The 109,471-nt window shown below is 72.1% G+C and carries 113 protein-coding genes, 1 pseudogene and 1 riboswitch (1 of these 115 only partly in view); of the genes and pseudogenes, 40 read left to right on the top strand and 74 right to left on the bottom strand.

All coding sequences use genetic code 11. The annotated features are described in order from the left end of the window. Positions 1-531: 531 nt before the first annotated feature. Complete coding sequence (locus ACIBKX_RS17160) at positions 532-1,512, top strand: TerC family protein (RefSeq protein WP_363272729.1); 981 nt, start codon at positions 532-534, stop codon at positions 1,510-1,512. 342 nt (positions 1,513-1,854) lie between these two features. Here ACIBKX_RS17160 and ACIBKX_RS17155 read toward each other — a convergent pair whose 3' ends face one another. The 4 genes from ACIBKX_RS17155 to ACIBKX_RS17140 all read right to left on the bottom strand — a co-directional run bounded on the left by ACIBKX_RS17155 (position 1,855) and on the right by ACIBKX_RS17140 (position 7,090). Continuing rightward, positions 1,855-2,634 (bottom strand): sulfite exporter TauE/SafE family protein, encoded by a 780-nt coding sequence (locus tag ACIBKX_RS17155; protein ID WP_363272728.1) that lies wholly within the window; start codon positions 2,632-2,634, stop codon positions 1,855-1,857. Next, complete coding sequence (locus ACIBKX_RS17150) at positions 2,631-3,407, bottom strand: GntR family transcriptional regulator (RefSeq protein ID WP_363272727.1); 777 nt, start codon at positions 3,405-3,407, stop codon at positions 2,631-2,633. The genes ACIBKX_RS17155 and ACIBKX_RS17150 overlap by 4 nt, the downstream gene beginning before the upstream one ends. Before the next feature lie 108 nt (positions 3,408-3,515). After that, a complete protein-coding gene (locus tag ACIBKX_RS17145; RefSeq protein WP_363272726.1) occupies positions 3,516-5,054 on the bottom strand; it encodes a rhamnulokinase family protein in 1,539 nt (512 codons plus the stop codon). Continuing rightward, a complete protein-coding gene (locus ACIBKX_RS17140) occupies positions 5,051-7,090 on the bottom strand; it encodes a bifunctional aldolase/short-chain dehydrogenase (protein ID WP_363272725.1) in 2,040 nt (679 codons plus the stop codon). Before ACIBKX_RS17140 ends, ACIBKX_RS17145 begins: the two co-directional genes overlap by 4 nt. A 177-nt stretch (positions 7,091-7,267) precedes the next feature. Between ACIBKX_RS17140 and ACIBKX_RS17135 the strand changes: the two genes are divergently transcribed. Continuing rightward, positions 7,268-8,089 (top strand): MBL fold metallo-hydrolase, encoded by an 822-nt coding sequence (locus tag ACIBKX_RS17135; RefSeq protein ID WP_363272724.1) that lies wholly within the window; start codon positions 7,268-7,270, stop codon positions 8,087-8,089. Between the two features lie 285 nt (positions 8,090-8,374). On the opposite strand, the gene bla is transcribed toward ACIBKX_RS17135, so the two are convergent. Both bla and ACIBKX_RS17125 read right to left on the bottom strand, forming a co-directional pair. Then, the gene (gene bla / locus ACIBKX_RS17130) at positions 8,375-9,376 is read right to left on the bottom strand and encodes a class A beta-lactamase (protein WP_363272723.1); all 1,002 of its coding nucleotides are present in this window, start codon (positions 9,374-9,376) and stop codon (positions 8,375-8,377) included. A 151-nt stretch (positions 9,377-9,527) separates the two neighbouring features. Then, positions 9,528-11,186, bottom strand: a complete 1,659-nt coding sequence (locus ACIBKX_RS17125) for a penicillin-binding transpeptidase domain-containing protein (RefSeq protein WP_363272722.1) — start codon at positions 11,184-11,186, stop codon at positions 9,528-9,530. 148 nt (positions 11,187-11,334) lie between these two features. Between ACIBKX_RS17125 and ACIBKX_RS17120 the strand changes: the two genes are divergently transcribed. Next, on the top strand, positions 11,335-12,207 hold the full coding sequence (locus ACIBKX_RS17120) for a LysR family transcriptional regulator (protein WP_363272721.1): 873 nt from the start codon (positions 11,335-11,337) through the stop codon (positions 12,205-12,207). Next, positions 12,204-13,139: a serine hydrolase gene (locus tag ACIBKX_RS17115; protein ID WP_399375813.1), complete on the top strand. Its 936-nt coding sequence runs from the start codon at positions 12,204-12,206 to the stop codon at positions 13,137-13,139. Before ACIBKX_RS17120 ends, ACIBKX_RS17115 begins: the two co-directional genes overlap by 4 nt. Positions 13,140-13,148: 9 nt before the next feature. Here the strand turns inward: ACIBKX_RS17115 and ACIBKX_RS17110 are convergent, their stop codons facing one another. The 7 genes from ACIBKX_RS17110 to ACIBKX_RS17080 form a co-directional block, all read right to left on the bottom strand. Then, a complete protein-coding gene (locus tag ACIBKX_RS17110) occupies positions 13,149-13,739 on the bottom strand; it encodes a hypothetical protein (RefSeq protein ID WP_363272720.1) in 591 nt (196 codons plus the stop codon). A 7-nt stretch (positions 13,740-13,746) separates the two neighbouring features. Beyond that, positions 13,747-14,652 carry a zinc metalloprotease HtpX gene (gene htpX, locus ACIBKX_RS17105; protein ID WP_363272719.1) on the bottom strand — a complete coding sequence of 302 codons (906 nt, stop codon included), beginning with the start codon at positions 14,650-14,652 and terminating at the stop codon, positions 13,747-13,749. An 87-nt stretch (positions 14,653-14,739) separates the two neighbouring features. Then, entirely contained in the window at positions 14,740-15,516 is a 777-nt protein-coding gene (arsM, locus tag ACIBKX_RS17100; RefSeq protein WP_363272718.1) for an arsenite methyltransferase, read from the bottom strand. A 128-nt stretch (positions 15,517-15,644) separates the two neighbouring features. Beyond that, on the bottom strand, positions 15,645-16,292 hold the full coding sequence (locus tag ACIBKX_RS17095; protein WP_363272717.1) for a dihydrofolate reductase family protein: 648 nt from the start codon (positions 16,290-16,292) through the stop codon (positions 15,645-15,647). 134 nt (positions 16,293-16,426) lie between these two features. Beyond that, positions 16,427-16,972 carry a TetR family transcriptional regulator gene (locus tag ACIBKX_RS17090; RefSeq protein WP_363272716.1) on the bottom strand — a complete coding sequence of 182 codons (546 nt, stop codon included), beginning with the start codon at positions 16,970-16,972 and terminating at the stop codon, positions 16,427-16,429. A 14-nt stretch (positions 16,973-16,986) separates the two neighbouring features. After that, positions 16,987-17,568 (bottom strand): sugar O-acetyltransferase, encoded by a 582-nt coding sequence (locus ACIBKX_RS17085; RefSeq protein ID WP_363272715.1) that lies wholly within the window; start codon positions 17,566-17,568, stop codon positions 16,987-16,989. A 103-nt stretch (positions 17,569-17,671) separates the two neighbouring features. Further along, positions 17,672-18,505 carry an SDR family NAD(P)-dependent oxidoreductase gene (locus tag ACIBKX_RS17080; protein WP_363272714.1) on the bottom strand — a complete coding sequence of 278 codons (834 nt, stop codon included), beginning with the start codon at positions 18,503-18,505 and terminating at the stop codon, positions 17,672-17,674. Positions 18,506-18,650: 145 nt separating this feature from the next. Between ACIBKX_RS17080 and ACIBKX_RS17075 the strand changes: the two genes are divergently transcribed. After that, a complete protein-coding gene (locus ACIBKX_RS17075) occupies positions 18,651-19,478 on the top strand; it encodes an SDR family oxidoreductase (RefSeq protein ID WP_363272712.1) in 828 nt (275 codons plus the stop codon). Between the two features lie 24 nt (positions 19,479-19,502). Here the strand turns inward: ACIBKX_RS17075 and ACIBKX_RS17070 are convergent, their stop codons facing one another. After that, complete coding sequence (locus ACIBKX_RS17070) at positions 19,503-20,639, bottom strand: hypothetical protein (RefSeq protein WP_363272711.1); 1,137 nt, start codon at positions 20,637-20,639, stop codon at positions 19,503-19,505. Positions 20,640-20,858: 219 nt separating this feature from the next. On the opposite strand from ACIBKX_RS17070, the gene ACIBKX_RS17065 reads away from it, so the two are divergent. Continuing rightward, on the top strand, positions 20,859-21,713 hold the full coding sequence (locus tag ACIBKX_RS17065; RefSeq protein ID WP_363272710.1) for an aldo/keto reductase: 855 nt from the start codon (positions 20,859-20,861) through the stop codon (positions 21,711-21,713). 10 nt (positions 21,714-21,723) lie between these two features. On the opposite strand, the gene ACIBKX_RS17060 is transcribed toward ACIBKX_RS17065, so the two are convergent. The 4 genes from ACIBKX_RS17060 to ACIBKX_RS17045 form a co-directional block, all read right to left on the bottom strand. After that, positions 21,724-22,356, bottom strand: coding sequence for a GNAT family N-acetyltransferase (locus ACIBKX_RS17060; RefSeq protein ID WP_363272709.1), 633 nt, complete (start codon positions 22,354-22,356; stop codon positions 21,724-21,726). A gap of 51 nt (positions 22,357-22,407) precedes the next feature. Then, positions 22,408-23,346: an aminoglycoside phosphotransferase family protein gene (locus tag ACIBKX_RS17055; RefSeq protein WP_363272708.1), complete on the bottom strand. Its 939-nt coding sequence runs from the start codon at positions 23,344-23,346 to the stop codon at positions 22,408-22,410. Positions 23,347-23,383: 37 nt separating this feature from the next. Continuing rightward, positions 23,384-23,869 (bottom strand): nuclear transport factor 2 family protein, encoded by a 486-nt coding sequence (locus ACIBKX_RS17050; protein WP_363272707.1) that lies wholly within the window; start codon positions 23,867-23,869, stop codon positions 23,384-23,386. 71 nt (positions 23,870-23,940) lie between these two features. Then, on the bottom strand, positions 23,941-24,258 hold the full coding sequence (locus ACIBKX_RS17045) for a helix-turn-helix domain-containing protein (RefSeq protein WP_363272706.1): 318 nt from the start codon (positions 24,256-24,258) through the stop codon (positions 23,941-23,943). Positions 24,259-24,396: 138 nt separating this feature from the next. Between ACIBKX_RS17045 and ACIBKX_RS17040 the strand changes: the two genes are divergently transcribed. From ACIBKX_RS17040 to ACIBKX_RS17030, 3 genes are all read left to right on the top strand, one after another. Beyond that, positions 24,397-24,705: a putative quinol monooxygenase gene (locus ACIBKX_RS17040; protein ID WP_363272844.1), complete on the top strand. Its 309-nt coding sequence runs from the start codon at positions 24,397-24,399 to the stop codon at positions 24,703-24,705. A gap of 271 nt (positions 24,706-24,976) precedes the next feature. Further along, a complete protein-coding gene (locus ACIBKX_RS17035; RefSeq protein ID WP_363272704.1) occupies positions 24,977-25,492 on the top strand; it encodes an N-acetyltransferase in 516 nt (171 codons plus the stop codon). Between the two features lie 81 nt (positions 25,493-25,573). Continuing rightward, a complete protein-coding gene (locus tag ACIBKX_RS17030) occupies positions 25,574-26,275 on the top strand; it encodes a ribonuclease H (RefSeq protein WP_363272703.1) in 702 nt (233 codons plus the stop codon). Between the two features lie 101 nt (positions 26,276-26,376). Here the strand turns inward: ACIBKX_RS17030 and ACIBKX_RS17025 are convergent, their stop codons facing one another. Next, positions 26,377-27,126, bottom strand: coding sequence for an SDR family NAD(P)-dependent oxidoreductase (locus ACIBKX_RS17025; RefSeq protein WP_363272702.1), 750 nt, complete (start codon positions 27,124-27,126; stop codon positions 26,377-26,379). A gap of 164 nt (positions 27,127-27,290) precedes the next feature. On the opposite strand from ACIBKX_RS17025, the gene ACIBKX_RS17020 reads away from it, so the two are divergent. From ACIBKX_RS17020 to ACIBKX_RS17005, 4 genes are all read left to right on the top strand, one after another. Further along, the gene (locus ACIBKX_RS17020) at positions 27,291-27,923 is read left to right on the top strand and encodes a TetR family transcriptional regulator (protein ID WP_363272701.1); all 633 of its coding nucleotides are present in this window, start codon (positions 27,291-27,293) and stop codon (positions 27,921-27,923) included. Between the two features lie 81 nt (positions 27,924-28,004). Beyond that, entirely contained in the window at positions 28,005-28,820 is an 816-nt protein-coding gene (locus tag ACIBKX_RS17015) for an NAD(P)H-dependent oxidoreductase (protein ID WP_363272700.1), read from the top strand. Positions 28,821-28,829: 9 nt separating this feature from the next. Further along, on the top strand, positions 28,830-29,327 hold the full coding sequence (locus ACIBKX_RS17010) for an SRPBCC family protein (RefSeq protein WP_363272699.1): 498 nt from the start codon (positions 28,830-28,832) through the stop codon (positions 29,325-29,327). 98 nt (positions 29,328-29,425) lie between these two features. Continuing rightward, the gene (locus tag ACIBKX_RS17005) at positions 29,426-29,725 is read left to right on the top strand and encodes a hypothetical protein (protein ID WP_363272842.1); all 300 of its coding nucleotides are present in this window, start codon (positions 29,426-29,428) and stop codon (positions 29,723-29,725) included. Positions 29,726-29,781: 56 nt separating this feature from the next. Here ACIBKX_RS17005 and ACIBKX_RS17000 read toward each other — a convergent pair whose 3' ends face one another. Beyond that, positions 29,782-30,705, bottom strand: coding sequence for a LysR family transcriptional regulator (locus ACIBKX_RS17000; RefSeq protein ID WP_363272697.1), 924 nt, complete (start codon positions 30,703-30,705; stop codon positions 29,782-29,784). A 245-nt stretch (positions 30,706-30,950) separates the two neighbouring features. Here ACIBKX_RS17000 and ACIBKX_RS16995 point away from each other — a divergent pair, with 245 nt between their 5' ends. The 3 genes from ACIBKX_RS16995 (at position 30,951) to ACIBKX_RS16985 (ending at position 34,459) form a co-directional block, all read left to right on the top strand. After that, positions 30,951-32,372, top strand: coding sequence for an MFS transporter (locus tag ACIBKX_RS16995; RefSeq protein ID WP_363272841.1), 1,422 nt, complete (start codon positions 30,951-30,953; stop codon positions 32,370-32,372). 41 nt (positions 32,373-32,413) lie between these two features. Further along, the gene (locus tag ACIBKX_RS16990) at positions 32,414-32,902 is read left to right on the top strand and encodes a pyridoxamine 5'-phosphate oxidase family protein (protein ID WP_363272696.1); all 489 of its coding nucleotides are present in this window, start codon (positions 32,414-32,416) and stop codon (positions 32,900-32,902) included. Between the two features lie 111 nt (positions 32,903-33,013). Then, a complete protein-coding gene (locus ACIBKX_RS16985) occupies positions 33,014-34,459 on the top strand; it encodes a hypothetical protein (protein WP_363272695.1) in 1,446 nt (481 codons plus the stop codon). Between the two features lie 32 nt (positions 34,460-34,491). Here the strand turns inward: ACIBKX_RS16985 and ACIBKX_RS16980 are convergent, their stop codons facing one another. Together ACIBKX_RS16980 and ACIBKX_RS16975 are read right to left on the bottom strand one after the other, a co-directional pair. Beyond that, a complete protein-coding gene (locus ACIBKX_RS16980; RefSeq protein ID WP_363272694.1) occupies positions 34,492-35,661 on the bottom strand; it encodes a pentapeptide repeat-containing protein in 1,170 nt (389 codons plus the stop codon). Between the two features lie 63 nt (positions 35,662-35,724). Then, a complete protein-coding gene (locus ACIBKX_RS16975) occupies positions 35,725-36,720 on the bottom strand; it encodes a helix-turn-helix domain-containing protein (protein WP_363272692.1) in 996 nt (331 codons plus the stop codon). A 52-nt stretch (positions 36,721-36,772) separates the two neighbouring features. On the opposite strand from ACIBKX_RS16975, the gene ACIBKX_RS16970 reads away from it, so the two are divergent. Both ACIBKX_RS16970 and ACIBKX_RS16965 read left to right on the top strand, forming a co-directional pair. Further along, a complete protein-coding gene (locus ACIBKX_RS16970) occupies positions 36,773-37,177 on the top strand; it encodes a cupin domain-containing protein (RefSeq protein WP_363272691.1) in 405 nt (134 codons plus the stop codon). Between the two features lie 334 nt (positions 37,178-37,511). Further along, positions 37,512-37,760: a holin gene (locus ACIBKX_RS16965; protein WP_363272690.1), complete on the top strand. Its 249-nt coding sequence runs from the start codon at positions 37,512-37,514 to the stop codon at positions 37,758-37,760. Here ACIBKX_RS16965 and ACIBKX_RS16960 read toward each other — a convergent pair. The 5 genes from ACIBKX_RS16960 to ACIBKX_RS16940 form a co-directional block, all read right to left on the bottom strand. Further along, positions 37,750-38,313, bottom strand: coding sequence for a barstar family protein (locus ACIBKX_RS16960; protein WP_363272689.1), 564 nt, complete (start codon positions 38,311-38,313; stop codon positions 37,750-37,752). The genes ACIBKX_RS16965 and ACIBKX_RS16960 overlap by 11 nt on opposite strands. Positions 38,314-38,318: 5 nt before the next feature. Further along, a complete protein-coding gene (locus ACIBKX_RS16955) occupies positions 38,319-39,953 on the bottom strand; it encodes an ABC-F family ATP-binding cassette domain-containing protein (RefSeq protein WP_399375812.1) in 1,635 nt (544 codons plus the stop codon). Between the two features lie 29 nt (positions 39,954-39,982). After that, complete coding sequence (locus ACIBKX_RS16950; protein WP_363272687.1) at positions 39,983-40,996, bottom strand: hemolysin family protein; 1,014 nt, start codon at positions 40,994-40,996, stop codon at positions 39,983-39,985. Continuing rightward, positions 40,993-42,324: a hemolysin family protein gene (locus ACIBKX_RS16945; protein WP_363272686.1), complete on the bottom strand. Its 1,332-nt coding sequence runs from the start codon at positions 42,322-42,324 to the stop codon at positions 40,993-40,995. The genes ACIBKX_RS16950 and ACIBKX_RS16945 overlap by 4 nt, the downstream gene beginning before the upstream one ends. Positions 42,325-42,504: 180 nt before the next feature. Further along, entirely contained in the window at positions 42,505-42,930 is a 426-nt protein-coding gene (locus ACIBKX_RS16940; RefSeq protein WP_363272685.1) for a GNAT family N-acetyltransferase, read from the bottom strand. 109 nt (positions 42,931-43,039) lie between these two features. On the opposite strand from ACIBKX_RS16940, the gene ACIBKX_RS16935 reads away from it, so the two are divergent. From ACIBKX_RS16935 to ACIBKX_RS16925, 3 genes are all read left to right on the top strand, one after another. Then, positions 43,040-44,593 carry a PQQ-binding-like beta-propeller repeat protein gene (locus ACIBKX_RS16935; protein WP_363272684.1) on the top strand — a complete coding sequence of 518 codons (1,554 nt, stop codon included), beginning with the start codon at positions 43,040-43,042 and terminating at the stop codon, positions 44,591-44,593. Between the two features lie 100 nt (positions 44,594-44,693). Then, positions 44,694-46,274 carry a PQQ-binding-like beta-propeller repeat protein gene (locus tag ACIBKX_RS16930; protein ID WP_363272683.1) on the top strand — a complete coding sequence of 527 codons (1,581 nt, stop codon included), beginning with the start codon at positions 44,694-44,696 and terminating at the stop codon, positions 46,272-46,274. A gap of 42 nt (positions 46,275-46,316) precedes the next feature. Beyond that, the gene (locus tag ACIBKX_RS16925) at positions 46,317-47,471 is read left to right on the top strand and encodes a hypothetical protein (RefSeq protein WP_363272682.1); all 1,155 of its coding nucleotides are present in this window, start codon (positions 46,317-46,319) and stop codon (positions 47,469-47,471) included. Positions 47,472-47,484: 13 nt separating this feature from the next. Here ACIBKX_RS16925 and ACIBKX_RS16920 read toward each other — a convergent pair whose 3' ends face one another. Genes ACIBKX_RS16920 through ACIBKX_RS16910 form a run of 3 tightly spaced genes read right to left on the bottom strand, consistent with a single transcriptional unit; the run spans position 47,485 to position 51,839 of the window. Then, the gene (locus ACIBKX_RS16920; RefSeq protein WP_363272681.1) at positions 47,485-48,375 is read right to left on the bottom strand and encodes an LLM class F420-dependent oxidoreductase; all 891 of its coding nucleotides are present in this window, start codon (positions 48,373-48,375) and stop codon (positions 47,485-47,487) included. A gap of 48 nt (positions 48,376-48,423) precedes the next feature. Next, on the bottom strand, positions 48,424-50,988 hold the full coding sequence (locus ACIBKX_RS16915) for an FtsX-like permease family protein (protein ID WP_363272680.1): 2,565 nt from the start codon (positions 50,986-50,988) through the stop codon (positions 48,424-48,426). Between the two features lie 14 nt (positions 50,989-51,002). After that, on the bottom strand, positions 51,003-51,839 hold the full coding sequence (locus ACIBKX_RS16910; protein WP_363272679.1) for an ABC transporter ATP-binding protein: 837 nt from the start codon (positions 51,837-51,839) through the stop codon (positions 51,003-51,005). A gap of 166 nt (positions 51,840-52,005) precedes the next feature. On the opposite strand from ACIBKX_RS16910, the gene ACIBKX_RS16905 reads away from it, so the two are divergent. Beyond that, a complete protein-coding gene (locus tag ACIBKX_RS16905; protein ID WP_363272678.1) occupies positions 52,006-52,233 on the top strand; it encodes an antitoxin in 228 nt (75 codons plus the stop codon). Between the two features lie 4 nt (positions 52,234-52,237). Beyond that, positions 52,238-52,609, top strand: a complete 372-nt coding sequence (locus tag ACIBKX_RS16900; RefSeq protein WP_363272677.1) for a fic family toxin-antitoxin system, toxin component — start codon at positions 52,238-52,240, stop codon at positions 52,607-52,609. Between the two features lie 33 nt (positions 52,610-52,642). Here the strand turns inward: ACIBKX_RS16900 and ACIBKX_RS16895 are convergent, their stop codons facing one another. From ACIBKX_RS16895 to bioB, 5 genes are all read right to left on the bottom strand, one after another. Beyond that, positions 52,643-52,993 carry a VOC family protein gene (locus ACIBKX_RS16895; protein ID WP_363272676.1) on the bottom strand — a complete coding sequence of 117 codons (351 nt, stop codon included), beginning with the start codon at positions 52,991-52,993 and terminating at the stop codon, positions 52,643-52,645. Positions 52,994-53,067: 74 nt separating this feature from the next. Further along, positions 53,068-53,739, bottom strand: a complete 672-nt coding sequence (locus ACIBKX_RS16890) for a class I SAM-dependent methyltransferase (protein WP_363272675.1) — start codon at positions 53,737-53,739, stop codon at positions 53,068-53,070. A gap of 142 nt (positions 53,740-53,881) precedes the next feature. Beyond that, on the bottom strand, positions 53,882-54,616 hold the full coding sequence (gene bioD / locus ACIBKX_RS16885) for a dethiobiotin synthase (RefSeq protein ID WP_363272674.1): 735 nt from the start codon (positions 54,614-54,616) through the stop codon (positions 53,882-53,884). 1 nt (position 54,617) lies between these two features. Next, the gene (locus ACIBKX_RS16880; protein WP_363272673.1) at positions 54,618-55,913 is read right to left on the bottom strand and encodes an adenosylmethionine--8-amino-7-oxononanoate transaminase; all 1,296 of its coding nucleotides are present in this window, start codon (positions 55,911-55,913) and stop codon (positions 54,618-54,620) included. Then, positions 55,906-57,144 (bottom strand): biotin synthase BioB, encoded by a 1,239-nt coding sequence (gene bioB, locus ACIBKX_RS16875; RefSeq protein ID WP_363272672.1) that lies wholly within the window; start codon positions 57,142-57,144, stop codon positions 55,906-55,908. The genes ACIBKX_RS16880 and bioB overlap by 8 nt, the downstream gene beginning before the upstream one ends. A gap of 151 nt (positions 57,145-57,295) precedes the next feature. Between bioB and ACIBKX_RS16870 the strand changes: the two genes are divergently transcribed. Continuing rightward, on the top strand, positions 57,296-58,438 hold the full coding sequence (locus tag ACIBKX_RS16870; RefSeq protein ID WP_363272671.1) for an 8-amino-7-oxononanoate synthase: 1,143 nt from the start codon (positions 57,296-57,298) through the stop codon (positions 58,436-58,438). A 15-nt stretch (positions 58,439-58,453) separates the two neighbouring features. On the opposite strand, the gene ACIBKX_RS16865 is transcribed toward ACIBKX_RS16870, so the two are convergent. Next, positions 58,454-58,678: a DUF397 domain-containing protein gene (locus ACIBKX_RS16865; protein ID WP_363272670.1), complete on the bottom strand. Its 225-nt coding sequence runs from the start codon at positions 58,676-58,678 to the stop codon at positions 58,454-58,456. Between the two features lie 10 nt (positions 58,679-58,688). Continuing rightward, the gene (locus tag ACIBKX_RS16860) at positions 58,689-59,549 is read right to left on the bottom strand and encodes a helix-turn-helix transcriptional regulator (RefSeq protein WP_363272669.1); all 861 of its coding nucleotides are present in this window, start codon (positions 59,547-59,549) and stop codon (positions 58,689-58,691) included. 269 nt (positions 59,550-59,818) lie between these two features. On the opposite strand from ACIBKX_RS16860, the gene ACIBKX_RS16855 reads away from it, so the two are divergent. Continuing rightward, complete coding sequence (locus tag ACIBKX_RS16855) at positions 59,819-60,286, top strand: ATP-binding protein (RefSeq protein ID WP_363272668.1); 468 nt, start codon at positions 59,819-59,821, stop codon at positions 60,284-60,286. A 13-nt stretch (positions 60,287-60,299) separates the two neighbouring features. On the opposite strand, the gene ACIBKX_RS16850 is transcribed toward ACIBKX_RS16855, so the two are convergent. Continuing rightward, positions 60,300-61,211: a LysR family transcriptional regulator gene (locus ACIBKX_RS16850; RefSeq protein ID WP_363272667.1), complete on the bottom strand. Its 912-nt coding sequence runs from the start codon at positions 61,209-61,211 to the stop codon at positions 60,300-60,302. 116 nt (positions 61,212-61,327) lie between these two features. Between ACIBKX_RS16850 and ACIBKX_RS16845 the strand changes: the two genes are divergently transcribed. Next, entirely contained in the window at positions 61,328-61,957 is a 630-nt protein-coding gene (locus ACIBKX_RS16845; RefSeq protein ID WP_363272666.1) for a LysE family translocator, read from the top strand. Positions 61,958-62,002: 45 nt separating this feature from the next. Here ACIBKX_RS16845 and ACIBKX_RS16840 read toward each other — a convergent pair whose 3' ends face one another. From ACIBKX_RS16840 to ACIBKX_RS16825, 4 genes are all read right to left on the bottom strand, one after another. After that, positions 62,003-62,497: a DUF6328 family protein gene (locus ACIBKX_RS16840; RefSeq protein WP_363272665.1), complete on the bottom strand. Its 495-nt coding sequence runs from the start codon at positions 62,495-62,497 to the stop codon at positions 62,003-62,005. A gap of 99 nt (positions 62,498-62,596) precedes the next feature. Next, positions 62,597-63,070 (bottom strand): C40 family peptidase, encoded by a 474-nt coding sequence (locus ACIBKX_RS16835; protein WP_363272664.1) that lies wholly within the window; start codon positions 63,068-63,070, stop codon positions 62,597-62,599. A gap of 3 nt (positions 63,071-63,073) precedes the next feature. Beyond that, positions 63,074-63,245, bottom strand: a riboswitch (cyclic di-AMP (ydaO/yuaA leader). 369 nt (positions 63,246-63,614) lie between these two features. Continuing rightward, positions 63,615-63,923, bottom strand: a complete 309-nt coding sequence (locus ACIBKX_RS16830; RefSeq protein ID WP_363272662.1) for a hypothetical protein — start codon at positions 63,921-63,923, stop codon at positions 63,615-63,617. Positions 63,924-63,930: 7 nt separating this feature from the next. Continuing rightward, on the bottom strand, positions 63,931-64,566 hold the full coding sequence (locus tag ACIBKX_RS16825; protein WP_363272661.1) for an ATP-dependent Clp protease proteolytic subunit: 636 nt from the start codon (positions 64,564-64,566) through the stop codon (positions 63,931-63,933). 151 nt (positions 64,567-64,717) lie between these two features. Here ACIBKX_RS16825 and ACIBKX_RS16820 point away from each other — a divergent pair, with 151 nt between their 5' ends. Beyond that, positions 64,718-65,785, top strand: coding sequence for a Ppx/GppA family phosphatase (locus ACIBKX_RS16820; RefSeq protein WP_363272660.1), 1,068 nt, complete (start codon positions 64,718-64,720; stop codon positions 65,783-65,785). A 32-nt stretch (positions 65,786-65,817) separates the two neighbouring features. Here ACIBKX_RS16820 and ACIBKX_RS16815 read toward each other — a convergent pair. After that, positions 65,818-66,096, bottom strand: a pseudogene (locus ACIBKX_RS16815) (plasmid stabilization protein); the annotation flags it as partial. Between the two features lie 247 nt (positions 66,097-66,343). On the opposite strand from ACIBKX_RS16815, the gene ACIBKX_RS16810 reads away from it, so the two are divergent. Beyond that, positions 66,344-66,625 (top strand): type II toxin-antitoxin system Phd/YefM family antitoxin, encoded by a 282-nt coding sequence (locus tag ACIBKX_RS16810; protein WP_363272659.1) that lies wholly within the window; start codon positions 66,344-66,346, stop codon positions 66,623-66,625. Between the two features lie 90 nt (positions 66,626-66,715). Here the strand turns inward: ACIBKX_RS16810 and ACIBKX_RS16805 are convergent, their stop codons facing one another. Continuing rightward, entirely contained in the window at positions 66,716-67,729 is a 1,014-nt protein-coding gene (locus ACIBKX_RS16805) for an ABC transporter permease (protein ID WP_363272657.1), read from the bottom strand. Between the two features lie 121 nt (positions 67,730-67,850). On the opposite strand from ACIBKX_RS16805, the gene ACIBKX_RS16800 reads away from it, so the two are divergent. The 8 genes from ACIBKX_RS16800 to ACIBKX_RS16765 all read left to right on the top strand — a co-directional run bounded on the left by ACIBKX_RS16800 (position 67,851) and on the right by ACIBKX_RS16765 (position 75,057). Further along, entirely contained in the window at positions 67,851-68,477 is a 627-nt protein-coding gene (locus ACIBKX_RS16800; RefSeq protein WP_363272656.1) for a helix-turn-helix domain-containing protein, read from the top strand. A gap of 199 nt (positions 68,478-68,676) precedes the next feature. Beyond that, positions 68,677-68,979, top strand: coding sequence for an urease subunit gamma (locus tag ACIBKX_RS16795; RefSeq protein WP_266873899.1), 303 nt, complete (start codon positions 68,677-68,679; stop codon positions 68,977-68,979). A 29-nt stretch (positions 68,980-69,008) separates the two neighbouring features. Continuing rightward, positions 69,009-69,320 carry an urease subunit beta gene (locus ACIBKX_RS16790; protein WP_363272840.1) on the top strand — a complete coding sequence of 104 codons (312 nt, stop codon included), beginning with the start codon at positions 69,009-69,011 and terminating at the stop codon, positions 69,318-69,320. Beyond that, positions 69,313-71,034: an urease subunit alpha gene (locus tag ACIBKX_RS16785; protein WP_363272655.1), complete on the top strand. Its 1,722-nt coding sequence runs from the start codon at positions 69,313-69,315 to the stop codon at positions 71,032-71,034. The genes ACIBKX_RS16790 and ACIBKX_RS16785 overlap by 8 nt, the downstream gene beginning before the upstream one ends. 51 nt (positions 71,035-71,085) lie before the next feature. Further along, on the top strand, positions 71,086-71,760 hold the full coding sequence (locus ACIBKX_RS16780) for an urease accessory UreF family protein (protein WP_363272654.1): 675 nt from the start codon (positions 71,086-71,088) through the stop codon (positions 71,758-71,760). A 78-nt stretch (positions 71,761-71,838) separates the two neighbouring features. Continuing rightward, entirely contained in the window at positions 71,839-72,525 is a 687-nt protein-coding gene (gene ureG, locus ACIBKX_RS16775; RefSeq protein WP_363272653.1) for an urease accessory protein UreG, read from the top strand. Continuing rightward, positions 72,522-73,295: an urease accessory protein UreD gene (locus ACIBKX_RS16770; protein ID WP_363272652.1), complete on the top strand. Its 774-nt coding sequence runs from the start codon at positions 72,522-72,524 to the stop codon at positions 73,293-73,295. Before ureG ends, ACIBKX_RS16770 begins: the two co-directional genes overlap by 4 nt. Before the next feature lie 151 nt (positions 73,296-73,446). Beyond that, positions 73,447-75,057, top strand: a complete 1,611-nt coding sequence (locus ACIBKX_RS16765) for an alpha/beta hydrolase (protein ID WP_363272651.1) — start codon at positions 73,447-73,449, stop codon at positions 75,055-75,057. Between the two features lie 55 nt (positions 75,058-75,112). On the opposite strand, the gene ACIBKX_RS16760 is transcribed toward ACIBKX_RS16765, so the two are convergent. The 23 genes from ACIBKX_RS16760 to ACIBKX_RS16650 form a co-directional block, all read right to left on the bottom strand. Beyond that, the gene (locus ACIBKX_RS16760; RefSeq protein WP_363272650.1) at positions 75,113-75,607 is read right to left on the bottom strand and encodes a YbaK/EbsC family protein; all 495 of its coding nucleotides are present in this window, start codon (positions 75,605-75,607) and stop codon (positions 75,113-75,115) included. Between the two features lie 23 nt (positions 75,608-75,630). Continuing rightward, on the bottom strand, positions 75,631-76,359 hold the full coding sequence (locus ACIBKX_RS16755; protein WP_363272649.1) for a lysophospholipid acyltransferase family protein: 729 nt from the start codon (positions 76,357-76,359) through the stop codon (positions 75,631-75,633). A gap of 329 nt (positions 76,360-76,688) precedes the next feature. Beyond that, the gene (locus ACIBKX_RS16750; RefSeq protein WP_363272648.1) at positions 76,689-79,226 is read right to left on the bottom strand and encodes a hypothetical protein; all 2,538 of its coding nucleotides are present in this window, start codon (positions 79,224-79,226) and stop codon (positions 76,689-76,691) included. Further along, positions 79,226-81,319, bottom strand: coding sequence for a hypothetical protein (locus ACIBKX_RS16745; protein ID WP_363272647.1), 2,094 nt, complete (start codon positions 81,317-81,319; stop codon positions 79,226-79,228). The genes ACIBKX_RS16750 and ACIBKX_RS16745 overlap by 1 nt, the downstream gene beginning before the upstream one ends. Then, entirely contained in the window at positions 81,316-83,850 is a 2,535-nt protein-coding gene (locus tag ACIBKX_RS16740) for a baseplate J/gp47 family protein (RefSeq protein WP_363272645.1), read from the bottom strand. Before ACIBKX_RS16740 ends, ACIBKX_RS16745 begins: the two co-directional genes overlap by 4 nt. Continuing rightward, positions 83,847-86,306: a hypothetical protein gene (locus ACIBKX_RS16735; protein WP_363272644.1), complete on the bottom strand. Its 2,460-nt coding sequence runs from the start codon at positions 86,304-86,306 to the stop codon at positions 83,847-83,849. Before ACIBKX_RS16735 ends, ACIBKX_RS16740 begins: the two co-directional genes overlap by 4 nt. Before the next feature lie 3 nt (positions 86,307-86,309). Then, positions 86,310-86,546, bottom strand: coding sequence for a hypothetical protein (locus tag ACIBKX_RS16730; protein ID WP_363272642.1), 237 nt, complete (start codon positions 86,544-86,546; stop codon positions 86,310-86,312). 94 nt (positions 86,547-86,640) lie between these two features. Next, positions 86,641-87,012, bottom strand: a complete 372-nt coding sequence (locus tag ACIBKX_RS16725; protein WP_363272639.1) for a hypothetical protein — start codon at positions 87,010-87,012, stop codon at positions 86,641-86,643. Positions 87,013-87,031: 19 nt separating this feature from the next. Beyond that, positions 87,032-87,361 (bottom strand): hypothetical protein, encoded by a 330-nt coding sequence (locus ACIBKX_RS16720; RefSeq protein ID WP_363272638.1) that lies wholly within the window; start codon positions 87,359-87,361, stop codon positions 87,032-87,034. Next, positions 87,362-87,853, bottom strand: coding sequence for a phage baseplate assembly protein V (locus tag ACIBKX_RS16715; RefSeq protein WP_363272637.1), 492 nt, complete (start codon positions 87,851-87,853; stop codon positions 87,362-87,364). After that, entirely contained in the window at positions 87,850-88,926 is a 1,077-nt protein-coding gene (locus tag ACIBKX_RS16710; RefSeq protein ID WP_363272635.1) for a contractile injection system protein, VgrG/Pvc8 family, read from the bottom strand. The genes ACIBKX_RS16715 and ACIBKX_RS16710 overlap by 4 nt, the downstream gene beginning before the upstream one ends. A gap of 2 nt (positions 88,927-88,928) precedes the next feature. Then, complete coding sequence (locus ACIBKX_RS16705; RefSeq protein ID WP_363272634.1) at positions 88,929-89,198, bottom strand: LysM domain-containing protein; 270 nt, start codon at positions 89,196-89,198, stop codon at positions 88,929-88,931. A gap of 8 nt (positions 89,199-89,206) precedes the next feature. Then, a complete protein-coding gene (locus ACIBKX_RS16700) occupies positions 89,207-89,806 on the bottom strand; it encodes a hypothetical protein (protein WP_363272633.1) in 600 nt (199 codons plus the stop codon). Next, on the bottom strand, positions 89,797-90,036 hold the full coding sequence (locus ACIBKX_RS16695) for a hypothetical protein (RefSeq protein ID WP_363272632.1): 240 nt from the start codon (positions 90,034-90,036) through the stop codon (positions 89,797-89,799). The genes ACIBKX_RS16700 and ACIBKX_RS16695 overlap by 10 nt, the downstream gene beginning before the upstream one ends. Continuing rightward, the gene (locus ACIBKX_RS16690) at positions 90,033-91,928 is read right to left on the bottom strand and encodes an ATP-binding protein (protein WP_363272630.1); all 1,896 of its coding nucleotides are present in this window, start codon (positions 91,926-91,928) and stop codon (positions 90,033-90,035) included. Before ACIBKX_RS16690 ends, ACIBKX_RS16695 begins: the two co-directional genes overlap by 4 nt. Next, on the bottom strand, positions 91,925-93,055 hold the full coding sequence (locus ACIBKX_RS16685; RefSeq protein ID WP_363272629.1) for a DUF4255 domain-containing protein: 1,131 nt from the start codon (positions 93,053-93,055) through the stop codon (positions 91,925-91,927). Before ACIBKX_RS16685 ends, ACIBKX_RS16690 begins: the two co-directional genes overlap by 4 nt. 1,269 nt (positions 93,056-94,324) lie before the next feature. Continuing rightward, on the bottom strand, positions 94,325-94,990 hold the full coding sequence (locus ACIBKX_RS16680) for a hypothetical protein (RefSeq protein WP_363272628.1): 666 nt from the start codon (positions 94,988-94,990) through the stop codon (positions 94,325-94,327). A 3-nt stretch (positions 94,991-94,993) separates the two neighbouring features. Then, the gene (locus ACIBKX_RS16675) at positions 94,994-95,491 is read right to left on the bottom strand and encodes a phage tail protein (RefSeq protein WP_363272627.1); all 498 of its coding nucleotides are present in this window, start codon (positions 95,489-95,491) and stop codon (positions 94,994-94,996) included. Position 95,492: 1 nt separating this feature from the next. Next, positions 95,493-97,490, bottom strand: coding sequence for a phage tail sheath C-terminal domain-containing protein (locus ACIBKX_RS16670; RefSeq protein ID WP_363272626.1), 1,998 nt, complete (start codon positions 97,488-97,490; stop codon positions 95,493-95,495). Positions 97,491-97,594: 104 nt separating this feature from the next. Beyond that, positions 97,595-98,359, bottom strand: coding sequence for a hypothetical protein (locus ACIBKX_RS16665; RefSeq protein WP_363272625.1), 765 nt, complete (start codon positions 98,357-98,359; stop codon positions 97,595-97,597). Further along, positions 98,353-99,444 (bottom strand): DUF4157 domain-containing protein, encoded by a 1,092-nt coding sequence (locus ACIBKX_RS16660; RefSeq protein ID WP_363272624.1) that lies wholly within the window; start codon positions 99,442-99,444, stop codon positions 98,353-98,355. The genes ACIBKX_RS16665 and ACIBKX_RS16660 overlap by 7 nt, the downstream gene beginning before the upstream one ends. Before the next feature lie 23 nt (positions 99,445-99,467). After that, a complete protein-coding gene (locus ACIBKX_RS16655; RefSeq protein WP_363272623.1) occupies positions 99,468-100,247 on the bottom strand; it encodes a BTAD domain-containing putative transcriptional regulator in 780 nt (259 codons plus the stop codon). A gap of 85 nt (positions 100,248-100,332) precedes the next feature. Further along, on the bottom strand, positions 100,333-100,536 hold the full coding sequence (locus tag ACIBKX_RS16650) for a hypothetical protein (protein WP_363272622.1): 204 nt from the start codon (positions 100,534-100,536) through the stop codon (positions 100,333-100,335). A gap of 87 nt (positions 100,537-100,623) precedes the next feature. On the opposite strand from ACIBKX_RS16650, the gene ACIBKX_RS16645 reads away from it, so the two are divergent. Together ACIBKX_RS16645 and ACIBKX_RS16640 are read left to right on the top strand one after the other, a co-directional pair. Beyond that, a complete protein-coding gene (locus ACIBKX_RS16645; RefSeq protein ID WP_363272621.1) occupies positions 100,624-101,490 on the top strand; it encodes a hypothetical protein in 867 nt (288 codons plus the stop codon). Positions 101,491-101,643: 153 nt separating this feature from the next. Beyond that, entirely contained in the window at positions 101,644-102,057 is a 414-nt protein-coding gene (locus ACIBKX_RS16640; RefSeq protein WP_363272620.1) for a subtilase-type protease inhibitor, read from the top strand. A gap of 69 nt (positions 102,058-102,126) precedes the next feature. Here the strand turns inward: ACIBKX_RS16640 and ACIBKX_RS16635 are convergent, their stop codons facing one another. The 5 genes from ACIBKX_RS16635 to ACIBKX_RS16615 all read right to left on the bottom strand — a co-directional run bounded on the left by ACIBKX_RS16635 (position 102,127) and on the right by ACIBKX_RS16615 (position 106,716). Then, positions 102,127-102,288 (bottom strand): hypothetical protein, encoded by a 162-nt coding sequence (locus ACIBKX_RS16635; protein WP_363272619.1) that lies wholly within the window; start codon positions 102,286-102,288, stop codon positions 102,127-102,129. An 84-nt stretch (positions 102,289-102,372) separates the two neighbouring features. Next, positions 102,373-103,323 (bottom strand): cytochrome c oxidase assembly protein, encoded by a 951-nt coding sequence (locus ACIBKX_RS16630; protein ID WP_363272618.1) that lies wholly within the window; start codon positions 103,321-103,323, stop codon positions 102,373-102,375. 154 nt (positions 103,324-103,477) lie between these two features. Beyond that, positions 103,478-104,503 (bottom strand): 6-phosphofructokinase, encoded by a 1,026-nt coding sequence (locus ACIBKX_RS16625; RefSeq protein ID WP_363272617.1) that lies wholly within the window; start codon positions 104,501-104,503, stop codon positions 103,478-103,480. A gap of 205 nt (positions 104,504-104,708) precedes the next feature. After that, complete coding sequence (locus ACIBKX_RS16620; RefSeq protein ID WP_363272616.1) at positions 104,709-105,437, bottom strand: glutamine amidotransferase; 729 nt, start codon at positions 105,435-105,437, stop codon at positions 104,709-104,711. Positions 105,438-105,477: 40 nt separating this feature from the next. Beyond that, positions 105,478-106,716 carry a MurT ligase domain-containing protein gene (locus tag ACIBKX_RS16615; RefSeq protein WP_363272615.1) on the bottom strand — a complete coding sequence of 413 codons (1,239 nt, stop codon included), beginning with the start codon at positions 106,714-106,716 and terminating at the stop codon, positions 105,478-105,480. Between the two features lie 142 nt (positions 106,717-106,858). Here ACIBKX_RS16615 and def point away from each other — a divergent pair, with 142 nt between their 5' ends. After that, positions 106,859-107,398, top strand: coding sequence for a peptide deformylase (gene def, locus ACIBKX_RS16610; RefSeq protein ID WP_363272613.1), 540 nt, complete (start codon positions 106,859-106,861; stop codon positions 107,396-107,398). Positions 107,399-107,408: 10 nt separating this feature from the next. Here the strand turns inward: def and ACIBKX_RS16605 are convergent, their stop codons facing one another. Continuing rightward, complete coding sequence (locus tag ACIBKX_RS16605; RefSeq protein WP_363272611.1) at positions 107,409-108,056, bottom strand: TetR family transcriptional regulator; 648 nt, start codon at positions 108,054-108,056, stop codon at positions 107,409-107,411. Positions 108,057-108,223: 167 nt separating this feature from the next. Between ACIBKX_RS16605 and ACIBKX_RS16600 the strand changes: the two genes are divergently transcribed. Further along, positions 108,224-109,450 carry an acyl-CoA dehydrogenase family protein gene (locus ACIBKX_RS16600; protein WP_363272609.1) on the top strand — a complete coding sequence of 409 codons (1,227 nt, stop codon included), beginning with the start codon at positions 108,224-108,226 and terminating at the stop codon, positions 109,448-109,450. Between the two features lie 8 nt (positions 109,451-109,458). Here ACIBKX_RS16600 and ACIBKX_RS16595 read toward each other — a convergent pair whose 3' ends face one another. Next, positions 109,459-109,471, bottom strand: the final stretch of a protein-coding gene (locus ACIBKX_RS16595) for a GNAT family N-acetyltransferase (RefSeq protein ID WP_363272608.1). The gene runs 776 nt beyond the window's last position; the window shows 13 of its 789 coding nt (coding positions 777-789); its start codon lies off the right edge, out of view; the stop codon is at positions 109,459-109,461.

Raw genomic sequence — 109,471 nt, 5'->3', positions numbered from 1 at the left:
CGTGACAGCCGCGTTCGCCGACCCCAACCATGGCCGCGGGTCGGCGCACGACGGGGTGGCCGAACACCTGGACCTGGCGTTCTCGAACCCGAACTCGACGTACCCGCTACTCGACGTACCCGCTGCTGGCCGCCCCGGGCGTCCCTGCGCCGCGGGACAAGAAGTTCCCCGGCCAGTACCAGCCCGGCAATGACAACGCCCCCGGGCTGCACCGGATCACCGCGAAGCTGCACAAGACCGCGTACAACGAAAAGCTGTACCACAAGAATGGAGCGTGCTTTAAGACCGGCCGCTACAAGGACCTCTACAAGGACACGGGCCTTCCCGGCGGCACGAACCCCGGAGAGGACTGCGACGAGTACCCCTTCAGGAGATCGACAGGTAGGCGCCTGCCGCTCGGTTCGGGGGTGAGGCCCCCACCCCGCCGTTCATCGGGGTGGGGGCCTCACCGCTGCGCCCGGCACGGGAATGCACGAGACTTGGGTGAGAGGCCCGGTGCGTTTGCGCCTGCCCGGGTGAAGGTGACCTGCCGTGCTCGACGTACCGCTGTGGCTGTGGGGAGCGTTCGCCACGACCGTCGTGGTGTCGCTGGCGGTCGATCTGCTGGCCCATCGCAGCGCGCACGTCATCGGCTTCAAGGAAGCCGCCGCCTGGAGCGGCTTGTGGGTGGGCCTGGCGCTGACCTTCGGCGCCGTGATCTTCCTTGTCCTCGGCACAACGGCGGGAACCGAGTACACGACCGCGTGGCTGCTGGAGAAGAGCCTCTCCGTCGACAACCTCTTCGTCTTCGCCGTGATCTTCGCGTACTTCAGGGTTCCGCGCGCCTATCAGCACCGGGTCCTGTTCTTCGGCGTCATCGGCGCGCTGGTCTTCCGCGGGATCTTCCTGTCCCTCGGCGTGGCCGTGGTCAGTCGCTTCACGGCCGTTCTCTTCGCGTTCGCCGCGATCCTCTTCTACAGCACCTACAAGCTCCTCAAGGACGAGGAGGAGACCTTCGACCCCGGCAAGAGCTTCGCCGTTCGGATGCTCCGCAAGATCATTCCTGTGGGGGACGAGTACGCCGGGGCGAGGTTCTTCGTCACGGAGGCCGGCAAGCGCATGGCCACTCCACTGCTTGCGGTGGTCGCGGCCATCGAGGCGGCCGACCTGATCTTCGCCGTCGACAGTGTCCCGGCCGTCCTGGCCGTCAGTGACGACGCGTTCATCGTCTACACCAGCAACGCCTTCGCCATCTTGGGACTGCGAGCCCTCTACTTCATGCTCGCCGGGCTCCTTGACCGCTTCCACTACCTGAACACGGGTCTCGCGATCATCCTGTCCTTCATCGGCGTCAAGCTCATCCTTCAGGCATCACACAAGGTCATCAGCAGCAGCGTCCCCGAGGTGCCCTCACTCGTCAGTCTGGCTGTGATCGTCGTCGTACTGGCCGGATCGATCATCCTCAGTCTGACCAGGCCCGTCGGCCCTCCAGGCGGCAGATCGCAGGAGTCCGGGCCGGACGGGGACGGATAGCGGCACCGGTGTGTGAAGCCCGCCTGCGAGGCACGCTCTTCCACTACCCATTTCCCAAATCTGGGCATACCGTAAAAAAATGGTCAAGAAAGAGCAAGGTGTCGATTCATTTGTGTGCCCGGAGTGCAAGCAGCCGGTCACTGCCGAGGTGAAGCGCCATAAGACGCTCGGTGTCTATGTGCCGGTGTGGGGCCCGGGGGCATGCCACAACGCCAAGTGTTCCGAGTACGTCCCGGCGCCACGCCACAGGCCCGAACCCCACGCACACGCGTGACGGCGGATTCAATACCTAACCCGTCTGTTCCAGGAGAGAGCCCGGAGGCTCGTATGGCCGCGACGTGCTCAGGAGTGGAAGGCGAGGTACGGCGCGAGGAGGAGCAGGGCGGCGACCAGGATGGCCTTGAGGCGGCGGGTCGGGATCGCGTGGGCGATGCGCCAGCCGATCAGCACACCGGCCAGTTCCGGAATCCCGACCAGTGCCGCGAGCGGCCAGTCGACGTTTCCGTTCGTCACGTAGCCGATGGTGCCGACAGCGGCGATCACCACCGACTGGGCCTGGGCGGCGGCGAGTGAGGACAGGAGGGGTACGCCGCAGGAGACGAGGAGCGGCACGCTCAGCATGGGACCGCCAAGCCCGAACAGGCCCGCGACGACGGCCACGGTGGCCCCCAGCAGGACGGCCGGTCCGGTGGCGAGGGAGGCCGTGCTCGCCCCGGTGGCGTCGGAGCGGCGATCGCGCACCCAGACGAGCAGGCCGGCGGCGGCCACCGCGAGCGCCAGGAGCACACCGAACGTACGACCGCTGACGGCGCTGTTGAGCACGACCCCCACCGGTGTGCCGACCAGTGCCGCGCCCGCGAGCCGCCGGGCGAGGGTGCGGGTCAGGGGATCGCGCAGCTGGCCCGAACGCACGTAGACCGCGGTGCCGAGGGCGCCGGTGGCGATGTGCGTGGTGATGGCGGTGCCCGCGACACTCGCGGGAGAGAGGCCGGTCAGGAGGAACATGCCGATGGTGGGCAGGACCCCGCCCGGTCCGATCGCCGCGATGCCGATGCCGCCTGCCAGCCCGAAGAACGCGAGTGCCACCGCGGTCCAGACGTCGGCGTGCGCCGCCCAGTTCATCGAGGCCCCCGATGCAGGACCGCGCTCAGCGTGAGCCGGTCGGCGCGGATACGGAGGGACTCGGCGTCGATCGGCCGGCCGTCCGGCAGGTGCGTCAGCCGGTCGATCGCGAACAGGGGAGCGCCGGTCGGAACGCCGAGGAGGGCGGCGGTGTCGGCGTCGGCCGTGATGGCATGCACGGTCACCTCCGCGTGGCCCAGGGGACCGCCGGTGACTTCCTCGATGAGACCGAAGACGTCACGGCTGGCCAGGGGCTGGTCGAGCAGCGGCCGACCGATGTCCGGAGCCAGCCATGTCGTGTCGACGGAGAGGGGTTCGCCGTCGAGCGAGCGCAGCCGTTCCAGCTCGACCGCCGCGCTGGTGGCGGGTAGCCGAAGCCGCTCAAGGACGCTCGGAGGAGGGCGAGGCACAAGGCGTGCGACGCGGACCTCGTTGCGGATCTCCCCGTACCCGCCCAGGGTTTCGGCCAGCCCCGTCAAGCGGTCGAGGCCATGGCCGAGCTTCGCGCGGACGATGCGCGTGCCGACGCCACGTGTGCGGGAGATCAGGCCTTCGTCCCGCAGCAGGCCGAGCGCCTCGCGCACCGCGTTGCGCGAGCCGTCGAGGTCGCGCATCAAGGATTCCTCGTCGGGCAGGCGCCCGTGGTCGAAGGCGCCGCTGACGATCTGCCGGCGCAGCGTGTCCGCGAGCCGCCGGGCGCGCTGCCCCCGCGGGCTGGAGGAGACGTGGCGCCGGGCGCTCCCGCGTCTGTGCTCGTACTCGTCCCTGTCCATGACTTCCCGCGTTGTCCCTGTCCATGGCTTCCCCCGCGTTCTCGCTCTGGGGATCCCCGGCCGACTCTGCAACGGCGGCGACGCTACCTCCGGGCGATTACGCCGGAGTTACGCCACCCGGCCTGAGCTGGGTACTTGCCTGACCTGGGGGTTTCTGGAGCCGGAAGGCGGCAACGCCGGGCGGGGTGTCCGGGTGAGCCGGGCCGCAGCCTGGCCCCAGCGCCCCGCGTCGCCCCTCGGTTCGTACCGGGTCAGCCGCTGGGTGCGGGACAGCACGTCCCGCATCTCCGCTCGGCCGGCGACCAAGCCCTGCGCCCGTGCCTGTACGAGGATGTTGCCGAGCGCGGCTGCCTCTGTGGGGCCCGCCACCACGGGCAGGCCGCAGGCGTCGGCGGTGAGTTGGCAGAGCAGGGCGTTGCGGGTGCCGCCGCCGACGATGTGGACGACGTCCACGGGGTGATCGGCGAGCCGCTGGGCCTCCTCGACCGCCCGGCGGTGGGCCAGCGCCAGGGAGTCGACGATGCAGCGCGTGATCTCGGCGGGGGTGCGGGGCTCGGGCTGGCCCGATGCGCGGCAGGCCTCCGCGATCCGCTCCGGCATCCGGCCCGGCGCGAGGAACGCCGCGTCGCCCGCGTCCACCACCGACCGCAGCGCGGGCACCTCGGCGGCGTTCCGCAGCAACGTACTCAAGTCGGGGTCGCCCCAGGAACGTACGCATTCCTGGAGGAGCCACAGGCCCATGATGTTGCGCAGATAGCGGACCGTGCCGTCGAGGCCCAGTTCGTTCGTGAAGTTCGCGGCGCGGCTCGCCTCCGTGAGTACCGGGGCGTCCAGCTCCAGGCCGGCCAGTGACCAGGTGCCCGTGCAGATGTACGCGAACCGCTCGCCCGTGGCGGGCACGGCGGCCACCGCCGACGCGGTGTCGTGCGAGCCGACCGTCGTCACCGGCACGGGTCCGGTCAGGCCTGTCTCGGCCAGTAGCTCGGGTCGCAGCAGGCCCGCCGGGGCGCCGGGGAGCCGTAGCGGAGGGAAGAGAGCGAGGTCGATGCCCACGCGCGCCGCCACCTCCTGCGACCAGTCGCGGGTGCGCGGGTCGATGAGCTGGGTCGTCGAGGCGTTGGTCAGCTCCGTGCCCTGCTCGCCCGTCAGCCAGTAGGAGAGCAGGTCGGGAATGAGCAACAGGCTGCTGGCGGAGGCGAGTTGGGCGGTGGTACGCGCTGCCGCCAGCTGGTACAGCGTGTTGAACGGTGCGTACTGGATGCCCGTCGCCGCATACAGCTCCGTGGCGGGCATCGACGCCCACACCTTCTCGGCGATCCCGTCCGTGCGGGCGTCGCGGTAGTGCACCGGGTTGCCCAGCAGCGCGCCGTCCGCGTCGAGCAGGCCGTAGTCGACGGCCCAGCTGTCGATGCCGACGGAGTCGAGCCGCCCGCCGCACAGGGCGCCCGCCGCGCGGATTCCGTCCAGCATCCCGGCGTACAGCCCGAGGATGTCCCAGCGCAGCCCCTCCGGCACCCGCACCGGCCGGTTCGCGAACCGGTGCGCCTCCGTCAGCTCCAGTGTGCCGGGGCCGACGCGGCCGACCATGACGCGCCCGCTGGAGGCGCCCAAGTCGACCGCGGCGTACGACATCACGCCGCCGCTCATCGCAGGAACGCGGCGGCGACGCCGGCGTCGACCGGGATGTGCAGCCCGGTGGTGTGGGTCAGCTCGCCGCCCGTCAGCGCGAAGACCGCGTTCGCGACATGCTCGGGCAGCACCTCGCGCTTGAGGAGCGTCCGCTGTGCGTAGAACTCGCCCAGCTTCCCCTCCTCCACCCCGTACACGGCGGCCCGTTGCGCTCCCCAGCCGCCCGCGAAAATGCCGGAGCCGCGGACCACGCCGTCCGGATTGACGCCGTTCACCCGAATGCCGTGCTCACCCAATTCGGCTGCAAGGAGCCGTACTTGGTGCGACTGGTCGGCCTTCGTCGCGGAGTACGCGATGTTGTTGGGGCCCGCGAAGACGGCGTTCTTGGAGGTGATGTAGACGATGTCGCCGCCGAGGCCCTGTGCGATCATCACGCGCGCCGCCTCCCGCGACACGAGGAAGGAGCCGCGGGCCATGATGTCGTGCTGGAGGTCCCAGTCGCGGGCCGAAGTCTCCAGCAGCGGCTTGGAGATGGAGATACCGGCGTTGTTGACGACCAGGTCCACTCCGCCGAAGGCGAGCACCGCTGCCTTGAAGCCCTCAGCGATCCGCTCCTCGGACGTGACATCGACGGTGACGGCGATGGCCCGGTCCGGCCCGCCCAACTCCTCTGCTACGGCTGATGCGTTGACCGCGTCGAGGTCGGCCACCACGACACACGCGCCCTCGGCGACGAGCCGGTGCGCGATCGCCCTGCCGATGCCGCTGCCCGCACCCGTCACCAGCGCGACCCGCGTCGCCAGCGGCTTCGGTGGCGGCATCCGCCGCAACTTGTCCTCCTCCAACGCCCAGTACTCGATGCGGAACTTCTCCGACTCCTCGATCGGCGCGTACGTCGACACGGCCTCCGCGCCCCGCATCACGTTGATCGCGTTGATGTAGAACTCGGATGCCACGCGTGCCGTCTGCTTGTCCTTGCCGAAGCTGAACATGCCGACGCCGGGGATCAGGACGATCGCCGGGTCGGCGCCGCGCAGGGCGGGGGAGTCGGGCTCGGCGTGGCGCTCGTAGTAGGCGGCGTACTCCTCGCGGTACGCGGTGTGCAGTTCGGTCAGTCGCGCGAGCGCCGCTTCCAGCGGGGCGGTCGGCGGCAGGTCAAGGACGAGTGGCCGTACCTTCGTCCGCAGGAAATGGTCCGGGCAGGACGTCCCGAGCGCGGAGAGGCGCGGATGCCCGGCTCGCGACAGGAACTCCAGGACGGGTGCGGAGTCGTCGAAGTGCCCGATCTGCGGGGCGTCTTGGGAGGCGAGTGCGCGGACGTGGGGCGCCAGTGCGGCGGCCCGCTCCCTGCGTCCGGTCTCGGGCAGCGGTTCGTACCCCTCGATCGCGGGCCCGAACGGCTCGGCCTTCCCGCGCTCCGCGAGGAACTCCTCCGCGGTGCGGATGATGTGCAGCGAGTTCCGCTCGCACTCCTCGGACGTGTCGCCCCAAGCGGTGATGCCGTGACCGCCCAGAACGCAGCCGATGGCCCGCGGGTTGGCCCGCTTGAACTCGGCTATGTCCAGGCCCAGTTGGAAGCCGGGCCGCCGCCACGGCACCCACACCACCGTGTCGCCGAAGCACTCGGCGGTCAGCTTCTCGCCGTCGGCGGCGCAGGCGAGCGCGATGCCGGAGTCGGGGTGCAGATGGTCGACGTGCGGGGCGTCGACGAGGCCGTGCATGGCGGTGTCGATCGACGGGGCGGCGCCGCCCCTGCCGTGCAGGCAGTAGTCGAGCGCGGTGACCATCTCGTCCTCGCGCTCCACCCCCGGATACACGTCGGCGAGCGCCCGCAGCCGGTCGAGCCGGAGCGCGGCAAGTCCCGTCTCGGTGAGGGTGCCGAGGTCGCCGCCCGACCCCTTGACCCACATCAGCTCGACATCACCGCCGGTGACGGGATCGGTGTCGGTGCCCTTGGCGGACGCGTTGCCACCGGCGTAGTTGGTGTTGCGGGGATCGGAGCCCAGCCGGTGCGAACGCGCGAGCAGGGCGGAGGCCTGGGGGTGGGGTGCCATGGTCCGGCTTCTTCCTCTTCCTTCGGTCTCGCATGAAACGATTCAAGCCCAAAACTAGGGTACGCGGGCACGGCGTTGTCAATCGTCGTTCAGTGAAATGTGGTGGTAGCCCGGCCCGTTCGGAGCCGCTACCGTCGCGGCAAGCCGTCGCGTATGCCCACAAGCGGGAGGAACCCCATGCTCCAGCAGGTCGCGGAAGGTGTGCTGATCCACCAGAGCGCACTGCTCCAGAACAACACCGTCGTCGTGCGGGGCGGGAGCGGCGTGCTGCTCGTGGACGCCGGGATCACCGGCGACGAAATGGCCTGCCTCGCGGACGACCTTCGTGAAGTGGGCCAGCCTGTGGCGGCAGGCTTCTCGACGCATCCCGACTGGGATCACGTGCTCTGGCACGCCGAACTCGGCGACGCGGTGCCTCGCTACGGAACGGCCCGCTGTGCGGCGTACATGCGCGATCTCCTGTCGAACGCCGACTGGGAGACCCGTGTCGCCGAGGGGCTGCCGCCGGAAATCGCCGACGAGACACCGCTCGACCTGTTCGGCCGCATTACGGGGCTGCCCGCCGACACCGCGGAGATTCCCTGGGACGGCCCCAGGGTCCGGATCATCGAGCATCCCGCGCACGCCCCGGGCCACGCGGCGCTGCTGATCGAGGAGCGCGGCGTTCTCGTCGCCGGCGACATGCTCTCCGACGTCCTGGTTCCGATGCTCGACCTGGACACCGCGGACCCGGTCGAGGACTACCTCGTCGGGCTGCGGATGCTCGAAGGTGTGGCGGACGACGTCGATGTCCTCGTCCCCGGTCACGGGTCCGTCGCCACGGGGGACGAGGTGCGTGCGAGGGTCAGGCAGGACCGGGCGTACGTGCATTCCCTGCGCGACGCCCACGCCGCTCCCAATGACCCGCGGATCGGTCCCTCGGCCAAGCCCGGCTGGGAGTGGGTGAGCGACGTGGACGAAGGGCAGCGCCAGGGCCTCGCCCAGAAGGGCTTCGGGTGAGAGCGGACGGCTTCTCCGGGTTGAGCGCGTTTTCTGCGGGTTGAGCACGTTGCCGGACCGGGCAGCCCTTGCGCGTGGTCAACCTGTCCCGCTCGGGCGCGGTCGCGACGGGCGTGCTCGAACGGCAGCTGCCACGCCTCGGCACGCTGCCCGCCACCCCCGGCCGCATCACCTGCGGCGTCGGCGGCAACGGCATTCTGGACACCGTGCCCCGCCAACCGCACGCCACGCTCCGTACGTTGATCGCCCGTCTGCCCCGCCGCTCACCGCCGGCCAGAGCCCGTCCTAGCCCGCCCCGCCGTTGTCGCGGAACCAGCCGAGGGCGACCTTCGCGGCTCCCGCGATGAGCGCGTCGTCGCGTTCGGCGTCCTTGGTGTCGCGGCGGGAGAGGACGGCCATGGTGATCGGGGCGGAGCCGGGAGGCCAGACGACGGCGATGTCGTTGCGCGTGCCGTAGCCGCCGGTCCCCGTCTTGTCGCCGACCTGCCAGCCCTTGGGGGCGCCGGCGCGAATGGTGGCATCGCCGGTGGTGTTGCGCTTGAGCCAGTCCGTCAGCACCGCCCGCTTCTCGGAGGGGAGCGCGTCGCCGAGGACGTAGGCGCGCAGATCGGTCGCGAGGGCGCGGGGCGTGCTGGTGTCGCGGAGGTCGCCGGGAGTGGCATTGCTGAGGGCGACCTCGTACCGGTCGCACCGGGTGACCCGGTCGCCGAGGCCGCGCAGCGCGTCCTGCAGGCCCCGGGGTCCGCCGAGTTCGCGGAAGAGGAGGTTGGCCGCCGCGTTGTCGCTGTACCGGACGGTGGCGTCGCACAGTTCGCGCAGGGTCATCCCGGAGTCGACATGCCGCTCGGTGATCGGCGAGTTGGGGATGATGTCGTCGCGGTCGTAGCGCACCAGACGGTCCATCTGCCGCAGGGACTTCTTGTCCAGCACGGCGCCGGCGAGCAGCGCCTTGCAGGTGGAGGCGTAGGCGAACCGTTCGTCGGGCCGGTGGACGACCGTCCGGCCGCTGCCGGTGTCGAGCGCGTACACCCCGAGCGTCGCGTCGAACTTCCGCTCCAGTTCCGCGAAGGCGCGCTTCGTGCGGGGGTCGGTGCGCGTCGACGCGGAGGGGGCGGCGGCGGACTTGGCCGAGCGGTCGGACTTGGTCGGGCCGTCGGAGTTGGTCCTGGACGCGGTGTCCGGGCTGTCCGTGCATCCGGTGAGGGGCAGCGCCGCGAGCCCGGCGAGGGTGGCGAGGGCGGTGCGGCGGGTGGCGGCGGAGGAGGGGCGGGGGCGCAGGGGGTTCATGAAGTGGCCTTCGCTGGTGGGGGATGCGGGTCTGTTCAGATGTACGCGGGCTGCTTCTCTCTCAGTTCTGTGGGACCTGTGCTGCGGCGGCTTCTGTTCGGTGGGACCTGTGTTGTGACCGCCCTTCCTCTGTTGTGCGACGGCCGGCCGCTCAGCCCGCCAGACCGCGCAGGAACCGTGCCGCCACCGGGCCCGCGTCGGCGCCGCCGGAGCCGCCGTCCTCCAGGAGCACCGCCCACGCGAGGTCGGAGTCGCCCTGGTAGCCGATCATCCAGGCGTGGGTGCGCGGCGGGGTCTCGGCGCCGAACTCGGCGGTGCCGGTCTTCGCGTGGGGCTGTCCGGGCAGGTCCTTCAGGGCGCGGGCGGAGCCTTCCGTGACGGTCGCGCGCATCAGCTCGCGCAGTCGCCCTGCCACCCCGGCGTCCAGCGCCACCGGCGCCTCGTGCTTCTTCTTCACCGCGTCCGGCACCAGGACCGGCTGGGCGAAGGTGCCGCTCTTGACGGTGGCCGCGACGGACGCCATCACCAGCGGCGAGGCCTGGACGCGGGCCTGGCCGATGGTCGCGGCGGCCTTGTCGTTGTCGCTCGTCGTGACGGGGACACTGCCGTCGTACGTGGTCGTGCCGACGTCCCAGCTGCCGCCGATGCCGAACGCCCGGGCCGTGTCGCGCAGATCGGTGGGGGAGAGCCGGTCGCGGGCCTCGACGAAGTAGGTGTTGCAGGACTGGGCGAAGACGTCGCCGAAGGTCGAGCCCTCCGGCAGGTCGAACTGGTCCTGGTTCTCGAAACGTTGGCCGTCCACGCGGGCGAACTTCGGGCAGGACGCCGGGTCGTCGGGGCGTGTGCCGCCCTTGAGGAGGGCCGCCGCCGTGATGACCTTGAAGACGGAGCCGGGCGGATAGCGGCCTTCGAGGGCGCGGTTGAGGCCGCCGGGGCGGTTGGCCGCGGCGAGGATGTGGCCGTTGCGCGGGTCGACGGCGACGATGGCCGCCTTGTGCTCGACGCCGTCCAGGGCCTTGGCCGCCGCCTTCTGGATACGCGGGTCGACGGTGGTGTGCACGGGGCGGCCCTCGGCCTTCGCGGCCTTGGTGAGGGTCTTGACGGCGCGTCCGCTCTCCCGGTCCGCGACCACCAGGGCCTTGTTCGCCTTCTTGCCGCCGGAAAGACCGGAGAGTACGTCGTCGTAGCGGGCCTCAAGGCCCGATGCGCCCTTGCCGCTGACGGGGTCGACGGTGCCGACGAGGCTGTCCGCTTGGAGCGGATCGCCGTTGGCGTCGAGCACCTTCCCCCGGTCGTTGCCGCCCTTGAGCGCGAGCGTCTGGCCCGGCCGCAGCGCCGGATGGATCATCGGCGAGGTGAACTCGACCTTCCACGCCCCCGACACGTGCAGCACCCGTGCCGTCGAGCGCCAGGAGATGTCGCCCGCACCCGGCACCTTCATGGACACGGTGAAGGGGAAGCGCACGTCGTCGTCGCCCTCCTTCTCGCCCTGCCCCTCGGTGACGGTGGTCTTGTCGGGCTTGAGGTTGGTCAGGACCGACTTGAGGAGCGACTCGGCGCCGTCGGGCGTGTCGGTGTGGCCCGCCGCCTTCGCCGCGTCGTGCCCGGCCCACGCGTCCAGGAACGCCGTCAACGGCTTGTGGGCGGCCGCCACTTGAGGGTCCTCGTCGCCGTCGTCGCCCAGGGCGAAGACGGCGTAACCACCGCCCGCCAGGAGCAGGGCCAGGAGCAGGCCCACGAGGACGGCCGGCCGGCGGCGCCGCGAGCGTCCGCGCGGGGCGGGAGCGTTCCAGGTGTCGGTATGCGTCAAGGTGCCCTCCGTCTCGAGTCGGGACGGCCCCGGCTCGACCGGCCGACCCCCGTACCGGAGTCAAACCCGCCGCTGACCGGCATGTCGAATATGCTCTTGGCATCACGGTGATTCGCAAGCAGTATCGCTGCACGTCAGGAGGTGTGGAGTGCTCACGGAACGGCATCTCGAAATCTTTGTCGCGCTGGCGGAGGAGGAGCATTTCGGGACCGCGGCGCAGCGCGTCGGCATCACCCAGCCGCCACTCTCACAGGGTCTGCGCAGGCTGGAGGCCCTGCTCGGCGTGCGCCTCTTCGACCGCGAGCGCGGAGTGACCCTCACCGAGGAGGGGACGCTGCTGCTCCCGCACGCCCGCCGGGCCCTTGCCGCGCTCACCGAACTCCGCGAGACCGGCGAGCGCGAGCACGCCGACGGCCGCCGGCTGCGGCTCGGCCTCGCGCCGGAAGTGCCGACGACCCTCGCCGCCGACGTGGCCGCCGCGCCGGTCCGGGCGGGGGAGCGGACCCGGATCGGCATGGTGACGGCTCCGACGGCCGCGCTCCTGGGGGACGTCGCGGCCGGGCGGCTCGACATCGCCGTCATCCGTCATCCCTCCGTGCTGCACGGCCTCGCGGCGGGCCGGGTGATCCTGCTGCCGACCTGGATCCTCACGCCCGGCGGACGCGGTGACGCGGGGGACGCGCTGTCGTCACGGCTCCCCGTCGCCGTACGGCCGCGTGGTGAGGCGCCCGCGGCCCACGACCTGTTCGTGGACACCCTGGCCAGCCGGGGCCGCCGGGTGGAGACCGTGGTGGTCTCCGACGAGCGCGCGGGACTCGCCCTGGTCGCGGCGGGCCAGGCGGTCCTGGTCACCGCGGACGTCACGCTGACGGCCACGGGCGTTGAGCGGCGGGCCGCGGCGGACCCGCCGCTTCCGCTGCGCCTGCGGGTCGCCTGGGATCCGCGGCGCCCCGGAGCGAAGGAGACCGCCGAGACGGCGCGCATCCTCGAGGACGCCCTGACCCGTGAGGTGGCACCGTGAGCACCGCGAGTTCCGCGAGCGGCGGAAGGCGGCCCGGCAGCGGCGTGGAGCGCGTCATCCGCGGCATGTTCGACGACGCGGGCGTCCGCGGCTGGCTGCACGTGGCGGAACTGCACCGCCCCGAGGCCCGCGTGACCATCGACCCCGGCGAACGGCTCCCCATGGCGTCGGTCTACAAGGTGCCGCTGATGGTCGCCTTCTGCCGGCTCGCGGACGCGGGCCTCATCGACCCGCGCCGCAGACTGACCCTGGAGCCCGACGAGCGCGTCCCCGGACCGACCGGCGTCTCCATCCTGCGCGACCCCGTCACCATGTCACTGCGCGACATGGTGGTGCTGATGATGACCATCTCCGACAACACCTCGGCCGACGCGGTGCTCCGCGCGGTCGGCCCGGACGTCGTCGACGCCATGTGCCTGGAGCTGGGCATGCCCGACACCCACGTCCTCGGGGGCGTCGTCAGTACGTTCGACCGGCTGCTCGCCGACACGGGCGCGGGCTCGCTGGACGCCGCCCTCGCGCACGTGGCGGACAACGACACCGTGGTGCCACCGGGCGTGTACGACCCGGCGTACAAGGCGTCCACCACGCCTGAGGACATGGCGCGGCTGCTGCGCGCGATCTGGACCGGGCAGGCCGCGTCCGAAGAGCGCTGCGCGTTCATGCGCGGCGTGATGCGCGCCCAGCCGTGGCAGCACCGGCTGGCCTCCGGTTTCCCCTACGACGACGTCACCGTCTACGGCAAGACCGGCACCTTCGGCTCGATGCGCCACGAAGCGGGCGTGGTCGAACTCGCCGACGGCAGCACCTACACCGCCGTGGTCTTCACCCAGGCCGCCCGCTCGGACAACAAACTGCCGCGCGCCGACGCGGTGATCGGCGCCGCCGCCCGGACGGCCGTGGAGGAACTGCGGGGCCGCCAGGGCACCTGAGCCCGCCGCTCACCCGTCCTGCGGCAGACCCGGCGCGCCCCACAGCGCGAACCAGCGGCCGAGGTCCTGCTCGATCCGGAGATCGTCCTTCACCGTCGCCCTGACCTGGAGCTCCAGCGCGTTGTCGCGCTTCTGGCCCGGACGCGGGGCGAACGGATAGAACGTGCCCCGCTTGTAGAGGTAGACCAGCGCGAGAGGGCGCAGCTCGGCGTCCTGGAACGTGACCAGCGAGCACAGGAGTTGAGGGCCGAAGCCGTTGTCCTGCAGCGCGGAGTTCACCGCGTGCAGATCGTTGACCAGGGCCGGCAGTCCGTCGCCCGCACGCCGGGAGAGCAGCCAGCCGTACCCGAACCCGTCCTGGCTGAACTCGACCGGCACACCGGCACGTTCGGGATCCGCGTCCAGCAGCGCGCGCACCTCCTGCCGTACGCGGGCGAAGGCACCGCCCTCGATGGCGGCGAAGCACACCGCGCCCACGCCCGTCGGGGCGAAACCGATGGCGGCCTGCAGCGTGATCGCCGCCGACGGCAGCCCGAACAGCTGGTCCAGATCGGGCTTGACCGGCTTGCTCCGGCCGAGCAGCGCGTCGAGGAGGCCCATATGTCTCTCAGCTCCGTGTCTCGCCCAGCCGGGCGGAGATCTCCGCGAGCGCCTCGATACGACGCTCCAGGCTGGGGTGGGTGGAGAGCAGACCGCCCAGCGCCGTACCGGACTTGAGGGCCGGGCTGAAGAAGAACGCGTTGAACGCCTGCGCGGTCCGCAGATCCTTGGTCGGGATGCGCGCGATCTCGCCGCTCACCTTGGTCAGCGCCGAAGCCAGCACGGACGGCTTGCCGGTCAGCATGGCCGCGGCGCGGTCCGCGGCCAGTTCGCGGTACCGGGACAGCGCCCGGATCAGCAGGAAGCTGATGGCGTACACGAGCGCGGAGACCGCCATCACCACCGCGATCACGGCGGCGGTGTTCTGGTCGCGGTTGCGTCCGCCGAAGAGCTGCGAGTAGAACGCGAACCGCACGATGAGCCCGGCGATCACGCCCAGGAACGAGGCGATGGTGATCACCGCGACGTCACGGTGCGCGACATGCGACAGCTCGTGCGCGAGGACGCCCTCCAGCTCGTCGGTCTCCAGACGGCGCTGCAGTCCGGTCGTGACACAGACGACGGCGTGATCGGCGTTGCGGCCGGTCGCGAAGGCGTTCGGCAGATCGAGCCGGGAGACCGCCACCCTCGGCTTCGGCATGTCCGCGGCGGCGCACAGCCGGTCCACGACGCCGTGCAGCTCGGGCTCCTCCTCCGCCGTGACGAGGCGGCCGCGCATGGCGTACAGGGCGATCCGGTCGGAGAACCAGAACTGGGCGCCGAGCAGTGCGACGGCGATGACGACCACCAGGGCCACCGACTTCAGGAGCACGACCAGGGCGGCGACGAACGCCACGTACACCAGGCCGAGCAGGAACATCGTGACCACCATGCGGGTGGTCAGCTGCCGGTCGGGCTCGAAACGGCTGCGCATCGTCATCACCCCGGAACCGGGCCCGTGCGCCGCGTGCGACGCGAGACCGGGCCGCCAGTGCCATCCATGGTAGGGCGGCGCCGCCCGTTACGTCGCCGCCGGCCGCCCCGGACGTCCGGCGGGTTTGACGGCGCGGACGACGGCCGAGTGCATGCCGTCGGCGACGGGGTGCGTCGGGGTGATCTCGACGTCCGTGAAGCCCGCCTCCGCCAGGCCCCGGCGGTACTCGGCGAACGACAGGGCGCCCGCGATACAGCCCACGTAGTCACCGCGCTCGGCGCGCTGCTCCGGCGTGAGGGCGTCGTCGGCGACCACGTCAAAGACGCCGATACGGCCGCCGGGCCTCAGGACGCGGAAGGCCTCGGCGAAGACGGCCGGCTTGTCCGTGGACAGATTGATCACGCAGTTGGAGATCACGACGTCGACGGTGGCCTCGGGCAGCGGGATCGCCTCGATGGTGCCCTTGAGGAACTCGACGTTGGTCGCCCCCGCCTTCTCGGCGTTGGCCAGCGCGAGGCGGAGCATCTCGTCGGTCATGTCCAGGCCGTACGCCCGCCCGGTGGGCCCGACCCGACGGGCCGACAGGAGTACGTCGATGCCGCCGCCCGAACCGAGGTCGAGGACGCGCTCGCCCTCGCGCAGCTCGGCGACCGCGGTGGGGTTGCCGCAGCCGAGGGAGGCGGCGACGGCCTCGGCGGGGAGGGTGTCGCGCTCGTCGGCGGCGTAGCGGGTGGCACCGAAGTTCTCGTCGATCTCGACCGGCTGCGGCCCGCAACAGGCGGTGCCGCCCGCGGTCACGTGCGTGGCCGCGGCGGCGTACCGGAGGCGGACGGACTCACGCAGGTCAGTGGGGTGCTCGGACATGGCGTATGCCCCCTGTCAAGGTGCTGTATCGACGTCTATGGATATGAGACTGCCCCTTGAATCGAAGGACGTCAACATAGAAGGATGTCAAAACAGCACCTTGGGGTGCGCTCAACCCGGCGTTCGTGTCACTTCCGCCAGAACAAGTGGTGCGTCACGGTGCCGCTCGGGCTCGGCACGACGTCGAGGTGGAAGCGGTCCAGCAGATCGTCGGGCGAGTGCCACAGACGCGAGCCGGAACCGAGCTTCGTGCGGGCGACCGCCACATGCAGGGTGTCGACGAGATCGGCCTCCAGGAACTGCCGGATGATCGTGGCCCCGCCGCCCAGCCGTACGTCCTTGCCCTGTGCCGCCTCGCGCGCCTTCTCGAGGACGGTGGCGGGGTCGTCGTCGACGAAGTGGAACGTGGTGTCGGAGAGCGTGAACGAAGGACGCGTGTAGTGGGTCATGACGAACACCGGGGTGTGGAACGGCGGCTCATCGCCCCACCAGCCCTGCCACTCGTGGTTCTCCCAGGGGCCGCGCTGCGGGCTGAACTTGCCGCGGCCCATGATCTCGGCGCCGATGTTGTTCTTGAAGTCCCGCGTGAGGTAGTCGTCGAGACCGCGGCTGCCGCCGGGGTCGGTGCGATTGGGCCAGCTCGCCGTCGCCCCGGCCCAGGAGAACATCTCCCCGGGGTCGGCCTGGCCGAAGGGCCGCTCGAAGCTCGGGTTCTCGCCGGCACCGAAGCCGTCGCTCGAGACGGTGAAGTTCTGGACTTTCAGCAGCTGACTCATGTGGCTCATCCTCTGTCGTAGGCGATCGGTAGACCACCCGAAGCGGCGGAACTCATCGCCCGCGGCCGAGGTTTCTTCGCCGCAACGCCCGTGGAGCGCGGGGTCAGGTCCGCGCTCCACGGGCAGTCTCGGGGCTAGCCGCCGGAGGTGAGGCGGTCGACGGCCTCGCGGGTCAGCGCGCGGTCGTGCGGCGAGCCGTCCAGGGCGCGGTGCAGGGCGAGCCCCTCGATCAGCGCGTCCAGCTGGCGGGCGGTGCCCGCGTCGAAGTGCTGCTCCAGCAGACGCCGGCTGCGCTCCATCCACGCCTGGGTCAGCTCCCGGTACTCCGGGCGCCGGGCGGCGAGGGTGTACAGCTCCTGGGTGAGGATCAGATCGCGGCGGGGTCCCTCGGAGATCGTGTGGACGAGCTCGGTGACCGCCTCGCGGGCCTGGGCAGGCGTGGCGGCGGGGGAGAGGGCGGCGTCGAAGACGTCGACGATGTGGTCGGCGAAGCGGGTGAACGCCTCGCGCAGCAGACCGTCGATGCCGTCGAAGTGGTACGTCATCGACCCGAGCGGCACATCGGCGCGCACGGCGATCTTGCGGTGCGAGACGCCGGCGAGCCCCTCGTCGGCGATGAGGTCGAGCGTGGCGGCGAGGATGCGTTCGCGGCGCCGCGGGTCCGCGTGTCCGGTGGCCATGGGGGAGCCGCCCGTCAGAGGTCGCGCACGGGGCGGGCCGGATTGCCGACGGCGACGACGTTCGGCGGCACGTCCCGCGTGACCACCGCGCCCGCGCCGATCACGGAGTTGTCGCCGATCGTCACTCCGGGGCAGACGATCACGCCGCCGCCGAGCCACACGTTGTCCCCGATGGTGATCGGACGCGCGGCCTCCAGCTTGTCCCTGCGGGGCTCCGGCTCCACGGGGTGGGTGGGCGTGAGGAGTTGGACGTTCGGACCGATCTGGCAGTCCTCGCCGATGGTGATCCGGGCGACGTCGAGCGCGGTGAGGTTGAAGTTGACGAAGGTGCGGGCGCCGACGGCGATGTTGCTGCCGTAGTCGACGGCGAGCGGCGGCCGCACCTCGACGTCTTCGCCCACGGAGCCGAGCAGCTCGGCCAGGATCGGCCTGGCCCCGACGGCGTCCTCGACATAGGCGGCCTGATAGCGCGCGGCGAGCCGCATGGCGTGCTGCTGCCGCCGGGCGATCTCGGGGTCGTCGGCGATGTAGAGGTCTCCGGCGAGCATGCGCTCCAGGTTGCTGCGCGGGTCGTCGGCGAAGTGGGTCGTCGGCATGCGTACGATCGTACACCTTGGAGGGTACGATCGTACGCTCCAAGGGAGGCCTTATGACGGGCCTTGCGACGGGGCTTGCGGCGAGCGCCTTGCGGCAGCCCCGTCAGGAGTGTCCGGAGGGCCGGCGGCCGATCAGCTCATGGGTCAGCTTCATCAGCCGCCGACGGGCCTCCTCGTCGTACGCCTGCTCATGCGCGCGCACATCCGTGAACTGGTCGAAGTAGCGCCCGGTGGTGAATTCGAGCTCCGGGTCGGTGACCAGCCGCACGGTCGGCCGCACGCCCTCCTCGATGCCGACGGCCGGCGTGAGCCCGTACTCGCGTACGCCGTTGGTGTCCATCAGATGGGCCGGGTGCAGGGTGTTCACCGTGACGCCCGTGCCGTCGAGCTCGGCGGCCAGCTCGAAGGTCGCCATGATCAACGCGAGCTTGCTCCGGCAGTAGGCGCGCAGTCCCTCGTACCCCCGCTCCAGCATGACGTCGTCGAAATCGATGGTCTCCTGCCCGATCGAGGCCACGTTCACCACGCGGGCCGGCGCGGACGCGGTGAGCAGCGGCAGCAGGCCGCGGGTCAGGGCGTAGGGCGCCAAATGGTTCACCGCGAACCGCAGTTCATGCCCCTGCCGGCTCAGCTCGCGCCGCAGCGGCCGCGAACCGCCGCCCGCGACCGCGTTGTTGACCAGCGCGTCGAGCCGGGGCTCCGCCGCGCGCACCCGCGCGGCGAGGTCGTGCACCTGGTCGAGGTCGGAGAGATCCGCGAGGTAGGTACGGACGGCGGCGTCCGGGGCGGCGGCGCCGACCTCCGCCGCGACGGCGTCGAGGCGGGCACGGTCACGGCCGTGCAGCAGCACGGTGTGGCCGCGCGCGGCGAGGTCGAGTGCGATGCCGCGGCCGAGGCCCTGGGTCGCACCGGTGATCAGGGTGATGCGTCGGTTCATGGCGGCGATCCTGACAGCCGCGGCCCGTCGTACGGGAGTGTCCGCTGAGCCTGGTGTTCACACCACCAGCCGGAGCACCGGTCACCTCTGCGCCTCCGTATCATCGCGCCAAGGGCTCACGACTGCTTCCGGAGGCTGAACAGGCATGACAGAGGGTCGAGTTGTCGTCGTCACGGGCGGCGGGACGGGGATCGGTGCCGCCACCGCACGGCAGTTGCGCGCGGCCGGGCACCAGGTGATCGTCTCCGGGCGCCGCCCCGAGCCGCTGCGCCGCGTCGCCGAGGAGACGGGCGCGCTCGCCCACCCCGCCGACACGGCCGACCCCGAGGCCGTCGCGGGACTCGTCCGGGCGGCGACGGACACCTATGGACGCCTCGACGGGCTCGTGCTCAACGCGGGGATCGGCCGCAGCGGGGCGGTCGGCGACATCTCCGACGAGGACTGGGACGCCGTCCTGCGCACCAACCTCACCGGCCCCTTCCAGCTGATGCGGGCCGCGCTCCCGCACCTCCTGGAGACGCGCGGCTCGGTCGTCGCCGTCGCCTCCGTCGCCGCACTGCGCAACGGCGTCGCCAACGCGGCGTACGCGACGTCCAAGGCGGCGCTGCTCCAGCTGTGCCGATCGGTCGCCGTCGACTACGGCAAGCACGGCGTGCGCGCCAACACCGTCTGCCCCAGCTGGGTGCGGACCGACATGGCCGACCGGCGGATGACCCGGTTCGCGCAGGAGGCCGGACTCGGGGACGGCGGTGCCGACGCGGCGTACGAGGAGGCGACCCGGCTGATCCCGGCGGGCCGCCCCGGACAGCCGGAAGAGGTCGCCGAGGCGATCGCCTGGCTGCTCTCGCCCGCCGCCTCCTTCGTCAACGGTGCCACGCTCACCGTCGACGGAGGAGTGACGGCGGTCGATCCCGGGACGGTCGCCTTCGACTTCGGCATCGCGCCGCGCGGCGGAGCGGCCGGGCAGGAATAGCGGCCGATCAGGCCTAACGGCCGGTCAGGCGTAGCGCTCCACGCGGAGCTGGGCAGGTGGGTAGGGCGAGAAGGAGGTCGTGCCCACCGCCCAGTAGCCGCCGTCCGCGCCGGGAATCCGCGTGATCGCCTCCGGCATGAACGTGGTGGCGGTCTCCGGGCCCCGCTCACTGATCCACGTCGCGCCGTCCCAGCGCAGATAGTGGGCGCGCTTCTGGTCCCAGAAGTCCCATCCGGCGATCCGGTCCGGCCGTCCGTCGGCGTCCCCCACGATCCCGCTCAACAGGCCCACGCCGAAAGGCGCTTTGAGGCTCGCCCACTGAGACCCGTCCCAGTGCTGGAGCGTCACGCCGGGCGGTTTGCCGGGCGGCCCGCCCGGTCCGTACGCGAATCCGGTCAGCCAGATGTCGTCGTGCGCGACCGGCAGCAGCCCGCTCACCGAACCGCGGATGCCGAGCAGTCGCGGAATCACCGTCCAGGCACCGTCCCACCGGGCGATGACGTCGCCGAAGACCCAGGCCTCGCCGCCGGGCGTGACATGGACGCCGGTCGGCGTGGGCGCGGCCTCGTCCGGCAGCGGCGGGCACCAGCGCCAGGTCCTGCCGTCGCCGTGCATGAGCCCGGCGCGGTCGCCGTGCCGCCCCGACACCCAGAAACCGCCGTCGGGGCCCGCGGCGACATCCGTCAGCCGGGTGCCGGCCTCACCCCGGCCGGGGAAGTCCGTCTCCCGCCAGGTCGTGCCGTCCCAGGCGAGCAGCTGGTCGTGGCCCGCGGTGTCGGTGCCGAGCGCCCAGGCGGCCTTGGTCGAGGCGTCCGCGGCGACACCGCGCAGGCCGCCGGTGTACGTGAGGTGGGAGAGGTCGGCGGCGGTCCATGCCGAGCCGTCCCAGCTGAGGGAGATCGGGGTGCCGAGGGTGCCGCCGTAGCGCCCCTGCTCGCCGACTGCCCAGGCGGCCGAGGGGCCCGCGGCGGCGACGGCGACGAGGTGGGCGGCTTCTTTCCCGGCGGGGGCGGTGACGTGCTGCCAGGAGCCGTCGGCGGATGACGCGGCGGCTCCGGCGGCTGATGGCTGCCGGGCGGTGGCGGCGCTCGCGGAGGGGAGCGGGAGGGCCAAGGCGGCGCCGGTGGTGGCCAATCCACGGACGAAGGTACGTCTTCGCATGGAGCGGAGTCCTTCCTCTGAGTCGTCTGTGTCGTCGTCTCTCGGGTGGAGCTACACCCTGAACTGGGCGCACTGCGGTGTCTATGCACGCGCATGCGCAATTCGGACCCATGGCCTGCGGGCACACGGACGCACGGGCCCGCGGTCCCACGGACACACCTGGAACTCCAACGCCGTTGATAGCGTTCGGCGTTGAGTGAGAGGACGGACATCAAACACATGACAGCAGCGACGAGCGGTACCTTCCGCATCGGTGGCGAACTCGGAGTGCGGCGGCTCGGGTTCGGGGCCATGCGGCTGCCCACGGAGCCCGGCCCGGCCCGCGAGGCCTCGATCGCGGTGATCCACCGTGCCGTGGAACTCGGGGTCACCCTGATCGACACGGCGTTCATGTACGGCTGGGGCGCCAACGAAGAGCTGCTCGCCGAGGCCCTGTACCCGTACCCCGACGACGTGCTCATCGCGACGAAGGTCGCCATCGAGGAAGCGCCATCCCGCGAGGACGCGAAGGTCAACGGACGGCCCGAGTTCCTCCGGGGGCAGGTCGAGCAGGCGCTGCGGCGGCTGAGGACCGAGCGGATCGAACTGCTCCAGATGCACCGGCTCGACCCGGAGATCCCGATCTCCGAACAGCTCGGCGCGCTGCGGGAGTTGCGGGACGCCGGCAAGATCGGCCACATCGGACTCTCCGAGGTCACCGTCGCCGAGCTGGCCGAGGCGCGGAAGACCGTGGAGATCGCGAGCGTGCAGAACCGCTACAACGTCCTCGACCGCGAGCACGAGAGCGTCCTCGACGCCTGCGCCGAGGCGGACATCGCCTTCCTGCCCTGGCGCCCGGTGCACCCCGCCGCGGCGACCGGCACCGCACAGACGGCCGAGATCGCGGCGGTGGCGGCCGAACTCGACGCCACGGCGGCGCAGGTGGCGCTCGCGTGGCTGCTGGACCGCTCACCGGTGGTGCTGCCGATTCCGGGTACGGCGTCGATCGGCCACCTGGTGGAGAACGTCGCGGCGGCGGGCATCCGGCTGACCGAGGAGCAGCGCGGGCGGCTTGACGCCTTGGCGGCGCCCTGAGCCGTCGTACTCAACCTGACGTCGATGTCGATGTCGATGTCGATGTCGACGCCGACTTCGATGTCGTGGAGGCGGGGCGGTCGATCCGGTAGAGGAAGTGGGCGCGGTCGTCGGCAGGGTTGTCCGGTTCCAGGTCGATGTCGGCGATGCGGCGCAGGCCTGCCTTCTCCAGCGCTCGCCATGACGCGATGTTGCCCGCCTGTACGGGTACGAGCAGTGCGGCGGCGTCCGGATGGTCGGTCCACGTGGCCTGGATGACGGCCCGCAGCATGCGGGTGCCGAGGCCCCGGCCCGTGTGCCGGGTGTCGCCGATCAGGTAGTCGAGGCTCACGGCCCCGTCCGGGACCTCGGCCTGGTCGGCCAACTCCTCCAGATACTCGGGGTAGTCGGCGAGGCGGCAGCGCTGCACAAGGGCGAAGGGTGCACCCGCCAGGAGCATGAGCAGGTCCTCGGAGGGTTCCTCGCCGCGGGCGGCGGGCCCGAAGTCGCGGGCCACGTCTTCGGGCGAGGTGTCGTGGTGCCACCACCGCGCGACGTGCGGCTGCTCGAGCCAGCGGCGCAGCAACGGGAAGTCACGCTCACCGAGGCGGCGCCAGGTGATCGCCGGTTCACCTTGCGGGTTCGGGGACTGCGTACCGGTCATGGCACCGACGGTAACGCGCCGCCGGACGCTGTGGGGTGAGAGGCAGGCCTGTCAGACGAGCAGCTCCGCGGTGTCGAGGAACGTCCGCCCGAACTCCTCGGCGCCGAAGTCGAGGACGTACAGCCCCGTGGACACCCGCTCCAGGAACCCCCACTCCCAGATGGCCCGGGCCTCGATCCCGGTCCGTTCCGCGAGCAGCGCGCAGTACGAGCGGGCCAGTGTGGGGGCATCTCCGTCGAGCAACTCCGCGCACCAGTCGCGGAGCACCACGCCGAGGTCGTACGCGGGTTCGGCGAGGAAGCCGTCGGGATCCACGAAGACGAAGCCCGCCGCGGCTCCCGCCCGTGGGACCGGCGTACGCAGGGCGTTTCCGGGGTGCGGGTCGCCATGTACGACGACACAGCGCTCGGGATCGAAGGCGGCGGCGCGGCGCTCCGCGAACTCCAGGGCCTGTGCGACGACCCGCTCCGAACAAGGCCGGCCGAGACTCTCCCACAGCCGCCGCACCAGCTCGCCCAGGGCTCGGGCCTTCTCCTGGGCGGGGTCGACGGCCTTCTCCTCCGGGCGGGGCGGTCGCCAGGCCTGCCGCAACATGGCGCACAGTGTGTCCAGTTGGCGGCGGGGCGAGAGCCCGAGACGGTCCATGGGCGTCCCGAGCGCTTCCAGCAGCATGGCGTGCCGGTCGAGGTCGTGGGCGAGGAGCTGCGCGTATCCCCGCCCCTCCGCGTACCGCAGGGCCCGCACCTGGGCCGCGAAGCCGTCGTCGGGCAGGGCCAGTTTGAGCACCGCGTCCCGCCCGTCGCGGGCGCGGGCGCGCGCCACGTACGAGGTGCTGCCGCCGGGCAGCGGCGACCCGACCGCGATCGACCAGCGCCGCTCCATATCGGCGACAAGCCCCGGAAGCCGGGCGAGCCAAGCCTCGCCCGCCGGCCCGAGGCTCTCGGCCTTCTGACGTACGAGGGGCTGCACTGCGACGGCGTGATCGGTCACGTGCCCGATGGTGCCGTATGGCCGGGCGGTCGCATGCTCAGTCGGCCGATGCCGGCGTCCGGAGCGTGCCCTCGGGGAGGACGGGCGGTTCCCCGGTGGTCCAGATCACGTCGACCGCCATACGGCTGATGCGCCAGCCGTCGGGGGTGCGCCGGAGCTCCGTGTCGAAGCGGCCGCCCACGGTGAAGAGGGGGTGTGCGGTCTCGCCGCGGGCGCGCAGGGTGCTGTCGTGATGGACGTGGGTCATCAGGGCGTTCCATGAGGCGGTGGCGTGGTCCGTTCCGTCCTCGGTGTCGACCAGGAGGTCGGAGGAGATGTGCTGCGTGCCGGCGAACCTGCCGATCGCCACTTCGGTGTGCGCGACGACGTCGGCGCCCTCGGAGGTGCCGACGGGGGTGTCCGTCCGTACGTCGTCGGTGAAGTAGGCGCGCCCCCAGCCTTCGTCGAACTTCCGCTCGTCCAGGGCGCGGAAGAACCGGCTGACGAGCAGGGCGATGTCGAGGTGATCCGTGTGCGTGGTCATGCCCCGAGCTTCGTACCTCAACCATGCTTGAGGTCAAGTCCCGGCTTCCGGGTGGGCTCAGGCAGGGCTGCCTACTCCTCGCGCTCCGCCGCCACGATGTCCAGGAGGCCCGGGAATCGCTGCTCCAGGTCCGCCCTGCGCAGAGTCGCCATTCGGCTGTTGCCTCGGGAGACCTGTTGGACCAGGCCCGCCTCGCGCAGTGCGCGGAAGTGATGGGTGACCGTTGCCTTGGAGACCGGGAGTTCGAAGGAGCTGCAGGTGCGTGCGGTGCCTTCGGGGGCGGCGGCCAGCTCGCGCACCACGCGGCGGCGCAGTGGGTCCGCCAATGCCGCCAGTACTGGGCCGAGTTCCATCTCCTCGACGGCCGGGTGGCCTTCTTCGTCGGGCATCCGGCTGTCCCCTCTCTCTCCTTGCGGCTAGGTACGGCTTGCATCGTACCTAGGGAGTCGTTAGCGTGCGTGCTCGGTAGGTACGAGTTTCGTCGTACCTACCGCCCAGTCGTGTTCAACCCTGAGGAGCGCACCTTCATGACCCCGCCGTTCACCCTCGTCGGCACTGCCCGCCCCAAGCCCGAGCGCGCCGCGGAACTGAAGGAACTGCTGCTCTCCTTCGTCGTGCCGACCCGGCAGGAGCCCGGCTGCCTGGAGTACCACTTCCACGAGGACCGGGCCGAGCCCGGCGTCTTCGTCTTCTATGAGGCCTGGCGGTCCGAGGCGGATCTCGACGCGCACCTCGCGCTCCCGCACATGCGGGCCTTCTGGGAGCGGCGGATGGACTACCTGGAGTCCGACCTGGACATCCGCTTCCTGACGATGCACAGCCCGTACCAGCGATAGCTCGTACCAGCGATAACCCGTACCGGCGATAGCCCGTATCAGCGGTAACCCTTACCGGTGATAAAGTGATCGGTGTTCGTGTTCGACCGGATCGAGGAAGTAGGGAGGTGGGGTTGATGACCGCGCCGAAGGCCACTGCCATGCGTGCCGCCCGGACCACCCTCACGTCCCGGGCCGTGGCCTGACCCTCATCCGGATGCGCCTCGCCGGGAGCGTGAGCTCGCGAGGCGGCACTCACACGAACCCACCATGAAACGGATTCTCGTCCATCATGAGCAACAGCCTGAAGTGGATCACGCGCGCCGAGACCAGCGCTGACATCCCCGCCATCCGCGACATCGTCGTCGCCGCGTTCGACACCCCGTCGGAGGCGGACCTCGTCGACGCCCTGCGCGCCGACTCCGCGTGGCTCGACGGACTCTCCGTCGTGGCCACCGACCAGGAAGGCAAGGTCGTCGGCCACGCGCTGCTGACCCGCTGCCACATCGGTGACACCCCGGCCCTGTGCCTCGCTCCCGTCGCCGTACTTCCCGAGTACCAGAAGACCGGCGCCGGTTCCGCGGCCATCCGTGCGGTGCTGGACATCGCCAGGGACAGGGGCGAGCGCTTCGTCACCGTCCTCGGGCACCCGGCGTACTACCCGAGGTTCGGCTTCTCCCGAGCCTCCGCCCACGGCATCGGGCTCACCATCGACGTCCCGGACGAGGCCATGATGGCCCTCGCCCTGGACGCCGGGCACCCGCTGCCCGCCGGCACCGTGCGCTACGCCGCGCCGTTCGGCATCTAGCGACGCCCGGCGGCATCTGATGACAGGCCGCCGTGCCGGGGCTGGTACTTGTCCCGGCACGGCGGCTGGCATCATCGAGGGATGTCTGACTTGATCATCGCCGCCTGTGACGGAGCCGCGAAGAAGAACCCCGGACCGGCGGCATGGGCCTGGGTGGTCGCCGATGCCGACGGCACCCCGCGCCGCTGGGAGGCCGGACCGCTCGGCCACTCCACTAACAACGTGGCCGAACTGACCGCGCTGGCCGAGCTGTTGGAGGCGACGGACCCGGCGCTCCCGCTGGAGGTCCGGATGGACAGCCAGTACGCGATGAACGCGGTCACCAAGTGGATCGCGTCCTGGAAGCGCAACGGATGGCTGACCGCCGCGAAGAAGCCGGTCGCCAACAAGGACCTCGTCGTACGCATCGACGCGCTGCTCCAGGGGCGCGACGTGACCTTCCGGCATGTCGCCGCCCACCAGGTGGACGGCGACCACCTCAACGCGATCGCCGACGTCGCGGCGAGCGACGCCGCGACCTCCCAGGAGCCCGCCGGAACCGCGCACGGCGCTCTGGAGATCCCGCAGCCGCGCCCCGAACGCATGACGGCCACGCCCGCGAGCCGCACGCGCAAGAGCACCGGCGGGGGCGCAGCCAAGCAGTCCTCCGCCAAGAAGGGCCCCGCCCCGGTCATCAAGGCGAAGTTCCCCGGCCGCTGCCACTGCCAGAAGCCCTATGAGGCCGGCGAGAAGATCACGAAGAACGCGCACGGCTGGGGCCATGTGGAGTGCCGGGACGCCTGACGGCCACCGCGAGCCCCGGTCGGGGGCGTGACTCGGCGCGGCGGCGGCGAAGGCGAGGGCGAGGGCGAGGGCGAGGACCATCATGCCGCGCCGCGTACGCCTCAGGCGAACGCGCTGAACACCGCTTCCGCGCGTTCGCGTCGGGCGTGCAGGTCCCAGACCTCGTCGGCGATCGTGTCCGGGTTCAGGGACATCTTGCCCACGTCGCCGAAGGTCTCCGGCCGGGAGGTGATCGAGCGGTGGATGTCGCCCCGCTCGATCAGCCCGCCGATGATCAGGCTGGCCGCGTGGATTCCCTTGTCGGCCAGTGCCGCGTTGAGGGTCAGGGCGTAGTTGCGCAGCGCCGCCGACGAGATCGCGAAGGCGCCCAGCGGGGGCATCGGCGTGAGGGCGCTGAGGCCGCCGGCGAAGAGCAGGCCGCCGTCGCCGCGTTCGAGCATGCCGGGCAGCACCTTGTTCACCACGTCGAGCGCCGGATACATCAGGTTCATCGCCGCTCGGGCGCTCTCCGCGTCCGTCTCGGTGATCGGCTTCGGACGGGCGTCCGGGTCGTCCGCGCCCGGCCCGTAGTAGACGAGGTCGATGGTCCCGTACCGCTCGGCGATGGCATCGAGCGCGGCGAGGAGCTGTTCGCGGTTCTGTACGTCGGCCACGAAGGCGCCGGCCTCGATGCCCGCCTCCGACAGCTCGGCCACGTATCCGGAGTGCCGGGCGCCGCTGCGGGAGACCAGCGCTACGGAGTACCCCTCGCGGCCGAAGCGGTGCGCGATGGACATGCCGAGTCCGGGGCCGGCCCCGATCACGACGGTGGTCCCGCGTGCTGACGCGGATGAAGAGGTGGGTTCAGGCATGGCTGTTGCCCTTCAGGTCGAGAGTGGAGGGGCGGGGGGGCGACGGTCGAGGGACGAGGGGCGAGGGCGAGGGGCGAGGAAATGGAAACGTGAGGGGTGCCTCAAGTTTCATTCGACCGTAGCACGGAACATGAGGGGTGCCTCAGGTTTCGTATGATGGGCGTATGGCAGCCGGAACCAAGCCGCTGCGCGCCGACGCCGCGCGCAATCGGGACAAGCTCATCGCCGCCGCCACCGAAGTGTTCGGTGAGCGCGGGCTCGACGCGCCGCTGGAGGAGATCGCGCGCAGGGCGGGCGTCAGCATCGGCACGCTCTACAACCGCTTCCCCACCCGCGAGGCCTTCTTCGACGCGATCTTCCCGGAGCGGCTGGCCGCCGTGGACCGCATCGCCGAGGCTGCCCTCGCCGACGACGACCCCTGGCACGGCTTCGTCGGCTTCGTCGAAGGGCTCTTCGCGCTGCAGGCCGAGGACCGCGGTCTCAACGACGCGCTCGCCCAGCGGTTCCCCGAGGCCACCGAGGTGAACGAGGCCTGCCGCCGCGGGTTCCGGCACGTGGAGCGGATCATCCGGCGGGCCCAGGAGAGCGGTCAGCTGCGGCCCGACTTCGAGCCCGCCGACCTCGTCACCCTCACCTGGGCCATGGCTCAGGTCATCCGGGAGTCCATGGCCGCGGCCCCGGACGCCTGGCGGCGCTGCCTGGCGTTCCACCTCGACGGACTGCGCGCCGACGCCGCCCGCCCCATCGCCGTACCGGCCCTCACCGAAGGGCAGCTCGCCGCGGTCGTGCGAAGGTAGACGGGGGCTGGCCAGATCCTTGCGGTTCCTGTCGCTCTGGCCACTGATGGTGTCCCAGGCCCGCGGCAGAAGATCGTGGACATGAAGATTCTCTGGGTATTCGCCCATCCCGAAGGCCGCTCCCTCAACGGCTCGTTGCGCGACGACGGGATACGGGCGCTGCGCCAGGCGGGGCACGAGGTCCGCGAGTCCGACCTGTACGCCATGCGCTGGAAGCCGGTGGTGGACGCCGACGACTTCCACCGGGAGTCGGCGGACCGGCTGCTGGTCGGCGCCGCGCAGGAACAGGCCCACGCGGCGGGCAAGTTGTCCGACGACATCGCGGCCGAGCAGGAGAAGATCGCCTGGGCGGACACGCTGGTCTTCCAGTTCCCGCTGTGGTGGTTCGGGCCGCCCGCGATCCTGAAGGGATGGTTCGACCGGGTGCTCGTGCAGGGTTTCGCCTTCGGGCTCCAGGACGAGCTGGGGCGGACCCTGCGGTACGGGGACGGCGGCCTCGCCGGGAAGCGGGCCATGGTGATCACCTCGGTCGGCGCGCGGGAGTCCGGATTCGGGCCGCGCGGCATCCACGGGCAGGTGGACGAGGTGCTCTTCCCGCTCCTGCACGGCGTCTTCTGGTACACGGGCATGGCGGCCCTTCCGCCGTACGTCGTCTACGGCGCCGACCGACTCGACGCCGCCGGCTACGGTGTCCGCACCGCCGAACTGTGCGCCAGGCTCCGCGAGTTGCCCGACACCGCCCCGCTGCCCTTCCGCCACGAGCACGGCGGCGACTACGACGACGAGCTCGTCCTGCGCCCGGAGATCGCCCCGGAGCTGACGGGCGTCGCAGCGCACCGCGCACCGCGCCCGGCAGGGCGGACCCCGGACGGCGGCCGACACCGCCGGGCGTCATAGGCTCGCCGTATGACCCGCTTCGAAGTCGTCACCCGCGTCGCCGCACCGCCGGAACTCGTCTTCGACATCTCGCTCGACGTCGACGTGCACACCGCCTCCATGGCCGCCTCCGGCGAGCGGATCGTCGGCGGGGTCGAGGCCGGGGGCATGCGGCTCGGGGAGTCCGTCACCTGGCGCGCCAGGCACTTCGGGGTCCAGTGGCGCATGACCTCCCGGATCACTGCCTTCGACCGGCCGGGGTACTTCGTCGACGAGCAGGTGTCCGGGCCGTTCGCCCGCTGGCACCACGCCCATCACTTCGAGCCGGACGGCCGCGGCGGCACCGTGATGCGCGACGTCATCGAATTCGCCGCCCCGCTCGGCCCGTTGGGCAGGCTGGCCGAGTGGACCGCGCTCAACCGCTATATGCCGCACCTCATCCGCAGCCGGAACGATCACGTCAAGGCGACGGCGGAGGCGGCCGACCGCCGATCGCCGGGCCCGCGGGCAGGAAGCGGCCCCGAGTGAGCCACAACCGCCCGACGGACGAAGACCTCGACAACCTCGACAACCTTGACGACTTCGCAGACCTCGGCGACCTTGGCGATCTCGGCGACCTCGACACCATCGAGGAGATCGCCGCGGCCGCGACCCCCGGCCCTTGGCACGTCCGGCAACTCGACGACGACCACGCCATGAGCCTCGTCGCCGTGAGCACCGCTCCCGAGTCGGGACGCGGCGAGCGGTGGCCCGACTTCGACCACGGCGAGATCGTCGCCGCCACGCTCGTCCAGAGTCCGCGGTACGCCGATACAGCCGACGCCCGCTGGGACGAGAACGCCCGGTTCATCGCCCGTGCCCGCGAGGACGTCCCGCGCCTCGTCGCCGAGATCCGCCGCCTGCGCCGCCGCCTCGGGGAAACGTAGGCCCGGCGGGGCGCGCCCCAGCTCACACCGGCACCCAGCTCACACCGGCATCCCCCTCACACCGGCACCGCGCTCCGCGGATCCCCTTGCGCCACGTCCCGCGCGATCTCCCGTGCCGTCCGCGCGAACGCCTCGATCGCGCCTGTGTCGTCACCGGCACGCCACACCATGCCGTACCCGACCGGCTCCGCGTCCGCGAAGGGGACGTACGCGACGCCCGGCCGCGCGTAATACGTCCCCGTGTGCGCGGGAGCGAGCAGCGCGCCCTTGCCCGCCGCGACCAGCATCAGGGCCTCCTGCATATTGGTGACGCCGGGCCCGCGGCTGATGGCGCGCCCCGACGGCGTACGGGACGGCACATGGTGCTCGAGCCAGTAGTCGGGGACCTCGCCCGCGATGGTCAGCAAGGACACGTCCGCCAGGTCCTCCGGTGACACCGTGTCCCGGCCGGCCAGCGGATGGCCCGCCGGCACGGCGAGCACCCGCTCCTCCGCGAGCAGCGGGGGACCGGCGCCGAGATCCGCCTCGCGGACCGGGAACTCGGTGAGCTGGACGTCGAAATCGCCGCTGCGCAGCTGCCCGTACGGATCGGAGAGCGGTACCTCGCAGATCTCCACGGCGAGACCGGGGTGGCTCGCGCGCAGCGCCTCCGTCGCCTTCATCACGATCTCGCCGGTCAGCGGGTTGGAGAAGCCGACGTGCAGGACGCTCTCGATGCCGCGCGCGGTGGCGGCGGCCCGTTCGAGCGCGGCCCCGATCGCTCGATGGTGCGGTTCGAGGTCGGCACGGAGCTGACGGCCCAGCGAGGTGAGCGCGACGCGGCGGCTGGTGCGCAGGAACAGCGGGGCGCCGACGCGTCGTTCGAGGCGCTGGACCAGCTGGCTGACGCGGGCGCGGGAGAGCCGCATCCGGTCGGCCGTGCGGCCGAAGTGCAACTCGTCGGCGAGCAGCAGAAAGCACTCCAGTTCATCGCGCTCCATCGACGTTCCCCCAGCTCGGATCGGATCGGTAAGCCCGGTTGAACGAACGTTGCGATCTTCGCCGTTGTTCCGCCGCGCGGCCCGATCGATGGTGAGAAGGAAGCACGAGAACAAGTGAAGCAAGTGAAGCAAATGAAGCAAGTGAACAAGGGAACAGAGGAATCGACATGAGTACGCCGACAGGCACAGGCACAGATACACGCACAGATACAGGCACAGATACAGCTACAGATTCAGCCACAGCCCTGAAGCCGCGCGAATGGGGCATCCTCCTCGTCCTGTGCGGCGCGATCTTCCTCGAGGGCATCGACGTGGCGATGCTCAACGTGGCCCTTCCGTCCATCCGTACCGACCTGGGCCTGTCCACCGGCAGCCTCCAGTGGGTGATGAGTGCGTACGTCCTCGGCTACGGCGGCTTCATGCTGCTCGGCGGGCGCGCGGCGGACCTCTTCGGGCGCCGTCAGATGTTCGTCCTGTGGCTCACGGTCTTCCTGCTCTTCTCGGGGCTCGGCGGATTCGCCACCGAGGGCTGGATGCTGATCGTCGCCCGCTTCGTCACCGGAGTCGCCGCGGCCTTCATGACCCCGGCCGGACTCTCCATCATCACCACCGGATTCGAGGAGGGCCCGCGGCGCAACAAGGCCCTGCTCTTCTACTCGGGAACGGCCGCGGGCGGTTTCTCGATCGGCCTGGTCATCGGCGGGCTGCTCGCCTCGGTCGGCTGGCGCTGGGTCTTCTTCGCCCCCGTGGCGCTCTCCGCCGTGATCCTGCTCGCCGCGCTCGCCTTCGTGCCCAAGTCGCCGCGCCCCGCCCGCACCGGGACGGGCATCGACCTGGCCGGCGGCCTCACCGTCACCGCGTCCATCGTGCTGCTCGTCCTCGGCGTCGAGCGGGCCTCCCACACGAGCCTCGCCGCGACCCTCGGCACCCTCGCCGCGGGCCTCGCGCTCCTCGGGGTCTTCGTCGCCGTCGAACGCCGCACGGCCGCGCCGCTGGTCCGGCTCGGCATCTTCCGCAACGGCGCGCTCGTCCGCGCCAACGTGGCCGGACTGCTCTTCGCGGCAGGCTTCTTCGGGTTCCAGTTCCTGGTCGTGCTCTACCTCCAGGAGCTGCGCGGCTGGTCCATCCTGCAGACCAGCTTCGCGATGATCGTCATCGGGCTCGACGCGGTGCTCTCGCCCACCCTCACGCCCAAGCTCGTCGAGCGGTTCGGCAACGCGCGGGTGATCTTCGGCGGACTGCTGCTGGCGGCGCTGGCCTACGCCCTGTTCCTGCCGGTCGGCGCGGACTGGACGTACGCGGCGATGTTCCCGAGCCTGGTGATCCTCAGCCTCGGCTTCGCCCTCGCCTACGGGCCGCTGACCATCGTCGCCACCGAGGGCGTCAAGGAGGAGGAGCAGGGCCTGGCCGGCGGACTCCTCTACACCTCCTTCCAGTTCGGCGCCGCGCTCGGCCTCTCCACGGTCACCGCCGTCAACGTCGCCGCCACCGCGTCCGCCGCCCCCGCCGACCTGCTCGACGGCTACCGCGCGGCCCTGTGGGTGCCGCTCGCCGCGGTGCTCCTCGCGGCAGCGGTCAGCGCCTTCGGGCTCCGCTCACGGGCGGGGCGGGTGACGGCGTCCGGTACGCCCGCCGAGGACCCGGCGGACCTGCCCGCGGCCCGCTGAAATCCCCTCAACTCACCGATCCAGCAAAGGAGTACCCGGTCATGACCACCACCAGGACCAGCGACTTCTCCGCGGTGCGGGACACGTTCTTCTCCTACGTACGCGACATCAAGTACGCCACGATGATCACCGTCGACCGCAGGAACCGCCCCCGTGCCCGAGTCCTGCTGCCCGTCTGGGAGATCGTCGACGGCCGCCCGGTCGGCTGGCTCGCGGCGTACAAGACCCCGGTGAAGACGGCCCATTTGGCGCGCAACCCGCACACCACCTACTCCTACTGGAACCCCCGGCAGAACACCCTCCACGTCGACTCCCTCTCCGCCTGGAGCGACGACAAGGCCGCCAAGCGGCACGCCTGGGAGCTGTACGAGAGAGGCGGGCCGCCAGGGGTCGGGTACGACCCCGTGCACTACTGGAGCGGCGGCCCTGACGACCCCGAGTACGAGGTGATCCGCATCGATCCCTGGCGGATCCAGCTGGTACGCGGTTCGGATCTGCGCAGCACGATTTGGCAGCCGGAGCCGGACTGATGCGGGGATGATGGTGGCCGGTGTGGAGTCTCAGGAAGCTGCCCGGAGTCTCAGGGTCCTGCCCGGAGACGCGCGCACCGGCCCGGAGTCCCACACAACGGAGGTCCGTACGTGAACGGAGATCCCCTGGCGGCGCGGACGCCCGCGGAGCTGTTCGACAACTGCCGTGCGGACGCGCGGCGCGTGGCGGACAGACTCAAGCAGTGGGACGGCGACGATCCCGCGCTGCCCGAGGCCGTCGACGCGGGGCTCCTCCACGAGGAGGCGACGGCGGAGGAGGCGCGGGAGCTGGCGGACTGGCGACCGGCCGCCGACCGCCGCCGCAACGGCGTCTTCATGGACGCCACCACCATCGGCATCGCCACCCGGCTGCTGGCCGGTGACCGCCGCTGGCTGACCCCGCTGACGCTGTGGGACCTCGCCGCGTTCACCGACCGGGTGATCATGTCGGACCGGATCCACTACGCGGGAGAACACCTCGTCCCCGCCGCGAAGCTCAATCAACTCCTGGGCGGGGAAGAGGTGTTCGAGAGCGTCCCGCCGTTGTCGCGATGGGAGGCGGAGGTGCCGGGGAGGCTCTATGAGCGGAGCCTGAGCGCGTACCACGAACTGATCGCACCCCTCGCCCACCAGCGGGAGCTGCCTCCCGGCACGTACTGGGCCGACGCCGTGGGCCGGGTGGCGGACGCCTGGGCGCTGGTGACGGGACGGCCCGTGCGCCCCGACGAGGCGCTGATGGCGTGCGAGAGCCAGCGCTGGTTCACCCCGAAGCTGACGCTGCTGCGCGACCCCTACTGCGGCGATCTGCCGGCGCCGTCCACGGAGGCCTGCGCACCCGTGCTCGGTGACGTGACCTACCGGGCGTACGCCTCGCAGTGCTTCGCCGACCTGCTCGGACTGCCGTACGCGCCGGCCACCGCGCGGATGCCGTTCCGCCACTACTTCTGCGCGCGCGGCTGGGAGTTGGAGGACGCGCTGCTCACCGGTGAGGCCGCGCACCGCGCCTACCGCGAACTCGCCCGCGAGCAGGACCTCGTCCTGCCGGTGTTCCTCGCCGTCGCGCTCGCCGACGCCCGGCGTCCCGAGGACGTGTGGCCGCGCCTCGCCGAACTCCGGGAGCAGGCAGGCGGGTTCCGCGCCCGACGGGCCGAACTCGATGCGGCGCTGGCCCGCGGCGAGGTGTCCGACACGTCCAGGGAACTGCTCATGGCGGTGCGCAGCGAGGCCGTCAAGCTGACCGAGGTGTGCGGGCACGGCTTCTCGCTGATGGGGAAGATCGCGGGCAGGCTCACCCGGGCGACGCCGCCGCAACTCCCCGACGCGGTCACGACGTTGCTGGGCATCGACGCGGCGAAGGTCCCGGCGGGACTTGGTCGCCGCCTGTGGTGGCAGTGCTTCCGCCCCGAGCTGCGCTTCCTCGTCCAAGTGCGGTCCCAGTCACGGGAGATGACCGACGCCATGCCGCAGGTCGGCAGGCTCTGGGGGCTGCCGCCGGGCCGGGCCGACGGCTTCCGGGACCGCTTCGAGAAGCTGTCGCGGTTGCGTACGGTCAACTGAGCCCGCGAGCGTCGCGGTGCCGTCCGCGCAGGTCAGTCGAACCGGGTCTCCGTCGCCCTGATCCGGGCCCGCACCACGGGGTGCCGGGCGAGGTCCGGGTCGAGGCGTGTGCTCTCGTAGACCCAGGCGCGGGCGAGCTGCTCGGGTTCGAGACCCCAGGTCTCGGTCAGATCGGCGCTGTGCAGATTGGCCTGGTCGAGCCGCGCCCCGCCGAGGTCGGCGCGCCGCAGCCGGGTGTTGTACATGTACGCGTCGCCGAGATCGGCCCCACGCAGGTCCGCGTACTCGAAGTCCGAGGCCCCCAGGCCCGCGTGCGAGAGGTCCGCGCCCCGCAGCTCGGCGTACTGCGCCTCGACGTTCACCAGCTCGCATCCCCGCAGATGGGCGTCGACGAGCCGGACGTCGCGCAGCCGGGAGCGGGACAGATTCGCCTTCTCCATGCGTACGCCGGTCAGGTCGGCGGCGTCGAGCCGGGCCTCCCGCAGATCCGCCGAGCGGAGCACGGCCTCCCTGAGGTCGGCGTGTTCCAGCGATGAGGCGTTGAAGGAGGCGAACGTCAGTTGTGCGCGCCGCAGATCGGCGTGGTCGAGCATGGCGCGGTGCAGGTCGGCGAATTCGAGGCGGGCGTCCTCGGCATGGGCGTGCTGGAGGTCGGCGCCCCAGAAGACGGCGTGCTCCGCGCGCACCCGGCGCAGATCGGCTCCCCACAGGTGCGCGTTGGTCAGATTGGCGTGGCCGAGCTGGGCCGACGCGAGGTTCGCCCGCTCCAGGAAGGCCCACTTCAGGTGGGCGTCGCGCAGGTCGGCCCCGCCGAGATCGGCGTCCTGGAGGTCGCTGTTGCCCAGCCGGGCATGCGCCCAGCGGCCCTGGCCGGCGTCCGCGCCGCGCAGGTCGATGCCGTCGAGGCCGAGGGGGCGTGGCTCGACGGCATCGGGGCGGTGGGCCAGTGCCGTGAGGGCGGCCTGGACGTCCGGGGGAGGGGTGACGGGGGTGCGTCTGCGCAGGAACACCGGTGACATGCGGGAGAGTTGGGGATGCTCGACGCTGCCGCGCACGAACCGGACGAGATCCTCGACGATCCCGTCGTGCTCCCCGCCCCGTGTGTCCGGCGCGGCGAGCAGCCCGCCGAGGGCGGTCACCGCGGCCAGCCGGGCCTCCGGCTGATCCGACGTCAGGTCCGCACGGTGGATCTCGATCGTCACCGTTCCCCGTCACCTCTCAAGGCCCGTCGCCGTCCAGGAGGCCACCAGGCTAGCGGACACGGCTCACTCCGGTCCGGGGCCGAACCTGCGCCGGTATGCCGACGGTGTGAGCCCGGTCTCGCGGCGCAGCAGGGCGCGGAGATTGGCGGTCGTGCCGAGGCCGCTGCGGCGGGCGACCACGTCGAATCCGGACACGCCCCGCTCGATCAACCGGCAGGCCAGTGCGACGCGTTCGCCGGTGAGCCAGACGAGCGGCGTGGTGCCCAGCTCGGCCTGGAAGCGCCGGTGCAGGGTCGCGGGGCTGAGGGCCGCCCGCGCGGCGAGGTCGGGCACGGTGAGGGGCGCGTCGAGCCGCTCCTGGGCCCAGGCGAGGACCGGGGCGAGGGACTCGTCCGGCACGTTCGGCACGGGCCGCTCCACGAACTGGCGCTGACCGCCGTCCCGATGGGCGGCGAAGACGAGCCGCCGGCTCACCGAGTTGGCGACCTCCGCTCCGTGGTCCCGGCGGACCAGGTGCAGCCCGAGGTCGAGCGCGGCGGAGCTTCCGGCGGCGGTGAGGATGTCCCCGTCGTCGACGAACAGTACGTCCGGTTCGAGCGTGACCTCGGGAAACCGTGCCCGGAAGGCGTCCGCCCACTGCCAGTGGGCGGTGGCCCTGCGTCCGTCGAGCACCCCGGCCTCGGCGAGCGTGAAGGCGCCGCTGCAGAAGCCGACGAGCCGCGCTCCCCGGTCCCGCGCCCGGCGCACGGCGTCGAGGACGGCCGGCCGGCGCGGCACCTCGACATCAGGCCGGTTGGGCACGATGAGGGTGTCAGCGGTATCGGCGGCTTCGAGCCCCGCGACCCCGGTCAGCGTGAAGAAGCCGTCCCGCATCAGGGTGCGCGGCTCGGGGGAGCAGAGCGCGAACTCATAGAGATCGCGCCCCAGTTCAGGCCTGCGCAGCCCGAACACCTCCGTCGCGCAGCCGAGCTCGAAGGGGTTCGAGTTGGCGTCGACGATGACGACGACGCGGTGCAGCCGCTCGGCCCGGCCGCCCGCGTGAGAGGATTCTTGCGCCATAAGCCATTTCTACCACTCACGCCAAGGCCCGAGCCCGCCGGAAACTGGCCTCATGACCAACGACGAACCAACCCCCATCGCCCTCGACAACGCCCTGGCCTCCTTCGACGCCCTTTGGAGCCCCCGCATCGTCAGCCGCGTCAACGACTACGACGTACGGATCGCCAAGGTGGCGGGCGACCACCTCTGGCACGCCCACGACGACACCGACGAGTTCTTCCTGGTCCTCGACGGCGAACTGCGCATCTCCCTGCGCGAGCCCACGGGCGAACGCACGGTCACCCTCCCCAAGGGCTCGGTCTTCACCGTCCCCCGCGGCACCGAACACAAGCCGTCCGCACCGTCCGGCGCCGCGATCCTGCTCCTCGAACCCACCGGCACAACGACGGTCGGCGACCGCCACGAGGAAATCCCGGACCACGTCGACGCGACGACGGGGCATGCGCTGGAGGCCTGACGCGAGGGCTACGGCAGGATGGGCTGCCATGGCGGACGGCAGAGACGACCTTGCGGACCTACCGGCGGCAGGGGTGCCGCTGTTCGAGGCTGCCGACGGAGGTCGTGGAGGGCTGCGCGAACGGGTGTCGGTCCGGCTGCTCGGTGAGACGGAATCGGCTCAGAGCATCGCCCGGAGTCCGGCCCTGCCCGTTTCTGTCATGCGGCGCATGGTTCGGCTCATCGGTGTGGAGAACTCCGCGCCACACCAGGCCCGTTCCGCGGCTGGGCAGTAGCCCCCCGCAGCGGTATGCCGGGAGTTGCCCCGTCAACCTCCTGCAGAGAGCGAGCCCGTCATGTGGACCGCCGCCTTCTGGAAGGCCACCTCGGAGCGCGCGCTCCGGACCTTCGCGCAGTCACTCGGCGCCATCCTGGTCGCCGGGGGGACCAGCCTCCTGGACATCGACTGGAAGGCGGCACTGGCCACCGCCGGGATGGCGACGCTCCTGGCCGTCCTCACGGCGGTCGGTGCCGCCAAGGTCGGGTCCGGTGGTCCCGGGCTGACGGAGACCCCTACGGCTCAGGGGGGTGGGGCTACTCCTTGACGCCGGGGGGCCACTCATCCTCGGTGAGGGTTGCCGTCAAGGCCTCCGCCGCCTCAAGTGTCGCCACCACGTCCATGCCGGCGGCCACGGCATCCGTGAAGGCTGACGGCGGCGTTTCGTCGAGGAGGAAGACGAAGTGCAGGGCGAGCGGCGGGAGTTCCTCGTCCGGTGTTCCGTCGGCGTCGAGGCGGAGGTTGGTGTGCCACGCCGCCTGGCAGAGGACCGAGACGAAGAGCCCGAGGAAGTCGGCGTCCAGGAGGCCGTCGGCGTGGTCGATCAGGATCGCGGCGTCCCCTGTGCCGGCCCCGTGGTGGTGGCGGTCGTGCAGGCAGTCCACCAGCGCGTCCCAGTTGTGGCCGAAGTAGCCGGGGAAGTCCAACTCCCGTGCGAAGGCCGTGAACAGGGCGTGGGGGTCGGACAACTCGCGTCCGTTCAGGCGGAACACGGCGCCGCCACGGGACCGGAGTGCGGAGATCTCGGACTGTAGCCAGGACGCGTCCGCGGGGGTGAAGACCACCCAGGGGGCACGGCGTTCGGTGAGGGTGGGGTGCATGCGGGTCAGGGGTGTGCCGTGAGTCGTCCCGCCGCCACCCGCAGGCGTTCGCCCCGGAAGCGCTGCCGCAGCCGCCTGTCGTGCGACACCACCACCAGCGTGCCCCCGTAGCCGGACAGCGCCTCGTCCAGTTCCTCGACCAGGGCGGGGGAGAGGTGGTTCGTCGGCTCGTCCAGGAGGAGGAGATCCGCCGGGCGGGTCACCAGGCGGGCCAGGGCCAGGCGGCGGCGCTGTCCCACCGAGAGGCCCCGCACCGGGAGTTCGAGGTCCGCCTCCCGGAACAGGCCCAGCGCGAGGAGCCGGGGCGCGTGGTCCTCGGGCAGGCCCGGCAGTCCCTGCGCGAAGGCGTCGAGCAGGGAGCTCGTGGCCTCGGTGGTCGTGAGGTGGGGGATCTCCTGTGGCAAGTAGCCGATACAGGGCGGGAGTTGGACGTCGCCGCCGTCCGCCGTCACCACCCCTGCCAGCACCCCGAGCAGCGTCGACTTGCCCGCGCCGTTCGGCCCGGTGACCAGCGTGCGTGAGCCCGGATCGAGGACCAGGGACGGTACGGCAAGGCGCTCGCCCACCGCGACGTCCGTCAGCGAGACCGGACGTACGAAGGGATGGTCGCCGCCCGCGAGGCCGTCACCGGCCGTGAAGTGCAGCGGGTCCGGCGGGCGCGGCACCGGCTCGGCGTGCAGGCGGCGCAGCCGTTCCCGGGCGCCGCGCACGACAGAGGAGATCTGTCCCTCCACCGAACGCTGGTGGCGGCCGAAGCGGCGGCTCTCGCTCATCCGCCAGCCCGTCGAGAGCCGCTCGGAACCGCCCTGCGCGATCCGCTCCTGGCGGTCGACCTCCTCGCTCCACCGCCGATAGCGCTCCTCCCAGCGGCGGCGGGCCGTCGTCCGCTGCTCCAGATAGCCGTGCCAGCCGCCGCCGTACCGGGCCGCCGATCCTCGGTCCCCGTCCACCTCGACGATCACCCCGGCGACCCGGTCCAGGAACACCCGGTCATGCGTCACGGCGACCACCGTGCCCCGGTGCGCGCGCAGCCGCTCCTCCAGCCAGCCGAGCGCCTGGTCGTCCAGGTGGTTCGTCGGCTCGTCGAGCAGCAGCAGCTCGGGCCGCGGGGCGAGGACGCAGGCGAGCGCGAGGCGCGCGGACTCGCCGCCGGACAGCGAACCCAGGGCGCGTGAACGCTCCAGGTGCGGTACGCCGAGACCGTGCAGGGCGGCCTCCAGACGCGCGTCGGCGCGGTAGCCGTCGCGCGCCTCGAAGGCGGCGACGAGATCCCCGTACGCGGCGAGCCCGTCCGGACCGGCCGAGCCCAGCGCCGCCTCTGCCGCGCCGATCCGCCGCTCCAGGTCGCGCAGCTCGGCGAGCGCGTCGTCCACCGCGTCCTGCACGGTGGCCTGCGGCGGCAGCCGCAGCGTCTGCGCGAGATAGCCGGTGCCGCCGTCCGCGACGACGGCCACCTCGCCGTCGGCGGGCCGGTGCTCGCCCGCCATCAGCCGCAGCAGTGTCGACTTGCCCGAGCCGTTCTCGCCGATGACGCAGACCTTGTCGCCGGGCCGCACCGAGAGCGAGACCCGTTCGAGCACGGGCCGGTCCGGATAGCCGTACGACACCTCACGCAGGACGAGCTGACTCACGGTGCGCACTTCCCCCTCGGTCGGGCTTGCGGACCGGCTTACGCCGGCTGGCCGAACAGCTCCCTCAGCACGTCCTCCATCGTCACCATTCCCGCCAGCCTGCCGTCCGAGCCGAGCACCGCCGCCACATGCGTACGGCTGCCCCGCATCGCGGTCAGCACGTCGTCCAGCGGAGTGGTCTCCCGCACCTGCGCGATCTTGCGCATGTCCGGCACCCGGAACGGCAGATCGCGCGGCGCCCGGTCGAGCGCGTCCTTGACGTGCAGATAGCCGACGATGCGCCGGCCCTCGTCCACGACGGGGAAGCGGGAGAAGCCGGACTCCGCGGAAAGTCGCTCCAACTGCTCCGGCGTCACGCCCACATGCGCGTACACCACCCGCTCCAGAGGAAGCACGACGTCCCGCACCGGGCGGCGGCCCAGTTCGAGCGCGTCGTGCAGCCGCTCCTGGGCACGGTCGTCGAGCAGCCCAGCGTCGCCGGAGTCCTTGACCATCCGGGCCAGCTCGTCGTCCGAGAACGTCGCGGACACCTCGTCCTTCACCTCGACCCTGAGCAGCCTCAGTAGGCCGTTGGCGAACGCGTTGATCGCGAAGATCACCGGGCGCAGGGCACGGGCCAGCGCGACCAGCGGCGGGCCCAGAAGCAGCGCCGAGCGGACCGGCTCGGCCAGCGAGATGTTCTTGGGGATCATCTCGCCGAGCAGCATGTGCAGATACGTCGCCAGGGCGAGCGCGATGACGAACGAGATCGGGTGCACCAGGCCGTGCGGCACGCCGACCGCGTCGAACAGCGGCTCCAGGAGGTGCGCGATGGCCGGCTCGGCGACGATGCCGAGCACCAGGGTGCACAGCGTGATGCCGAGCTGCGCCGCCGCGAGCAGCGCCGACACGTGCTGCAGACCCCACAGCACGCTCTTCGCTCGCCGGTCGCCGTCCTCGGCGTACGGCTCGATCTGACTTCTCCGTACGGAGATGAGTGCGAACTCGGCGCCGACGAAGAAGGCGTTGACGACGAGCGTCGCCAGGCCGATCAGCAACTGGACGGCGGTCATCGCTCCTCCTCCGGGCGCTCGGTGGTCAACGGTGCGTGCAGCAGGACGCGGGCGGCGCGGCGGCCGCGGGCGTCCACGACATCGAGGCGCCAGCCGCCCACGTCGAGGCTGTCGCCCTTGGCCGGGATGCGGCCGAGTTCGGTGGCGACGAGCCCGGCGAGGGTCTCGTACGGCCCGTCGGGGGCCCGCAGGCCCACGCGGGCCAGCTGGTCGGTGCGGGCCGAGCCGTCGGCGGAGTACAGGGTGCGGCCCTCGTCGTCGGTGCCCGCGGGGGCGATGTCGGGCGTCTCGTGCGGGTCGTGCTCGTCCCGCACCTCGCCGACGACCTCCTCGACGATGTCCTCCAGGGTGGCGACCCCGGCGGTGCCGCCGTACTCGTCGATGACGACGGCCATCGTGCGCTTGCCGGAGAGCCGGTCGAGCAGTCGGTCGACGGTCAGCGACTCCGGTACGAGGAGCGGCTCGCGCATCAGCTCGGCGACGGGGTAGCGGGCGCGCCGCTCGGCCGGTATCGCCAGGACGTCCTTGATGTGCGCGACACCGACCACCGAGTCGAGGTTGCCGCGGTAGACGGGGAACCGGGACAGGCCCGTCGCACGCGTCGCGTTGGCGACGTCCTCGCAGGTCGCGAGCGCGTCGAGGGCGATGACCTGGACGCGCGGCGTCATCACGTTCTCCGCCGACAGGTCGGCCAGGTTGAGCGTGCGCACGAACAGCTCGGCGGTGTCCGCCTCCAGGGCGCCCTCCTTGGCGGAGTGCCGGGCGAGCGCCACCAGCTCCTTGGGGGAGCGCGCGGAGGCCAGCTCCTCGGTGGGCTGGATGCCGAAGCGGCGCACCGAGCGGTTCGCCGTGTTGTTCAGATGCGCGATGAAGGGCCGGAACGCCGCGCTGAACAGGCGCTGCGGCGTCGCCACGCGCTTGGCGACGGCCAGCGGCGAGGAGATCGCCCAGTTCTTGGGCACCAGCTCGCCGACGACCATCAGGAAGACCGTCGACAGGGCCGTGCCGAGCACCAGGGCGATGGAGGATGCCGCCGATGAGCCGATGCCCATGGAACGCAGCGGACCGGCGATCAGCTTGGCGATCGAGGGCTCGGAGAGCATGCCGACGATCAGGTTGGTGACCGTGATGCCGAGCTGGGCCCCGGAGAGCTGGAAGGTGAGGTTCTTGACGGCCTTGAGCGCGCCGGCGGCGCCGCGCTCGCCGCGTTCGGCCGCCCGCTCGAGGTCGCTGCGCTCGACCGTGGTGAGGGAGAACTCCGCGGCGACGAAGACGCCGCAGGCCAGCGACAGCAGGACCGCCACGAGCAGCAGGAGCACTTCGGTCATCGGTTCACCTCCGTCCCATGATCGGACAGGGACCGGGGGAATGCGCGATGTCGGGTACTGGGAGGCTCGCCCATGGGCGGACGCTCACACCTTTCCTTGGAATCGAAGTGGTCCGTCCATAGTAAAGGACCAGCAAAATGCGCCGATGCGGGCCGCCCGGGGCCCGGCGCGCGCGGGGCCTCAGCCGGTCAGCGGCTTGACCCAGCGGCTCCACTGCGGCTCGGGCGCGTAGCCGGCGGCGCGCCACGTGTGGTGGGCGAGATCGTTGCGGTCCAGGACCATCGCGTCGCCGCGCCGGCCCCCGAGCCGCACGAAACGGTCCTCGGCGGCGGCGAGCAGCGCCGAGCCCACGCCCTGACGCCGGTGGTCCGGGTGCACGGCGAGGCGGTAGAGGTGGCAGCGCCAGCCGTCGAAGCCGGCGATCACCGTCCCGGCGAGTACGCCGTCGCGCTCGGCGAGGATCAGGGCCTCGGGGTCGCGTGCGACGAGGCGGGCCATGCCGTCGGTGTCGTCGCTGATGCTCGTGCCCTCCGCGGCCTCGCGCCAGAAGCTCAGCACGGTGTCGAGGTCGGAAGGGGTGGCGGGGCGCAGTCGAAGATCACTCATGGGGTCGATGCAAGCAGTGCGCGGGCCCGGTCGGCGACTGATTTCCTGCTAGAATCTTTTTCTAGAAAAAGCTTCTAGAAACTGCTTCGGCTGGTCCAGACTCTGTTCCATGGTCAATCGTGAGTCCGGGCCGCCCCACAAGCCGGTGCCCGGAAACCCCTATGCACAGCCGACGCCGCCCGCCACAGGCGGCGGCGGACGCGGGCGCGGCATCCTCCTGGGCGCCGCGGCCCTCACCCTGGTGCTCGTCGGCGCGGGCACCTACGCCCTCACCCGTGACGACGGGGACGGCTCCCGCGAGCCCGTCGCGGCGGCGAGCAAGGACGCGTCGGACGGGGGCCCGTCGGCCACGCCGGAGCGGGACACCGAGGCGCAGGACGACGGCAAGGCCGCAGTGATCGACGTCAACGCGGGGCGCAAGCCCGGCGAGGCCAAGGCCTGGCTCGCCATGAACGAGATCAAGCTGCCGGGCAAGGGCGCGCGGCTCTACGACCCCTGGCGGGTGCCCGGCATCGTGGCCCAGGCCGAGCACAACGAGGTCACCGGCTACCGGACCACCACCGGAAAGCAGGCCTGGACGGTGCCGCTGCCCGGCGAGGTGTGCGACACGCCGGTCAACCCCACACCGGACGGCAAGGTCGTCGTCGCGTACACGGAACGCGAGTCCGAGCAGAACAAGAAGTGCGATCAACTCCAGGTGATCGACCTGAAGTCCGGCGCCAAGGGCTGGCACAAGCCGCTCGTCGCGACGGGCACGATGGACGACACCAGCATGACCACCCTCGCGATCAGCGGCGGCGCCGTCGTCGTCAACCAGGACATGATCGTGCGGGCCTACCGGATCAGCGACGGCAAACGCCTTTTCACCGCCGAGCGGGAGAAGGAAGGCGGCTGCTATGCGACCGGCGTCGCCGGGGGAGCCAGGCTGCTCGAGGTGGGGTCCTGCGGGGTCACCGACGACACCACGCGCGGGCGGCTCAGGAAGCTCGACCCGCGCACCGGCGACGTCAAGTGGCGCTACTGGACCAAGAAGGGCTGGAACATCCAGAAGGTCTACTCCGTGGACCCCGTCGTCGTGGCCGTCAAGAACCGCGAGGACATGGACAAGTGGGCGGTCGTCGCGGTCGACGACAAGGGGAAGGAGCGCTCCTGGACCCGCCTCGACAAGGGCCCCGAAGAGATTGAGATGTGTGCGGGGGCGGGGGACTCAGGTGAGGGCATGCAGAACTGTCCCGGCGCCGCCGTCGCCAAGGACAGGATCTACCTGGAGAGCAAGCCCACGGGCGGCGACGTGATCGGCCCGAACAGGGTCGTCGCCTTCGACCTCGCCAAGGGGAAGCGGCTTTGGGGCGCCGAGGTCAAGGGCAAGGGCCAGCTCACACCGGTGGCGGCGAGCGGCGGCGACCGGCCCGGAGTGATCGTCTACGCCAGGGCCTGGGTCGACAAGACCGGCCAGACGCTGCGGATCGGCCCCGACGGCGGCAAACCGGAGGTGCTGCTCAGGCACACCGAGGCGGCCCGGCCGATCGAGGTGGACATGACCGTGGGCTACACCCTCTACGCCGAGGACCGGCTGTTCGTGTCGCCGTCGTCCCTGGAAGGCAAGAACAACGGCACCGCGGGCGAGGAGGGAAATCCCCGCATGCTCTCCTTCGGCCGGTGAGGCGGCCGAAGGAGGACATACGGGGGTGCCCCGTGTCACCTCCGCCGGCGTCCCCGCACCACAGCGAACAGCAGTGCCCGCACCAGCAGTTGGAGTCACGATGACGCAGCCCGCCCCGCCGCCGGAACAGTCCCCGCAGGGCGCCTTCGGCCCGCCCCCGCAGGCACACAACCCCGGCTTCGGCCCAGCGCCCGGCGGCTTCGGTCCGCCGGCGCCCCAGCAGGGGGCGCCGGTGCCGGTCGTACCCGTCGTGCCCACCGAACCGCCCGGCGGCGGCGGGCGGTCCGGCAGACGCACCGTGGCCGTCGTCTCGGTCGTCACCGCGATCGCACTGATCGTCGGAGGCGGTGTCTGGTACGCCGCTTCCCTCGGGGGCGGCTCCAAGGACAAGGCCGATGCGAAGCCGGGTGGCGACAAGGCCGCGGTGAAGTACGAGAAGCCGAAGGAGCCGGTGCCCGCGGACCCCGAGGCCTACTTCAAGACCCAGGCCGTGCAGCCCAAGCTGCCCAAGGGAGAGGAGACCTGGCCGTCGAAGGGCTCCTGGCTCACCGACAAGGTGTACGCGAAGGCCTCCGTCAGCAAGATCGTGGGCGTCGACGCCACCTCCGGTGAGCGGCTCTGGGACCTGCCGAAGCCGGGACAGTCCTGCGCGGGCTCCCCGGGCATCGGCAAGGACGGCATCGCCGTCGTCGTCACGGCGCCGACCGTGAAGAACGACAAGGGCGTCCGCGCCCCGTGCACCGAGGTGACCGCGTTCGACGTGGACGACGGCACCAAGCTCTGGACCAAGTCGATCACCGTCGGCTACCAGAAGGAGAAGACACAGTTCAACCAGGTCACCATCAGCGGCGACACGGCGGCGGTCGGCGGTCTCTACGGAGGCGCGGCGTTCGACCTGAGCAAGGGGACGGTCCTGTGGGAACCCGAGCAGGGCGAGAAGTGCCGTGACGTCGGGTACGGCGGCGGCGATCGCCTGGTGGCGGTCCGCTCCTGCGGTGACTTCGGCTCGGAGCGGTTCAGCCTCGAGGTCATCGACCCGAGGACGGGCTCGGCGAAGGCGACCCACAAGCTCCCCGAGGGGGTCACCAGCCCCAGCGTCATCTCCACCGACCCGGTGGTCGTCGCCGTCGACTCCGGCGAGATCAGCGCGTCGGGCGCCACGGACGTCTTCGCCTTCGACGACCGGAGCAAGCGGCGCACGAGGATCCCGCTGCCCGACGACAGGTACCTGCACGAGTGCGGCACCGCCTCCATCGTCCAGGACTGCCGGGGCATCACGGTGGGCAACGGCAGGCTCTACGTGCCGACCGAGCAGCGCGACGGGACGGCGGAATTCTCGCGGACCAACGACATCGTGACGTTCTCGCTGGCCACCGGGAAGACCACGGGGGAGCGGCTCTCGGCGGGCGACAACTCGCCGATCTTCCCGATCCGCATGGACGGCGGGAACGTCCTCGTCTACAGGAGCAGCCCGGACGCCCAGGTGGTCTCCGTCGACGGCAGGACGCTGAAGAAGGAGAAGGTGCTCCTCGACGCCACCACCCGCCCCAGCACGCTCTCCCCGCTCCGCTCCGAACTCCTCTTCACCCACAACAAACTGTTCATCAGCTCCGACCTGCTCGCCCAGTACGGCTCGTCGGACAAGGGCACGGTCATGATGTACGGCTTCGCCGCCAAATAGCCGTACGGCTTCATTGCCGCGCAGCTGTGTGAAGATCTCGGCATGGTGTGGCTGAAGAGGAACACGAGGCGGACCCTCGGGATCGTGGCGGCGACGGGCGCGGTCCTCGCCCTGGCCGCCTGCGGCCAGGGCGAGAGCGCCGCGCAGGGGTCCGCGAACGGGAAGACCGGCGACCGCGAGGCGCGCTACAAGCGCGTCATCGAGGACCCGCACCCCAAGCCCGCGGACGTCGTCTGGGCCGCCGGAGCACCCTCCGGCGTGGCCCGTGCGGACGACGGCTCGCTGCTCCTGACGTACGACGCCGGCAACGTCGAGGACGACGAGGGGCCCGCCGCGACCGCCTGGCGCATCGTCGCCCCCGACGGCCGCATGGTCGCCGAGGACGCGGAGCACACGGACGCGGAGGCCGCGCGCGTCCAGTTCAGGGGCGGGCGCGGCGGCTTCGTGCGGGTACCGCCGGGCGAGGGCTCGGACGGGGTGTACGCACTCGACGTACAAGGAAAGCGGCACGAAGTCACCGTCAAGGAGAAGGCGCTGGCCACCCGTGCCGGCGATGTCCTGCTCACCGAGTCGGAGCCGACCCTCGTCTACCGCCCCGGCACGCACACCGCGGCGCCGCCCGTCGGAGTGCCGGACGACGCCCATCGCCTCGCCGTCGACGAACGGGGCACGACCTGGAGCCTGGTCCAGCCGCTGACCGAGGAACCCAACAGCGTCGCCTGGCGGGGTGGCGGCAACCCCGAGGGCTCCACCCGCGTCCTGCCGAAGCCCTACGTGGGCGGGAAGATCGCCGCACGGGGCGGCACCGCGGCGGTCTCGCTCATCAAGGGCGAGCGGACGCGCGGCCTCCTGGTGACGACGGACGGCGGCGCCGACTGGCGCACGGTCACGGGCGGCGGCATTCCGTGGCAGGACCTGAAGGGGCCCTCCGAGCTGCTGACCCTGGAGGCACTCTCGGACGGCCGACTCCTCGTCGGCGAGGACCGCGGCCGCCTCTGGCTCGCCGACGACCCCTCGAACCGCGGCTTCCACCCCCTCAAGACCCCGAAGAAGTTCACCTCCATCACCGTCCACGGAACCACCCTGTACGGCATCGTCGACGCGACGACGTCGACGTACGACCTGGTGGACGGCGAGGGACTGTGGACCTCCGACGACGGCGGCGAGAAGTGGACGCGGTTCGGGGGTCACCGGTGAGGCCACGGCGCCCTCACTCCCCGCGCAGCTCCTCGATGACCGGTCCGAACGCCTCGAAGTAGGGCTCCAGGATCGTCAGATACGAGAAGCCGAAGCGCTCCCGGTGCGCACGCACCTTGTCGGCGATGTCCCGGACGGAGCCGAACAGGAGGTGCGGCAGTTCGAGGGCCTCGTCCTCGGTGAGGTGCGGGACCATCTCCAGGAGCGGCCTGACCGCCGCGCGCGGATCGTTGGTGACCGCGACCATCTGCCCCAGGAAATTCAGCTCGGCCGGCTCGGCGCGCCCCGCCGCGAACCGCCGATAGGCGGCGACGCGCTCCTCCAGCTCGTCCGAGGTGATGGGCGTCATCACGCCCGCCCCGCCACCGGACACCGGCCGCGCCCCGGTGAACGCCGCGATGTCGGCGTGCCGCGCGGTCAGTTCCAGCATCCGGTCGCCGTTCCCGCCGATCACCAGCGGCGGCCGGGGCTTCTGCACGGGCTGCGGCTGATGCTCGTCGGAGGCGAAGAGCCGGTCCAACTCCTCGACCGTATGCCGCAGATGGGCCACCCGCTCACCCGGCGAGCCATAGGGCAGCCCCGCCAGGTCATGCTCCGCCTGTACGTAACCAGTGCCGAGGCCCAGCTCGAAGCGGCCGCCGGTGAGCGCGTCCGTGGTGGCCACCTCACGGGCGAGCAGCGCCGGATTCCAGAACCCGGCGTTCAGGACGAACGTGCCGACGCGCGGCCGTTCGGTGGCCTCGGCGGCCGCGACGACCGAGGGGAACGGGGCGAGCGTGCCCAGGTGGTCGGGGACCAGGATGACGTCGTAACCGAGTTGCTCCGCCTTGCGGCACTTCTTGCGCCACTCGTCACCGGTGGCGGGCGTGACCATGTTGACGCCGAAACGAAACGGGCGAACCATGAACTCTCCTTGTGACAATGGACAGTTGGCACAGCGATGCCCAGTCCATCACTCATGCGCGATGGCCGCCAGGACATTCATGCGCGACGCCCGCAGCGCCGGGAGCAGCGCCGCCGCGAGCCCCACGACCACCGATCCGATCACCACCGCGATCACCGTCGACCAGGGGATCGCGAACGCCTTCATGTCCTGGAGGGCGAGCACCTGTTGCGCCGCGACGCCCCACACCAGACCGAGCGCGAGCCCGAGCAGCGCGCCGAACACGGCGATCACCACCGACTCCAGCCGGATCATCCGGCGCAACTGCCGGCGCGCAAGACCGATGGCCCGCAGCAGACCGATCTCGCGGGTGCGCTCCACGACGGACAGGGCAAGGGTGTTGACGACGCCGAGCACCGCGATGATGATCGCGAGCCCCAGAAGCGCGTACACGAGATAGAGCATCACGGCGATCTGCTCGCGGATCAGTTCCTTGTAGTCGGCCTGGTCACGGACCTGCACCTGCGGATACGGGTCGAGCGACTTCTCCAGACGGTCGCGCAGGGTGTCGGGCCCGGTCCCGGACGCCGCGTTCACGTACACCGCGGACTCCTGGCCGCCCGGCACGAACTCCTCGACCGTCTTGATGCCGAAGAACAGTCCGCCCTCCACGCCGAAGCCCTCGGCGCCCTCCTGATCGGTGAGCGCGCCCACCGTCAGCTCCGTCTTGCGCCCGCCGGGGAACTCCACCGGCAGCTTCTCGCTCATACGTACGTCGTGCTTGTTCGCGAAGTCCCGCTCCATGGCGATGTTTCCGGGTGCGAGCGCCTGCGCGGACCCGCCCTCGGCGTAGGTGACGCGGGCGACGTCGTCGAGCCGTGCGTCGTACCCCGCCGCGGTCGTCTCCACGCTCTTGCCGTCCGGCAGCGCCACCTTCACCGGCGTGAACCGCTGCCGCACGACGAGCCCCGCGCCCTCGGTGTCCCGCACCTTCTCCGTGATCTCCCGCGAGAACGGGATGAAATTGCTGTTCTGTACGACGAAGTCGGCGCCCAGCGTCCGGTCGATCTGCTGGTCGAAGGACTTGGTCATGGACGCGCTCGCCACCGACATACCGGTCACCAGGGCGAGCCCCACCATCAGCGCGGCGGCCGTGGCGCCCGTGCGGCGCGGATTGCGCAGGGCGTTGCGCTGGCTCATCCGTCCGATGGAGCCGAATACGGCGGGGAACGCGCCGCCGAGCACCCGGATCACCGGGCGCACCAGGAGCGGCCCCGCGATGACGGTGGCGATCAACGTCAGGACCAGACCGAGGCCGAGCAGCGAGGCCGCCGACGAGGTCTTCGTGGCCGTCGCGCAGCCCACGAGGGCGGCGGCGCCCGCCAGCGCGACCACCGAGCCGATCAGCGCCCGCACCTTCAACGGCCGCCCCACGCCCGCGATCTCGGCGTCCGCGAGCGCCGCCATCGGCGAGACCTGCGCGGCCCGGCGCGCCGGGAGATACGCCGCGACGAACGTGACGCCGACCCCGACGACGTACGAGGCGACGGGAGTTCCCCAGCCGATGACCATCTCGGTGGACTTCAGGTTCATGCCGAGCAGGCCCATCAGCTCGATGAGCCCGGCCGCCAGGCCGATCCCCACCGCGAGGCCCACCGTCGAACCGACCGCGCCGAGCAGCACCGCCTCGGTGAGCACGGAGCGGCGGACCTGCCTGCGGTCGGCGCCGAGCGCGCGCAGCAGGCCCAGCTCGCGGGTGCGCTGCGCGATGAGCATCGAGAAGGTGTTGACGATCAGGAAGATGCCGACCAGTACGGCGATACCGGCGAAGCCCAGCATCACGTACTTGATGACGTCGAGGAACCCGCCCAGCTCGGACGCCGCGGAGTCGGCCTGCTCCTCCGCGGTCTTCAGGTCGTAGCCGGAGCCCAGTTCGGCCGCGATCCGGCGCTTGAGCTCCGTGTCGCTCACGCCGGGGGCGGCGTCCACGGAGATGCCGGTCGCCGCGTCCTTGTCGTCGAGCAGCTCCCGCTGGGCGGTCGGCGTGTCGAGGAAGACGAGGGCCGCGCCCGGATTGGTGGTGGTGAACGTGACGATGCCGACGACCTCGACCTTGAAGGATCCCGGCGCGGCGAGCACCGTGAGGGTGTCGCCGATCTCCACGTCCTTCTTGTCGGCCGTGTCCGCGTCGAGCAGCGCCTGGTCCCCGCCGCGCGGGGCGTGACCGGAGGTCAGCTCGACGGGGCTGCGGTCGGTGACGTACCAGTTGGTGGCGATGGTGGGGGCGCCGGTGGTCGGGCCCACCGACTCGTTCTCGCCGTCGACGACCGTGATGTTCTCGACGGCCGCGTCCACCCGGGTCCGTGCCACGCCGTCGACCTTCGCAACGCGGTCGGCGAGGCTCGCCGGGATCGTCGGCGTCTGGCCGGACGGAATCGCCTCGTCCAGGTCCTCCTTCGGCTCGACCGTCACATCGGCCGACGTCGAGGCGAAGAGCCGGTCGAAGGTGCGGGCCACCGTGTCCGAGAAGATCAGGCTGCCCGCCACGAACGCCACCGAGAGGATCACGGCGAGCGCGGAGAGCAGCAGCCTGCCCTTGTGCGCGAGAAAGCTGCGGAGCGTCGCCTTCAGCATGACCGCGGCCCGCCTCAGTCCTGGTCGGAGGTGCTGTCGGGGTGCTCGCCCTGCTGCGCGCTCTCGCGCGGTTGCGCGTGCAGCACGTCGAACCGCTTGAGGCGCTCCAGGACCGCCTCCGCCGTCGGGCGCGGCATCTCGTCGACGATGCGGCCGTCGGCCAGGAAGAGCACGAGGTCGGCGTGGGCGGCGGCGCCCGGATCGTGGGTGACCATGACGACCGTCTGCTCCAGCTTGTCGACCGCCTCGCGCAGGAAGCCGAGCACTTCGAGGCCCGCACGCGAGTCGAGGTTGCCGGTCGGCTCGTCGGCGAAGATCAGCTCGGGGCGGGATGCGAGTGCCCGCGCACACGCCACGCGCTGCTGCTGACCGCCGGACAGCTGAGCCGGGCGGTGCCCCAGCCGGTCGCGCAGCCCCAGCGTGTCGATGACGTGCTCCAGCCAGTCCCGGTCGGGGCGCTGGCCCGCGATGTCCATCGGCAGCGTGATGTTCTCGAGGGCGTTGAGCGTCGGGATGAGGTTGAAGGACTGGAACATGAAGCCGATGCGGTCCCGCCGCAGCCGGGTCAGCTCCCGTTCCCTGAGCCCCGTGATCTCGGTGTCGCCCAGCCAGACCTGGCCCGCGGAGACCGTGTCGAGCCCGGCGAGCAGGTGCATCAGCGTGGACTTCCCGGAACCGGAGGGGCCCATCACCGCGGTGAACCGCCCCCGCGCGATGTCCACGTCGACCGAGTCGAGGGCGAGCACGGCCGTCTCGCCGGAGCCGTACGCCTTGGTCAGGCCGCGCGCGCGGGCGGCGACCCCGGAGGGTTCCGAACGGTCCGTTGCCGGTGCCGAAGCAGGTGTGGACAAGGCGGCCTCCTGGGTTGTGGCCGTACCGACTCCCGTATCGGTGCAGAGAGTAGAGGGTCGGGGCGGGCGCCCGGTATCCCTCCGAGGTCGTGGCCCTGAGACGTATGTAAGGGGCACGGGTCAGGCCTGCTTGCCGGTGCTAGCGGCACGGCGCTAGCTTGAGGACATGGCGAAGACTCAGCTGAACGTCCGGGTGGACGAGGGCACCGCCCGGGCCGCGAGAGAGCGCGCCCTGGCCCGGGGCATGAGCGTGAACCGGTACATCGAGGAACTGGTCAAGCAGGACGCCGGGGAAGTGGGACACACCTTCGTCGAGGCCGCCGCCGACTTCATGAAGAGTTACGAATCCGTGTTCGTCGAGGAGTTCGGTCCCGAGCGCGAGGGTCGTCGTTAAGCCCTTGAACCTCAGAATCGATCTTGCCTGGCTGTTGATGGTCGCCGAACACAAGACGCCCGGAGACCCGCAGGTCACCGACTGGGGAGCCCTGGTGGCCGCCGTCAGCCGGCACGAGGCGGAAATATTCGGCGTACCCGTCTACGAGAGCCCGCACGAGCGCGCCGCCGCCCTGCTCCAGATCCTGCTGCACATCCCCGCACTCGAACGCTCCAACGCCCTCTTCGCGGTGTCCGCCGCCTACGCCTATCTCGTCGCCAGCGGCCTGAAGGTCGTCACATCGGCCGAGCAGGTGCGTGATCTGGCCCGGCTGGTGAAGGAGGACGGCGCGAGCGTCTACGCCATCGCCGACGTGCTGCGGCAGTGGAGCCTGTAGCGTTCCGGCGCTCCAGAAGACCGCCCAGGCGTTCTACAGCTCGGTGGCCCGTGGGTGGTGCGGCTCGTACATGCCGACCTCGCCGCCGCCCGGCAGCTTGAGACGGGTGAGCAGGCCCCAGCCCGCGTCGGTCACCGGCTGGGTGAACTTCACGCCCCGCTCGGTCAGTTGACGGACCGTCCGTTCCACGTCCTCGCACATCAGATACAGCTCGTGCGACTCCGGTCCGGGCGTCGGATGGACCGCGACCTCGGCGGGCGGCAGGCGGAAGATCAGCCAGCCGCCGCCCGCGTCGACGTGCGGATACTCCAGTACGTCCCGGAAGAAGGCGCGGTCCGCCTCGGCGTCGTTGCTGTAGATGATGACGTGCGCACCGTTGATCATGCGGCGAGGATAGGTTCGACGCGCCCCGGAGCCGCGGACGCCGCGACCGTGTGTCCGGTCGGCTGGTCGGCCGGTCAGTCGCTCTGCGGGCGGCGCGCGGAGCCGAGGACGCAGTACGAGGTGGGCAGCCGCGGGCCCTTGGCCGGCACCAGGAACTGCCGGTACGGACCGATCTCGAACCCGGCCGCGCGCAGCTCGCCCACCGTGTCCCGCCCGACGTGACAGCCGCCGAACAGCAGCGGCCACACCGTGCGGTCCAGGATCCGCTGGGCGCGCGCCATCGCCGGACCCGGCGCCACACCGTGCTCGAAGAACCGCAGCTCGCCCCCCGGCCGCAGGACACGCCGCAGCTCGGCGAGGGCGCGGGGCACGTCACGGACGCTGCACAGCACCAGCGAGGCCACCGCGCCGTCGAAGGCCTCGCTCTTGACGGGCAGCGCCTCGGCCACTCCCGGCACCACGTCGACCGGCACATCGGCCCGCACGGCGGCGGACGCCGCCAACTGCCGCAGGGTGCGCTCCGGTTCGATCGCCACGACCTCGGAGACCGTCGTCGGGTAGTGCGCGAAGTTCAGGCCATTGCCCGCGCCGACCTCGATCACCCGGCCGGAGAGCCCGGCGAGCAGCTCTCTGCGATGGGCGGCGATCACGCGCTCGGCGGCCACGCTCTGACGTGCGTAGAAACGGGCGAAGACGGGGTGGTGCACGGCGTCCCGGGACACCGCCTTGGCGGAGCGAGGCGACATGAGCCCTCCAAAGCAGGCTGAGCGGATACCGCAATGGTGCCCCCGCGGGGCCGGTTTCCCCCATGCCGACGTCGGCGAGTCGGGCCTGCCCGATGCCGCCGCCCCTCCCGGCTCCACAGCCTCCGCCCAGCCCTGCGGCCCCTCAGCCTCCCGGCACCTGTCCCGTCTCCCGCGCCGCGAACTCCGCCGCGTCCCACGTCCCGCCCAGCCGCGGACCCAGCCAACTCGCCGCGCCCGCGCGGAAGTCGGCGGCCGCGAGCGCGCCCGCCCCCGCCGGGACAGCGCCCAGGAGCTCCGCGCCCGACGTCTCCGGCAGGTCCGCGAGATTGCAGCGGGACGCCAGGTCCGGGTCCTTCGGCCAGCTGCCGATCGTCACGCCGAGCGGCGTCAGGCCGCGGGCCCGCAGCGCCTCCGTGGTCAGCTGCGTCGTGTTGAGGGTGCCGAGCCCCGCCGGCGCGACCACCAGGACAGGCGCCGAGAGCAGCCGCGCCGCGTCGGCGAGCGTGCCGCCCTCGTCGTCGTACCGGACGAGCAGTCCGCCGGCCCCCTCGACCAGGACCAGATCGTGCCCGGCCGCCAGCTTCCGCGCCGCCTCGGCCACTTCGTACGGCCGCACCGGCTCGGCACCGGCCCGCCGCGCCGCCGTGTTCGGCGCCAACGGCTCGGGATAGCGGGCCAGTTCGAGGGTGCTCACCGAGTCCCCGGCGAGCCGTACGACCTCGGCCGCGTCCCCCGGCTCGCCGGGCGCGACCCCGGTCTGCGCGGGCTTGAGGACCGCGACGCTCCGGCCCGCGGCGACCGCGAGGGCGGCCACGGCGGCCGTCGTCACCGTCTTGCCGATCTCGGTGCCGGTCCCCGACACCACGACGACCGTCATCTCAGCCCTCCTTCGCGGCCGCGCACACCGCGCGCCCGATGCGTGCCACGTCGTCGTCGCCCGTGATGAACGGCGGCATCGTGTAGATGAGGTCGCGGAACGGCCGCAGCCACACGCCCTCGCGGGTCGCGGCACGGGTGGCCGCGGCCATGTCGACGTCGTGGTCCAGCTGGACCACACCGATCGCGCCGAGCACCCGTACGTCGCGGACGCCCGGCAGCGCAGCCGCCTCGCCGAGACCGTCGCGCAGTCCCTTCTCGATGCGCTTGACCTCGGTCGCCCAGTCCTGCCCGAGCAGCAGGTCGATCGAGGCGCAGGCCACCGCGGCGGCGAGCGGATTGCCCATGAACGTCGGGCCGTGCGCCAGCACCGGGACCTCGCCGCGCGAAATGCCGTCGGCGACCCGCGCCGTGCACAGCGTCGCCGCCATCGTGAGGTAACCGCCCGTCAGCGCCTTGCCCACGCACAGCACATCGGGGGTGACCCCCGCGTGGTCCGCCGCGAACAGCCTGCCCGTGCGGCCGAAGCCCGTGGCGATCTCGTCGAACACGAGCAGCACGTCGTGCTCGTCGCACGCCTCGCGCAGCACCCGCAGATAGGCGGGGGAGTGGAACCGCATCCCGCCCGCGCCCTGCACCACCGGCTCGACGATCACGGCGGCGAGTTCCGCCGCGTGGCGGGCGATCAGCTCCCGCAGATGGTCCGCGTACGTCTCGTCGTACGCGTCGAAGCCCGCCGGCGGGGCGTCGGCGAAGACCTGCTGCGGAAGCACGCCCTGCCACAGCTCGTGCATGCCGCCGTCGGGATCGCAGACGGACATGGGCTGCCAGGTGTCGCCGTGGTAGCCGCCGCGCCAGGTCAGCATCCGCCGCTTCTCCGGACGGCCGAGGGAGCGCCAGTGCTGGAGGCACATCTTGACGGCGACCTCGACGGACACCGAACCGGAGTCCGCGAGGAAGACATGTTCGAGGCCGTCGGGCGACATGTCGACAAGGCGCTTCGCCAGGCCGACGGCGGGCTCATGGGTGAGCCCGCCGAACATGACGTGGCTCATCCGGTCCAGCTGGCCGCGCACCGCGTCGTTGAGCACCGGGTGGTTGTAGCCGTGGATCGCCGACCACCAGGACGACATACCGTCGACCAGCTCGGCCCCGCCGTCTGCTCCCGCGACGCGGAGCCGGACGCCGCTCGCCGACTCGACGACGAGCGGCTCCTGGCGGCCGGGCATCGGACCGTAGGGATGCCACACATGGCGGCGGTCGAGGTCGAGCAGCTCCGGCACGGAGAGGTCAGGCATTGGGCGCCAGGTCCGTTCCCGCGCCCCGACGGCGCACCGCCACCAGGTCCGTACGCGCCTCCGAAGCCTCCCCGGCCTCGGCGGCGACGGGCGCCTGCGACGAACCGCAGGGACCGCAGCCGCCACCGGCTTCCCCGTGCGATCCGCAGCCGCCGGCGCCCTCACCGTGCGAACCGCAGCCGCCACCGCCGCCGTGCGAACCGCAGCCCGCCGCCGCGATGGCGTCCGCGCGGTGCTCCGGCAGCGTCACGGTGCCAGCGCCCTCGACCTCGAAACCGGCGTCCGCGATCATCTCCAGGTCGGCCTTGCCCGCCTGGCCCTCACTGGTCAGGTAGTCGCCGAGGAAGATCGAGTTGGCCAGGTGCAGGGCCAACGGCTGCATGGTGCGCAGATGCACCTCACGGCCGCCCGCGATGCGTACCTCCACGTCCGGGCAGACGAAGCGGACCATCGCGAGGATGCGCAGACAGCGCTGCGGGGTGAGGTTCCACTCCTTGGCCAGCGGGGTGCCCTCGAAGGGGATCAGGAAGTTGACCGGCACCGAGTCGGGGTCGAGGTCGCGCAGCGCGAAGACCACGTCCACCAGGTCCTCGTCCTTTTCGCCCATGCCCGCGATCAGACCCGAGCAGGCGGAAAGGCCCGCGGCCTGCGCCTGCTGCACGGTGTCCACGCGGTCGGCGTAGGTGTGGGTCGTGGTGATCTCGCCGTACGTGCCCTCGGACGTATTGAGGTTGTGGTTGTACGCGTCAGCGCCCGCCGTGCGCAGTTTGTCCGCCTGGCCGGCCGAGAGCAGACCGAGGCAGGCGCACACCTCGATGCCCTCGTTCTGCTCCTTGATCGCCTCGATGGTCTGCGAGACGCGGTCGACGTCACGGTCCGTGGGACCGCGTCCGCTGGCCACCAGGCAGACCCGCTTGGCGCCGCCCGCCACACCGGCCGCGGCGGCCTGCGAGGCCTCGTCGGGCCCCAGCCAGGTGTACTTCAGGATCCCGGCCGTGGAGCCAAGACGCTGCGAACAGTACGAGCAGTCCTCGGGGCACAGGCCCGACTTGAGGTTGACCAGATAGTTGAGTTTCACCCGCCGCCCGAACCACTGCCGCCGTACCTTCCCGGCGGCCGCCACGACGTCGAGCAGCTCGTCGTCGGAGGTGGCCAGCACGGCCAGCGCCTCTTCGCGGGTCGGCAGCTCGCGCCGAAGCCCCTTGTCCACCAGCGTGTTCAGCAGATCCATGGCGCTGATCCTTACGTACGAGGGGCCGCCTTTCCAAGGAGAGTTCGCACAACAGAAACGGTTTGAGGTGTGGGTATTGCCACATCCTGGCCCGGTGGCCGGACGGCTAGGGTCTGTGCACTGTCTACAAACCGTGACGCGGAGGAATCCCATGGCCAGCTCGCCGTTCGACTGGATCGACGAGCAGGCGAGCCTGCGTGCGCGGGCCGGACTGGTGCGCACGCTGCGGCCCCGCCCCGCCGACCCGGCCGGCCTCCTCGACCTGGCGAGCAACGACTACCTGGGCCTTGCACGGCACCCCGAGATCACCGGGGGCGCGGCGGACGCCGCGCACCGCTGGGGCGGCGGGGCCACCGGATCGCGCCTGGTCACCGGCTCCACCGAACTGCACGCGGAGCTGGAGCGGGAACTCGCCGAGTTCTGCGGTTTCGAGGCCGCGCTCGTCCTCTCCTCCGGGTACGCCGCGAACCTGGCCGCCGTCACGGCACTCGCCCCGCACGGCTCGCTCATCGTGTCGGACGCCGGGAACCACGCCTCGCTGATCGACGGCTGCCGCCTCGCCCGCGGCACGACACAGGTGGTGCCGCACGCCGACCCGGAGGCGGTGCGCAAGACGCTCGACGGTCACGCGGGCCCCGCGGTCGTCGTGTCCGACACGGTGTTCTCGGTGGACGGCGACGCGGCGCCGTTGTCCGAACTGGCCGCAGTCTGCGGCGAGTTCGGCGCAGGTCTGATCGTCGACGACGCGCACGGGCTCGGTGTGCTCGGCGACGGCGGCCGGGGCGCCCCGCAGGCCGCCGGGCTCGCGGGCACCGCCCACACGGTGGCCACGGTCACTCTGTCCAAGTCCTTCGGCAGCCAGGGCGGCGCGGTGCTCGGCCCCGCCAAGGTCATCGACCATCTGGTCAACGCGGCCCGTACGTTCATCTTCGACACGGGGCTCGCCCCGGCCGCCGCGGGCGCCGCGCTCGCCGCGCTGCGGCTGCTGCGCGCGGAGCCGGAGCGCGCCGCACGGGCCCGCGAGGTCGCGGCCGAACTGCATGATCGCCTCACGGCACAGGGACTGCTCGCGGTACGTCCGGACGCGGCGGTCGTCTCGGTGCGCGCGCCCTCGCCGGAAGCCGCCGTGCGCTGGGCCGCCGACTGTCGCGGCGCGGGTCTCGCCGTCGGCTGCTTCCGTCCCCCGTCGGTGCCCGACGGGATCTCGCGGCTGCGGCTGACCGCTCGCGCGGATCTCACCGACGCGCAGATCGCCGATGCCGTACGAGTGATCAGCCGCACCGCACCCCGGTAGCCGGGGCCACGACGGTCACCGGAGGCCGTTGACGAAGGCCTCCCATGCGGGGTGCGGGAAGAGCAGGGCGGGCCCTGCGGTGTGCTTGGAGTCGCGCACGGCGAGCAGCCCCGACTTCGGCCCTGAAGTCAGCGGGGCTGTCTCGACGCAGTTGTTCATTCCGTTGCTGTGGCTGCTGCGGTGCCACTGTGCGCCGTACAGAGAAGTGCTGTCAGCTACGTACCGAGGCAGTGCAGTCATGGTGCCCCCCTTACGCGCCGTCACCTATCCCGGCGATGTGATCCGTTGATTCCTCGGGTGAAAGTGCTTGCCCTTGAAGGGAGTTGAAGGCATCCGTGTACGCCTGGAGGTCTTCTCTCCGTTCGAGGTAGAGGCTACTCGTCAAATGGTCGAGAACAACCACATCCAGATCAGCAATGTTCGGAAAAGAGAAGATAACGAAAGAGCCGAGGAGGCCCTTGTGCTCTCCGGCGGCGTACGGCAGTACCTGCAACCGCACATGGGGCAGCTGCGCCGCCTCCAGTAACCGTTTCAACTGCCCCGCGAGCACCTGACCGCCGCCGACCTGCCGGTGCAGCACCGATTCGTCGAGGATCACGCTCAGCCGCAGCGGACGCTTCGCGCGCAGCACGTCCTGCCTGGCAAGACGCACCTCCACCAGCGCGTCCACCTGTTCCTCCGGCAGGCCGTCGAGCGCGGCCCGCGTCACCGCACGGGCGTAGTCCGGCGTCTGCAGCAGTCCGGGCACGACGTTCGTCTCCAGGGTCCGGACACGGCAGGCCTGCGATTCCAGGCTGATGAAATCGCGGTACGTCGGTGGCAGCAGCCCTCGGTAGGCGTGCCACCAGTGGTGACGCCCGCTGTCGTCGTCCGCGCCCGCCAACGCGACCAGCAATTGGCGCAGTTGGGGATCCTTCACCGCGTACGCGTCAAGCAGGAGCTGAACGTCCGAGGCCTTGACGCCGCTGCGTCCGGTCTCGATCCGGCTCACCTTCGACTGGTGCCAGCCGACCCGGCCCGCCGCCTGATCACTGGTGAGCCCCGCCATGGTGCGCAGCGCGCGCAGTTCGGCGCCGAGTTTGCGGCGGCGCACCGCGGGACCGTACTGCATGTCCGTCTCCTTCCCGACGGAGTTCCCCTTCCGGCCGTCCCCGGCCTGTCACGGGCGACAGTAGAGGAAGTGCCGGTCTCACGCCCAAATACGGTCTGCCGTAGCAGAGTTCACCGCTTTGAGCGACAGATATATGCACATCTCGGTGGATCGCCACACGTGAGGGGCCCAGTAGTGGCAGTCTGGCGCGAAGCACCATTCCGGGACTGTCCTCGTGTCTTCCGCCACGCGTCGGACTTCAGCCCCGGTGGGAAAGGGACAGCGTCGCCATGGCAGACCTTCAGGAAGCATCCGTCACCCTGCCGAGCGATCCTGCCTCGGTCTCCGCGGCCCGGAAGTACGTCTTGAACGTCCTCACCGAATGGGGTCTGCCGGCCGAGGCCGAAGTGGCCGACACAGTCCGGCTCATCGTCTCCGAACTCGCCACGAACGCCGTCCAGCACACCCTGGGGCAGTCCCCCACCTTCACCGTGGGCATCCAACTCGACCGGGAGGAGCAGCTGCGCATCGGCGTCACCGACAGTCACCCCCGCTATCCCAAGCGGCTGCCCGCCGCCGTCCAGCAGGACAACGGCCGCGGCATGGTGATCATCCGCTGGCTGACCGTCGAATGCGGCGGCAGGCTCTCGGTCACCCCCACCCCCGAGGGCGGCAAGACCGTCTGGATCGCGCTGCCGTGGACATCGGCGCTCCGGGGCGAGGCGCAGGCGCCGTCCCCGTCGACCTCCACCCGCTGAGCCCGCCCGGCGCTCAGCCCGTCGACCGCCCGAACGCGCCGCGCAGCAGGGCCCGGAAGGTGTCGGCCGCCGGATGCGCGCCGTCGGCGCGGTACACGACGGAGATGGTGCGCCGCAGATCGCCCGGTTCCAGCGGCCGCATGCCCACCGGCGTGGCCGCCGTCCGCGCCACCATCTCCGGTACGACGGCGACGCCGAGCCCCGCGCTGACCAGCGCGCACACCAGCGCGTACCCCGGCGTCTCGACGAGCACCGAAGGCGTCGCCCCGGCCCGCGCCAGCGCGGACTCCACGCCCTGGCGGGGCGGATGCGTCGGCGCCATGCTGATCAGCGGCTGGCCGGCCAGCTCGGCGAGCGGCAGCCGTGCGGAGACACCCGCGAGGGCGTGCCCCGGCGAGGTCACCAGGACCAACTCCTCGACCAGGACGGGCTCGGCGGACACCGAGGCGGGCAGCGGCACCGGCTCTCCCGGTTCGTACGTATGGGTGAGCGCGAGGTCGACCTCACCCGCCGCCACCGCCGCGACACCGGACGGCGGCTCATAGCCGCGGACCGTCAGCTCGATGTCCGGATGGGCCCGGCGGAACGCGGTCAGCGCGGGCGGCACCAGATGGATTCCCGCGGTGGTGAAGGTGCCCACCCTTAGCCGGCCCCCGGACAGGCCGGCGAGCTGGGCCAGTTCATGCCGGGCCCGCTCCATCTCGGCGAGCACCCGGCGGGCCCGCGCGAGCAGCAGCTCTCCCGCGCCGGTCAGCCGCGCCCCGCGGTGGTGCCGCACCAGGAGCGCGGTCCCCGCCTCCCGCTCCAGCTTGGCCAGTTGCTGGGAGAGGGCGGGCACGGTGTAGCCGAGACGCTCGGCGGCGCGGGTGATCGAACCGGCCTCGGAGACCGCCACCAGTGCGGCGAGCCGCGTCGGGTCGTACATGGAGTCTCCGGTGTCTCCCGGTGCGGACGTGGGGGGAGGAGAGTAAACGGCTGCTTAAGGCAGGCCCAGGATATTCCACATACCTGCTGAAGGCAGAAGAACGGCAGGGTGGAGGCATGGACGCACAACTGGTCGCCTTCACCGGAGTCGCCGCGGGCATGGTCGCCATGCCGGGCGCCGATTTCGCCGTCGTGGTGCGCAACGCACTCGCCTCCCGCCGCGCCGGGGTCGTCTGTGCGATCGGTGTCGCGGGCGGGCTCCTGGTGCACACGGCGCTCGCGGTGGCCGGGGTCGCCGCCGTGCTCGCCGCGGTCCCCGCCCTCTTCCGGGCGCTGCAGATCGTCGGCGGCGGCTATGTGCTGTACCTGGGCTGCCGCGCCCTGCGCTCGGCGGTGCGGCAGCGGCGGGGAGCCGACGGGCGGGTGGGCCAGGCACCGCAGGGTGCGGGCGGCAGCCTGCGGCAGGGTTTCCTCACCAACGCCCTCAACCCCAAGGCGCCCATCACGTTCCTCAGCGTGCTGCCGCAGTTCGTGCCCGCGGGCAGCCCGGCGATGCCGCGGACGCTGCTGCTCGCGTCGATCATCGTGGCCCTCGCCCTGGTGTGGTTCCCGGTCGTCGCGCTCCTGGTGGACCGGCTGGGCCGCTGGCTGCGCAGACCGCGTACCGCCCGTGCCATCGAGGGAGCCACCGGAGGAGCGCTGACCCTGCTCGGCTCCGTGCTGCTCGTCGAGGCGCTGGTCGCCTGACCCGGGAGTGCGCCGAGCGTGACCTGGGAGTGCGCCGAGCGTGACCTAGGAGTGTGCCGAGCGGCGTACGAGGCGGGGGAGCACGCCCCACAGGCCCGCGCACACGGCCAGCGTGCCCGCGCTCGCGATCACCCCGCCGACGCGGCCCACCGACACGTCCACGACCAGGAGCACGGAACCGGCGAGGGCGAACATCAGGACCGCCATGCCGAGCCGCGCCAGATGCGAGGAGACCCGCACGATCAGCGGCTTGGAACGCTGCTGGAACAGCGCCCTGTGCACCGCGGCCGGCGCCGTGAACAGGGCGGCCGCGAGGACGGCGAGCAGCAGCGTCGTGACGTACGTGGCGCGCTGCACGGTGTCCAGGGACGGGAAGCGCGGGGTGAAGGCGAGGGTCAGCAGGAACGCGAAGAGGATCTGCACCCCGGTCTGTGTGACCCTCAACTCCTGGAGGATCTCCGAGAAGTTGCGGTCGGCGCGTTCGAAGTCGGTCTCGTGGCGGCTGTCGTGAGCGGCGCGTGAGCCGTTGTTGTCGGCCATGGCGCACGAGTATCCGTGTCGCGCGACGCCAAGCGCGGTGGGCGCGCCGGGCGGGCGACGCGGCAGCCGGGACGGCCGCGTCCCTCGCCCGGCGCCGGGTCAGCGGACCCTGCCGTACCAGACGCTCTTGGTCCAGATCTTCTCCAGACGGACCACGGTGTTCGACTTGGGCGCGTGCCAGATGCGGCCCTTACCGGCGTAGATGCCGACGTGGTAGACGTTCCGGCCGGAGTGGAAGAAGACCAGGTCGCCGCGCGTGCGGTTGGCCGCGGAGATGTGCCGGGTCTTGTTGTACTGCTGTGCGGCCGTGCGCGGCAGCTTCTTGCCCGCCCGCTTGAACGAGTAGAGGGTCAGGCCCGAGCAGTCGAACCGGTTCGGCCCCGCGGCTCCGTAGCGGTACGGGGAGCCCTTCTTCGCCGCGGCGATCTTCAGGGCCTTCGTCCCGTGTGTCGCGGCCTGGGCCTCCGTCGTGAGCCCGGGGGCCACGAGGGTGCCGCCGACGACGGCGAGCGTGAGGGCCGAGGCGGAGCCGGCCCTGGTGAGCAGCGACGGAACATGATTCAGCGCGGTCATGCGCAACCCTTCGTCAGCCGCCTGTGAAGGATGACCTGTCGGATTCGGGCTGACAAAGTTGCCCGGCCGCGTACTGCGGCTTCACCCCAAGGGCCGTTGTCCGGACGTCCGGACGGGCCCGTCGTGCCTGGGTCCTCCACTCCTGCCGGTGCACCGATGTCGACCGGTCATCCGGGCGGCGGCAGGACTCGGCGTCCGCCCGGACCGCCCCGCCGCTGTGGCGGGGGCTTGTCGTCGGAAGGGATCTTGACCCGTCAACAGCCCGAAAACCGAGCCGAAACGGCGTTTTGTGAGGCTCCTCACGGCTGAACCGTTCGGGTGGACAACGTCGGATAAGGCAACCCTTCGCGGGCCTCGACGATCGCTCTACCAGCACCGGAAGGAGACATTCCGGCCCTCGCGTACACCTCTGGCGCAACTGTGGCCGACTCCGTTGACGAGGACCTGCTACGCCGAACGAGGTAGCCCGTCTGGTCCGTTTAAGACCCGCCCCGGACGGCTACTGCGCTGCGGGGCAGCCGACTTGAGGGGGATTCAGGGGGATTCAGGACGACTGCCGGGGCGGGACGGTGACGCGGGAGGAACGCCGCTCCCCGTCGAGCACGCGCAGCGCGCGGGCCAACGTCGGTGCGTGCACGGCGCTCTCGCCCCGCTGGTGCATGAGCGTCAGCGCGTCGCGCAGTGCTGTGGCGCTGGAGACCAGCGCCTGGGCGGCGCGCAGGCCGCCGTAGGTGTCCGAGGCGCGGGCCGGATTGATCCGGCCGAGCAGATCGACCACTTCGAGATAGCGGTCGATCAACTCGCCCTCGGCGCGGGTGAGTGCGGGCAGCGGCGGCAGTTCGGGCGGCAGCATCGACGGCTCACCTCGCGTCCGGGACGCGCGCCGAGGACTTGCGGCTCGGCACGATCCGGTCGATCAGGCCGTACGCGACGGCCTCCGGGGCGTCGAGGATCTTGTCCCGCTCGATGTCCGCCGTGATGCGGTCGGGGCTCTGGCCCGTGTGCCGTACGAGGAGTTCCTCGAGGAGCGAGCGGGTGCGCAGGATCTCGTCGGCCTGGATCGCGAGGTCGGAGGTCTGGCCCTGGATCGGCTCGCTGATCGACGGCTGATGGATCAACACCCGTGCGCCGGGCAGGGCGGAGCGCTTTGTGGGCGTGCCCGCGGCGAGCAGCACGGCCGCCGCCGACGCGGCCTGTCCCAGGCAGGTCGTCTCCACGTCACAGGTGACGAACCGCATCGTGTCGTAGATCGCCGTCATCGCGCTGAACGAGCCGCCGGGGGAGTTGATGTAGAGCGAGATGTCGCGGTCCGGCGCCAGATATTCGAGGTGCATGAACTGCGCCATCACGTCATTGGCCGAGGTGTCGTCGATCGGGGTGCCCAGAAAGACGATCCGCTCCTCAAGCAGCTTCGAATACGGGTCGAGGGTCCGCTTCCCCGAGCTGGTGCGCTCGGTGAACTCGGGCAGGACATATCGGGCGGACGGTCGGTTCATGGCGCGTCACTCCTCATCACCGGGGCCGGATGCGCGGCCCGAGGCTTCTTGTATAAAATGTACAGGACGTACGTAACGCGTGCGGCATCGACGCGGGCTTGGGTGAACGGCCGGGTGACTGACGGCAGTTGTCTGGGGTACAGGGCGTGACATGCGAATGAGTCTGGTGGATGTGGGTTCGAGAACGGTCCGTCTGGTTGTCGCCGACGCGGTGGACGGGGTTCCACTGCCGGTGCACACGGCGAAGTGGCGGCTGCGGCTCTCCGAACAGGTCGAGCCGGCGGGGGCGATACCCGAACAATCGGTGCGGCAGCTGGTCAGAGCGGTCTCCGCGGCCGCCGAGACCGCGAGAAGATGGGGCGCAACGGAGCCGCTCGCCTTCGCCACGGCGGTCGTCCGCAACGCGCCGAACAGGCTGGAGGTCCTGCGGGCGGTACGGGCGGAGACGGGCATCCCGCTGTGCACCCTGCCGGGCGAGGTGGAGGCCGAGCTGACGTTCCTCGGCGCCCGGCGCTGGATGGGCTGGCGGGCCGGGCCGCTCGCCCTGTTCGACATCGGCGGCGGCTCGTTGGAGGTGGCCTTCGGGCGCGGCAGGCTGCCCGACTACGCGGTGTCGCTGCCGCTCGGCGCGGGGCGGCTGACGCGGGAGTTCTTCGGCGCCGAGGACCCGCCCGACGAGCAGAGCGTGAAGGCGCTGCGCCGCAAGGTGCGCCACCAACTGCGGGACGTGGCCGCGAGAATCCGCTGGGAGGGGCCGCGGACCGCGGTGGCGACCTCCCGCACCTTCCAGCAGCTGGGCCGCCTCGCCGGGTGCGCGCCCGGCCGCGAAGGCCCGTTCGCCGAGCGGCAGTTGGCCCGCGGCGACCTGCGCCGCTGCGTCGACCTGCTCGCCACGCTGCCGTCCGCCGAGCGGTCCGGCCTGCCGGGCGTCTCCGCGCCGCGGGCCCTGCAGAGCCTGGCGGGAGCGGTCGTCGGACACACCGCGCTGAAACTGACCGGCATCAAGCAGGTCACCATCTGCCCCTGGGCCATCCGCGAAGGAGTGCTGCTGCGACAGATCGAGGACGGCGGGAAGTGGTGGGACCAGGTGTCGGGACGTGACACCGACCCCTGCGACGATCCCGTGCACGGCGATCGCCCCTACAGCGATCGCTCCTACGGCGACGAGGCGGTGACCGTCGGCCCGACGGCCCTGCGGATCGCACCGGGGCCGGGCTGAGGGGCTGGGGCCGGCCCGGCGGACAGGCCCTGACGGCCGAGGGCCTCGCGCAGTTCCTGCTTGTTCATGGTGGAGCGGCCGTCGATGCTGCGGCGCCGGACCTCCGCGTACAGCTGGTCCTTGGCGGGGCCCTGGGCGCCGCTGTGCGAGCGGTGGCCGCCGCGTTCGGGCGCCGACCTGGGGCCGCGCGTGGACACCGTGCCGACGGTCTTCGCCTCGCCGGCGCGGGCGCGCTCCTTGTTTACCGTGCGGGCCGCGATCTCCTTGGCCCGGCGCGGGGGCTCGCCGCGCCGCTCGGCGCTGTCCTTGATGTGTTCGTACTGCCGTTCGCGCTTCTTGCTCTACCCTGCGGGCATCAGGCGGCTCCTGTCCGGGACCGATGGCCGGGGAGGCGGTCTCCGATGTCGGCCACGCGACGGGTTGCCCCATCGAGGATCACATGACGCGGTGCCGACTTCTCGGTGATGGATCAGATGCCGGACGGGCCCCTCTGACCTGCGGGGCATCCGCCCCGTGCGAACCCGATGGCGGCGGCTGGCGCCGGTTAAGCTGGGGAACATGGCCTACGAGATTCCGGTGACGCAAGCACGGGCAGAGCTCGCCGATCTGATCAACCGCGTCGTCTACGGCGGCGAGCGGGTGGTCGTCACCCGGCACGGGAAGCCGCTCGTGGCCCTGGTCTCCGCCGCCGACCTGGAGCGGCTGCAGGAGCTTGCCGACGCCGCCGACGAGCCGGTGGTCAGCTCCGTCTCCTCGGTGCACTCCACGTCGTCGCCCGGTGCGGGCGAACGGCAGCGCTTCGGCATCGCCGCCGAGCACCGGGGGCCCAACGCCAGGTAGCCGCACGGGAGTCGGGCACCGCACGCACAGGGGCCGTACGCCCCCGTCCGCTACAGCGGAGGCGTACGGCCGGCTCTGTGCGGCGCCGGTTCAGCGGGCGGCCGGCACCGGAGCGGGCTCCGGGTCCGACGCGGCGTCCACTGCCGCAGGGCGGCGGCGCAGCGCGCCGAGCAGCACGGCGGTCAGGCCGAGCAGCGCCCAGACGGCGAGGGTGGTGACGGGGCCGGAGATGCGGGCGCCGTCGAAGAAGGACACCGAGCGCAGCAGGGAGCCACCGGCGCCGGGCGGCAGCAACTGGCCGATGAGGCCCACCGGTTCGGGCAGCAGCTGCGGGGCCGAGGTCACTCCGGAGAACGGGTTGCCGAGCAGCACCATCAGCAGCGCGCCGATGCCGATGCCCGCCGGGCCGAGCAGCGCGGCGCACCCGGCGACCGTGGCGCCCACCGCGAGCGCGGAGAGGCCCAACGCCCCTGCTTCGGCCCACCAGTTGCCGGTCAGGACCCCGAGCCAGCTGTGCGTCACCGCCGCGCCGACCGCGCCCACCGCGGCGGCGGCCAGGAGCAGGGCGGCCACCGCGCGGACACCGCGCAGGCCGAGCAGCGTCACCACGGCGCCGGCCGCGACGCCCGCGATGGCGAGCGGGAGCACGCTGGCGCCCAGCGCGGAGCCCCGCGGGTCGTCGGCGGGCGCGGCCACCACGTCGTCGGTCGTCACCTCCGCACCCTGCGGGGCCTGACCGGCCACGGACTGCTGCAGGAGCTGGGCGACCACCGGGCTCGCGGCCGTCGCCGTCAGGAGCTTCATGCCCTGCGGGGTCACGACGACCGCGCCGTATACGGCCCGGTCCTCGATCGCCGCACGGGCGGCGGCCTCATCGGCGTACCGATGGATCTCGAACGCGCCCTCCCGTTCCTTGAGCCGGGACTCGACGGGCGCCGTCGCGGCGGCGGGGCCCGCTACGCCCAGCGGCAGGTCGCGGGGGGCGGTCCTGGCGGCGGGCCAGGCGAAGGCCCACAGGGCGAGGGCCACGAGCGCGGAGACCAGGGCGGCCACGACGAGGACTTGGCGGCGCGGCGGGGGCGGCGTAGCGGAGGGCGTGGACATGACCGAGCTCCTTCGGGCGGTGGATTTTAAAGAGAAGGATCGTTCGTTTTCCGTTGTGCCCTCACTGTGCGACCGGCCCCGTCGCTTGTCAAGAAGGAATGTTCGTTTTACGTTGAGTGCCATGGCACGCGTATCCCAGGAGCACCTCGACGCCCGCCGCCGGCAGATTCTCGACGGCGCCGCCCTCGTCTTCGCCCGCAACGGTTTCCACGCCACCTCGATGCAGGACGTGCTCAAGGAGGTCGGCCTATCGGCCGGGGCGGTCTACCGCTACTTCCGCGGCAAGGAAGAGCTGATCGGGGCGATCGTCGGGGAAGTCCTCGAATGGATCCAGGGGACCTTCGAGGCCGCCGCCGAGGAGACGCCGCCGCCCCCGCCGGACGTACTGGTCGGCCGGGCGCTGACGCAGGTGCTCGGCCGGCGGGTCGTGATGAAGGAGGGGGAGCGGGAGGTCTCGTACTTCCCGCGGCTGATCCTCCAGGTGTGGGCGGAGACCCTGCGCAACGACGAGCTGGCCGCCGTCATGAAGGAGGGGTACGGCAGGGTCCGGCGGGCCTGGGTGAAGATCGTCGAGGGGTATCAGGCCGCGGGCATGATGCGCGACGACATCCCAGCCGACCATGTCGCGCGGGCGATGATCGCGGCCGCCCAGGGATTCGCCGCGCAGATGGCGCTGTTCGACGAGGTGCCGGTCGAGGCGCTCCAGGAGGGGCTGCGCGGGCTGATGAGTATGGGCAGTCCCAGCTGACGGTCATGGGACGGTCAAACGCTGGTTAACCTCGTTGAAACTCCGCCCAACTAGCCTGCGACGCCACGCCACCAGGGGATTTCGTAACTGGGGTGCGCAAGATCGAGCGCACTGCCTGTGTGTTACATCTATATCCGTCGCGGTGGCCGCGGCAGCCGGACCCCGCACGGTCCGGAGCGAGGACTGTGAGGTGGGACGCGTGCAACTGACCCCGCACGAGCAGGAGAGACTGCTCATCCATGTGGCCGCTGACGTGGCCGAGAAGCGAAGAGCGCGGGGGCTGCTGCTCAACCACCCCGAGGCGATCGCCCTCATCACGTCGCACATCCTCGAGGGTGCCCGCGACGGCCGCACCGTCGCCGAACTCATGTCGTCGGGCCGCAAGGTGCTCACCCGCGACGACGTCATGAGCGGCATCCCGGAGATGATCCACGACGTCCAGGTCGAGGCCACCTTCCCGGACGGCACCAAGCTCGTCACCGTCCACGACCCGATCGTCTGAGGGGGCGCGCCATGAGTTCCGCGTACCCCCTGACGCCCGGTGAGATCCTCTTCGCCGACGAGCCCGTCGCCTTCAACGAAGGCCGCGAGACCACCTCCCTCACCGTCCTCAACGCCGCCGACCGCCCCGTCCAGGTCGGCTCCCACTACCACTTCGCCGAGGCCAACCCGGGGCTCGACTTCGACCGTGCGGCCGCGCACGGCAAGCGGCTCAACATCGCCGCGGGGACCGCCGTGCGCTTCGAGCCCGGCATCCCCGTCGACGTCGAGCTGGTGCCGCTGGCCGGCAAGCGCGTCGTACCCGGACTGCGCGGCGAGACCGGAGGTGCCCTCGATGCCTGATCTCTCCCGCGCCGCGTACGCCGATCTGTTCGGCCCCACCACGGGCGACCGGATCAGGCTCGCGGACACCGATCTGCTGGTCGAGATCGAGGAGGACCGCTGCGGTGGTCCCGGCCGCTCCGGCGACGAGTCGGTGTTCGGCGGCGGCAAGGTCATCCGCGAGTCGATGGGCCAGTCCCGCACCACCCGCGCCGAAGGCGCGCCCGACACCGTTGTCACCGGTGCCGTGATCATCGACCACTGGGGCGTCGTCAAGGCCGACATCGGGATACGGGACGGCCGTATCACCGGCATCGGCAAGTCCGGCAACCCGGACACGATGGACGGCGTCCACCCGGACCTGGTCATCGGCCCGGAGACCGAAGTCATCGCGGGCAACGGGAAGATCCTCACCGCGGGCGGCATCGACACCCACATCCACTTCATCTCGCCGACCATCGTCGACGAGGCGCTCGCCTCCGGCGTCACCACGCTCATCGGGGGCGGCACGGGTCCCGCCGAGGGCAGCAAGGCGACCACCATCACGCCGGGCGGCTGGCATCTGGCCCGGATGTTCGCGGCGATGGAGTCGAGCCCCGTCAACATCGGCTTCCTCGGCAAGGGCAACACCGTCTCCGCGGAGTCGATGCACGCCCAGCTGCGGGCCGGTGCCGTCAGCTTCAAGATCCATGAGGACTGGGGGGCGACCCCCGCCGTCATCGACGCGTGTCTGAACGTGTGCGAGGAGACGGGTGCCCAACTCGCCGTCCACACGGACACGTTGAACGAGGCGGGCTTCGTCCAGGCCACGTTCGACGCGGTCGCGGGACGTACGCTGCACGCCTTCCACGTCGAGGGCGCGGGCGGCGGGCACGCGCCGGACATGATCACGGCGGTCTCGCTGCCCAACATGCTGCCCAGCTCGACGAATCCGACCCGGCCGCACACCGTCAACACCGTCGAGGAGCACCTCGACATGCTGATGGTCTGTCACCACCTCAACCCTGCCGTCCCCGAGGACCTGGCCTTCGCCGAGTCCCGGATCCGGCCCACCACCATCGGGGCCGAGGACATCCTGCACGACCTCGGCGCCATCTCCATCATGTCGTCGGACTCGCAGGCCATGGGGCGCATCGGCGAGGTCGTCATGCGGACCTGGCAGACGGCGCACGTGATGAAGCGGCGGCGGGGATTCCTGCCGGGGGACACGCGGGCGGACAACCGCCGTGCGCGCCGCTATGTCGCCAAGTACACGATCAACGCGGCGGTCGCGCAGGGCGTCGACCACGAGATCGGCTCGGTCGAGCCGGGGAAGCTCGCCGATCTGGTGCTGTGGGACCCGGCGTTCTTCGGGGTGAAGCCGCAGGTGGTGCTGAAGGGCGGGCAGATCGCGTACGCGCAGATGGGCGACGCCAACGCGTCCATTCCCACACCGCAGCCGGTGCTGCCGCGGCCCATGTTCGGGGCGCGGGGGACGGCGCCGGGGCTCAACTCGGTCAACTTCGTCACGCAGTCGGCGCTGGACGACGGCCTGCCCGAACGGCTCGGCCTGGCCAAGGAGTTCACCGCGATCCGCTCGACGCGGGGACGTACCAAGGCGGACATGTACGAGAACGACGCGCTGCCCCGGGTGGAGGTGGCGCCGGACAGCTTCGCCGTGACGATCGACGGCGAGCTGGTCGAGCCCTCGCCCGCCGCCGAACTGCCGCTGGCGCAGCGGTACTTCCTCTTCTGATGGCGGCGCGGTCGGCGGCGCGGACGGCGTTGCGGACGGCGGTGGTGCGGTATGTCTAGGGCCGCGCTGCTGGTCCTTGCCGACGGGCGGTTTCCCGCCGGAGGGCATGCGCACTCCGGCGGGGCCGAGGAGGCGGTCAAGGCGGGGCGGGTCACCGGGCCCGAGAGCCTGGCGGAGTTCTGCCGGGGGAGGCTGCACACGACCGGCCTCGTGTCGGCCGCCCTCGCCGCGGGCGCCGCGCTGGGGCTCGACCCGCTGGAGCTGGACGACGCGGCGGACGCGCGGACACCTTCGGCGGCGCTGCGGGGGGCCGGGCGGCGGCTCGGGCGCCAGATGATGCGGGCCGCGCGGGCCGCGTGGCCCGACCCCGCGCTGGACCAACTGGCCGCGGCCCGCCCCAAGGGCGCGCACCAGCCGGTGGTCCTCGGCCTCGCGGCGCGGGCGGCGGGTCTTGGCGCACAGGACGCGGCGCACTGCTCCGCGTACGAGTGTGTGAGCGGCCCCGCGACGGCGACGGTACGGCTGCTGAGCCTGGACCCGTTCGACGCCACGGGGGTGCTGGCCCGGCTCGCGCCGGAGGCCGACCTTGTCGTGCGGGCCGCCGTGGAGGCCGCTCGGCGCGCCGTCGACGAGGGGGTCGACGCGCTGCCCGCGGCGTCGGCGCCGTTGCTGGAGCTGGGGGCGGAGGCCCATGCGGGGTGGCCGGTGCGGTTGTTCGCGTCGTAGGGACGCGCCCGTTCCTCGAACGCCGGACGGACCGCAAGCCACCTGTAGCAGGTAGTCGGACAGTATTGGAGTCGCAGTATGCATCTTGACCATTCCCACGACGAGAGTCTTGCCGTCAGCGCCGACGCGCACCGTGCCGACGGGCGGCGGCGGGCGCTGCGGATCGGGCTCGGCGGGCCCGTCGGGTCCGGGAAGACCGCCACCGTTGCCGCGCTCTGCCGTGCGCTGCGGGACGAGCTCGGACTCGCCGTCGTCACCAACGACATCTACACCCGCGAGGACGCCGCGTTCCTGCTCCGTGAGGCCGTGCTGCCGCCCGAGCGGATCACCGCCGTGGAGACGGGAGCCTGCCCGCACACCGCGATCCGCGACGACATCTCCGCCAACCTGGAGGCCGTCGAGGACCTGGAGGACGAGGTCGGGCCGCTCGACCTGATCCTCGTCGAGTCCGGCGGCGACAACCTCACCGCCACCTTCTCCAAGGGCCTCGTGGACGCGCAGATCTTCGTCATCGACGTCGCCGGCGGCGACGACATCCCGCGCAAGGGCGGACCCGGCGTCACCACCGCCGATCTGCTCGTCGTCAACAAGACCGACCTCGCGCCGTACGTCGGCTCCGACCTCGCCCGGATGGCCGCGGACGCCAAGGCGCAGCGCGGCGGCGAACTGCCCGTCGTCTTCCAGTCGTTGAGGTCGGACGACGGGGTCACGGCCGTCGCCGACTGGGTGCGGGGGCAGTACACCGCCTGGGTCGCCTCCGCATGACCCCGGCCATCGCCGCCTCCGGGGTGCGTGCCACCGCCCGGATCTCCGCACGGGGCGACGGGCGCGGCGGCACCGTCCTGCCCGTGCTCGACGGCGAAGGGCCGCTCGCCGTGCGCCGTACCCGGTCGGCCGGGCCGGACGGCGCCCACGTCACCCTCGTCGGGGCGATGAGCGCACCCCTCGGGGGCGACCGGCTGGCCATCGAGGCCGCCGCCCACGACGGGGCCCGGCTGCGCGTCGGCTCGGCCGCCGCCACGCTCGCCCTGCCGGGGCAGTCCAAGGAGGCCGCGCGCTACGACGTACGCCTCACGGTCGGTGACGATGCCGGGCTGCGCTGGCTGCCCGAGCAGTTGATCTCCGTACGCGACAGCGAGCTGCGGCTCACCACACGGGCCGAGCTGGCCCCGCGTGCCACCCTGGTGCTGCGCGAGGAGCAGGTGCTCGGGCGGACGGGGGAGGGGCCGGGGCGGCTCAGCAGCCGGCTCACCGTGCGCCGTGCGGGGCGTCCGCTGTTCGACCAGGAGCTGTCCTGCGGTCCCGGCGCACCCGGCGGCTGGGACGGTCCGGCTGTCCTCGCGGGGCATCGCGCGCTGGGCCAACTCATCGTCGTACGACCGGAATTCGCGCACGACCTGCCGGAACCCGCCGTACTCGGCGAGTGGGCGACACGCACCCCACTGGCCGGCCCCGCCGTCCTCGTCACCGCCGTCGCCCCCGACGCGCTGCGGGTGCGCAGGGTCCTCGACGAGGCCTTGCGCAGTCTCACGTGAACGGGGGCATATCCGCTCAGCGGAGTTCCCGGCACCGTCTATCGGATTGGTAAAGAAACAGCGGCCCCGTCTGTCGCACTGAACCCGACGACCGCCAGGATCCTCCTACTGTTCGAAAATCGACAGGGAAATCGACAGGGGGAGGAACCAGTTGAGACGCACCACAGCATTCGGCGCCGCCGGAACGCTGATCACGGGCTCGCTCATAGCGGGCGCGATCATGGCGCCGGTCGCCAACGCCGACGCCCGCCAGGGCAGCGGCACCAGCGCTGACGCCCGGCAGCGGACCAGCTCCGAGGCGCGCGGTGTCGCGCTCGCCGCGCAGCGCGCCGCCAAGGCCGGCATCGACTGGCAGGCATGCCCCGCCGACTGGGGCCTGGACAAGGCGATCAAGTGCGGCTGGGTCACCGTCCCGCTCGACTACGCCAAGCCCAACGGCAAGAAGATCAAGCTCGCCGTCGACCGCATCGGCAGCACGGGCACGAAGGAGGAGCGCCAGGGCGCGCTGCTCTACAACCCCGGCGGTCCGGGCGCCTCTGGGCTTCGGTTCCCCAACCGCGTCGTCACCAAGAGCAAGCTCTGGGAGAAGACGGCGAAGGCGTACGACTTCGTGGGCTTCGAACCGCGCGGCGTCGGCCACTCGGCGCCCATCTCCTGTGTCGACCCGCAGGAGTTCGTCAAGGCACCCAAGCTCGACCCGGTCCCGGACTCCGAGGCCGACAAGAAGGCCCAGCGCAAGCTGGCCCGCGAGTACGCGGACGGCTGCGCCGAGCGCAGCGGCGAGATGCTGCCGCACATGACCACTCCGAACACCGCACGCGACCTGGACGTCATCCGGGCCGCGCTCGGCGAGAAGAAGCTGAACTTCCTCGGCGTCTCCTACGGCACGTACCTCGGCGCGGTCTACGGGACGCTGTTCCCGACGCACGTGCGCCGCATGGTCGTGGACTCGGTGGTCAACCCCTCGAAGAAGAAGATCTGGTACGAGGCCAACCTCGACCAGGACGTCGCCTTCGAGATCCGTCTCAAGGACTGGATGAAGTGGGTCGCCAAGTACGACGCCACCTTCCACCTCGGCGACACCGCCGAGAAGGTCGCCGGCAACTGGGACAAGCTGCGCGCCGCCGCGAAGAAGGAGCCGCTGGGCGGAGTCGTCGGCCCCGCCGAGCTCATCGCCTACTTCCAGAGCGCCCCGTACTACGACTCCGCGTGGGTCGAGATCGCCACGAACTTCTCCAAGTACGTGGCCGGTGACGCCAAGCCGCTGATCGAGGCAGCCAGCCCCGACCTGTCGGACACCGCGGGCAACAAGGCGTCGGAGAACGGCAACGCCGTGTACACGGCCGTCGAGTGCGCCGACGCCAAGTGGCCCACCAGCTGGAAGAAGTGGGACCGCGACAACACCCGCATCCACCGCGACAACCCGTTCATGACGTGGTCCAACGCGTGGATGAACCTGCCCTGCGCGACCTGGTCGAGCAAGCAGCACGAGCCGGTCGAGGTCAAGACCGGCAAGGGCCTGCCGCCCGTCCTGATCGCCCAGTCGACCCGTGACGCCGCCACGCCGTACGAGGGCGCGGTCGAGCTGCACAAGCGGTTCAAGGGCTCGCGACTGATCACGGAGAAGGACGCCGGCTCGCACGGCATCACGAACCTGGTCAACCCGTGCCTCAACGACCGTGTCGAGGCCTACCTGCTGACCGGCAAGCTGGACAGCAAGGACGTGACGTGCGCCCCGCACGCCACGCCCAAGCCGGAGTAACACCCGCAAAGGCGGCGTGAGGGGGCGACCGGTCACACCCGGTCGCCCCCTTTCGCTACGCCGCCGCCTGCGCGATCTCCGCCTTGCGCGGCTCGGCGATCGCCTCGTAGTCCGCCGCGCTCAGCGCCAGCGAACGGTCCAGACGCGCCGCGTTGAAGAAGATCTCTTCGTGGGCGAGGAGCGCCGGATCCACGACCAGCTCCAGCTCGGGGTCGAAGGAGAACGGCAGGATCGTGCCGCTCACACTGCCCGCGAGCCGCTCCGCCGCCTCCTGCGTGGCAAAACCGGCGTACGTCCCGCCGAGCAGCTGCTTGACCGCGTTCAGGTCGACGCGCCGGTCACCCGGCACCACCGCGAGGACGTAACGCTTCGTCTTCTTGCCGATCTTCACCATCACCACGATGCACTTCGCGGCCTGTTCGAGGGTGTTGCCCCGCAGCGCGCTGACCGCCTCCGTGGCGCCCTCCGGGTCGTGCTCGATGACGCGGTACGTCGCACCCCGCTCGTCGAGGAGTCCGATCAGCTTGGTGTACTGGCTGTGTTCGCTCATGGGCAGGAACCTACGTCAACAGATCAACTCAACGGCATCCGGGGGAATTTCCGTTTGCCCGCCGCGGCGGCCCGCTCGGCCTCCTCCGCCTTCACGACGGCCGCGTACTTGTCGACGTACTCCTGCCCGGAGAGCCCGAGGATCGCGTACATGATCTCGTCCGTCACCGCCCGCAGGACGGCCTTCTCGTTCTCCATGCCCGCATAGCGCGAGAAGTCCAGCGGCGCCCCGAAACGGATCGTCACACGCAGGAAGTTCGGCACCTTCTGCCCCGGCGGCTGCGCCTCGAACGTACCGATCATCGCGCACGGGACCACCGGCACCTGCGCCTTCAGGGCCATCGCGGCGACACCGACCTTGCCCTTGTAGAGGCGGCCGTCGTGCGAGCGCGTGCCCTCCGGATAGATGCCGAGCAGCTCGCCCTTGCGCAGCACCCCGAGGCCCTCGCGGATCGCCGCCTGGCCCGCCTCCTTGCCGGAGCGGTCGACGGGGATCTGCCCGGCGCTGCGGAAGAACGCGGCCGTGAGCCGGCCCTTGATCCCCGGCCCGGTGAAGTACTCGGCCTTCGCGAGGAACGTGATGCGCCGCTTGATGATGGCGGGCATCAGGAAGTGGTCCGAGAACGAGAGGTGGTTGCCCGCGACGATCGCCGCGCCGGACTCCGGAATGTGCTCCAGGCCCTCGATGCGCGGACGGAACATGAGCCGCAGCAGCGGCCCGAGCACGACGTACTTGAGCACGTAGTAGAACACCCGGCTGCTCCTCACTCTCACGGACCGGCCTGGGAGCTGCTTCGCCGCAGGTCAGCGGTCCTCTCGCAGCGGTCAGTGTAGGTGCCGGGCGGGTCGGTGTAACTACCCCTGTGGAGAGCTGAGTTGTGATCGGCAGGGGCGGAGTGCGGGAAGGGACCGGGACCCGTGGGTCCCGGTCCCTTCGTGTAACTGTGCGCCCGGCTAGGGGAGTCGAACCCATTGAGCCTACGGAGACGGCGGACCGAACCCTGAAGATCGTGCTCAGCGCGACCTAGCGCGATACCGGAGCACATCTGGCGTACTGCGGAATCGTTCGCCCCGTCAAGGCCCTAGGTCTGGAACAGCGGCATGAAGACATTGCGCTCCTGCTCGTTCAGGGCGAGCCCCGACGCCACCAGCGCGGCGGACGCGCCCTCGGCGGCGGTCTCGCTCACCCGCCACAGCCGGCCCGCGGGGGCGGGACCGGAGAGCGGGACGACGCGCACTCCGGTCGTGAACCGCGTCAGGCTGGAGTCGCGGACGACGAGCCGCGCGCCGCGCCTGCCGTGCACGAGGATGGCGTCCGTGGGGGAGTTCTCCACGGTGCCCCTGCGGGCCAGATCGGCGACGGTGCCGAGGATCGCGAGCCGCAGCGCGTCGGCGACGAACACCGCGTGCCGGGCGCGGTTGTAGACGGCCGGGAAGCCGACCTGGATCACGTTGTCGCGGATCAGCACCTGCCCCGCCATCGGGCCGCGAGCCGTGCCGACATGGATGCCCTGCGCGGCGCCCTCCACCACATTGTCGGTGACGCGGGCGGTGGCCAGGGTGTGTCCCGCCAGGACGATGCCCTGCAGCGCCCCGCCCAACTGGCCCGCGGCGGAGAGCGCGAGGAGCGTGTGCAGCCGCTCACGCGGCACCGCGTTGACGCGGGTCCTGGCCACGATGCGCCGCGCCGGGCCCAGGGTCAGGCCGGGGGTGCGGGCCATCAGAGCCGCGACCTCGGTCTGCAGACCGGCCCGGATCGCGGTCAGTTCGGGCCCGTAGCGGGTCGGGCTCGGATCGGCCGCGATGCGGGCGAGTTCCGATGCGATCAGTACGGGGGAGAGTCTGACCGGCGTGGTCGTCGGGACGTACTGGACGCGATTGCGGCCGATGAGCGCGGAGGCGGCGTCCAGGACCAGGATGCCGGTCTGCCGGACCCCCACCTCCAACCGATTGTCCTCGACGGACACTTCGGGTACGACGCCCGCCGCGAAGGGGCCCCGGAAGGTGAGGCAGGTCGCCGACGGTTCGTCGCCGGGGGCGTCCGAGCACGCCAGATCGCAGTCGCGCACCCGCACCTTCGTGCAGCCCGTGAAGGTCAGTACGCCGCCCAGGTGCTCGGCGCCGGAAGGCGCGCCCTCGGCCCGCAGCCGGGAGACCTCGGCCTCCGTACAGTTCTGGAAGAGCAGCGCGCACTCGTCGTTGGTGGGGGCGAGGACGGTCGCGGGCCCGACCCCGGTGACGACCACGCGGCGGCGCCCGTCGAACCGCACCGGCCGCGGGATCACGTACCGCCCCGCCGCCAGGCAGAGCTCACCCCCGCCCTGCGGCAGCCGGTCCACCGCCGCCTGCAAGTCCTCGCCGGGGAACGCGGTCACCGTGCACGTGGTGCGCGGCAGCCGGGTCAGCTGGGGGAAGCGCGGGCGGCCGTCCTCCAGGACGGTACGGGCGGTCATGTCCACCAGGGCCAGCGGCAGCGCGGTGTGCAGAGTCCCGTCCGGCGGCGCCGAGTTGAGCCGCTCCACGCCCTCCGCCGAAGCGGGCCGCAGCCGGGCGCCCCACCAGTCGCCCGCCAGATAGCTGCCCGTGCCCGCAGTGAACCGCAGGCCCAGGTCGACACCGTGCACCACGGCCGTCACCGGCGTCGCGGCGCCCACCGACTGGCCGTCCCAGCGCCGGACCACCAGGCCTGTCGCGCCGGTCGGCACCGACACGAGGCGGTCGAGGGTGAGTACGTCCCCGGCCACGTCCGGCGTGACCACGTCCACGGAGTACAGCGCGCCGTGCGGCGCCCGGTCCGCGCGGCGGGTGCGCCAGCTCACCTCGACGAGATCCTGATGCGCGAACTTCACCACGGGCGACGGGGCGAGCGTCACCTTGGCGCCGTTGACGCCGCCGTCCTTGACGCGGGCAGTGGCCGCCCCGTTGTCGGCCGCCCACACGAAGCGCGCGGTGGCCGCCGTGCCGCCGTCCAGGACCTCGATCCGCAGCATCCCGTCCGGCAGCAGGCCCAGCGGGTCGCCCGGCGGATCGCAGGGGTCGGGGGTGGCGGTGGGGTTCTGCCGGGTGACGCTGATCCGCCCCGTGGAGATCCTGGGGAAGGCGAGCGCGTCCAACGCGCCCTGTGCCGAACCCACTTGGGTCGGCACCACCCGCACCCGGTAGCCGACACGGGTCCGGGCTCCCGCGTCCAGCGGATCGAGCGCGGGATCGGCGATCGACGGCCAGTCCTCGGCCGCCTGGAGCTGCTCGCCGAACACGTCCAGGTAGACCAGCGCCTGGCCCGCCGGCGGCACGGGCGGCGGTGTCTCCTGGCCGCCGACGCTGAACGGGGCGGGCGCGAAGGCGCACAGGCCGTCCGCCCAGATCCGCCCGGCCTGGACGGTCACTTGACGCAGGGCGGGGATGGGATTCTGATCCAGGCCGATCTGGAAGGCCGGGCTGCCGTCGGGCACACCTCCCGGCGGCCCGACCACGTCGCGGAACGCATCCGCCCCGGCCCGCGCCGCCGCGTCGAGGTTCAGGTTCCACTCGTGGTCGAGCAGGACCCGGCCCTGCTGCATCCGCGCACCCGTCCAGCGCTCCGCGTCCCGCAGCGGCACCTTCGTGTAGTCGCCGGTCATCATTCCTCCCAGGGCGCGACGGAGACCTCGGCGGTCAGGCCGAGCGGGGTGAACTCGCCGATCCGGCGCCGGAGCCGGCGGATCCGGGACGCGCGCCGCGTGGCGTGGTACGCGCCCGCCTCCCCGCCGTCGCCCGCGGCGGACAGCAGCGGCTGTCCGGGTTCGAGGTCGAGGCAGTAGTAGCCGGACGACTCGAACGCGTCCGAGACGAAGGCGGGCGCGGGCGCGGTGCGGCAGCGGTACGTCGCCGGGTGGCGGGGCGGATCGGAGAGGCCGGGCCCTAGATGGCTGGTCCGGACACAGCCCTCCTGCTGTTGTACGACGTCCAGCCCGTCGGCGAAGACACAGTCGCGGGCGTCGACGGCGTCCGCCCGGACCGGGCCCGCGAACGTGACGGAGTCGGCGTGCAGCACCGGGCCGAAGCGGTCCACCGGGGCGACGGCGTCCATGGGCCCGCCCTCGCTCGCCGGTCCGCAGGCGTGGAAGCGGCGCCTTCGCCCGTCGACCACGCACTCCGTCAACGTGACCGGCAGCGCGGAGAGTTCGGCACGGATCGGGCCGAGGACACAGCGCGTGGCGGAGAGCGAGAGCTCCCAGGCCGCCGGGTCGGTGCGCAGCTCGCCCGCACCCGGATCCATCGTCAGGCCCTCCGCGTGCAGTGCGGCGAGGCCTGGCCCCGCGATCAGCGAACCCTTGAGGAAGAAGCCCTCCAGGCTGACGCGGGCGCCGACGAGACGCAGCTCGAGATCGCCGATGACGGCCGGGGTGGCGAGCGGCGGGGCGACGATCCGCCAGCGGGGCAGGCGGGGCGTGAACTCCAGCGATGCCGGCGCGGCGAGGCGGTCGCTGGACAGCAGCCGGATCTCCACGTCGGGCACCCCTGCGACCGACTCCTCCGGCGCCAGCGCGGCACTGCGCTGCTCGGCCAGCGCGAAGGCGGCGGCGAGGGTGGTCACGGCGCCGGGCACGCCCGGCCTGGCGGACACCTCGACGACGACCCGCGCCGCCGGATCGGTGTCCGCGAGGGAGGCCAGTGCGCCGACCCGGCCCGGCACCGCCCGGTACCAGGTGGCCCGCACCGGCCCGGCGAGGTCGGCGCCGAGCTGCACGAAACCGCGCTGCGCGTCGACCAGGACCTGGGTGCCCGGCGGCGGAGCGGGCGGCGCACCGCCGGGCGGCACGCCGCCGAACCTCAGCTGCTCCCACGACACGGGCCCCGCGCCGGTGGACAGCGCGATCAGCTGCGGCTCCACACCGGGCGGCGTCGCCACCGGATGCCTCGCCGCCAGGGTCAGCGACCCGCCGTACGTGATGTCCCCGGGCCCGGCGAGCGCCTCCAGGACGCGGTACGTGGCCCGCGTCGGCGCGTCCGCCTCGTCGCCCGTCCGGGTCACGGGATCCGCTCCCTCGGAAGCCACCCGAGCCTCGCGCGGCCGCAGATACAGGGGAGCGGCGATGCCCAGCGGATGCAGCGCGAGACGGCCGCCCTTCGGTGTGGACGGGTCGAGCGGCGCCGCCTCCATGTCCACCAACTGCCGTACGGTCCAAGGCCATACGACGGCGGTCACGGACCGCGGCGTCCACGGCCCCGCCGGTCGCACCGAGCGCCTGCTCCGCTCGAACGGCGTACCGATCCGGCTGAGCGACGCCCGGTCCCGCAGATCGAGCGCGGCGGTCCGCGGGGGCGGCGGATGTCCCAGGCGCTGCGCCCACAGCGTGGTCTGCCAGCCCTCGCCCACCCGCGCGATCAGCCCCGTCACGGCGAACGCGAAATCCTCCAGGGCGGCCGGAGTGCCCTTGCGGCGGCGCAGCGCCACCGCGTGCGCGACCTCCAGGCGCTCCGCGTCGGGCCCCAGGCCCAGCAGCGCGCCGATGTAGGGCACCGCCCAGTCGGCGCAGCTGTCGACGAAGAGATCGTCGTACGCCCGCTGGATGTCGTCGGAGAGCAGCAGCCGCTGCCGGTCGACCGCGGCCAGGAGGGCGTCGAGCAGCCGCGGCCCGTCGGCGTCGGCCGCGTCCCGCAGGGCCGGGGGCAGCCAGCGCGCGACCCGGTCCTGACCGGGGCCGGAGGGAGGCGGCGGGGTCTGCGTCATGACTGCTCCTCCACCCGGATCGTCAACTCATCGGACAAGGCGAGGAGTTCGTACCGTTCGGCGGACACGCGCTCCGCGCCGTCCCGCAGGGTGAGCCCGGAGACACCGAGCACCCCGGGCACACCATGGATCACCGCCAGCACGTCGGAGCGGTCGAGGGCACGGCCCAGCGGTCGCTCCAGCGGGTCGAGCGGCCCGCCGCGCACGGTCAGCGCGGCCCGCACGGCGGCGGCCACCTCGGCGGGAACGCGGCGCGGGTCCACCGACACATCGCACGACAGCCGTATACGACGGACCGTCGCCGCCGCCACGCACAGCGGCACCGTCACGTCCCGGCCCCCGTCGAGGAACGCGGCGAGCGCCCGCAACTCGTCCGCCACCGGGGCCTTCGGCAGTCCACCCGCGCCGAGCCGCAGGCAGGCGACATGTTCACCGGTGCCGCCGCAGGCACAGCCGGGCGGGCCCGCGCCGCGCCAGGCGACGGCGTGGCTCACGCCGGGGAACGCCAGCGCCAGATCGGCCAGGTCGGAGCGGGAGACCGCACGGCCGAACGCGCGGGCCCGGCCCGGCGCCAGGCGCACGATGCGGCGCTCGTCGTCCTGGTCGGCGCCTCCGCTGGTGGGGCCCGCGCCGCGCACCCCGGTGACGCCGGGCACCCGCCCGAGCAGCGTGTCGATCGCTCCGGACGGCACCTCGCCGGCCGTGCCGCCGCCCGTGCGGTGCGTCTCCGTGACGTTGCCGCGTCCCGTGGGCAGCCGGGCGCCCGACGTGCCGTCGCCGAACCTGACCCGTACCGAGCCGTCGGCGTCGAGCAGAGCGGCGTACGAAGTGGTGGGACCGGCGTCGAACAGGGACGGAGCCTCCTGCCACCGCACCCCGTCGACCCGCACCTCCAGGCTGGACACGACGGCGCCGTCCGCCGACACGTCATGGGCGACCGGCGGCCTGGCCACCGCCATCTCCTGCCCCGGCAGCGCCGCGTCACCGCTGCCGAGCGTGCCGGACTCGGTGCGGCCGTGCCGGAGCGGCAGCAGGTTCGCCGACGCGGGGGCGCGGCCGAGCGGGGCGGCGCGCACGGGGTCGTCGGCGGCGACGGCCAGGTCGAGGACGAGTCCGCTGGGGAGCGGCGCGGCCGGGTCCCGCTCCTCCTGCACGGGCGCGGCGGCACAGTCGTACACCCGCCAGTCGCTCTCCTCTGGGCCGCCGCGCACCGCGATCCGGGGCGGGACCTCGGCCGGCGCGGGGAACACCCGGACGCGGGCGGGCCCTTGGGCGCCGATCCGGTCGGGGATGACATGGGTGCGGGCCACCACCCGGTGGTCCACGACATACGCGGTCACGGGCCGCTGCGTCAGGCGGGCGTTCCCGAGCGTGGCCACGTCGGCGGCGAACTCCAGGCGGGAGGCGCGGGTGCGGGTACCGGGCGCGGACCGCCAGTCGACCAGCAGATGGCGGCCCGCCGGCACGATGTCGCAGGCCTCGGACCGCCAGTCGACCAGCGCCACCGTGCGCTGCGCGGAGAGCTCGTCGAGTGCCGCGTCGAGGACGAGATGCCGGGCGGAGAGCGGGGCGTCGTCCGTCGGGTCGTAGAACTGGCTCCCCAGCGGCACCCTGGACGCGACACCGGCCGTCGAGAGGTGGACCAGATCGGTCAGACGGAGCGCGCCGCCCGCGGTGGCGAGCACACGGTAGGCGGCGAACGGCGTCGTCTCCGGGCTCAGCAGCTCCGTCAGATCGCGGTCGAAGGTCACGACGACCGTACCGAGATCCTCCGTGCGCTCCTCCACCACGGCCACCGCGACGGGCCTGCTCCGCGGAGGACGCACCAGACCGAGCAGCTGCAACAGCCACAGCCAGTAGTCGAACCAGTCGAAGCCGGGCGGCAGCACCGGAAGCCCCGCCTCCCGCTCGGCCACGAACAGCACCCGGTCACCGGCGCCGAACCCCGGCTCCCGCAGAAACCGCATCGACCTGCCCGCGGGCAGCGCGGGACGCGGCATCGGAGTCACCGTCAACTCCGCCCAGTCGGCCCGGAGTCGGACGTCCTCGGCGACCTCGAAGGTCTGGGCGTCCCGGCCCGGCACGGCGGGCGACTGCAGCCGCGTCCCGGCGGGCACCAGCGGCGAGGCGCCCCGGTCGGTCTCCGCCACGGCCCAGCCGCGCGCGGCGACCCTGGGGCGCGGCCGGAATCCCACCAGGGCCGCCACGCGCCGCAGATCACGCCAGTCGGCCGCGGTGCCGAGGAACGCCTCGGCCGTGGTCAGCGAGGTGTAGGCGGCGACCCCGTCGGCGACGTACGCCCACAGCCGGGCGAGCCGCAGCGCGGCCGGATCCCCTTCGACGTCCCAGTCGCGGCCCAGCACGGGACCGCCCGGCACGGGCCTGCTCTGCTCGACGTCCCGGACCAGGTCCGCGACGAAGTCGTGGAAGGCGCCGATCGCACGGTCGGGGCGCGCCAACCCTGCTGCCGGGGAAGGCGGTTGGAGCAGGGGCAGGGGTTCGCCGCAGGGGCGGCGCCGCGTGTCGCTCATGGTCCGCCTCGCACCGTGATGTCGAGCCGCCCGCGCTCCGGCCGCGCCGGATCGTCGTCCAGCACGGGGATCTCCGCCGCCCCCACCCGGATCACCTCGTGCACCGTGCCGGGCGGTTCGCCCAGACGGCGGGCCTCGCGCAGTTCGACGGCGTCGACACCGGGCAGCGCGGCGACGGCGGCCGTCGCGGCGGAGACGTACACCGGCTTGCCCAGTTCGAGCCGCGACGAGTGGAACAGGCCGGGCCGGGCGGCGGTGCCGGGGCGCAGCGCGGCCAGCGCGGACCGCCGGACGGCCTCCGGGTCGTGGCCGGGCAGCACGCACAGCCGCAGCGCGACGAGCAGCCCGACCGGCGCACCCTCGGCGACCGTCGCCTCCGTGCCGAGCATCCGGATGTCCTCCAACAGCACACCCAGGGACGCCAGTACGGCCGTCCGGTCGGCCGTCTCCGGTGTTTCGAGGAGATCGACGACCGTGCGGATCAGCGGCCAGGACCCCGAGCTGCCGCGCTCAGATGCCGCGCCCTGGACGCCGGGAACGCGGGCCACCGAGACGGCGTGATCGGCGGTGGTCACCGCCCGGCGCGGCGTGACCGCGAACGCCTCGGGCGCGTCACGGCGCACCGCGTCCAGAGGCGTGGCGTCCCGGCCGCCGGTCGCGGGCAGCGGATTGCGGGCCACCAGCGAGGGCAGCACCTGCCACACCGGAGCGGCGTCGAAGCCGAGCGGCGCGGCGACGTCGTGCTCCAGGAACCGCAGCGCGTTCGCCGGTACGTCGCCGACCGTGCCGCCCCCGGTCTCGTACCGCGCGCTCACCCGGTCCGCCAGCGGCGGCAGCAGCCCCACCGCCCCGGTGCGGAAACGCAGCAGCGGCGGCTCATGGTCCTCGAAGTCGAGGACGCAGGCCAGGCGGCCCGGAGAGGTCACGTCGAGCAGCGCGCGCACCAGACCGACCCCGACCCGCGGCCCGGACGGCAGCGCCGCGCGGACCTCAAGGCGGTACGGCACCCCGGAGGTCCGCAGCGCGACACCGGCACCGCCGCGCCCCGAAATCCCCGCCGAGTCGAGTGTGTACTCACCCGGCAGCCCGCCCTCGCGCCGCCGCAGCACCCCCGGACCGCCCACGAGCCGCCCATGGTGCGCGGGCACCGCGTTGCCCCGCGCCACGGTCACCTCCGCGCCGCCCGCCGAGGTGTCCACCGACGCCGGATAGGCCCGTGGCAGCGCGTCGGCCGCCGCCCAGCGCACCCGGTACAGCCGCATCTCCGACGCGGCGAGGGGATCGTGGAACTCGGCGACCTCGGTGAGCCTGACAGCGATGGCCCTGCGGCTCGGCAGCGGCTCGCGGAACCGCGGCCGGCCGTCCGCGCCGACGGCGGGCCAGTCCGTCCCCGGCCGCCGCGCCGCCCAGGCCCGGTGCCGCGCGAGGTCCTCCGGATCGACGACCTCGAAGACGAGTCGGTCCCCGGCGGTCAGCCACGGCGCACCCGCGACGTCGGCGGGCCGGGGCCGCACCAGGACGCACTCGGTGGCCCCCTCGGGCAGACAGCAGCCGTCCTCGCCGAAGTCGTAGAGGGCGATCTCGCCGAGCCCCGGGTGGACCGAGCGGTCCTCCTCCAGGACGAAGCCGAGCCCGGCGCCCTCCTCCGCGACGGCCGTGTCCCCGCGCACCGCCTGCACCGCCCCGCCGCCCGGATCGGCCTGGAGCAGCACGAGCGTGCGCGCGGCGGCCGCCTCGGGCACCTCGTAGTCGACCAGGTGGGCGTGGCGCCGCACGGAGGTGCGCAGCCTGGCCGTCTCCAGATAGGCCTCGGTGGCCACCCGGTCCAGCTGGTAGTGCAGCAAGTCCCCGACGTGCGCGAAGAGTTCGAGCACGGTGATCACCGGGTCGGCCGGTGAGAGATCCGCCGCGGGGTCCTCCCGGCGCAGGAACTCCACGAGCGCCGCGCGCAGCGACCGCCAGTCGCGGGCGAGCAGGTCGTGCACCGGCGACGGCTCCGGCACGGCCGCCGCGGCCTCCGGCCCGGAACACGCACCGGGGTCCGGGCACTCCGTGCGCAGCCGCACGGGAAGGCGCACCCGCAGCGGGTCGAACGGCAGCGGCGGCAACTCGGGATGCGTACCGTCGGCGGCCCGCCCGGGGAACACCGACAGGAGGTGCCGGCCGGCGTCCGCCCGCCCCACGACCCGCAGCTCCACGTGCGGCTGCGGTGCGTTCACCACCTGCGCCGAGGCCACGGTCACCGGCCGCCCGCCCGCCGGGGGCCGCAGCTCCCAGCGGCGCGGTTCGGCCAGCGCGGCGGGCGGATCGGCGTACAGCCATACGTCGACGGCGAACCCGCCGGGAACCGGCCGCGCGCCCGCCGCCCGCAGCCCGTGCGCGGCGGCACCGGGGGCACGCAGCCGGGCGGGGCGGTGCAGCGGGGGGCAGGAGGGGAGCAGGGGCGCGTCGGTCATCGCTCAGCCCTCCAAGGGGGTGTTGGCCGTGGCGTCGGGCCTCAGCGGTGCGTCGGTCGTCGCGTCAGGGCTCAGCGGTGCGTCGTGCAGGGCGTCAGGGCTCAGCGGTGTGTTGGCCATGGCGTCAGGGCTGAGCCGTGTGTCGTGCAGGGCGTCAGGGCTCAGCGGTGTGTTGGTCGTCGCGTCAGGGCTCAGCCGTGTGTCGTGCAGGGCGTCAGGGCTCAGCGGTGTGTTGGCCATGGCGTCAGGGCTGAGCCGTGTGTCGTGCAGGGCCTCAGGCCTTGGCGTTGCGTCGATCAGGGCCTCATGGCTCCCGCCGTGCGTCAGCATCGCCTCACGCCTCCAGCCGTGCCGAAACGGTCGCCGCCGGTCCCGGCGGGCGCAGCGGCCGGTAGTCGACGGTCACCTCCAGGGCGGACTCGCCGAGCCGCGTCACCGCGATCCGGTCGACCAGGAGACGCCCGGCGAGCTCCCGCTCCAGGGCGCCCTTCGTCCGCATCTCCAGGAGCCCGTCCAGGAGTTGGGGCAGCGGCTCGAAGAGCGCGGTGGCGCCGAGGCCGGGGCCGAAGCCCGGCCGGTGCAGCCGCTCGGTGGTCCCGGTCAGCAGCACCAGACGTACGAGATCCGCCAGATGTCCCGCCTCGTCGGTGACCGCGAGGCGGCGCGCCGACGTCAGCCGGAACGGATGCTCGGCCGCCGCGCTCATGTCGCCCTCGCCTTCCCGCTCATATCGCCTTCACCTTCATCTGGAAGCCGCTGACCTGCGCGGTCCCCTGCGGCGCCCCGCCCGCGTTGACGCACAGCGCCACCGAGTCGGACAGCAGGACCGGCTTGCCGCCCGCCTTCACCCTCGTCGCGGGCTTCTGCCACTCGACGCGCAGACAGGGCGACGGGGTGCCGCCGACGTTGAAGGCGCAGCCGCTGATGGTGGTCGGATCCTGCGCCACCGCCACCTTCTTGCCGCCCACGAGAAGCGTCGACGACGGCGAGATGCGGCCGTTGCCGCCGTGCGGACAGACGATCGTGATGCCCTCGTGCAGCAGCTGACCCGGCACTCAACTCACCTCCAGGGCGCCACCGTTGAAGGAGATCTTCGACGACGTGACCTCGATCTTCTGCTTCTTGAACTCCGCCGTGATGCCCTTCGCGTCCATCCGCAGGACCGCACCCGAGGCGGCGGTGAGCCGCAGCGCCCGGTCGCCCGACGGCTCGTCGATCAGCTCGACCTTGTGGCCGCCGGGCGTGATCAGGAGCACCGCCTTCGGCCCGGCCCCCGGCACGCCGCCGCCGTCCGACCACACCGCGCCGGACCACACGGGGACCCGGCTCACGTCGCCCGCCGGCCACTCGACGAAGACGAGGCTCTTGACCGGCGGCACCGCGGCGAGCCCGATGCCGGGGCCCGCGTACGGCGAACTCGGCAGACACCACCCGGACTTGGCCTCGCCGAGCACCTCCGGCACCAGGACGCGGACCCGGCACAGGTTCTTGGGGTCTTCGTTGTCGGTGACCTCGCCGATGTACCGGCCGTGGAATCGGTCCGTCATGGCAGCCCTCCCAGGCCGAGCCCCGCGGCGCCCAGGGCGTTGCGCCGCAGGGTCACCTCCTGCCGATGTGCTTCCAGCGTCACGACGTGCCGCACCCGGTCCACCAGATAGCTGCCGGAAAGGACCGGGCCGAGCCCGGCCACCAGGACCGTCCGCCGGGCCCGCAGCAGCAGCCCGGTCCGGTCGGTGTCCAGGTCGGCGGTCAGGGTCACGCCGTACGCGCTGCTCCGCGCCCGCCCGGTGGCCGTCTGCCGTGCGTCGACCTCGCCCACCGCGTCCTGCGGGGCGAGGAGTTCGGTGACCTGGGCGGCGAGCGACACCCCGGCCATCGCCTCGTCGTCGCCCGCCGCATCCGCGACGACGGGCGCGGCGGCCAGCGGCGGCATCCGCCGGGCAAGCACCCGCCGCCCGGCCAGCAGATCGACCCGCACCCGCGCCCGGCGGGCGTCGTCGCCGAAGCCGAGCGCCAGCTCACCCTGCGGCTCGGCGAGCGGCTCCGGCGGATGGAAGTGCCCGGTGACCGCACCGCTGTCGTCGGCCTCCAGATACGTCACGTACCCCCATCTGGCGGCCAGTTCGCGGACGAACGACCAGTCCGTGCCGCGCTGCATCACGGTGTGCACGTCGTTGTCGAAACCGGGCGGAGTCGGCGCGACCTCGGCCCGCAGCTTGTGCTCGGTGAAGATGGTCTCCGCGATCGCGCTGTCACGCTGTCCGGGCCACGCGACCGCCTTCTCCTCCCGGTCCAGGTCGATGGTGCGGTCGATCGCCTTCACGGTGAGCGTGGAGCGCCCCTCGGCGTCCAGGTCCCACAGCGCCTCGGCGGAGTACCCCTCGAACCGGTAGCTCCTGCCGTCCCGTTCGAGGCGCACCGTCAGCGGCGTACGCGGCGTGACGAGCGGGTCGAGCAGGCTCGGCCAGCCGCCGCTCGCGTCCGGGTCGACGCGCACCGTGACCACGGCGGCGTCGGCCTCGTCGGTGGCCTCCTCGGCGCGCACCTCGATCAGTGCGTCCAACGCGTCGCGGTCGGGCTCCGACCCGTCGATCTCGATCAGCATCCGGGTGCTCGCCACGGTCAGCCTCCCGGCAGTTCGACGACGGAACCGGGGACTTCAAGACGGGTCGCGTCCGCGAAGGGATTGGCGTCCGCGATGCGCCACCACTGGGTGGAGTCGCCGGTGAGTTCGGCCGCCATCAGGTCGAGACGGTCGCCCGGCGCCGTCAGCCGCTGTCCGCCGGGCGGCGGCGCGGGCACCGTGCGCGGCGCCGACATGAGGCGTACGGAGCCGTCCGGCAGGGTCACGGTCAGCTGCGGCCGGTGCGCGTAACGGGACGTGGGATCCATGGCGCCGCTCACCCGCCGAGCTCGGACATCTGCGGCAGCTGAAGCACCGCCTTGGCCTCGCGCAGACCCTGGTAGAAGTCAGCGGCGAGCTTCGCGAGGCGGTCGTCCTTGGGGAGTTCGGCCTTCAGCATGACGGTGAGCCCCAGATCCGCCGTGGCGTGCACCGGGTTGAGCGCGGCGTCGAACGCGGTCTCCTGGATCGTCAGCGACTTGACCGTGACCGGAGTGATCCGCCCCGGCCCCCACACGAACAGCGCGAGCGGCAGCCGCCCCGCCGGGATCGCCGTACCCCTCGCGGCACCGGGCAGCCGCGGCAGGACCTGGCCGCCCACCGGCTGCATCAGCATCTCGATCGCGGCGAGCCGCGGCCCGATGCCGAACGCCATGGTGATGGCGCCCTCCTTCTCCAGGCCGTCGGTGGCGTCCAGTTCGAGCTTCAGCGCGTATGTCTCCCTGGCGGGCTGCGCCGCGACATTGGCCGCCGCTTCGGTGGGACCGGTCAGGACACGCGTGACGTTCACCGGGTTGTACTGGAACGACACGATCACCGGGACGAGCCCGAGCAGCGGATCGGAGTACGAGAGCAGCATCCCTTTGGTCAGTGCCATGGACCCGCCTCCCGCCGTACGCGCGCGGCCACGGCCTCGGCGACCAGCGCTTCCGGGCCCGGCGGGACCGGGCGGCCCGCGAGACGGGCGGCGATCAGGGGGCGCAGCAGGAAGGGGTCGGGGGCGGCGGAGACTTGGACCGTGATGCTTTCGGCCGTGATGCCTTCGGCCGTGATGTCTTCGGCCGAGACACCGGGGGCGTGGTCGCGTCGGTGGGGTGATTCGGTCATGCCGTCTCCTCCGCCCAGACCTTGCCGAGCTTGTCGTATTCGCGCCGCAGCGCGTGGGCGATGTGCGCGGGCCGCACCCGGCCGCCGTCCGACGCGGCGAGGAACGCCGCGGCCAGCGCCGCGTTCCGCACCGAACCGCCGGTCAGCTCCCGCCGGGACAGGCCCTCCACGTCCAGCTCGTCGCGGGGCGTCCCGGCCGGGAACGCGCGCAGCCACAGCTCGCGGCGGAGCGCACGGTCCGGCAAGTCGAAGCGGATCGAGAAGCGCAGCCGCCGCAGGAACGCCTCGTCGAGCGCCTGCTGCTTGTTCGTCGCGAGCACCACCAGGCCGGTGAACGTCTCCACGCGCTGCAACAGGTAGTTGACCTCCAGGTTGGCCCACCGGTCGTGCGCGTCGCGCTGCTCGGTGCGCCGGCCGAACAGCGCGTCGCACTCGTCGAAGAAGAGCAGCGCGCCGCAGCGTTCCGCGTCGTCGAAGGCGCGCGCCAGGTTCTTCTCCGTCTCGCCGATGTACTTGGAGACCACCGCCGACAGATCGATCCGGAACAGGTCCTGGCCCAGGCCGTTCGCCAGTGCTTCGGCGGCCATCGTCTTGCCGGTGCCGGGCGGCCCCGACAGGAGCACCGCCACGCCCTGACCGCGCGGCAGCCGTGCGCGGAATCCCCACTCGTCCAGGACGACGTCCTGGAGGGCGACATGGGCGATCACCTCGTCGAGCTGGGCCCGCACATCGGGCGGTACGACCAGGTCGTCCAGGACGAACACGGGCGTCAACAGCTCGGCCAGCCGTCCCAGTTCGTGCCGGGGCAGACTCCGCGCGGCCCGCCACACGTCGTCGCAGGACCATTCCCGGCCGGCCGCCGCGGCTTCCGCGTGCGACTGGGCCACGGCGGTCGCCGCCTGCGTGGCGTCGAGGGCCAGCCGGGCGCCGAGCCGCCGCCCGAGCGCGCGGGCCTCCCGCTCGGCGAGTCCCGATGTGGTCAGGGCCCGCTCCCAGCCGGTGGCGCGATCGGCGGGGGACGGGCGCGGTACGACGACCACGCGCGCGCCGGAGGGGTCCGCGTCGGAGCCGCCGCAGGCGACGAGGGGGCCGTCGTCGGGCGACCAGGACAGGGCGGGCAGCCGGTCGGCGGGCAGCACGGGGACGTGGTTGCCGAAGCGGGCGGCGAGGCGTGCCTCGGAATCGCTCAACTCCGTTGCGTCCAAGGGGAGACGGCCGAAATCGGTCGCGGCGGCGTACGCGAGGGAGGCGAGGTCGTCCGTCCCCCGCAGGAGCACGGCTCCACCGCCGAGGAGGGCGGCGATCCGTGCGGTGCGGGGGCCGCGTCGGCCTGACGGACGGGTCTGGGGGAGCGGTAGCCCCGCGAGCAGTCGGCGGGCCGTCGGCGTGAGGGCAAGCGGTCCGTCGGGGCCCGCGCCGGGGGCGAGCACACCGAGCCGGACCAGCGGGTCGGCGGGTTCCCAGGAGGGCGGAGGTGCCGGGCCGAACGGCAGAAGGACGAGGCGGAGCAGGGCGGCGGAGGCGTGCCGCCGGGCGCCGTCGTCGTGTCCGCAGCCGAGCAGCACGCCGAACTGCGGGTCGGTCTGCGCCCACCAGACGGCCGCGACGGTCAGCCGCTCGACGGGGTCGAGGTCCAGGGCGGCGCAGAGCCGGGCGTACGGCTCGGAGCCGTCCGGTGGCTTCACGACGCCCGCGAGGTGACCGTCGAAATGCCGCCGGGCGGCTTCGTCCGCGGGCGGCGGCGGGCCGAGGGCGCCGAAAAGGCTCTGGAGATCGGTCACTTCGGGCGCGCTGCCCCACTCCGAACGCAGCCGGCCGAGATAGCCGCCGAGCGCGCAGCACAGGGCGTCGAGGGCGGAGCCGAGGGCCGGTTCCCGGGCGGTGCCGCTCATGGTGGCAGCACCTCCAACTGGCGGGGCGTGCCCGCGAGATGCCGGGAGCGCAGCGAGACCAGCGGGCGGCCGGGCCGGTCCGGCACGTCGAAGGTGACCGAGGTGAGGCTGACGGCCACGGTCGGCACCGCGACCCCGTCGAAGAACAGCTCGGTGTCCGGGCCGCAGTGCGCGGTCCCCAGCGTGACCCGGTCGCCCACGGTCAACTGCCCGCTCCCGGGCACGGATACGACGACGGGCGCGACGCCGAGCGGGACCCGGCCCCGCGGCAGGGGAACCTCCTCCCCGCGCGCCACGACCGTCAACTCCCGCACGGCGGGCAGCAGATCGTGCCGGGGAAGCCGCAGGGTGAAGGTTCCCCGCTCTTGGCCGACCACCGTCATCGGCCACCCCAGGGGGCCGTGGCCCGGTGGATCGCCGGGCCCTGCCGTCAGGAAGAAGACGTCACCGGGGGCCGTCCCCTCCACCCGTACGGAGGTGGTGAGATCGCCGCCGACGCGCTCGGGGCGCGGGGCGCCGAGCCGGGGTCCGGGGGACGGCGATGCGACGGCCCGCACGACGGCGACGGGCGGCCCCTCCGTGCGCGAGCGCTGCGGCTCGATGAAGACGAGGCTCACCGTGTACGCCACCGAGAGGCGCAGCGGCTTGGTGGAGGCGGTCCAGAGCTTCGAGTAGTTCTCCAGGTCGAAGTCCTCCAGCGTGATCCGCAGGGGCTCGACGAGAGGAGGCTCGGGAACGGGCAGAAAGGGCGATCCCGCCCCGACGATGGGACTCTCGTGCAGCCGGCGCATCACGGCGGCGAGCGAGGTGTGGATGATCTGCTCGGAGTCGCCGCCTGCGGTCGGCGTCGCGCCGTACGCGCTGAGCAGATAGTGCAGTTGCACGGCGAGCGGCGGCGCGCCGATGGAGGTGAGACCGCCGTCACGCGGATGCTCCATGGAGCGGAACGCGGGGTGGGGAGTGATCCGGTACAGGAACCAGTTCAGTCGGGGCCCCGGCTCGTCCCGGTCCAGCGGTCCGACCGTGACGGCGGGCTTCACACTGATCCCCGCGTCGACGAACCCCGCGTCGGTGAGCCGCTTCAACGTCTCGTCGACGGCCATGAAGGCGTTGGCGGGCGTCACCATGACCCACCGTGCCGAGACCGCCCCTGCCGCCGCGCGGTCAGCGAGGCGAGGGGGTCGGGGGTGGTGGGGGGTGTGGTCGCGGGGGAGTGGACGGTGATCTGGCCTATGTGGACTTCGGGGATGGGGGGTTGGGCGGGGGGTGCGGTTGGGGGGTGCGGGAGTTGATGCGGGGGCGCGGCCAGAGGTGCCGTGGCCTGGCGGGGTGGCTGGTCATGCCTCCTGGCGGGCGTCGGGGAAGCGTGCGGAGCTGGAGAACCGGCGGGGTCGAGCGGGCTGACGGGGCTGCTGGGGCTGTGCGGTAGCTGAGGGCTGGCCGGGTTGGGATTCGATGGCTGAGGGCTGGCCGGGTCGCCGGGATTCGATGCGGTGTAGGCGGCCTCGGGCCCGCGAGAGCCACCAGGAGCACCAGGGCTGAGCCACCGACCGCCGAGATCCTCAGGGCTGAGTGAGCCAACGATCCCGCGCCGCTCATCGCCGCCGAGGGAGCTGCGCTGTGCCGCGAGGCCGCCGAGATCCGTCGGGTTGACGGGGTCGGGGGAACCGGGTTGCTGCTCGACGCTGTGGGATCGGCCAGGGGCGGGCCGCGCCCCGGTATCGCCGAGATCCCCGGCGCCGAGCGAGTCATCGGAGCGGCGCCGCTGCCCCTGACCGCTGCTGCGGGAATCCTCAGGGCTGCCCGAGTCGTGTCGCGCCCCGAAGCTGCCAAGTTCCCTGGGGCTGACTGGGCTGACTGGGCTGACTGGGCTGACCGGGCTGGCTGGGCTGACCAAGCTGTCTGTGCCAAGCTGCTGATCGTTGCCGAGGGAGCCGCTGGGGCTGCGCCGCGCCCCGGTACCGCCGAGCCCCCCGGCGCTGAGCGAGCCATCGGAGCCAGGCCCCTCACCGACGCCACGCAAGTCCTCGGCACCACCAGAGCCGCTCCACGCCCCCGTACCGCCAACACCCCTGCGGCTCAGTACGCCACCGACCCCGCGCCCCACGGCCCTGCCAGGAGCCCCCGGCAAGTTCCCCTCACCGCCCCCACCGCCCTCAGCGCCCGCACCCTCTGCATCAACCCTCACCCCACCCAAAGCACTTGAGTCGCTCTCAGCACCAACTCCCGCCAATCCCGGGGTATCCCTGAATCCACGCCACCCGACCCCGAACCCCCACCCCAACCCCCCAAACCCCCAAAACTCCCCCCTCCGAACCCCGGCCCGCACCGCCCGCGCCCGCAGCCGAGACAGCGCCCCACGGCCACCCCGACCCTCACTCCCACCCCCGCCCACCTCACTCACCCCCCACCACATGCGCGACCAACCGCCGCCGCCGGTCCCGGGGCAGCGATTCGATGGCGGCGAGAGACCAGCCGTACGCGGAAGCGAGCACGTGGACGTCGTGGTCCAGTTCGTCGAGCAGGGTCAACAGGCCCCGCAGCACCAGCGTCTGGACGTCCAAGGGGTACGAGACCTCCGCGCCGCAGGCGGGGCAGTCGAAGACCAGAGGGCCCGCGAGGGAGTCGTCGATCGTGTCGAAGTCCCCTGCGGAGGGGGGACGTTCGGGCGTACCCACCGTGCACCTGCGCAGCAGCTCCGCGTCGCCGGACGCGTCGCCCGGCAGATCCAGGAGATCGCCGTACGTGGGCTGGCGGAGCCCGCCCGCGCCGCCGAGCACCGCCGTACGCGGCCGCGGCGGCGGCACGCTGTCGGGACCGAGCCGCACCGTGCTGAACTCCCCGCACACACAGGTCAGTACGGGCTCGACGTCCCGACCGGTGAGCTCGCGGTGCAGGGCGAGCAGCAGCCGGTCACCGGTGGCGACGGGCAGCGCCGCCGGATCGTGCCCGGCGGCGGCGAGGACCGCGACGGCCTGACCCAGCTCGGTGGCCCGTTCCCCCGCACCGGCCAGCGCGGAGAGCACGGCGAGCCCGGCGGCGTCGGCCGGTATCGGCGCCATGGCTTAGGGCTCCGCCGGGGTGACCCAGGCGGTGTCGCGGTCGAAGGTCTCGAAGGACAGCTTGATGGTCTCGATCGCGACGGCGGCCGTCGCCGCGTCGAGCTGCGGAAGCGCCGTGTACTCCGAGACCCAGCAGCGGTTCAACGTGTAGGAGAGGACCTTCTGCTGGGCCTCGTTGTAGAGGTCGACGACGACGTCCTTGCGGAAGTCCTTGAGGGACATCGGACTGTCCGTGGCGTGCACCTTGTTCGCCCAGGCCTCGAACTCCCGGTCCAGTGTCACCCCGCGCTCCAGGGTCACGTCGTCGTAGCTCGTCACGCCGGGACTCTTGCGCTGGCGCGCGGGATCCGAACCGTCCCGGTGGGCCACCACCGTCGTCTTGCGGCTGAGCGGTCCCATCTTGGAGAGGCCCGCCACCGTCCGGCCGTCCCACTGGACGCGGAACATGAAGCTCTTGTACGGGTCGAAGCGGTCGACGCCGCCGACCTTGAAGGGGGCCACGTCATGCCTCCAGTTGCGAGATCTGAGTGATCGTCACGATCACGAACTCCGCGGGCTTGAGAGGGGCGAACCCGACGACGACGTTGACCCGGCCCAGGTCGATCTCCGACTGCGGGTTCACCGTCTCGTCGCAGGTCACGAAGAAGCTGTCGGACTCGGCACGGCTCGTGCTCTGCTGGAACGCCCCCTGGGTGAAGAGCGTGCGCATGAAGGAGTTCACGGCGAGCCGCAACTGGGTCCACAGATCGGGGTCGTTGGGCTCGAACACCGCGAACTGCGTGCCCAGATAGAGCGATCCGGCGATGAAGTCGGTCAGCCGCCGCACCGGTACGTACTTGAAGTCCGAGCTCTGCGTGTCGGCACCCTTCAGCGTCCGCGCGCCCCAGATGACCGCCCCCGCCCCCGGGAACGTACGCAACACGTTGACGGCCCGGGGGTTGAGGACCCCGGACAGCGCGTCGTCCGTCGGAACGTCGAGCCCCGCGATGCCCGCGAGAGGCCCGTCCGCGAGCCCGGCGGGCGCCTTCCACACCCCGCGCGCCGCGTCCGTGCGGGCCATCACCCCGGCGACCGCCCCGCACGGCGGCAGACTCAGCGTCACCGGAAGACCCCCGGGCCCGGTCTCGACCATGGTGACGCGTGGGTAGTAGATCGCCGCGTGCTCGCCGAGCGCGGGCAGTCCACCGAGTGAGGGGGCCGGGCTCACCGGCCAGCCGCGGGGCGTGTCGACGACGAGGAACGCCCGCTCGCGCGTGCAGAGCGCCATCGCCTCGGTCAGCTTCTGGTTGTTCACCAGCGTCGCTGGCTTCGTGAGGTCGGAGGCGGGCAGATCGGGCAGGCAGAGCAGATTGAACCGGGGGAACTCGAGGGTGCCGAAGGCGTAGACGCCACCGGAGCCGGAGGACGGGACGACGCTGTCGGCCGAGAACGTGCCGTCCGCCCCGCCGGCGAACCCGACCGGTGCCGACGCCGTCTCGTCGGGCCGGATGCCGGCCGCCCCGGAGATCTCGATGCCGCCCCAGGCCCGGCCGAGGCCGAGCGTCTGCGAGGCGTCGTTCTGCGCGGCGGGCAGCACCGTGACGCAGCGGTCGGCGCCGCCCCCGGTGAGGGTCGTGGTGAGCTCGAACCGGTTGTCGGGCGTGGGAATGTTCACCTTCGACGTGAGGGGCAGCCCGGCGGCCAGGGCCGCGGCGTCGATCGCGTCGCGCACCACGGTCTTCGTGAGGTCGGCGGCGGTCGTGAAGGGGAGCACCAGATCGACCGGCGGACCGTAGTCGACGGAGACGCGCAGCGTCCCGTTCGCCGACCCGAGCCGGACCGTCGAGGCCCCGACGTCGACGCCGCGCGACACGGCCTGGGCCGTGGTCGCCTGCGCGCCGGTGGCGAGCGCGGCCGCGACGAGCGAGGAGTCGGCGAGCACCCGTGGAGCGAACCGCGGATGGGCGGTCGCCATCGAAAGACCGGTGTACGACTCCTCGGCGAGCACGGCCGATTCGCCGGTACGCGGATCGGGCCCCCGCAGCCGAACGGTGATCCCGAACTGGTCGCGGGGATTGTCCGAGGTGCCGTACGTGACGACGCACTCCATGCCGGTCCCGCCCACCTTGTTGGCCCACGCCCCCGCCCCGCGCGCCGTCAGCACGAGCCGGGCGGGCGGCGGGGAACCCGTGCCGCCGGGCAGCGTCGCGGAGGCGGCGGGCGCCGGGCTGACGGTCGTACCCGACGTGACCACGCCGACGACCCGCACCACCACGGCCTGGGAACCGCCGTTGGCGAAGAACATCTGAACCGCGTGTCCCATCGGCCGTGCCTCGTCCCACGGCGTTCCGAAGGTACGCACGTACTGCGCCAGGGAACCGACCGGCACCGGCACGTTCACCGGCCCGCGCCGCGCCTGCCCCACGAAGGCCGCCACGGATGTCGCGACCCCCGCGATCGCGTGGGCGCCGGAGGGGACCTCCTGCACATAGACACCCGGATATGAGGTCTGCACCGGCATCGGCTGTCCTCCTTCACGACGAGCCGGGCGGCGCACGGCCTGGCGGACCGGCCCGGACGCGGCACCCGGACCGTCCAGGTTCACCGCCGCCCGTCACCCGTCCGTCACCGTCCGGCCGGGGTGAGCACGATCCCGGTGCCCCGGTCGAGCGACCGCACCCGGAAGCGGCGCCCGCCCCGCCGCTGCCCGAACCCCTTGACCCGGTACGGGAACCGGGACTCGGTCCACAGACAGGCCGCGCCGCCCGGCGAGAACGACAGCGCGGACACGGCGCCGAAGCGGAACCCCGGTACGGGGCGAGGCCGGTAGGGGAAGGCGACGCCGAACTCCGAGACCTCGCCGCGCCCGGTGACGGCGTACCAGGCCGGACGCAGCGGAGCCGCCGCCGGAAGGCGCCCCTCGGTGATCTCCGCCGCCCGGTCCGCGCCGATGACGAAGACCGCGAGGCGGCGGTACACCGACTCGTACACCACGAGATTCCCGCTTGGCCAGGCGAGGCGGCTGGAGATGTGCGGCGGCGGAGACGCGCCCTCGATCCGCCAGCCGGACCCGTCCCACAGCCACAACTCGACCGAGCCGCGCAGATGCCCCGGCAGCACGGTCGCCAGGAGCCGCTCCCCGTCCGGCGCCGCCGCGAGCGCCCCGATCCGCGGTCCGGGCGCCGGCAGCGGTTCGGACGAGAGCGAGGGCAGGCGCACGCGCAGGAGTCCGGCGCCCTCCCGGCCGGTCGCCGCCCACAGGCTTCCCGACACGTCCTGGGCAAGGTGCGCGGCGGCGGGCGCGCCGGTCCGCACGGTCAGTGTCCGACCCCGGTCGCCGAGCCCCTCATGGAGGGACCAGCCCGACGCCGTACTGAAGAAGCTCAGCACGTGGGCGGTCCCGGCGGACAGTCCTTCAGGCTGCCGCGGGTCGGTGCGGGCGGATCGTCCCAGCCGACGCAGGTGCCAAGCGCGGCCGGCTTGGGGACCATCCCGGCGCAGCAGGTACGGGCCAGCGTCCCGGCGAACGTATTGCTGTTGGGGCCGGTGAGCTTGTAGAGGCTCGGGTTGTTGTAGGCGCGGAACGCGTTGGCCATGCACTCGGGGACCGACGTGACACCGGGCTTCGGCTCGCAGGTCACGCAGGAGGGTGTCTTGCCGCACGGGTCGGGGGAGTCGTCCCACTTCAGGGCCGACGTCTTGGTGAGCGGGGTGTCGTACCAGTGCTGCGGACACATCGGGCTGATGATCGCGTAGTTGAAGGGCGGCGCGTCGATATAGGCGTGGTTTCCGAAGGGGCCGATCTGCAGCGGCCTCGCGCACACCCGCACCCCGCCGCTGCCCTTGACGGGTCCCATGGTCGGGGGCTGACGCGCCGCCGTGGGCCCTTCTGCGGCGACGACGGACAGATCGTCCCAGCTGCCACTGGCCCCGCCCCCGCCGGACTCACCGCCGCCGAAGCTGGGTCCGGACAGGTCGGCGGAGAACCTCCGCAGCAGTCGCTCGGCGCCCGCGTCGGCGGCGCGCTCCTCGGGGTCGGCGGGATCGCCGACCCGCATCGGCCGCACCCGGCCGGCACTCGCGCCGGAGCCACGCTGCTGCAGCACATGCGTCAGCTCATGGGCCAGCACGCGTGCGCCCGCACGCTCCTCGGGCCGGTGGCCGTCCGCCCCGAACACGACGTGCTCGCCCACCGTGTAGGCCTCGGCGTCCAGTTCACGCGCCGTCGCGGCGGCCAGCGGCCCCGTGTGCACCCGCACCGCACCGAAGTCCGCGCCGAACCCCCGCTCCATCGCCCGGCGGACCGCCGGCCGCAGCGGCGCGCCCGGCTGCCCGAGCACCTGACGCACCCCGGCGGGCACCGGGGACGCGCCGCCGGTACCGCCGCTGCGCCGCAGCTTGTCGCGATCGCAGCCCTGGGGCGGGCAGGTGTGACCGCCGCAGCGCCGCACTACGGAGGGCGCGTACGTACTCATCTCCCCAGCGCACCACCGCCGCGTCACCGAGGCGTCACGGCCTCCCGCGGGGCGGGCACGGGCCGTCCGGCGGGGTACAGCAGGGCGGTCAGCTCGGACGCGGGGCGCACCCCGAGGTCCCGGTCGAGGAGACGTGCGTACGCGTCCAGACTGCGCCGCCCCTCGATCCAGTTGCCCTCCGCCAGATGCGCCTCGATCAGGACGCGCTGCGCGCTCTCCCGCAGCGGCTCCGCGCCGACCGCCGCCATCGCGGCCTCGACGGACTCCGCGTGCAGCCCCCGGCGGGCCAGCTGCCGGCTCTGCGCCTCCAGGGCGTGCAGCAGCCGCTGCCTCAGCCGTTCGCGCTCGATCAGCGCCCAGTCCTCGTACCAACCGGGCAGCAGATCGAGCCCCTCCACGTCGCGCGGCACCATCCGCAGCTCGGCCGTCGACGCGGTCCCGTCGACGACGCGGGCCGCCCACCGGCTGACCGCGTCGACGTCGAGCACCACCTCGGCCCGCAGCCGCAGCCCGCGCTTGTCGGTGTCGAGCAGCGGTACGCCCATCTGCCGCAGCCGCCACAGCGCCGAGCGCAGATTGCCGCCCGCCCGCGCCTCGTCGTTGACCGGCCACAGCGACCCGGCGGCCGAGAGACGCTCCACCCGGCGGTGCCGCAGCGCGACGAACACCAGCAGCCGCTTTCCGCTGCGGGGCACCTCGATGCGGCACTCGCCGACGCTGACGAAGGGCTCACCCAGCAGGTGCAGCACGGGAAGCGGGGCGCGCTCGTGCATCGCGATGAGTGCCTGAGGGAAGTCCGGCACGGTCACGCACCCCCTGAACCACCGGCCGCGAGGCGCGGGGGACGGATTCGTCACCGGCCGGCATCGGGCGCTGAATGCCGGTGTATCAGGAGTCCTGCGGTCCGGCGAGGAAGGCGAGCAGGAACTCCCGCACGGTCTGTACGGCCCGCTCGGCATCTGTCGTAGAGCTCCGCACGGCCGCGGTGTCCCGCGCGACGTCCGCGGAACTCCACACCGTGATCAGCACCCCGCGGCTCTGCGTCTCCACCCGCACCAGACACACTCCGGCCCTGGACTGCCCGGTAGCCATGTCTCCGCAGCCTGCCGCGCCGCCGTCACCGTGGCGTGGGGCGGGCGGTGTGACGCGGCGGTGACACGGCGACGCTGGAATGAGCCGGTGAGCGCGTACGCCAGGGCCGTCGCGGCACCGGACCACCACCCCGTCCCGGCCGCCCGTGCCGCGGCGCCGTCCGCGGCGATGCCCGCCCGGACGGCGATCGCCCGCCCGCCCCTGGCCCATGAACTCCCCCAGGTGCTGCGTCGGCAGGGCCGTGGGGACCGCGGCGCGCGCGAGGGCCGCGAGGAGAACCGCGAGCTGGAGAGCAAGCGGGACCAGAGCGAGGACGCGCGCCGTGGCCGCCGGCCCGAGGGCGGCACCTCGCGCTCCCGCGTCACGGGCGGTGACCTGGAGGCCGACTGGGCCGGTCTCGCCATACTCCGGCGCTACCTGGGCGGGGAGGGCGACTGGCACATCAGGGATGTACCGGAGTGGTCGCGGTACATGCGCCGCAGCGCACTGCTGCGCTCCCAGCTGCGGCCCAGGATCGTGGGATTCGCCCGCACGCTGGCGGCATCCGGCCGGGAGGAGCCCGTGCCGGTCGGGCTGGTGTTCCACGCCGAGGTGGAGAACGGCGAGGGCATCATCGGCTACCAGTACCTGCACGGCACGAACAAGACGGTGGGCGACTTCACCGTCGACGGCACGGCCGAGGCGTGGCACGAGTACGGGTTGTCGTCCTACCCGGACCGCGAGGAGTCCGTGCAGCCGGGCGTATGGGTCCGGATGCGGCTGCGGTACCGCTGGAACGACATCATCGACCCGAACCCCAAGTACGGGACGGACACGGTCAAGAGCATCGCGGCCGAGATCATCACGCTCGGTGAGGCGTCGGCGTACGACATCTCGATCTCCTGGGAGGACGAGTGCACGGTGTGGTTCCCGGAGGGGGGCGACGCCGTCGTCTTCGGGTACCCGGCCGACTGACCGGCGGCTCATCCGGACCATGTGACGCACCCGGACCACGCGACGCACCCGTACGAGTGACCGTCCGGCGCGTCCCCTTGGTGCCGGACGGGGCCGGAGGTGGCCTGGCCTCTCTCCGGCGCCGCAGCGCGCCACTGTCCCAGGAGGTACCGCATGAGGTCCCGTGCCCTGTCCCGTCTGCGACCGGTCGCCGCATCGGCGGCCGTGCTGATCGCCGTATCGGCGGCCGCCCCCGCGTACGCGACCGAGCTGCCACCGCCGCCCCGCGGCCTCTTCCTCACCGTCTCCGGCGACGAGGGCACCTGGATCCGCGGCGTCCTGCTGAAGTGCGAGCCCGAGCCGTCAGGCCACCATCCGCAGGCGGCCGAGGCCTGCGCGGACATCGAGGAGGCGCACGGCGACTTCGACCGGCTCCCCGCCGAGTCCGGGATCTGCACCAAGCAGTACGCGCCGGTCACCGTGAGCGCGAGCGGCATGTATCAAGGGCGGCCGGTCGGCTGGCAGAAGACGTACGACAACGCCTGCGTGATGACGCACGCGACCGGCGGCCACGTCTTCGACTTCTGACGGGCTGCCGAGGCCGCCCCGCACGCCGTGGCGCGGCGCCCGCCTCAGGGCGCCGCGCGACGGCGCAGGTCAGGGAGTGTTGCGGGACAGCACCATCGCCAGCGTCAGCAGTCCGAGCACGACCCAGCCGAACCACAGCCAGCCGTTGCTCCCCAGCGCCACCGTGTAGGCCGTCACCGCGACCAGACCACCGATGGTGAACACGCCCATCGTCTTCGTAGAACCAGGCATCGCCCTGCCTCCTCCCGGCAGCCCGACGCCTAGACGCCAAGACCGCGGCCTGAGACCATCCTGACCCGCGAAGACCCTTCGCCGCTAGCGCCCGCGCGCGGCCAGTGAGGCGAGATAGGCGTTGTACTCCTCCAGCTCCTTGTCGCCGTCCCGGTCCGCGGCCCGGTCCTTGCGCCGTGCCTCGCGCTCCTCGGACTTGCGCCACTGGAACAGCAGCGCCACAAGCACCACCACCGAGGGGATCTCGCTGAACGCCCAGGCGATGCCGCCGGCCGCCTCCTGGTCGGCCAGGGCGTCGATGCCGAGCGAGGCCGGCGGGTGCATGTACGTACCGATCATCGGCTGGGTCGCCATCATCAGCGCGATGCCGAAGAAGGCGTGGAACGGCATTCCGGCGAACAGCTCCAGCATCCGCATGATGTAGCCGGGCCGGTGCGGGCCCGGGTCGATGCCCATGATCGGCCAGAAGAAGACCAGGCCGACGGCGAGGAAGTGCACCATCATCCCGATGTGCCCCGCCTTGGAGCCCATCAGGGTGTCGAAGAGCGGCGTGAAGTACAGCGCGTACAGGCTCGCGATGAACAGCGGGATGGTGAACGCGGGGTGCGTGATGATCCGCATGTACCGGCTGTGCAGCACCCACAGCAGCCACTCCCGCGGCCCCTTGCGGTCCTTGCCCGCGACCGGCAGCGCGCGCAGCGCCAGGGTGATCGGGGCGCCCAGCAGGAGCAGGATCGGCGAGAGCATGCTGATGACCATGTGCTGCACCATGTGCACGCTGAACATGACCATGCCGTAGTCGTTCAGCTTGGTGCACATCACCAGGAGGATGGTCAGCACGCCCACCACGAACGAGACGGTGCGGCCGACCGGCCACTTGTCGCCGCGCCGCACGAGCCGTGCCACGCCCCACCCGTACAGGGCGAGGGCCACCAGGCAGCCGACGAGGAAGAAGGGGTCGGCCGAGAGTTCAAGACCCCGCCCCAGCGTGAACGGCGGCAGATCCATGTTCATGCCGTGCCCGCTGTGATCCATCCGCTGGCTCCTGTTTCGTGCGGTTGTGCGCTGTGTGTCCGCACCAGACTAGAACGGCCCCCGGACGCCGATGCGTCCGGGGGCCGTTCGTCTCGCGTTGAACTTCCGCGTTGAGCTGCGACCTTGAGCTGCGACCTTGAGCTGGGGCCTTGGGCTACAGCACGCACTCCGCCTCGGCGTACCGCTCGTCCGGCACCGTCTTCAGCGTCTCGACGGCCTCGGCGAGCGGCACCATCGTGATGTCCGTGCCGCGCAGCGCCGTCATCTTGCCGAACTCGCCGCGGTGCACGGCCTCCACGGCGTGCCAGCCGAAGCGTGTGGCGAGCACCCGGTCGTACGCGGTGGGCGTGCCGCCGCGCTGGACGTGGCCGAGGATCACCGGGCGCGCCTCCTTGCCCAGGCGCTGCTCCAGCTCGCCGGCGAGCCGCGTGGCGATGCCCGCGAACCGCTCGTGGCCGTAGATGTCCTTGACGCCCTCGTCGAACTCCATGGTCCCCGCGCGGGGCTTGGCGCCCTCGGCGGCCACCACGATCGCGAACTTCTTGCCCGCGGAGAACCGCTCGCCGACCTTCTGGGCCAGCTCCTCGATGTCGAAGGGCCGTTCCGGTACGACGATGGCGTGGGCGCCGGCCGCCATGCCCGAGTGCAGCGCGATCCAGCCGGTGTGCCGGCCCATGACCTCGACGATCAGCACCCGCTGGTGCGACTCGGCGGTCGTCTTGAGCCGGTCGAGCGCCTCGGTCGCCACACCGACGGCCGTGTCGAAGCCGAAGGTCACGTCGGTGACCGCGATGTCGTTGTCGATCGTCTTCGGTACGCCGACGATCGGCAGGCCCGCGTCCGAGAGCAGCCGGGCCGCCTTCAGGGTGCCCTCTCCGCCGATCGGGATGACCGCGTCGAGGCCCAGGTCGGTCAGGTGGCCCTTGGCCCGCTCGACACCGTCGCGCAGATGCGCGGGCTGCACGCGGGAGGAGCCGAGAATCGTTCCGCCGCGGGCGAGGATGCCGCCCACCGCGTCCAGGTCAAGCTTGCGGTAGTCGCATTCGAGGAGACCCTTCCAGCCGTCGTGGAAGCCGATGACCTCGTCGCCGTGGTCGACGACGGCGCGGTGCACGACCGAGCGGATGACGGCGTTCAGGCCGGGGCAGTCGCCGCCGGAGGTGAGGACACCAATACGCATAGCCCGCCAATGTCTTTCATCAAGAGGGGCCCTGTGCAACGTCGGCCGATGCAACGTGGGCCGGTGACCGGACCACGCCGTCCGGCTTGAACCCCGCCACCCTATAGGCGTCAGGGGGCGGGGCCGCACCGGGCGTCCGACTGCTGGACGCCGCCGCTCACCTGTGCGGCGGGGGCTTCAAGCGGGCTGATTCACGAGGGCTGATTCAGGCGGGCTGCTGGGCCGCCGCCATGCGCTCGGCGCGCAGCGCCTCGTACCAGCGGTCGTCCGTCGGCGGCAGCGCGTTCACGTCGAGGGCCAGCTTCAGGAGCAGGTCCGCGATCAGCGGGTTGCGGGCGAGCACCGGGCCGTGCATGTACGTGCCGAAGACCGTGCCGTTGTACGCGCCCTCGGTGCCGTCGCCCGTGCCGTTGCCCCGGCCCAGCGTGACGCGGGCGAGGGGGCGCGCGGACGGGCCGATGTGCGTGATGCCCTGGTGGTTCTCGAAGCCGGTCAGCGGGGGCAGGCCCAGCTGCGGGTCGATGTCGCCGAGCACGTCGCCGACGCAGCGCTCGCCCTCGCCGCGGGTGGAGACCACGTCGAGCAGGGCGAGGCCCGGCTCGCGCTGGCCGAGGTCGTTGATGAACTCGTTGCCCAGGATCTGGTAGCCGGCGCAGACCGAGAAGACGATCGCGCCGTTGCCGACCGCGCGCTGGAGTCCGCCGTCGCGGCGCAGCCGCTCGGCCGCCAGGCGCTGCGGCCGGTCCTCGCCGCCGCCGATCAGATAGATGTCGCCGGAGGTGGGCACCGGCTGGTCGCTGCGCACGTCGTAGCGCTCGACCTGGAGTCCGCGCTGCTGGGCGCGGCGCTCCACGACCAGCGCGTTGCCCTGGTCTCCGTACGTGCTCAGCAGGTCGGGGTAGACCCACACCAGCCGCAGGCTGTTGTCGCTCATGCTCATTCGTCCCTACGAGGTTCTAGAGGGTCCGGTGGGGTCAGTTGCCGACGCGGCGGCGCAGGTCCTGGAACGCGGTGTAGTTCGCGATCGTCTCGATCCGGCCGGGCGGGGCCAGCTGCACGGCCTCGTCGAGGGTCTCGCAGACGCGGAAGTCCAGGCCCGCGACCTCCAGGCGCACCGCGAGGTCCAGCTTGCGGTCGCCGAGGACGAAGATCGGGTGTCCCGCGAGACGGGTGTAGTCGACGTCCCACAGCCAGGAGGTGTCGGTGCCGTCGGCGCCGCGGGCGTTGACGGAGAGCACCACAGGGGTCGGCGGCGGGTCGATGAGGGAAAACGTTTCGAGCCACCCCGCCGGGTTCTTCGCGAGGAGCAGGCGCAGGTCGCGGCCCTGGAACTGCACGACGTCATAGCGTCCGGCGACGGCCTGGACCTGGTACATCCGCTCCAGGGCGACCTGCGGGGGCACGCCGAAGACGGCGGCGACGGCGGCCGACGTGGCCGCGTTCGCCTTGTTCGCCCGGCCCGGCAGCTGGAGGTGGATCGGCCACGCCGAGCCGTGCGGGTCAAGGACGTGGTCGCCGGAGAGCACCCAGCTCGGCGCGGGGCGGCGGAAACCGCACTCGCCGCAGAACCAGTCGTCGCCGGGGCGCTGCATCACGCCGCCGCACGACGGGCAGGACCAGGCGTCGTCCTTCCACTCCTGGCCGGCGGCGACCCAGACGACGTTCGGCGACGAGGACGCCGCCCAGACGACCAGCGGGTCGTCCGCGTTCGCGATCACGACCGCCTTGGAGCCGGCCAGGCCCTCGCGCCAGTTCTCCGCCATCATGCGGGTCTCGGCGGCGCGGTCCAGCTGGTCGCGCGAGAGGTTGAGCAGCGCGATCGCCTTCGGCTCCACGTCGCGGGCGACGCCGGAGAGGTACTTCTCGTCGACCTCGATCACGCCGAAGCGGGCGTCCGAGCCGCCCGCGAGGGCCGAGGTGATGCCCGCCGGCATGTTCGCGCCCAGCGCGTTCGACACCACGGGCCCGCTGGCGCGCAGCGCCTCGGCGAGCAGCCGGGTCGTCGTCGTCTTGCCGTTCGTGGCCGAGACCAGCACCACGTCCAGGTGCGTGGCGAGCCGTCCGAGCAGATCGGGGTCGAGCTTGAGTGATACGCGGCCGCCGATCACCGATCCGCTGCCGCGGCCCGCCGCGCGCGAAACGGCCGCGGCGGCCTTGCCTGCCGTCACGGCCAGCTTGGCCCGCGGCGACAGCGGGTCCGTGTTGCCTGCCATCAGTTCTGGATCCTCCTTGCGTACGGCGCCGCGCCTGCCCCCGGCAACGCGATGGACCTCAGCCTATCGAGATCCACTGGCAAGCCCGAACCGCGGCACCACCCCGGCCCCCGAGCTTTCCCCGGACCGTACCCTTGGCGCCATGCGACACGGCTCGATCCCGGGCGCCTCAGGGCGCGTACGACCCCTGACCCTGCTCGGTGACCCCGTGCTGCACACCCGGTGCGCGGAGGTCACCGAATTCGGCCCCGCCCTCGCCCGGCTCGTCGAGGACATGTACGCCACGATGTACGCCGCCCAGGGCGTGGGCCTGGCCGCCAACCAGATCGGCGTGAATCAGCGGGTCTTCGTGTACGACTGCCCGGACGACGAGGACGTGCGCCATCTCGGGTACGTCGTGAACCCGCGCCTCGTCGAGGCGGACGGCCTCACCGTGCGCGGCCCCGAGGGCTGTCTGTCGCTGCCGGGCCTGGAGGCGGGCACCCCGCGCTTCGACCACGCCGTGGTGGAGGGCGTCGACGTGCTCGGGGAGCCGGTGCGGGTGCACGGGACGGGGTGGTTCGCGCGCTGTCTGCAGCACGAGTGCGACCACCTGGAGGGCGGCGTCTACACCGATCGCGTCACGGGCTGGCGGCGGCGCAGGGTGCTGCGGGCCGCCGCCAGGGCCTCCTGGAACAACTGACCCGGGGTTCTCAGAAGCCGGGGCCGCCGACGCGGTTGCCGGCCGCCGCGAGCCTGCCCCAGAGCAGATCCGCCAGGCTGCTGACCAACTCGGCGCGCGAGCACGGCCGTTCGCCCAGCCACCAGTCGCCCGCGGCGTGCATCATGCCGACGATGCCGTGGCCCCACACGCGGGCCAACTGGGCGCTGCCGGGGCCGAGGTCGACCCGCTCCTCGATGACCTGCGCGAGCTCCTCGCCCATGCGGCGCAGCAGGGGAGCGGAGTGCAGGCCCACGTCGAAGCCCTGCTCGCCGGAGCCGCCGCCCTCCGACGGATGCATCAGGAACCGGTACACCTGCGGGCGGGCCTCGATCGCCGCGAGATAGGTGTCGAGGGTCTGCTCGACCCGCTCCCTGCGCTCGGCCGGGGCGTCCAGGGCGGCGCGCAGCGAGCCGAGCAGCGCGTCGGTGTGCCGCTTGGCGAGCGCGGCGTACAGACCGCCCTTGTCGCCGAAGTGCCGGTACAGGATCGGCTTGGTGATGCCCGCCTCGGCGGCGATGGCGTTCATGGAGGCGCCGGGGCCGTCGCGCAGCACCACGCGGTCGGCGGCCTCCAGCAACTCGCGCCGCCGGCGCTCGGCAGACCGCTGCTGATCGGTCTGCTGTGTGGTGGTCTCCATAGCGTTTCTCTCCCCGCCCGGTGCGATTGCTTGACGCACGCGCAACGTAACACCCCGGGTGCCCGGCCGATCGAACGGGCGGCCGGGAGTTGACAGCGGCTACCGGCCGGTAACAGACTCCCGTTACCGCAAGTAACGCTTGTCTTGATCGTAGTCCTGGAGGGGTCATGGCCGAGTTCACCATGGAGCTCAACGACGAACAGAAGGAGGTCCGGGACTGGCTCCACGGGTTCGCCGCTGATGTGATGCGCCCCGCGGCCGCCGAATGGGACGAGCGCGAGGAGACTCCCTGGCCCATCATCCAGGAAGCGTCGAAGCTCGGGATCTACTCCCTGGATTTCTACGCCCAGCAGTTCTTCGACCCCACGGGCCTCGGCATCCCGATGGCGACCGAGGAGATCTTCTGGGGCGACGCGGGCATCGGCCTGTCCATCATGGGCACGGGCCTGGCCGCCGTCGGCGTCCTCGCCAACGGCACCGAGGAGCAGATCGGGACCTGGATCCCGCAGATGTACGGCGACGTGAACGACGTGAAGGTCGCCGCCTTCTGCTCCTCCGAGCCCGACGCCGGCTCGGACGTGGCGGCCATGCGCACCCGCGCCGTCTACGACGAGGCCAAGGACGAGTGGGTCCTGAACGGCACCAAGACCTGGGCGACCAACGGCGGCATAGCCAACGTCCACGTCGTCGTCGCGGTCGTCGACCCGGAGCTCGGCTCGAAGGGCCACGCCTCCTTCATCGTCCCGCCCGCCACCCCCGGCCTCTCCCAGGGCCAGAAGTTCAAGAAGCACGGCATCCGCGCCTCGCACACCGCCGAGGTCGTCCTGGAGGAGGTGCGCGTCCCCGGCCACTGCCTCCTCGGCGGCAAGGAGAAGCTGGACGAGCGCCTCGCCCGCGCCCGTGAGCGCGCCAAGTCGGGCGGCGAGCGCGTGAAGAACGCCGCGATGGCCACCTTCGAGGCCTCCCGTCCGGCGGTCGGCGCCATGGCGGTGGGCACGGCCCGTGCCGCGTACGAGGAGGCCCTGGAGTACGCCAAGACGCGTACCCAGTTCGGTCGCCCGATCATCGACAACCAGGGCGTCGCCTTCCAGCTCGCCGACATGCGTACGCAGATCGACGCGGCCCGGCTGCTCGTCTGGCGTGCCTCCTGGATGGCGAGCACCGGCAAGAAGTTCGAGTCGGCCGAGGGCTCCATGTCCAAGCTGTACGCGAGCGAGGTCGCCAAGAAGGTCACCGCGCAGGCCGTGCAGATCCTCGGCGGCAACGGCTTCACGCGGGAGTACCCGGTGGAGCGCATGCACCGCGACGCCGCGATCTACACGATCTTCGAGGGCACGAGCGAGATCCAGCGCCTGGTGATCGCGCGTACGTTGTCGGGGATGCCGATCCGCTAGGGGCCCGGCTACGGCTCGTAC

It is taken from the genome of Streptomyces sp. NPDC050658, from assembly GCF_044457025.1.
Taxonomy (GTDB): domain Bacteria; phylum Actinomycetota; class Actinomycetes; order Streptomycetales; family Streptomycetaceae; genus Streptomyces.
The sequence above is the reverse complement of the archived record's forward strand: the minus strand, read 5'-3'. Positions and strand labels throughout refer to the sequence as shown.

Excerpts from the sequence above, each read along its gene's own strand:
- ACIBKX_RS17155 (WP_363272728.1), bottom strand. The coding sequence starts at position 2,634 with ATGAACTGGGCGGCGCACGCCGACGTCTGGACCGCGGTGGCACTCGCG.
- ACIBKX_RS17150 (WP_363272727.1), bottom strand. The coding sequence starts at position 3,407 with ATGGACAGGGACGAGTACGAGCACAGACGCGGGAGCGCCCGGCGCCAC.
- ACIBKX_RS17145 (WP_363272726.1), bottom strand. The coding sequence starts at position 5,054 with ATGAGCGGCGGCGTGATGTCGTACGCCGCGGTCGACTTGGGCGCCTCC.
- ACIBKX_RS17140 (WP_363272725.1), bottom strand. The coding sequence starts at position 7,090 with ATGGCACCCCACCCCCAGGCCTCCGCCCTGCTCGCGCGTTCGCACCGG.
- ACIBKX_RS17135 (WP_363272724.1), top strand. The coding sequence starts at position 7,268 with ATGCTCCAGCAGGTCGCGGAAGGTGTGCTGATCCACCAGAGCGCACTG.
- bla (WP_363272723.1), bottom strand. The coding sequence starts at position 9,376 with ATGAACCCCCTGCGCCCCCGCCCCTCCTCCGCCGCCACCCGCCGCACC.
- ACIBKX_RS17110 (WP_363272720.1), bottom strand. The coding sequence starts at position 13,739 with ATGGGCCTCCTCGACGCGCTGCTCGGCCGGAGCAAGCCGGTCAAGCCC.
- htpX (WP_363272719.1), bottom strand. The coding sequence starts at position 14,652 with ATGCGCAGCCGTTTCGAGCCCGACCGGCAGCTGACCACCCGCATGGTG.
- arsM (WP_363272718.1), bottom strand. The coding sequence starts at position 15,516 with ATGTCCGAGCACCCCACTGACCTGCGTGAGTCCGTCCGCCTCCGGTAC.
- ACIBKX_RS17095 (WP_363272717.1), bottom strand. The coding sequence starts at position 16,292 with ATGAGTCAGCTGCTGAAAGTCCAGAACTTCACCGTCTCGAGCGACGGC.
- ACIBKX_RS17090 (WP_363272716.1), bottom strand. The coding sequence starts at position 16,972 with ATGGCCACCGGACACGCGGACCCGCGGCGCCGCGAACGCATCCTCGCC.
- ACIBKX_RS17085 (WP_363272715.1), bottom strand. The coding sequence starts at position 17,568 with ATGCCGACGACCCACTTCGCCGACGACCCGCGCAGCAACCTGGAGCGC.
- ACIBKX_RS17080 (WP_363272714.1), bottom strand. The coding sequence starts at position 18,505 with ATGAACCGACGCATCACCCTGATCACCGGTGCGACCCAGGGCCTCGGC.
- ACIBKX_RS17075 (WP_363272712.1), top strand. The coding sequence starts at position 18,651 with ATGACAGAGGGTCGAGTTGTCGTCGTCACGGGCGGCGGGACGGGGATC.
- ACIBKX_RS17070 (WP_363272711.1), bottom strand. The coding sequence starts at position 20,639 with ATGCGAAGACGTACCTTCGTCCGTGGATTGGCCACCACCGGCGCCGCC.
- ACIBKX_RS17065 (WP_363272710.1), top strand. The coding sequence starts at position 20,859 with ATGACAGCAGCGACGAGCGGTACCTTCCGCATCGGTGGCGAACTCGGA.
- ACIBKX_RS17060 (WP_363272709.1), bottom strand. The coding sequence starts at position 22,356 with ATGACCGGTACGCAGTCCCCGAACCCGCAAGGTGAACCGGCGATCACC.
- ACIBKX_RS17050 (WP_363272707.1), bottom strand. The coding sequence starts at position 23,869 with ATGACCACGCACACGGATCACCTCGACATCGCCCTGCTCGTCAGCCGG.
- ACIBKX_RS17045 (WP_363272706.1), bottom strand. The coding sequence starts at position 24,258 with ATGCCCGACGAAGAAGGCCACCCGGCCGTCGAGGAGATGGAACTCGGC.
- ACIBKX_RS17040 (WP_363272844.1), top strand. The coding sequence starts at position 24,397 with ATGACCCCGCCGTTCACCCTCGTCGGCACTGCCCGCCCCAAGCCCGAG.
- ACIBKX_RS17035 (WP_363272704.1), top strand. The coding sequence starts at position 24,977 with ATGAGCAACAGCCTGAAGTGGATCACGCGCGCCGAGACCAGCGCTGAC.
- ACIBKX_RS17030 (WP_363272703.1), top strand. The coding sequence starts at position 25,574 with ATGTCTGACTTGATCATCGCCGCCTGTGACGGAGCCGCGAAGAAGAAC.
- ACIBKX_RS17025 (WP_363272702.1), bottom strand. The coding sequence starts at position 27,126 with ATGCCTGAACCCACCTCTTCATCCGCGTCAGCACGCGGGACCACCGTC.
- ACIBKX_RS17020 (WP_363272701.1), top strand. The coding sequence starts at position 27,291 with ATGGCAGCCGGAACCAAGCCGCTGCGCGCCGACGCCGCGCGCAATCGG.
- ACIBKX_RS17015 (WP_363272700.1), top strand. The coding sequence starts at position 28,005 with ATGAAGATTCTCTGGGTATTCGCCCATCCCGAAGGCCGCTCCCTCAAC.
- ACIBKX_RS17010 (WP_363272699.1), top strand. The coding sequence starts at position 28,830 with ATGACCCGCTTCGAAGTCGTCACCCGCGTCGCCGCACCGCCGGAACTC.
- ACIBKX_RS17000 (WP_363272697.1), bottom strand. The coding sequence starts at position 30,705 with ATGGAGCGCGATGAACTGGAGTGCTTTCTGCTGCTCGCCGACGAGTTG.
- ACIBKX_RS16990 (WP_363272696.1), top strand. The coding sequence starts at position 32,414 with ATGACCACCACCAGGACCAGCGACTTCTCCGCGGTGCGGGACACGTTC.
- ACIBKX_RS16975 (WP_363272692.1), bottom strand. The coding sequence starts at position 36,720 with ATGGCGCAAGAATCCTCTCACGCGGGCGGCCGGGCCGAGCGGCTGCAC.
- ACIBKX_RS16970 (WP_363272691.1), top strand. The coding sequence starts at position 36,773 with ATGACCAACGACGAACCAACCCCCATCGCCCTCGACAACGCCCTGGCC.
- ACIBKX_RS16965 (WP_363272690.1), top strand. The coding sequence starts at position 37,512 with ATGTGGACCGCCGCCTTCTGGAAGGCCACCTCGGAGCGCGCGCTCCGG.
- ACIBKX_RS16960 (WP_363272689.1), bottom strand. The coding sequence starts at position 38,313 with ATGCACCCCACCCTCACCGAACGCCGTGCCCCCTGGGTGGTCTTCACC.
- ACIBKX_RS16950 (WP_363272687.1), bottom strand. The coding sequence starts at position 40,996 with ATGACCGCCGTCCAGTTGCTGATCGGCCTGGCGACGCTCGTCGTCAAC.
- ACIBKX_RS16945 (WP_363272686.1), bottom strand. The coding sequence starts at position 42,324 with ATGACCGAAGTGCTCCTGCTGCTCGTGGCGGTCCTGCTGTCGCTGGCC.
- ACIBKX_RS16940 (WP_363272685.1), bottom strand. The coding sequence starts at position 42,930 with ATGAGTGATCTTCGACTGCGCCCCGCCACCCCTTCCGACCTCGACACC.
- ACIBKX_RS16935 (WP_363272684.1), top strand. The coding sequence starts at position 43,040 with ATGGTCAATCGTGAGTCCGGGCCGCCCCACAAGCCGGTGCCCGGAAAC.
- ACIBKX_RS16930 (WP_363272683.1), top strand. The coding sequence starts at position 44,694 with ATGACGCAGCCCGCCCCGCCGCCGGAACAGTCCCCGCAGGGCGCCTTC.
- ACIBKX_RS16925 (WP_363272682.1), top strand. The coding sequence starts at position 46,317 with ATGGTGTGGCTGAAGAGGAACACGAGGCGGACCCTCGGGATCGTGGCG.
- ACIBKX_RS16920 (WP_363272681.1), bottom strand. The coding sequence starts at position 48,375 with ATGGTTCGCCCGTTTCGTTTCGGCGTCAACATGGTCACGCCCGCCACC.
- ACIBKX_RS16915 (WP_363272680.1), bottom strand. The coding sequence starts at position 50,988 with ATGCTGAAGGCGACGCTCCGCAGCTTTCTCGCGCACAAGGGCAGGCTG.
- ACIBKX_RS16905 (WP_363272678.1), top strand. The coding sequence starts at position 52,006 with ATGGCGAAGACTCAGCTGAACGTCCGGGTGGACGAGGGCACCGCCCGG.
- ACIBKX_RS16895 (WP_363272676.1), bottom strand. The coding sequence starts at position 52,993 with ATGATCAACGGTGCGCACGTCATCATCTACAGCAACGACGCCGAGGCG.
- ACIBKX_RS16890 (WP_363272675.1), bottom strand. The coding sequence starts at position 53,739 with ATGTCGCCTCGCTCCGCCAAGGCGGTGTCCCGGGACGCCGTGCACCAC.
- bioD (WP_363272674.1), bottom strand. The coding sequence starts at position 54,616 with ATGACGGTCGTCGTGGTGTCGGGGACCGGCACCGAGATCGGCAAGACG.
- ACIBKX_RS16880 (WP_363272673.1), bottom strand. The coding sequence starts at position 55,913 with ATGCCTGACCTCTCCGTGCCGGAGCTGCTCGACCTCGACCGCCGCCAT.
- bioB (WP_363272672.1), bottom strand. The coding sequence starts at position 57,144 with ATGGATCTGCTGAACACGCTGGTGGACAAGGGGCTTCGGCGCGAGCTG.
- ACIBKX_RS16870 (WP_363272671.1), top strand. The coding sequence starts at position 57,296 with ATGGCCAGCTCGCCGTTCGACTGGATCGACGAGCAGGCGAGCCTGCGT.
- ACIBKX_RS16865 (WP_363272670.1), bottom strand. The coding sequence starts at position 58,678 with ATGACTGCACTGCCTCGGTACGTAGCTGACAGCACTTCTCTGTACGGC.
- ACIBKX_RS16860 (WP_363272669.1), bottom strand. The coding sequence starts at position 59,549 with ATGCAGTACGGTCCCGCGGTGCGCCGCCGCAAACTCGGCGCCGAACTG.
- ACIBKX_RS16855 (WP_363272668.1), top strand. The coding sequence starts at position 59,819 with ATGGCAGACCTTCAGGAAGCATCCGTCACCCTGCCGAGCGATCCTGCC.
- ACIBKX_RS16850 (WP_363272667.1), bottom strand. The coding sequence starts at position 61,211 with ATGTACGACCCGACGCGGCTCGCCGCACTGGTGGCGGTCTCCGAGGCC.
- ACIBKX_RS16845 (WP_363272666.1), top strand. The coding sequence starts at position 61,328 with ATGGACGCACAACTGGTCGCCTTCACCGGAGTCGCCGCGGGCATGGTC.
- ACIBKX_RS16840 (WP_363272665.1), bottom strand. The coding sequence starts at position 62,497 with ATGGCCGACAACAACGGCTCACGCGCCGCTCACGACAGCCGCCACGAG.
- ACIBKX_RS16835 (WP_363272664.1), bottom strand. The coding sequence starts at position 63,070 with ATGACCGCGCTGAATCATGTTCCGTCGCTGCTCACCAGGGCCGGCTCC.
- ACIBKX_RS16830 (WP_363272662.1), bottom strand. The coding sequence starts at position 63,923 with ATGCTGCCGCCCGAACTGCCGCCGCTGCCCGCACTCACCCGCGCCGAG.
- ACIBKX_RS16825 (WP_363272661.1), bottom strand. The coding sequence starts at position 64,566 with ATGAACCGACCGTCCGCCCGATATGTCCTGCCCGAGTTCACCGAGCGC.
- ACIBKX_RS16820 (WP_363272660.1), top strand. The coding sequence starts at position 64,718 with ATGCGAATGAGTCTGGTGGATGTGGGTTCGAGAACGGTCCGTCTGGTT.
- ACIBKX_RS16810 (WP_363272659.1), top strand. The coding sequence starts at position 66,344 with ATGGCCTACGAGATTCCGGTGACGCAAGCACGGGCAGAGCTCGCCGAT.
- ACIBKX_RS16805 (WP_363272657.1), bottom strand. The coding sequence starts at position 67,729 with ATGTCCACGCCCTCCGCTACGCCGCCCCCGCCGCGCCGCCAAGTCCTC.
- ACIBKX_RS16800 (WP_363272656.1), top strand. The coding sequence starts at position 67,851 with ATGGCACGCGTATCCCAGGAGCACCTCGACGCCCGCCGCCGGCAGATT.
- ACIBKX_RS16785 (WP_363272655.1), top strand. The coding sequence starts at position 69,313 with ATGCCTGATCTCTCCCGCGCCGCGTACGCCGATCTGTTCGGCCCCACC.
- ACIBKX_RS16780 (WP_363272654.1), top strand. The coding sequence starts at position 71,086 with ATGTCTAGGGCCGCGCTGCTGGTCCTTGCCGACGGGCGGTTTCCCGCC.
- ureG (WP_363272653.1), top strand. The coding sequence starts at position 71,839 with ATGCATCTTGACCATTCCCACGACGAGAGTCTTGCCGTCAGCGCCGAC.
- ACIBKX_RS16770 (WP_363272652.1), top strand. The coding sequence starts at position 72,522 with ATGACCCCGGCCATCGCCGCCTCCGGGGTGCGTGCCACCGCCCGGATC.
- ACIBKX_RS16760 (WP_363272650.1), bottom strand. The coding sequence starts at position 75,607 with ATGAGCGAACACAGCCAGTACACCAAGCTGATCGGACTCCTCGACGAG.
- ACIBKX_RS16750 (WP_363272648.1), bottom strand. The coding sequence starts at position 79,226 with ATGACCGGCGACTACACGAAGGTGCCGCTGCGGGACGCGGAGCGCTGG.
- ACIBKX_RS16745 (WP_363272647.1), bottom strand. The coding sequence starts at position 81,319 with ATGACGCAGACCCCGCCGCCTCCCTCCGGCCCCGGTCAGGACCGGGTC.
- ACIBKX_RS16740 (WP_363272645.1), bottom strand. The coding sequence starts at position 83,850 with ATGAGCGACACGCGGCGCCGCCCCTGCGGCGAACCCCTGCCCCTGCTC.
- ACIBKX_RS16735 (WP_363272644.1), bottom strand. The coding sequence starts at position 86,306 with ATGACCGACGCGCCCCTGCTCCCCTCCTGCCCCCCGCTGCACCGCCCC.
- ACIBKX_RS16730 (WP_363272642.1), bottom strand. The coding sequence starts at position 86,546 with ATGGCCAACACACCGCTGAGCCCTGACGCCCTGCACGACACACGGCTG.
- ACIBKX_RS16725 (WP_363272639.1), bottom strand. The coding sequence starts at position 87,012 with ATGAGCGCGGCGGCCGAGCATCCGTTCCGGCTGACGTCGGCGCGCCGC.
- ACIBKX_RS16715 (WP_363272637.1), bottom strand. The coding sequence starts at position 87,853 with ATGACGGACCGATTCCACGGCCGGTACATCGGCGAGGTCACCGACAAC.
- ACIBKX_RS16705 (WP_363272634.1), bottom strand. The coding sequence starts at position 89,198 with ATGGATCCCACGTCCCGTTACGCGCACCGGCCGCAGCTGACCGTGACC.
- ACIBKX_RS16700 (WP_363272633.1), bottom strand. The coding sequence starts at position 89,806 with ATGGCACTGACCAAAGGGATGCTGCTCTCGTACTCCGATCCGCTGCTC.
- ACIBKX_RS16695 (WP_363272632.1), bottom strand. The coding sequence starts at position 90,036 with ATGACCGAATCACCCCACCGACGCGACCACGCCCCCGGTGTCTCGGCC.
- ACIBKX_RS16690 (WP_363272630.1), bottom strand. The coding sequence starts at position 91,928 with ATGAGCGGCACCGCCCGGGAACCGGCCCTCGGCTCCGCCCTCGACGCC.
- ACIBKX_RS16685 (WP_363272629.1), bottom strand. The coding sequence starts at position 93,055 with ATGGTGACGCCCGCCAACGCCTTCATGGCCGTCGACGAGACGTTGAAG.
- ACIBKX_RS16680 (WP_363272628.1), bottom strand. The coding sequence starts at position 94,990 with ATGGCGCCGATACCGGCCGACGCCGCCGGGCTCGCCGTGCTCTCCGCG.
- ACIBKX_RS16670 (WP_363272626.1), bottom strand. The coding sequence starts at position 97,490 with ATGCCGGTGCAGACCTCATATCCGGGTGTCTATGTGCAGGAGGTCCCC.
- ACIBKX_RS16660 (WP_363272624.1), bottom strand. The coding sequence starts at position 99,444 with ATGAGTACGTACGCGCCCTCCGTAGTGCGGCGCTGCGGCGGTCACACC.
- ACIBKX_RS16650 (WP_363272622.1), bottom strand. The coding sequence starts at position 100,536 with ATGGCTACCGGGCAGTCCAGGGCCGGAGTGTGTCTGGTGCGGGTGGAG.
- ACIBKX_RS16640 (WP_363272620.1), top strand. The coding sequence starts at position 101,644 with ATGAGGTCCCGTGCCCTGTCCCGTCTGCGACCGGTCGCCGCATCGGCG.
- ACIBKX_RS16635 (WP_363272619.1), bottom strand. The coding sequence starts at position 102,288 with ATGCCTGGTTCTACGAAGACGATGGGCGTGTTCACCATCGGTGGTCTG.
- ACIBKX_RS16630 (WP_363272618.1), bottom strand. The coding sequence starts at position 103,323 with ATGGATCACAGCGGGCACGGCATGAACATGGATCTGCCGCCGTTCACG.
- ACIBKX_RS16625 (WP_363272617.1), bottom strand. The coding sequence starts at position 104,503 with ATGCGTATTGGTGTCCTCACCTCCGGCGGCGACTGCCCCGGCCTGAAC.
- ACIBKX_RS16620 (WP_363272616.1), bottom strand. The coding sequence starts at position 105,437 with ATGAGCGACAACAGCCTGCGGCTGGTGTGGGTCTACCCCGACCTGCTG.
- ACIBKX_RS16615 (WP_363272615.1), bottom strand. The coding sequence starts at position 106,716 with ATGGCAGGCAACACGGACCCGCTGTCGCCGCGGGCCAAGCTGGCCGTG.
- def (WP_363272613.1), top strand. The coding sequence starts at position 106,859 with ATGCGACACGGCTCGATCCCGGGCGCCTCAGGGCGCGTACGACCCCTG.
- ACIBKX_RS16605 (WP_363272611.1), bottom strand. The coding sequence starts at position 108,056 with ATGGAGACCACCACACAGCAGACCGATCAGCAGCGGTCTGCCGAGCGC.
- ACIBKX_RS16600 (WP_363272609.1), top strand. The coding sequence starts at position 108,224 with ATGGCCGAGTTCACCATGGAGCTCAACGACGAACAGAAGGAGGTCCGG.